This window comes from Shewanella sp. M-Br, from assembly GCF_036245925.1.
Taxonomy (GTDB): Bacteria; Pseudomonadota; Gammaproteobacteria; order Enterobacterales; family Shewanellaceae; genus Shewanella; species Shewanella oncorhynchi.
The window spans coordinates 57,672-156,506 of the sequence record NZ_BJBV01000012.1; the positions used below are offsets into that span (position 1 = coordinate 57,672).

General features: G+C 45.7%; 93 protein-coding genes and 3 tRNA genes (1 of these 96 cut by a window edge). 46 read left to right on the plus strand and 50 right to left on the minus strand.

What is annotated here, in order from left to right:
- From AAA952_RS11720 to dinB, 10 genes are all read left to right on the plus strand, one after another.
- Window positions 1-257, plus strand: the 3' end of a protein-coding gene (locus tag AAA952_RS11720; protein WP_105250021.1) for an NADH:ubiquinone reductase (Na(+)-transporting) subunit B. It extends 943 nt beyond the left edge of the window; 257 of the gene's 1,200 nt are visible here — the last part of the coding sequence; the start codon falls outside the window, past its left edge; its stop codon occupies window positions 255-257.
- Entirely contained in the window at window positions 250-1,038 is a 789-nt protein-coding gene (locus AAA952_RS11725; protein WP_028761566.1) for a Na(+)-translocating NADH-quinone reductase subunit C, read from the plus strand. The genes AAA952_RS11720 and AAA952_RS11725 overlap by 8 nt, the downstream gene beginning before the upstream one ends.
- Complete coding sequence (locus AAA952_RS11730; RefSeq protein WP_006080467.1) at window positions 1,038-1,670, plus strand: NADH:ubiquinone reductase (Na(+)-transporting) subunit D; 633 nt, start codon at window positions 1,038-1,040, stop codon at window positions 1,668-1,670. The genes AAA952_RS11725 and AAA952_RS11730 overlap by 1 nt, the downstream gene beginning before the upstream one ends.
- A gap of 5 nt (window positions 1,671-1,675) precedes the next feature.
- Window positions 1,676-2,284: an NADH:ubiquinone reductase (Na(+)-transporting) subunit E gene (nqrE, locus tag AAA952_RS11735; RefSeq protein WP_006080469.1), complete on the plus strand. Its 609-nt coding sequence runs from the start codon at window positions 1,676-1,678 to the stop codon at window positions 2,282-2,284.
- Window positions 2,285-2,330: 46 nt separating this feature from the next.
- Window positions 2,331-3,587, plus strand: a complete 1,257-nt coding sequence (nqrF, locus tag AAA952_RS11740) for an NADH:ubiquinone reductase (Na(+)-transporting) subunit F (protein WP_006080471.1) — start codon at window positions 2,331-2,333, stop codon at window positions 3,585-3,587.
- Between the two features lie 98 nt (window positions 3,588-3,685).
- Window positions 3,686-4,732 (plus strand): FAD:protein FMN transferase, encoded by a 1,047-nt coding sequence (locus AAA952_RS11745; protein WP_338257210.1) that lies wholly within the window; start codon window positions 3,686-3,688, stop codon window positions 4,730-4,732.
- A 15-nt stretch (window positions 4,733-4,747) separates the two neighbouring features.
- Window positions 4,748-4,972 carry a (Na+)-NQR maturation NqrM gene (gene nqrM / locus AAA952_RS11750; RefSeq protein ID WP_105250019.1) on the plus strand — a complete coding sequence of 75 codons (225 nt, stop codon included), beginning with the start codon at window positions 4,748-4,750 and terminating at the stop codon, window positions 4,970-4,972.
- A 253-nt stretch (window positions 4,973-5,225) separates the two neighbouring features.
- Window positions 5,226-5,699, plus strand: coding sequence for a bacterioferritin (gene bfr, locus AAA952_RS11755; protein ID WP_338257212.1), 474 nt, complete (start codon window positions 5,226-5,228; stop codon window positions 5,697-5,699).
- A gap of 9 nt (window positions 5,700-5,708) precedes the next feature.
- Window positions 5,709-6,176, plus strand: a complete 468-nt coding sequence (gene bfr, locus AAA952_RS11760) for a bacterioferritin (protein ID WP_011918791.1) — start codon at window positions 5,709-5,711, stop codon at window positions 6,174-6,176.
- A 202-nt stretch (window positions 6,177-6,378) separates the two neighbouring features.
- Entirely contained in the window at window positions 6,379-7,455 is a 1,077-nt protein-coding gene (dinB, locus tag AAA952_RS11765; RefSeq protein WP_219255278.1) for a DNA polymerase IV, read from the plus strand.
- Between the two features lie 44 nt (window positions 7,456-7,499).
- Here dinB and AAA952_RS11770 read toward each other — a convergent pair whose 3' ends face one another.
- Entirely contained in the window at window positions 7,500-8,399 is a 900-nt protein-coding gene (locus AAA952_RS11770; protein WP_263168079.1) for a LysR family transcriptional regulator, read from the minus strand.
- A gap of 92 nt (window positions 8,400-8,491) precedes the next feature.
- Between AAA952_RS11770 and AAA952_RS11775 the strand changes: the two genes are divergently transcribed.
- Window positions 8,492-9,424: a DMT family transporter gene (locus tag AAA952_RS11775; protein WP_263200422.1), complete on the plus strand. Its 933-nt coding sequence runs from the start codon at window positions 8,492-8,494 to the stop codon at window positions 9,422-9,424.
- Between the two features lie 153 nt (window positions 9,425-9,577).
- Here the strand turns inward: AAA952_RS11775 and AAA952_RS11780 are convergent, their stop codons facing one another.
- The 3 genes from AAA952_RS11780 to AAA952_RS11790 all read right to left on the minus strand — a co-directional run bounded on the left by AAA952_RS11780 (window position 9,578) and on the right by AAA952_RS11790 (window position 13,579).
- Window positions 9,578-11,224, minus strand: coding sequence for a methyl-accepting chemotaxis protein (locus tag AAA952_RS11780; protein WP_198572971.1), 1,647 nt, complete (start codon window positions 11,222-11,224; stop codon window positions 9,578-9,580).
- A gap of 95 nt (window positions 11,225-11,319) precedes the next feature.
- Window positions 11,320-11,874, minus strand: a complete 555-nt coding sequence (locus AAA952_RS11785) for a cache domain-containing protein (protein ID WP_028761558.1) — start codon at window positions 11,872-11,874, stop codon at window positions 11,320-11,322.
- Between the two features lie 244 nt (window positions 11,875-12,118).
- Window positions 12,119-13,579 (minus strand): aminoacyl-histidine dipeptidase, encoded by a 1,461-nt coding sequence (locus tag AAA952_RS11790; protein WP_338257225.1) that lies wholly within the window; start codon window positions 13,577-13,579, stop codon window positions 12,119-12,121.
- Window positions 13,580-13,798: 219 nt separating this feature from the next.
- On the opposite strand from AAA952_RS11790, the gene AAA952_RS11795 reads away from it, so the two are divergent.
- Together AAA952_RS11795 and AAA952_RS11800 are read left to right on the plus strand one after the other, a co-directional pair.
- The gene (locus AAA952_RS11795; protein WP_338257227.1) at window positions 13,799-15,337 is read left to right on the plus strand and encodes a leucyl aminopeptidase family protein; all 1,539 of its coding nucleotides are present in this window, start codon (window positions 13,799-13,801) and stop codon (window positions 15,335-15,337) included.
- Between the two features lie 812 nt (window positions 15,338-16,149).
- On the plus strand, window positions 16,150-16,470 hold the full coding sequence (locus AAA952_RS11800; protein WP_105252983.1) for a hypothetical protein: 321 nt from the start codon (window positions 16,150-16,152) through the stop codon (window positions 16,468-16,470).
- A 46-nt stretch (window positions 16,471-16,516) separates the two neighbouring features.
- On the opposite strand, the gene AAA952_RS11805 is transcribed toward AAA952_RS11800, so the two are convergent.
- From AAA952_RS11805 to AAA952_RS11835, 7 genes are all read right to left on the minus strand, one after another.
- Window positions 16,517-16,861 carry a DUF2956 domain-containing protein gene (locus tag AAA952_RS11805; protein WP_338257230.1) on the minus strand — a complete coding sequence of 115 codons (345 nt, stop codon included), beginning with the start codon at window positions 16,859-16,861 and terminating at the stop codon, window positions 16,517-16,519.
- Window positions 16,862-16,975: 114 nt separating this feature from the next.
- Window positions 16,976-17,815 (minus strand): heme ABC transporter ATP-binding protein, encoded by an 840-nt coding sequence (locus AAA952_RS11810; protein ID WP_286994846.1) that lies wholly within the window; start codon window positions 17,813-17,815, stop codon window positions 16,976-16,978.
- A 10-nt stretch (window positions 17,816-17,825) separates the two neighbouring features.
- Window positions 17,826-18,842: a FecCD family ABC transporter permease gene (locus AAA952_RS11815; protein WP_028761552.1), complete on the minus strand. Its 1,017-nt coding sequence runs from the start codon at window positions 18,840-18,842 to the stop codon at window positions 17,826-17,828.
- 65 nt (window positions 18,843-18,907) lie between these two features.
- On the minus strand, window positions 18,908-19,786 hold the full coding sequence (locus AAA952_RS11820; RefSeq protein ID WP_445190379.1) for an ABC transporter substrate-binding protein: 879 nt from the start codon (window positions 19,784-19,786) through the stop codon (window positions 18,908-18,910).
- 190 nt (window positions 19,787-19,976) lie between these two features.
- Window positions 19,977-20,414, minus strand: coding sequence for an ExbD/TolR family protein (locus AAA952_RS11825; RefSeq protein WP_263164221.1), 438 nt, complete (start codon window positions 20,412-20,414; stop codon window positions 19,977-19,979).
- On the minus strand, window positions 20,411-21,166 hold the full coding sequence (locus AAA952_RS11830; RefSeq protein WP_212600389.1) for a MotA/TolQ/ExbB proton channel family protein: 756 nt from the start codon (window positions 21,164-21,166) through the stop codon (window positions 20,411-20,413). The genes AAA952_RS11825 and AAA952_RS11830 overlap by 4 nt, the downstream gene beginning before the upstream one ends.
- A 121-nt stretch (window positions 21,167-21,287) precedes the next feature.
- A complete protein-coding gene (locus tag AAA952_RS11835) occupies window positions 21,288-22,175 on the minus strand; it encodes an energy transducer TonB (protein WP_338257240.1) in 888 nt (295 codons plus the stop codon).
- A gap of 350 nt (window positions 22,176-22,525) precedes the next feature.
- Here AAA952_RS11835 and AAA952_RS11840 point away from each other — a divergent pair, with 350 nt between their 5' ends.
- From AAA952_RS11840 to AAA952_RS11855, 4 genes are all read left to right on the plus strand, one after another.
- Window positions 22,526-24,616, plus strand: coding sequence for a TonB-dependent hemoglobin/transferrin/lactoferrin family receptor (locus AAA952_RS11840; protein ID WP_338257241.1), 2,091 nt, complete (start codon window positions 22,526-22,528; stop codon window positions 24,614-24,616).
- Window positions 24,617-24,747: 131 nt separating this feature from the next.
- Window positions 24,748-25,314 carry a heme utilization cystosolic carrier protein HutX gene (gene hutX, locus AAA952_RS11845; RefSeq protein ID WP_445190380.1) on the plus strand — a complete coding sequence of 189 codons (567 nt, stop codon included), beginning with the start codon at window positions 24,748-24,750 and terminating at the stop codon, window positions 25,312-25,314.
- Window positions 25,315-25,351: 37 nt separating this feature from the next.
- Window positions 25,352-25,909, plus strand: a complete 558-nt coding sequence (hutZ, locus tag AAA952_RS11850; protein WP_028761546.1) for a heme utilization protein HutZ — start codon at window positions 25,352-25,354, stop codon at window positions 25,907-25,909.
- Between the two features lie 218 nt (window positions 25,910-26,127).
- Entirely contained in the window at window positions 26,128-28,032 is a 1,905-nt protein-coding gene (locus AAA952_RS11855; protein WP_338257245.1) for an ABC transporter transmembrane domain-containing protein, read from the plus strand.
- 97 nt (window positions 28,033-28,129) lie between these two features.
- On the opposite strand, the gene AAA952_RS11860 is transcribed toward AAA952_RS11855, so the two are convergent.
- From AAA952_RS11860 to AAA952_RS11870, 3 genes are all read right to left on the minus strand, one after another.
- Entirely contained in the window at window positions 28,130-29,731 is a 1,602-nt protein-coding gene (locus tag AAA952_RS11860; RefSeq protein ID WP_263148345.1) for an AMP-binding protein, read from the minus strand.
- A gap of 540 nt (window positions 29,732-30,271) precedes the next feature.
- Entirely contained in the window at window positions 30,272-31,744 is a 1,473-nt protein-coding gene (ccoG, locus tag AAA952_RS11865) for a cytochrome c oxidase accessory protein CcoG (RefSeq protein WP_263141619.1), read from the minus strand.
- 172 nt (window positions 31,745-31,916) lie between these two features.
- On the minus strand, window positions 31,917-33,377 hold the full coding sequence (locus tag AAA952_RS11870; protein ID WP_105250005.1) for a sigma-54 interaction domain-containing protein: 1,461 nt from the start codon (window positions 33,375-33,377) through the stop codon (window positions 31,917-31,919).
- Window positions 33,378-33,746: 369 nt separating this feature from the next.
- On the opposite strand from AAA952_RS11870, the gene AAA952_RS11875 reads away from it, so the two are divergent.
- Complete coding sequence (locus AAA952_RS11875) at window positions 33,747-36,323, plus strand: TonB-dependent receptor plug domain-containing protein (RefSeq protein WP_338257345.1); 2,577 nt, start codon at window positions 33,747-33,749, stop codon at window positions 36,321-36,323.
- 141 nt (window positions 36,324-36,464) lie between these two features.
- Here the strand turns inward: AAA952_RS11875 and AAA952_RS11880 are convergent, their stop codons facing one another.
- Window positions 36,465-37,016 carry a thioredoxin family protein gene (locus AAA952_RS11880; protein ID WP_338257249.1) on the minus strand — a complete coding sequence of 184 codons (552 nt, stop codon included), beginning with the start codon at window positions 37,014-37,016 and terminating at the stop codon, window positions 36,465-36,467.
- 276 nt (window positions 37,017-37,292) lie between these two features.
- Between AAA952_RS11880 and AAA952_RS11885 the strand changes: the two genes are divergently transcribed.
- Window positions 37,293-37,907, plus strand: a complete 615-nt coding sequence (locus AAA952_RS11885) for a LysE family translocator (RefSeq protein WP_105250002.1) — start codon at window positions 37,293-37,295, stop codon at window positions 37,905-37,907.
- A 92-nt stretch (window positions 37,908-37,999) separates the two neighbouring features.
- Here AAA952_RS11885 and AAA952_RS11890 read toward each other — a convergent pair whose 3' ends face one another.
- Both AAA952_RS11890 and AAA952_RS11895 read right to left on the minus strand, forming a co-directional pair.
- Entirely contained in the window at window positions 38,000-38,320 is a 321-nt protein-coding gene (locus AAA952_RS11890; protein WP_105250001.1) for a DUF3144 domain-containing protein, read from the minus strand.
- 74 nt (window positions 38,321-38,394) lie between these two features.
- Entirely contained in the window at window positions 38,395-38,958 is a 564-nt protein-coding gene (locus AAA952_RS11895) for a pilus assembly FimT family protein (RefSeq protein ID WP_212600380.1), read from the minus strand.
- Window positions 38,959-39,145: 187 nt separating this feature from the next.
- Here AAA952_RS11895 and ung point away from each other — a divergent pair, with 187 nt between their 5' ends.
- On the plus strand, window positions 39,146-39,811 hold the full coding sequence (gene ung / locus AAA952_RS11900; protein ID WP_131523854.1) for a uracil-DNA glycosylase: 666 nt from the start codon (window positions 39,146-39,148) through the stop codon (window positions 39,809-39,811).
- Between the two features lie 82 nt (window positions 39,812-39,893).
- Here the strand turns inward: ung and ispB are convergent, their stop codons facing one another.
- Window positions 39,894-40,865, minus strand: coding sequence for an octaprenyl diphosphate synthase (gene ispB / locus AAA952_RS11905; protein WP_049821790.1), 972 nt, complete (start codon window positions 40,863-40,865; stop codon window positions 39,894-39,896).
- 272 nt (window positions 40,866-41,137) lie between these two features.
- Here ispB and rplU point away from each other — a divergent pair, with 272 nt between their 5' ends.
- The 7 genes from rplU to AAA952_RS11940 all read left to right on the plus strand — a co-directional run bounded on the left by rplU (window position 41,138) and on the right by AAA952_RS11940 (window position 45,504).
- Window positions 41,138-41,449, plus strand: a complete 312-nt coding sequence (gene rplU, locus AAA952_RS11910) for a 50S ribosomal protein L21 (protein WP_006080526.1) — start codon at window positions 41,138-41,140, stop codon at window positions 41,447-41,449.
- A gap of 14 nt (window positions 41,450-41,463) precedes the next feature.
- A complete protein-coding gene (gene rpmA / locus AAA952_RS11915) occupies window positions 41,464-41,718 on the plus strand; it encodes a 50S ribosomal protein L27 (protein ID WP_006080527.1) in 255 nt (84 codons plus the stop codon).
- Window positions 41,719-41,932: 214 nt separating this feature from the next.
- Window positions 41,933-43,102: an Obg family GTPase CgtA gene (cgtA, locus tag AAA952_RS11920; protein ID WP_105250000.1), complete on the plus strand. Its 1,170-nt coding sequence runs from the start codon at window positions 41,933-41,935 to the stop codon at window positions 43,100-43,102.
- 27 nt (window positions 43,103-43,129) lie between these two features.
- Window positions 43,130-43,891: a threonine/serine exporter family protein gene (locus tag AAA952_RS11925; protein WP_113939893.1), complete on the plus strand. Its 762-nt coding sequence runs from the start codon at window positions 43,130-43,132 to the stop codon at window positions 43,889-43,891.
- Window positions 43,888-44,361 carry a threonine/serine exporter family protein gene (locus AAA952_RS11930; RefSeq protein ID WP_338257263.1) on the plus strand — a complete coding sequence of 158 codons (474 nt, stop codon included), beginning with the start codon at window positions 43,888-43,890 and terminating at the stop codon, window positions 44,359-44,361. Before AAA952_RS11925 ends, AAA952_RS11930 begins: the two co-directional genes overlap by 4 nt.
- A gap of 27 nt (window positions 44,362-44,388) precedes the next feature.
- On the plus strand, window positions 44,389-44,871 hold the full coding sequence (gene folA / locus AAA952_RS11935; RefSeq protein WP_263195840.1) for a type 3 dihydrofolate reductase: 483 nt from the start codon (window positions 44,389-44,391) through the stop codon (window positions 44,869-44,871).
- 219 nt (window positions 44,872-45,090) lie between these two features.
- A complete protein-coding gene (locus AAA952_RS11940) occupies window positions 45,091-45,504 on the plus strand; it encodes a DUF3718 domain-containing protein (protein WP_105249997.1) in 414 nt (137 codons plus the stop codon).
- 235 nt (window positions 45,505-45,739) lie between these two features.
- On the opposite strand, the gene AAA952_RS11945 is transcribed toward AAA952_RS11940, so the two are convergent.
- From AAA952_RS11945 to lptD, 7 genes are all read right to left on the minus strand, one after another.
- Window positions 45,740-47,761: a methyl-accepting chemotaxis protein gene (locus AAA952_RS11945; protein WP_105249996.1), complete on the minus strand. Its 2,022-nt coding sequence runs from the start codon at window positions 47,759-47,761 to the stop codon at window positions 45,740-45,742.
- 97 nt (window positions 47,762-47,858) lie between these two features.
- Window positions 47,859-48,683: a symmetrical bis(5'-nucleosyl)-tetraphosphatase gene (locus AAA952_RS11950; RefSeq protein ID WP_263168054.1), complete on the minus strand. Its 825-nt coding sequence runs from the start codon at window positions 48,681-48,683 to the stop codon at window positions 47,859-47,861.
- Window positions 48,684-48,704: 21 nt separating this feature from the next.
- The gene (gene apaG / locus AAA952_RS11955; RefSeq protein WP_028761528.1) at window positions 48,705-49,085 is read right to left on the minus strand and encodes a Co2+/Mg2+ efflux protein ApaG; all 381 of its coding nucleotides are present in this window, start codon (window positions 49,083-49,085) and stop codon (window positions 48,705-48,707) included.
- A gap of 48 nt (window positions 49,086-49,133) precedes the next feature.
- Window positions 49,134-49,940 carry a 16S rRNA (adenine(1518)-N(6)/adenine(1519)-N(6))-dimethyltransferase RsmA gene (gene rsmA / locus AAA952_RS11960; RefSeq protein WP_028761527.1) on the minus strand — a complete coding sequence of 269 codons (807 nt, stop codon included), beginning with the start codon at window positions 49,938-49,940 and terminating at the stop codon, window positions 49,134-49,136.
- A gap of 15 nt (window positions 49,941-49,955) precedes the next feature.
- On the minus strand, window positions 49,956-50,942 hold the full coding sequence (pdxA, locus tag AAA952_RS11965) for a 4-hydroxythreonine-4-phosphate dehydrogenase PdxA (RefSeq protein ID WP_105249994.1): 987 nt from the start codon (window positions 50,940-50,942) through the stop codon (window positions 49,956-49,958).
- 6 nt (window positions 50,943-50,948) lie between these two features.
- Window positions 50,949-52,253 carry a peptidylprolyl isomerase SurA gene (gene surA / locus AAA952_RS11970; protein WP_105249993.1) on the minus strand — a complete coding sequence of 435 codons (1,305 nt, stop codon included), beginning with the start codon at window positions 52,251-52,253 and terminating at the stop codon, window positions 50,949-50,951.
- Window positions 52,254-52,495: 242 nt separating this feature from the next.
- Entirely contained in the window at window positions 52,496-54,793 is a 2,298-nt protein-coding gene (gene lptD, locus AAA952_RS11975; protein ID WP_263265680.1) for an LPS assembly protein LptD, read from the minus strand.
- Between the two features lie 117 nt (window positions 54,794-54,910).
- Between lptD and AAA952_RS11980 the strand changes: the two genes are divergently transcribed.
- From AAA952_RS11980 to AAA952_RS12000, 5 genes are all read left to right on the plus strand, one after another.
- Entirely contained in the window at window positions 54,911-55,993 is a 1,083-nt protein-coding gene (locus tag AAA952_RS11980) for an aminoglycoside phosphotransferase family protein (protein WP_338257275.1), read from the plus strand.
- On the plus strand, window positions 55,993-56,670 hold the full coding sequence (gene murU / locus AAA952_RS11985) for an N-acetylmuramate alpha-1-phosphate uridylyltransferase MurU (protein WP_286993782.1): 678 nt from the start codon (window positions 55,993-55,995) through the stop codon (window positions 56,668-56,670). Before AAA952_RS11980 ends, murU begins: the two co-directional genes overlap by 1 nt.
- Window positions 56,671-56,739: 69 nt before the next feature.
- Complete coding sequence (gene djlA, locus AAA952_RS11990) at window positions 56,740-57,528, plus strand: co-chaperone DjlA (protein ID WP_338257281.1); 789 nt, start codon at window positions 56,740-56,742, stop codon at window positions 57,526-57,528.
- Window positions 57,529-57,569: 41 nt separating this feature from the next.
- A complete protein-coding gene (locus AAA952_RS11995) occupies window positions 57,570-58,202 on the plus strand; it encodes a porin family protein (RefSeq protein WP_263237419.1) in 633 nt (210 codons plus the stop codon).
- Between the two features lie 35 nt (window positions 58,203-58,237).
- Complete coding sequence (locus AAA952_RS12000; RefSeq protein ID WP_338257284.1) at window positions 58,238-59,191, plus strand: D-2-hydroxyacid dehydrogenase; 954 nt, start codon at window positions 58,238-58,240, stop codon at window positions 59,189-59,191.
- Between the two features lie 67 nt (window positions 59,192-59,258).
- On the opposite strand, the gene AAA952_RS12005 is transcribed toward AAA952_RS12000, so the two are convergent.
- From AAA952_RS12005 to purT, 4 genes are all read right to left on the minus strand, one after another.
- Complete coding sequence (locus AAA952_RS12005; RefSeq protein WP_338257286.1) at window positions 59,259-61,541, minus strand: hypothetical protein; 2,283 nt, start codon at window positions 61,539-61,541, stop codon at window positions 59,259-59,261.
- Window positions 61,531-62,997: a DUF3142 domain-containing protein gene (locus tag AAA952_RS12010; RefSeq protein WP_338257288.1), complete on the minus strand. Its 1,467-nt coding sequence runs from the start codon at window positions 62,995-62,997 to the stop codon at window positions 61,531-61,533. The genes AAA952_RS12005 and AAA952_RS12010 overlap by 11 nt, the downstream gene beginning before the upstream one ends.
- 143 nt (window positions 62,998-63,140) lie before the next feature.
- The gene (locus tag AAA952_RS12015) at window positions 63,141-64,865 is read right to left on the minus strand and encodes an RluA family pseudouridine synthase (protein ID WP_338257290.1); all 1,725 of its coding nucleotides are present in this window, start codon (window positions 64,863-64,865) and stop codon (window positions 63,141-63,143) included.
- Window positions 64,866-65,105: 240 nt separating this feature from the next.
- Window positions 65,106-66,281, minus strand: coding sequence for a formate-dependent phosphoribosylglycinamide formyltransferase (gene purT, locus AAA952_RS12020; protein WP_263265688.1), 1,176 nt, complete (start codon window positions 66,279-66,281; stop codon window positions 65,106-65,108).
- A 281-nt stretch (window positions 66,282-66,562) separates the two neighbouring features.
- On the opposite strand from purT, the gene AAA952_RS12025 reads away from it, so the two are divergent.
- From AAA952_RS12025 to AAA952_RS12040, 4 genes are all read left to right on the plus strand, one after another.
- Window positions 66,563-66,955 (plus strand): DUF3302 domain-containing protein, encoded by a 393-nt coding sequence (locus AAA952_RS12025; RefSeq protein ID WP_338257293.1) that lies wholly within the window; start codon window positions 66,563-66,565, stop codon window positions 66,953-66,955.
- A gap of 1 nt (window position 66,956) precedes the next feature.
- The gene (locus AAA952_RS12030; RefSeq protein ID WP_219250285.1) at window positions 66,957-68,102 is read left to right on the plus strand and encodes an HlyD family secretion protein; all 1,146 of its coding nucleotides are present in this window, start codon (window positions 66,957-66,959) and stop codon (window positions 68,100-68,102) included.
- 95 nt (window positions 68,103-68,197) lie between these two features.
- A complete protein-coding gene (locus AAA952_RS12035) occupies window positions 68,198-69,709 on the plus strand; it encodes an AAA family ATPase (RefSeq protein WP_338257296.1) in 1,512 nt (503 codons plus the stop codon).
- A gap of 135 nt (window positions 69,710-69,844) precedes the next feature.
- Entirely contained in the window at window positions 69,845-70,480 is a 636-nt protein-coding gene (locus tag AAA952_RS12040) for a DUF2625 domain-containing protein (RefSeq protein WP_263175720.1), read from the plus strand.
- A 379-nt stretch (window positions 70,481-70,859) separates the two neighbouring features.
- On the opposite strand, the gene AAA952_RS12045 is transcribed toward AAA952_RS12040, so the two are convergent.
- The 4 genes from AAA952_RS12045 to cysP all read right to left on the minus strand — a co-directional run bounded on the left by AAA952_RS12045 (window position 70,860) and on the right by cysP (window position 74,911).
- Entirely contained in the window at window positions 70,860-71,990 is a 1,131-nt protein-coding gene (locus AAA952_RS12045; protein ID WP_173246348.1) for a sulfate/molybdate ABC transporter ATP-binding protein, read from the minus strand.
- Window positions 71,987-72,853: a sulfate ABC transporter permease subunit CysW gene (gene cysW / locus AAA952_RS12050; RefSeq protein ID WP_338257302.1), complete on the minus strand. Its 867-nt coding sequence runs from the start codon at window positions 72,851-72,853 to the stop codon at window positions 71,987-71,989. Before cysW ends, AAA952_RS12045 begins: the two co-directional genes overlap by 4 nt.
- Before the next feature lie 9 nt (window positions 72,854-72,862).
- Complete coding sequence (gene cysT / locus AAA952_RS12055) at window positions 72,863-73,708, minus strand: sulfate/thiosulfate ABC transporter permease CysT (RefSeq protein ID WP_105249982.1); 846 nt, start codon at window positions 73,706-73,708, stop codon at window positions 72,863-72,865.
- 195 nt (window positions 73,709-73,903) lie between these two features.
- Complete coding sequence (gene cysP, locus AAA952_RS12060) at window positions 73,904-74,911, minus strand: thiosulfate ABC transporter substrate-binding protein CysP (RefSeq protein ID WP_338257306.1); 1,008 nt, start codon at window positions 74,909-74,911, stop codon at window positions 73,904-73,906.
- A 212-nt stretch (window positions 74,912-75,123) separates the two neighbouring features.
- Here cysP and cysM point away from each other — a divergent pair, with 212 nt between their 5' ends.
- Window positions 75,124-76,002, plus strand: coding sequence for a cysteine synthase CysM (gene cysM / locus AAA952_RS12065; RefSeq protein ID WP_105249981.1), 879 nt, complete (start codon window positions 75,124-75,126; stop codon window positions 76,000-76,002).
- A gap of 94 nt (window positions 76,003-76,096) precedes the next feature.
- Here cysM and AAA952_RS12070 read toward each other — a convergent pair whose 3' ends face one another.
- A complete protein-coding gene (locus tag AAA952_RS12070) occupies window positions 76,097-76,633 on the minus strand; it encodes a DUF4136 domain-containing protein (RefSeq protein ID WP_263148995.1) in 537 nt (178 codons plus the stop codon).
- Between the two features lie 176 nt (window positions 76,634-76,809).
- On the opposite strand from AAA952_RS12070, the gene AAA952_RS12075 reads away from it, so the two are divergent.
- Complete coding sequence (locus AAA952_RS12075) at window positions 76,810-77,115, plus strand: DUF1289 domain-containing protein (protein ID WP_028759256.1); 306 nt, start codon at window positions 76,810-76,812, stop codon at window positions 77,113-77,115.
- Between the two features lie 86 nt (window positions 77,116-77,201).
- On the opposite strand, the gene AAA952_RS12080 is transcribed toward AAA952_RS12075, so the two are convergent.
- The 5 genes from AAA952_RS12080 to AAA952_RS12100 all read right to left on the minus strand — a co-directional run bounded on the left by AAA952_RS12080 (window position 77,202) and on the right by AAA952_RS12100 (window position 81,073).
- Entirely contained in the window at window positions 77,202-78,470 is a 1,269-nt protein-coding gene (locus AAA952_RS12080) for an ATP-binding protein (RefSeq protein ID WP_338257311.1), read from the minus strand.
- A gap of 11 nt (window positions 78,471-78,481) precedes the next feature.
- On the minus strand, window positions 78,482-79,195 hold the full coding sequence (locus AAA952_RS12085; RefSeq protein WP_006080570.1) for a response regulator: 714 nt from the start codon (window positions 79,193-79,195) through the stop codon (window positions 78,482-78,484).
- Window positions 79,195-79,605, minus strand: a complete 411-nt coding sequence (locus tag AAA952_RS12090) for a DUF3019 domain-containing protein (RefSeq protein WP_028759258.1) — start codon at window positions 79,603-79,605, stop codon at window positions 79,195-79,197. Before AAA952_RS12090 ends, AAA952_RS12085 begins: the two co-directional genes overlap by 1 nt.
- Before the next feature lie 5 nt (window positions 79,606-79,610).
- Window positions 79,611-80,474, minus strand: a complete 864-nt coding sequence (locus AAA952_RS12095) for a MipA/OmpV family protein (RefSeq protein WP_338257314.1) — start codon at window positions 80,472-80,474, stop codon at window positions 79,611-79,613.
- A gap of 362 nt (window positions 80,475-80,836) precedes the next feature.
- Complete coding sequence (locus tag AAA952_RS12100) at window positions 80,837-81,073, minus strand: hypothetical protein (protein ID WP_028759260.1); 237 nt, start codon at window positions 81,071-81,073, stop codon at window positions 80,837-80,839.
- 805 nt (window positions 81,074-81,878) lie between these two features.
- On the opposite strand from AAA952_RS12100, the gene AAA952_RS12105 reads away from it, so the two are divergent.
- Window positions 81,879-82,442 (plus strand): acetate uptake transporter, encoded by a 564-nt coding sequence (locus AAA952_RS12105; RefSeq protein ID WP_113939919.1) that lies wholly within the window; start codon window positions 81,879-81,881, stop codon window positions 82,440-82,442.
- Window positions 82,443-82,513: 71 nt separating this feature from the next.
- Here the strand turns inward: AAA952_RS12105 and AAA952_RS12110 are convergent, their stop codons facing one another.
- Window positions 82,514-82,984 carry a YcxB family protein gene (locus tag AAA952_RS12110; protein WP_338257348.1) on the minus strand — a complete coding sequence of 157 codons (471 nt, stop codon included), beginning with the start codon at window positions 82,982-82,984 and terminating at the stop codon, window positions 82,514-82,516.
- A gap of 240 nt (window positions 82,985-83,224) precedes the next feature.
- On the opposite strand from AAA952_RS12110, the gene AAA952_RS12115 reads away from it, so the two are divergent.
- Window positions 83,225-83,554, plus strand: a complete 330-nt coding sequence (locus AAA952_RS12115) for a DUF1971 domain-containing protein (protein ID WP_338257318.1) — start codon at window positions 83,225-83,227, stop codon at window positions 83,552-83,554.
- 85 nt (window positions 83,555-83,639) lie between these two features.
- Here the strand turns inward: AAA952_RS12115 and AAA952_RS12120 are convergent, their stop codons facing one another.
- Complete coding sequence (locus AAA952_RS12120; RefSeq protein WP_105249974.1) at window positions 83,640-84,056, minus strand: VOC family protein; 417 nt, start codon at window positions 84,054-84,056, stop codon at window positions 83,640-83,642.
- 56 nt (window positions 84,057-84,112) lie between these two features.
- A complete protein-coding gene (locus AAA952_RS12125) occupies window positions 84,113-84,727 on the minus strand; it encodes an NADPH-dependent FMN reductase (protein ID WP_028759265.1) in 615 nt (204 codons plus the stop codon).
- Between the two features lie 147 nt (window positions 84,728-84,874).
- Here AAA952_RS12125 and AAA952_RS12130 point away from each other — a divergent pair, with 147 nt between their 5' ends.
- Window positions 84,875-85,510 (plus strand): helix-turn-helix transcriptional regulator, encoded by a 636-nt coding sequence (locus tag AAA952_RS12130; RefSeq protein WP_198573006.1) that lies wholly within the window; start codon window positions 84,875-84,877, stop codon window positions 85,508-85,510.
- Window positions 85,511-85,616: 106 nt separating this feature from the next.
- Here AAA952_RS12130 and AAA952_RS12135 read toward each other — a convergent pair whose 3' ends face one another.
- On the minus strand, window positions 85,617-86,543 hold the full coding sequence (locus AAA952_RS12135) for a TPR end-of-group domain-containing protein (protein WP_338257322.1): 927 nt from the start codon (window positions 86,541-86,543) through the stop codon (window positions 85,617-85,619).
- A 160-nt stretch (window positions 86,544-86,703) separates the two neighbouring features.
- Between AAA952_RS12135 and AAA952_RS12140 the strand changes: the two genes are divergently transcribed.
- Window positions 86,704-87,426, plus strand: a complete 723-nt coding sequence (locus AAA952_RS12140; protein ID WP_338257324.1) for a pseudouridine synthase — start codon at window positions 86,704-86,706, stop codon at window positions 87,424-87,426.
- A gap of 95 nt (window positions 87,427-87,521) precedes the next feature.
- Here the strand turns inward: AAA952_RS12140 and hmpA are convergent, their stop codons facing one another.
- From hmpA to AAA952_RS12170, 6 genes are all read right to left on the minus strand, one after another.
- Window positions 87,522-88,715, minus strand: a complete 1,194-nt coding sequence (gene hmpA / locus AAA952_RS12145; protein WP_306682937.1) for an NO-inducible flavohemoprotein — start codon at window positions 88,713-88,715, stop codon at window positions 87,522-87,524.
- A gap of 249 nt (window positions 88,716-88,964) precedes the next feature.
- On the minus strand, window positions 88,965-90,590 hold the full coding sequence (locus AAA952_RS12150; protein WP_338257329.1) for a methyl-accepting chemotaxis protein: 1,626 nt from the start codon (window positions 90,588-90,590) through the stop codon (window positions 88,965-88,967).
- A 165-nt stretch (window positions 90,591-90,755) separates the two neighbouring features.
- Window positions 90,756-90,842: transfer RNA gene (locus AAA952_RS12155), tRNA-Leu, on the minus strand.
- A gap of 68 nt (window positions 90,843-90,910) precedes the next feature.
- Window positions 90,911-90,997: transfer RNA gene (locus AAA952_RS12160), tRNA-Leu, on the minus strand.
- A gap of 54 nt (window positions 90,998-91,051) precedes the next feature.
- A tRNA-Phe gene (locus tag AAA952_RS12165) sits at window positions 91,052-91,127 on the minus strand.
- A 229-nt stretch (window positions 91,128-91,356) separates the two neighbouring features.
- Window positions 91,357-92,118 carry an outer membrane protein assembly factor BamD gene (locus tag AAA952_RS12170; RefSeq protein WP_105249967.1) on the minus strand — a complete coding sequence of 254 codons (762 nt, stop codon included), beginning with the start codon at window positions 92,116-92,118 and terminating at the stop codon, window positions 91,357-91,359.
- A 122-nt stretch (window positions 92,119-92,240) separates the two neighbouring features.
- Here AAA952_RS12170 and rluD point away from each other — a divergent pair, with 122 nt between their 5' ends.
- From rluD to clpB, 3 genes are all read left to right on the plus strand, one after another.
- The gene (gene rluD / locus AAA952_RS12175) at window positions 92,241-93,215 is read left to right on the plus strand and encodes a 23S rRNA pseudouridine(1911/1915/1917) synthase RluD (RefSeq protein WP_105249966.1); all 975 of its coding nucleotides are present in this window, start codon (window positions 92,241-92,243) and stop codon (window positions 93,213-93,215) included.
- Window positions 93,216-93,950: a peptidoglycan editing factor PgeF gene (gene pgeF / locus AAA952_RS12180; protein ID WP_338257332.1), complete on the plus strand. Its 735-nt coding sequence runs from the start codon at window positions 93,216-93,218 to the stop codon at window positions 93,948-93,950. It begins immediately after the preceding gene.
- Between the two features lie 198 nt (window positions 93,951-94,148).
- Window positions 94,149-96,722, plus strand: coding sequence for an ATP-dependent chaperone ClpB (gene clpB / locus AAA952_RS12185; RefSeq protein WP_338257334.1), 2,574 nt, complete (start codon window positions 94,149-94,151; stop codon window positions 96,720-96,722).
- A gap of 271 nt (window positions 96,723-96,993) precedes the next feature.
- On the opposite strand, the gene AAA952_RS12190 is transcribed toward clpB, so the two are convergent.
- The gene (locus tag AAA952_RS12190; RefSeq protein ID WP_283629825.1) at window positions 96,994-97,461 is read right to left on the minus strand and encodes a DUF4124 domain-containing protein; all 468 of its coding nucleotides are present in this window, start codon (window positions 97,459-97,461) and stop codon (window positions 96,994-96,996) included.
- 94 nt (window positions 97,462-97,555) lie between these two features.
- Between AAA952_RS12190 and pssA the strand changes: the two genes are divergently transcribed.
- Complete coding sequence (gene pssA / locus AAA952_RS12195; RefSeq protein ID WP_338257338.1) at window positions 97,556-98,407, plus strand: CDP-diacylglycerol--serine O-phosphatidyltransferase; 852 nt, start codon at window positions 97,556-97,558, stop codon at window positions 98,405-98,407.
- Window positions 98,408-98,835 lie beyond the last annotated feature (428 nt).

Sequence of the window (98,835 nt, forward strand, 5' to 3'; positions counted from 1 at the left end):
ACTGGCACTTAGTGTTAGGTGGTTTTGCGTTTGGCATGATGTTCATGGCGACAGACCCAGTGTCAGCGTCATTTACTAACCAAGCTAAATGGGCATACGGTATCTTGATCGGTGCAATGGCTGTGTTTATCCGCGTGATTAACCCTGCATTCCCTGAAGGCATGATGTTGGCAATTTTGTTTGCTAACTTGTTCGCGCCATTGTTCGACCACTTCGTGGTTCAGGCAAATATCAAGCGGAGGATTGCCCGTGGCTAGTAATAAAGATTCGTTCGGCAGAACCTTATTTATCGTCGTTGGCCTGTGTCTAATTTGTGCGATATTTGTGTCTACTGCAGCAGTGTTACTGAGACCGACTCAAGCAGAAAATAAACTGCTTGATAAGCAAAAGTACATTCTGGAAGCCGCTGGTCTTATCGATACTAAAGCTGGCAAAGTGACCAAAGCGCAAATTCTGGATACATACGGCAAACACATCGAAGCTAAACTGGTCGATTTGAAAACGGGTGCTTGGGTTGAGGGTGTTGATGCTGACACTTATGATCAACGTAAAGCGTCTCGTGATGTGAAAACCTCATTTGTACCTGAGAATGACATCGCTTCAGTGAAACGTGTTGCTGATAAGGCTGTAGTTTATCTTGTTCGTGACGGCCAAGGTAAATTAACCAGTGTCATTCTGCCAATCCATGGTTATGGCCTATGGTCTACTATGTATGCCTTCCTTGCTATGGATGCTGACCTAAACACAGTGCAAAGCTTAGTCTACTACGAGCACGGCGAAACGCCGGGCTTAGGTGGCGAAGTGCAAAATGCTCAGTGGAAAGCGAAATGGCATGGCAAAAAGTTATTTGATGAGCAAGGTAAACTCGCTATCAGCGTAACGAAAAACCCAACTGTTGCTAGCACTGAGTACGGTGTAGATGCATTATCTGGCGCAACCTTAACGAGTAACGGTGTACAACATTCACTGACATTCTGGTTGGGTAAAGAAGGTTTTGCGAGTTTCATTGAAAAAGCACGCAATGGAGGTCTCAACTAATGTCTGACGCTAAAGAACTGAAACAGGTTCTGACCGGACCTATAGTCAACAACAACCCGATTGCTTTACAAGTACTTGGTGTATGTAGTGCATTAGCGGTAACGAGCAAGCTCGAAACTGCACTGGTAATGGCGTTGGCGTTAACTGCGGTAACAGCGTTTTCGAACCTGTTTATCTCAATGATCCGTAATCATATTCCAAGCAGTGTGCGTATTATCGTACAGATGACCATTATTGCCTCTTTGGTAATCGTGGTTGACCAATTGCTGCAGGCTTATGCTTATCAGATCTCTAAGCAGCTGTCGGTATTCGTCGGTCTGATTATTACGAACTGTATCGTAATGGGTCGTGCCGAAGCTTACGCGATGAAAACACCGCCAATGATGAGCTTTATGGATGGTATCGGTAACGGTTTAGGTTACGGTGCAATTCTATTAGCTGTTGGCTTCGTTCGTGAACTGTTTGGTAACGGTTCTCTGTTCGGTGTTGAAATCCTGCACAAGATCTCTGATGGCGGCTGGTACCAACCAAACGGTCTGCTACTACTGCCTCCGAGTGCGTTCTTCCTGATCGGTGTTTTGATTTGGATTATTCGTACCTATAAGCCAGAGCAAGTTGAAGCAAAAGGGTAAGTGCGATGGAACATTATATTAGCCTGTTAATTCGCTCTGTTTTCATTGAAAACATGGCACTGGCCTTCTTCCTAGGTATGTGTACTTTCTTGGCTGTGTCTAAGAAAGTCACCACAGCCATGGGCCTAGGGATTGCGGTAGTTGTAGTGTTAACTATCTCTGTCCCAGCAAACCAAGTTATCTATCAAGGGCTGCTAGCTCCTGGTGCACTTGCTTGGGCTGGCGCACCTGAAGCTGACTTAAGCTTCTTGAAATTCATTACCTTTATCGGTGTGATTGCGGCTTTGGTTCAAATTCTGGAAATGGCACTGGACAAGTACTTTCCACCTTTGTACAACGCATTAGGTATTTTCTTACCTTTGATCACAGTGAACTGCGCGATTTTCGGTGCGGTATCATTCATGGTTGAGCGTGACTACAAGTTAGGCGAAAGTGTGGTGTTTGGTTTCGGCTCAGGAGTGGGTTGGGCATTAGCTATCGTATTGATGGCCGGTATCCGTGAGAAGCTGAAGTATGCCGACGTGCCTAACGGCCTACGTGGTTTAGGTATTACCTTTATCACTGCTGGTTTGATGGCCTTAGGTTTCATGTCGTTTTCTGGTGTGTCTCTGTAAGAGACACATAACGGCTTCTTGAATTGGACCTTCTAAGGATAAGTTAATGGATATTCTTGGTATTTTTAAATCTACTCCGCTCGAGGTTTACCTCGGTGTGAGTATGTTTACTGCTATCGTCCTCATCTTGGTATTAGTGATTTTATTCGCTAAGTCTAAGTTAGTGGCTAGCGGTGACATCACGATCGGCATTAATGACGATCCTGAAAAAGCTATTACAACCGGTGCTGGCGGTAAGTTGTTAGGTGTTTTGGCTAACAGCGGTATCTTCGTATCGAGTGCGTGTGGTGGCGGTGGCTCATGTGGCCAATGTCGCGTGGTGATTAAGTCTGGCGGCGGCGATATTCTGCCAACAGAACTTGACCACATTAGCAAAGGTGATGCCCGTAAAGGCTGTCGTCTTTCTTGTCAGGTTAACGTTAAGAACGATATGGAAATCGAGCTTGACGAAGAAATCTTCGGTATCAAGAAATGGGAATGTGAAGTTATCTCTAACGATAACAAAGCCACTTTCATTAAAGAACTGAAGCTGCAAATTCCTGATGGCGAATCTGTACCATTCCGTGCTGGCGGTTATATTCAAATCGAAGCACCTGCTCACCATGTTAAATATGCAGATTTCGATGTACCTGCACAATACCGTGGCGACTGGGAACACTTCGGTTTCTTCAATCTTGAATCTAAGGTTGATGAAGAAACTATCCGTGCATACTCAATGGCTAACTACCCAGAAGAGTTCGGTATTATCATGCTGAACGTGCGTATTGCTACGCCTCCACCACGTAACTTGACACTGCCTTGCGGTAAGATGTCATCTTACATTTGGAGCTTAAAAGCTGGCGATAAAGTGACAATTTCTGGCCCATTCGGTGAATTCTTCGCGAAAGATACCGATGCAGAAATGGTGTTTATTGGCGGTGGTGCGGGTATGGCGCCAATGCGTTCACATATCTTCGACCAACTGAAGCGTCTTCAGTCTAAACGTAAGATGAGCTTCTGGTACGGTGCACGTTCTAAGCGTGAAATGTTCTACGTAGAAGACTTCGACGGCCTCGCGGCTGAGAATGATAACTTCGTATGGCATGTGGCACTTTCAGATCCTCAACCAGAGGATAACTGGGATGGTTACACAGGTTTTATTCATAACGTATTGTATGAAAACTATCTGAAAAACCATGATGCACCAGAAGATTGTGAGTTCTACATGTGTGGACCTCCAATGATGAACGCTGCCGTAATTGGTATGTTGAAAAATCTTGGTGTCGAAGACGAAAACATCTTGTTAGATGACTTCGGCGGCTAATGTTCATTAGTCCTAGATAGAAAAGTTGCAGATGTTGAGGATAATCTCTCATCTGCAACTTTTGCATTTAAGGGCCCAAATAAGAGTAGTAGGTCACTATGTTTCAGACCTTAAAGATCAATACCTCAGTATTAAAGCATTTATTTAACTGGCTAGTCCTCGTAGGGCTGGCCTTTTTTGTTTCAGCCTGCTCGAAGCAGAACGAGGTCATTTCATTAGCGGGCAGCACTATGGGGACGACTTATCATATTAAAGTCGTGCCGAATGAGCAGATGCCGACGGCGCAATTACTTCAAGCGGAAATTGATTTAGCCCTTGAGCTAGTCAATGATCAGATGTCGACGTATCGCCCAAATTCAGAATTATCCCGTTTCAACCAATTGCCATTGGAGCAAAGCGTTGAAGTTTCAGCGGATACCATCAAAGTGGTGCAAGAGGGAATACGCTTATATCAAGTGACGGATAAGGCACTTGATATTACCTTAGGTCCTTTAGTTAACCTGTGGGGATTTGGGCCAGATAAGCGTCCAACAAAGGTCCCTAGTCAGGCCGATATTGATGCGGCAAAAGCCAAAACCGGTATTAGTGAACTTTCCATTGAAGGTAACCGTCTAACTAAGCACAACGCCCATTTATATGTAGATTTATCATCAATCGCGAAGGGATTTGGGGTTGATAAGATCGCTTCCATTCTTGATAAATACCACGCGACAGGGTATTTAGTTGAAATCGGTGGCGAACTGAGTATCAAAGGTGCCAAAGGTGATGGAAGCTCTTGGCGTGTTGCTATAGAGCAACCGACCAATGATGGCTCTGAAGCCGTACAACAGGTTATCGCACCTGGTACTATGGCGATGGCGACCTCTGGTGACTATCGTAATTATTATGAAGAAGACGGCCAACGTTTTACGCATATAATCGATCCGCGTACTGGTTTGCCGATAAATCATAAGTTAGCATCCGTGACTGTATTGCATCAAAATTGTATGACGGCCGACGGTTTTGCGACGGCCATGATGGTTTTGGGCACAGAAGCATCATTGGAGCTTGCCAAGAAGGAACACTTGGCGATAATGCTAATCGAAAAGCAAGGCGACGGATTTAAGGTTTATTACAGCGACGCCTTCAAGCCTTTCCTTATTTAGTTTTTGGAGTAAACCATGACCTCTTTTATCGCGGCATTTGTGATCTTGTTAGTCTTCTTTTTGCTCATGTCGATTGGTTATCTCATCAAGCGCAAAGCCGTTGAAGGAAGTTGTGGCGGTTTAGGTGTTCTAGGGATTGAAAAAGCGTGTGATTGTGATGACCCTTGTGACAAACGTAAACGTCGTATGGCCGCTGAAGAAGCGCGTCGTGAGAAGTTAACGAAAGACCGCATTATCTAAATAGTCTTGATTCGATCATAGCCTCCGATTTAGGGGGCTATTTTTTTGCCTTGTATTTTCTTACACGGGTTAATCATTTGAGATTTATCCTTGGGATTAGAGTGGGATAGCAAGTTAATCTAAGCAGGAATGAGAATGCTTTTCATCATTAAGTAGGTGAAATATAAAGATAATTTGAGTTGGTCGATAAATTGTACTAGGCTAGAAGCTTGATTTAGATCAATCTTTTCACGCTTACCAAGGATAGTAACTTATGAAAGGTCATCCTAAAGTGGTTGGGCAACTGAATCGGGTGCTTACCTGTGAGTTGACCGCCATCAATCAATATTTCCTCCATGCCCGCATGTTTAAACATTGGGGCTTAGAGAAGTTAAACCACGTCGAATACAAAAAATCCATCCAAGATATGAAGCACGCTGATAAGCTCATCGAGCGAGTGCTGTTTTTGGAAGGTCTGCCTAATCTGCAACAACTCGAAAAACTTCGCATTGGTGAACATAGCCAAGAGATGCTCGACTGCGATCTGGCCATGGTGCAAGAGCAGCTTATATTGCTGCGTGATGCGATCAGCTTGTGTGAAGCCGAACAGGACTATGTGAGCCGCGATCTGCTGGAAGATATTCTCGAAGACGAAGAAGAGCACTTAGATTGGCTCGAGTCGCAGCAAGAGCTCATTACGCTAACCGGTATTCAAAATTATCTACAATCGCAAATTAGCGACCAATAGGAGCAAGATATGAAAGGCGATAAAGACGTCATCGATGCGTTAAATCGACTCCTAACGGGAGAACTCTCGGCAATGGATCAGTATTTTGTCCATGCCCATATGTACGAAGATTGGGGCCTGAATGAACTCTATGAGCGTATCGCCCATGAGTCAGATGATGAGAAAGCCCATGCAGCCAAATTAGTGCAGCGCATTTTATTCCTCGAAGGTACACCCAATGTTGCCGCCCGTGAGGCATTGAACATAGGTAAAGATGTAGAAGAGATGCTACGTAATGATCTTGCCTATGAATACAAGGTCGCGGACGATTTGCGCAAAGTGATTGCACTGTGTGAGCAGAAGCAAGATTACCAGACCCGCGAAATCCTCGAAGTATTACTCGACGATACAGAGTCTGACCATATGTATTGGCTCGAAAAACAACTTGGGCTTATTGACCGTGTTGGATTGCAAAACTACCTGCAAACTAAGATGTGAGCCTTAGATTGTTAGGTTGAGTAAATACCTAGGCCACTGAGTGTAATGGCCTAGGAAACTCAGTTATTAAGCATGTCTGTTGTTCCTCACACTTGTCTTGTTCTCTTTTCCAGCGCTAGGCCACATCTTATTGGCCCAAATCTATTAGGAATACTTGATTACTGTTTTTATATACAGTATTTTGGCGTTGGAGGAATTCAACGTGCGAAAAATTATTCATATCGATATGGACTGCTATTTTGCTGCAGTGGAAATGCGCGACTTTCCTGAGTACCGTGGCAAGCCTTTAGCCGTGGGGGGCAGTAGCGACCGTCGCGGTGTTATCAGTACTTGCAGTTACGAGGCACGTAAATTCGGTGTACGTTCAGCAATGGCGACGGCTTATGCCTTTAAGTTGTGCCCTGAGCTGATTTTAGTACCAGGCCGGATGCAGGTTTACAAAGAAGTGTCGCTACAAATTCGTGAAATATTTTCCCGCTATACCCAATTAATTGAGCCGCTTTCCTTAGATGAAGCTTATTTGGATGTGAGTGAGTGCCAACAATATAAGGGCTCTGCGACCTTGATTGCTCAAGCGATTCGTCGCGATATCTTAGCCGAAACGGGTTTAACCGCATCGGCTGGTATCGCGCCAGTAAAATTTTTAGCTAAGGTCGCCTCGGATCTGAACAAGCCAAACGGCCAATATGTCATTACACCAGAGACGCTTTCTGAGTTTGTTAAGACCTTATCGCTGCGTAAAATTCCCGGTGTTGGCAAAGTCACCGCCGAAAAGCTCTCTTCGCTCGGGCTCAATACCTGTGGCGATGTGCAAGCTTATTCTAAACCTGAGCTCTTAGCGCGATTCGGTAAGTTTGGTGGTGTGTTGATTGAGCGTTCCCAAGGCATAGATGAACGGGGTATTTCTGCCGACAGAGAGCGCAAATCAGTGGGTGTTGAAACCACATTAGCGAAGGATATTTATAGTTTAGAGCAGTGCCAGCAGGTGATGCCGAGTTTGATCCAAGAACTGTCCTTGCGTTTAAGTCGCAGTGCTAAGGAACGCAAAATACATAAACAGGTGGTCAAACTTAAGTTTAACGATTTCAAGCAGACTACAATTGAGCACCGCAGCGATGAAGTCTCGATTGTAATGTTCTATGAGCTACTCGCACAGGCTATGGAAAGGCAAGAAGGCCGCGGCATTCGTCTATTGGGTATTTCAGTTGGCCTTACTGATTCTACTCTTGTCGTCGCCACAAGCTTAAACGGCCAGACTCAGCTGGATTTAGCACTCTAGCCGTTTATTGAGTCGATAAGCCGCAGACTCATGCCTGCATTGGCTCAATAAGCCTCGGGTGGATTCGCCAACATAAAATCAATTAACAGTCTGACCCGTAAGGGCAGGTTGTCTCGATCGCGATACATTAAGTAGGCGGTGCGCGGAATACCTTGCCACTCGGGCAGTATTTGAATGAGTTTGCCACTTCGTATCTGTTCACTCGCCATGCTGATGGGTATGAGTCCAATCCCAAGCCCCGCCACCACGGCCTGACAGGCAATCGCCATATCATCGACGGCTAATTTGATATTCCCCCTTGGTTCAAACTCGACATTTTGCCCTGTGCGATTGTGCTGTAAACGCCACGTTTTTGTGGGCTTGGCGATGATAACCGGATGCTGTTCCAGCTCTTCAATGGATTGCAGCGCATGCCACTGGGTTGCCGATGTGCTGGTGCAAAGTACAAAGCTAATCGTGGTAAGTGGCCTTGCAATCCAATCGGGATCTTTAGGTTCGCCCACTCGAAAGGCGATATCGATGGCGTTTTCACTGACATCGATATTCATGTTCGACAGACTTAAATCGATATCAATATTGGGATAATGCCGTTGGAAGGCGTTGAGTGATTCACCCAGCCAGCGATAGGTTGTATTGATGGGCGCCGAGATCCGCAATTTGCCAACCGCTTGATGTTTATCCGCATGCAACTCACCAGATACCTGGTTTAACTCGATAAATAGCGGGCCGCAGCGTTCGAGATACCGCTGACCTGTGGCGGTAAGGTTGACTCTATGGGCGTCTCTGTGCAGTAAACGCAGACCTAAGGATTGTTCTAACAGATTGATTCGACGGCTTAAGGTTGAAGGTGGAATGCCTAAGTGCTGCGCCGCGAGCTTAAAACTCCCTTGCTGTGCCACTACCCAAAATAAGCGCATATCGTCTAAGGAATAATTAAGTTTCATATTTGGAATTTAAGCTCTCAATTTTGTGCGTTTTAATAATATATGAAACTTATAAACTAAGCCCAATCCCAATTACCTCCCTAGAGGCCGATATGAAATCCCATACACCTTACATGACATTCGTTTGTCTACTGATTTGCGTTTTTAGCTGGGGCAGTGTGTTTCCGATTGCTAAGCGAGTGCTGGAGGAGATGTCAGGGGAATCCCTCGTATTCTGGCGTTTTACCATTGCGGCTGTGACTCTAGCGTTATATATCGTTTTTACTCGTCAGGTTTGGCCCAAATTGAGTTTGACGCAATATATTGCCATAGCGTTAGTGGGTGTGATTGGTGTGGGCGGCTTAAATCTGGCGTTATTTAATGGCCTGCAGCACACCTCTGCCGCCAATGGCGCCTTGATTATGGCGCTCAGCCCGTTGGTGACTTCAATCGTCAATGGGCTATTACAGCGTGAATGGCTCAGTAGACAACAAGTGTTTAGCTTAGTGGGCGGATTGGCGGGCGTACTGCTAGTGATCACTAACGGTAGTGTGCAGCAGTTGCTCAACTTTAGTTTTAACCAAGGTGATGTGATGATTGCCGCCGGCATGTTGGCGTGGAGTGGTTATACCATTTGTTCGCAACGGGTCGGCCATTGGTTGCCTGTATTGCCATTTACCTTGCTGAGTATGATAGCTGCCAGTGTGTCTATATCCGTGGTTGGGCTTGGCCGAGGTGAGTTTCACCCTTGGCTGGAGTTGATGGAACTGTCGGCAACGGCTTTTTCTAGCGTGCTCTACATAGGTTTGTTCGCCACTGTGCTCGGTTATCTGTTTTGGATTAACGGTGTTAAGGCGCTTGGCCCCGCTAAGGCATCGATTTTTTTTAATCTCGTGCCCGTTTTTGCAGCATTAACGGCGTTAGCCATGGGGCAGGCTGTGACGGAAATTCAATTGGTAGGGATGCTGATAGTGATCCTTGCGTTGATGTTACCTATGTTAGTCAACTTACGCGCGGCAAGAGGCTTAGTGGTTAAGCGCTGCTAATCTGTGCTAGCTTTGCTGTTTAAATATAAGGGAGCACCTGAATTCAGATAATCACTGCGACAGGTTTATGCTCCCTTATTCGTTTGAGGGGACCTTTCAAACATCACTGATTTACAAAAGGTAACTTATATAAAAGCTTTCACTCTCAACAAATTACAGTTTAAAGCGGCTGACCAGCGCAGTGAGATTACTCGCCATTGACGAGAGTTGTACGCTTGCTGCGTAGATTTCATCAGTGGTTCGTAGACTCTCCTCCGACTGTTCGGCAATGTGTTGAATATTTTGATGGCTCTCATTGGCCATAGTGGTTTGCGCTTTGGCTGCGAGGGCGATTTGATTATTCATTTCGCTTATCTGACTCACCATTTCTGCAATATGCGCTAAGGCTTCACCGGCATTACTGGCGGCTTCTACGCTTGAGATAGCCTTTTCATTACCGATATTAATCGCCGCCACAGCACTTTGAGTGCCATTTTGCACATTGGCGATCATTAATTTAATTTCTTCGGTGGATTGGTGAGTCTTAGAGGCAAGGGAGCGCACTTCATCGGCAACCACTGCAAAGCCTCGTCCTTGTTCGCCCGCCCGCGCCGCTTCAATCGCGGCGTTAAGGGCTAATAGATTGGTTTGTTCGGCAATGGCTTGGATCACCTCAAGTACACGGCCGATATGTTGACCTTCTTGCTCGAGTTTATTGATTTGCATTTCTGCCGTGCCCACATCTCCTGCGAGTTCTCGAATTACATTGATGGTTTTTTTCACCCTTGCCTGACCGTCGGCGGTAAATACGTCGGCTTGTTTAGCGGCATCGGCGGCATGACTGGCACTGACTGATACTTCTTGTACTGAGGCGGCAATATGATCGCTGGCATCGGCGATTCTGTGGGTGGCAGCTTGTTGATCCATCAAGGTATGTTTTGCTGATGCGCTGGTTTTGGCTAGACCTTCGGCAGCGGTGTTGAGCTCTGATGTAGACTGTTTAAATTGCGAGATAATACCGTGTAAGTTATCGAGAAAATGATTGAATGCCTTGGCGAGATCACCAAGCTCGTCTTTAGAGGTTAAGTGGACTCGTTCGGTCAAATCGCCATCACCATCGGTAATGTCGTGGATTTTTGCGAGTAAAACCGCCAGCGGTTTGCTGATGAGTTTAGGCAGTGCAACGATAAAGAGTATACAGATCAAGAGACTGATGGCTAAGGCAATTAACTGCATCTGTTGTCCATGATTGGCATCATCATCTACTTGGGCTATCGCTGCGGTAGTATTACTATTTAAATCATTGATTAAATGATTAATGTTCTGGTGTAGTTGCTCGAATTGCGTTGCTGCTTGACCGAAACTAAGATCAATCGCCGTCGTTCTACCGTTACGGCCATTTTGGGTGCGTTGATTACTGATTTCTGTGGTTGTCGCTCGCCAAGTATCGAAACTGTGATTTAATTCATTGAGCTTATCTTTAGCGATGGGACTTGTGGTCACATCGGCAAATTTATCAATATGTTCTTTAACCAGAGAGATACTATTAGTGTGCTGCTTTAAAAGGTCGTTGTAAGAGTCTGTGCCCACGTTAACAAACATCAGGCTGCGCTCGGCCACTTGAGCTTGATAAAGCTCTTTATCGGCCTGTAGTAGCTCAGATTGGCTAGGTAAGTATTCAAGCGCGAGTGTATTCGCGCTGTGATTTAAGGCTTTGAGTCCTAAAATGCCAGTTGAAGAGGCGAAGATGACTACGCCAGCGAGTAGCAGACTCGGATAAGTCAGTTTCTGATTAACGGATAGATCTTTATACCATTCCATAGTCACGCCCTCCTTGATTGATGCACTGAAAAGGTGAGAGCCGCAATAAACTCTGTGGTAAGAGGATGCAGCCCATCACTGGCGTTCTCTGGTAATTAGAGTCCAAATTGATCTAGGTTGATCCCAATCGTGATAGCACCAATTGCAGCATCACCATCCATCACTGGAATAGAAATTTGTACTAGATAGGCTTGGGAGCTCTCGTCAAATTTGACCGGACCTATGTGTTTATCGCCTTTGCCATTGGCGAAGGATTTTTGCCATTTATCCTCATCACCCTGCCAATAATCTGAAGTTTTACTGATCATGGCGACGTTCGCGCCTTGATTGTCCATGAGGAAAATTTCTTGGTAGTAAGGTTTGCTGGCTTCGAAGGTCGTGAGAAACTTGGCCGCTTCGTTGTTCATCAGGGATGACATAAAGTCATCAATACCTGCGGTGGCAATCCATTTTTCATCTAATGTTTTGATTGAATCTAAGCTTTTGCCTTGGGCGTTTTGCGCTTTAACGGCATTCACCAGTACCACCTCTCTGCCTAATGGCATCAGTGAATCGGCTAGGTCGATAACGGCTTTGGGGACTTCTTCGGCGAAACTGAGGTTACTGCTGAGCAGTAGTGCGGCGGCTGACAAGATTTTACCAAATTTCATGATCTCTATTCCTTAAGGTCACAGTATTGAAGGGGAAAGCGGTTATCTCTAAAAGCGCGATAAGCAAAAATACGTTAGGGTCAGACAGAACAACTATAGTAGAAAATTCAAGTTATTCAGTTCTTTCATAAAAATTTTATCGATGGCATTTCTACACAAATAGAATCCGCGGTAAAAAATAAGGCCACATCTGACTTGAGCAGATATGGCCTTGAATTGAGTGAGCTAGGGTAAGGTTAGAACATTAAGCCTTGACTGGAATGCGCTCGAGTACGGCTAATAATAATGTCCAATATTGGCCGACTGTGGTGATGTTTACCATTTCGTCTGGACCGTGTGGATAGCGAATGGTGGGGCCAATCGAGACCATGTCCATGTCTGGATAGGGTTTCTTGAATAGGCCGCACTCGAGACCCGCATGGATCACCATGATCACTGGCTCTTTGTGGTAAATGTCTTGATAGGTTTCGCGCACTATTGCCATCACAGGTGAGCTGTTATCTGGCTTCCAGCCTGGGTAAGCACCGCTTAAATCGATATCGGCTCCGGCTAAGTTGGTCAGCGCAGTTAACATGCCTTCGACTTGAGTACGGCCAGAATCGATCAGCGAGCGGATAAGGCACAGGATAGTGACTTCTTCATCGTTAGTGTTGATAACGCCAACGTTGAGTGAGGTTTCAGTCACACCTTCGACTTCATCACTCATGCGGATCACGCCGTTCGGGCACACATGCAGCAAATCGATCAGGGTATTTTGGCTGTTTTCGCTCATCACACGTTTTGGCGTTGGGATAGTGTTTAACACTAAACGCATATCGGGATCGGCAATGGCTAATTCGGTGCGGATAAGCGCTTCAAACTCAGCGACTTTTTCGTTTAAGGCGCTGACGTTTTCTTCTGGCAACATAAAGCTGATGTTGGCTTCCCGTGGAATCGCATTACGTAGTGAACCGCCGCTAAATTGGGTCAACTCCAACGCTAAATCATCTGCGTTTTCAAAGAGGAAACGCGCCAATAGCTTGTTGGCATTGCCACGACCTAAGTGAATGTTCACCCCAGAGTGACCCCCTTTTAAGCCAGATAAGTGCAGGCTAAAGGCTGAGTAACTTTGCTCAGAGGCTTGCCACACCATAGGCAGGGTGATTTGAGCATCGACACCGCCGGCGCAGCCCATGTAGATTTCACCTTCTTGCTCTGAGTCGGTATTGATCAGAATATCAGCGTCTAACATGCCCGCCTGTAAACCAAAAGCACCTGTCATGCCCGCTTCTTCATCTATCGTCAGCAGCACTTCTAATGGGCCGTGCTTGATATCATCAGAGCCTAAAATGGCTAAAGCCGATGCCATGCCAATACCGTTATCTGAACCTAAGGTTGTGCCCTTGGCTTTAACCCAATCGCCATCGACATAAGCTTCGATAGGATCTTTAGTAAAATCATGCACTTTATCGGCATTTTTTTGTGGCACCATATCGATATGGGCTTGAATAACCACGATTTTACGATCTTCCATACCCGGCGTCGCAGGTTTACGGATGATCAAGTTGCCAACGGCATCCTCAACGACGGCAAGTTGTTTGCTTTTAGCCCACGCTTGAATGTGCTGGCTTAAGGCTTGCTCATGCTTAGATGGATGGGGAATCGCACAAATTTGTTCGAACCATTGCCATAATGGCTGCGGGTATAACTGACTTAAGGCTGTCACTTGAGTGTCCCTCATAAGGTCTTGTGGGTATAGGGCAAATTTGCGGCCATTCTAGCACATTCTGTGCAGCCAAATAATCTCAGTGTCACAGGCTTTTGGTGAGCTGGCAGCCAAAGTTTCCAATTCGATTTTTTCTGGAAGTGTCGGTAGCACTTTTAGATTGGTAATTAAGTGATAGAGCGGGAATAATGCAGGCACAATAATGAAAAAGGATGGGTCATGTTTCAAGTTAACTTCGTTGATGTAAAAGCAGAAAATGCCATTTTTGATGGTGAAGGCTGGGATGCGGTTGTGGTGGTGACGCCCGATCTGGATTCTATCGGTTTTGATGAGATAGGTTTATTGGCTCAGCACGGTGCCCACGTGGATAAGCGCGTGGGTAAGAGCCCAACATTACTGTTTGCCCCAGGGCTTGCGGGAGGGCGTTTGATCATTGCGCCTGTCACCCAAGTGAACGACGAGTATGTGGACGTGCGAGTCTATGCCAATGCAGCAAGGGCGGCGATTGCCATTGCAAAAGACGCAGGCGCAAAACGTCCGTTGTTATATGTAGTGCCATCGAAGGACTCACGTTTTAGTTTTGCCTCTGAAGTCGCAGCATTAGCCTGCGGTCAAGAACTGTGGCAAACCTTAGAGCTGCGTGAAGCGACTGGTTTAACGCCTGCATTTGAGTCTATAGGGTTATTATCTTCATCAACCCATAACAGCAATTTGCTCAATGCCTTAGAAGCGGGCCGCCTATTAGCGCGGGATTTGTGTGGTACTGAACCTGAGCGCATGTCGGCTAAAGCCTTTGCGGACTATTGTTTGCAATCCTTTGCGGGCAGCGTGATCAAAACCGCCGTGGTGGAAGACAGAGATATTTTAGAGCGTGATTATCCGCTGCTCAGTGCTGTGGCGCGTTCTTCTTTTGCCGTCGGTCGTCATCAGCCTCGCGTGGTGAAACTAGAGTATCTGCCAGAGGGTCAAGTGACTCGCACTTTCCTGTTTGCGGGTAAGGGCGTGATTTACGATACCGGCGGCGCCGATCTGAAAGTCGGCGGCGCTATGGCGGGTATGAGTCGTGATAAAGGTGGCGCTTCTGCCGTGGCGGGTTTATTTAAAACTCTGTCAATGCTCAAGCCTAAAGGTATTCGAGTGATTGCCGAGTTAGGTTTAGTGCGTAACAGCATAGGCAGCGAAGCCTTCGTGACCGATGAAATTATTACGAGCCATGCGGGTGTGCGGGTACGAATTGGTAATACGGATGCCGAAGGGCGCTTAGTGCTGGCGGATTTACTGAGCCATTTACGCATCAAAGCCGTGTCGGCGGTGAAGCCTGAGATGTTTTCGGTAGCAACACTCACAGGTCATGTCGTGCGTTGTTATGGCAGCTATCCCGCGGCGGTGGAAAACTCTGTGGCGAGTTCACAGCAATGCGCTGTCACTTTACAGCAGCAGGCGACTCAATGGGGTGAGCCCTTTGAAGTGTCTACATTACGCACTGAAGACTTCGCTAAGATCCGCGATGTGTCAGGCGCTGCTGAAATATTATCTTCCAATAATGCGCCATCATCGATTACCGCCCGTGGACATCAATATCCCGCGGCGTTTTTACTGAAAGCCTCTGGACTATTTGATCATGGGGTTAATGCCCCTATTCCCTTGGCTTACACACACTTAGATATTGCAGGTAGTGCAACAGAAGGTGATCCGCTCTACGGCAAACCTACAGCGAGTCCGCTGGTGGGCTTGTATCAATATCTGATCAATCGCTAACGATTTGTGGTAACAAATAGAAATAATTCTGTAATATCTTATTTATTAGATATTTACAGGGTTATTTCTGTTTTTCTGTGAAGCAGGTCGCCATTAACCTCACTATAATTGTGTAATTTAATTACATTAAAAAGCCTTAATCAAAAAAAATACAAATAAAGGTTGTAATAAAACTACAAATCCATATAATTGCTTTCGTGGATTAGGCACTACGCCTTTCCTCTCTAGTCTATCCAGGATGGATATTTTTCTCCAAGGACTTGAGTGACAAGTCGTCTCAACGGATATGAGAATCTCTAGTTCCAAGGAACCGAGCCAAGCTTCACTAGAGTACTTAATCACAACTAATTTAGGAGTATTGACTATGTCTTATACAGGCAACAACCATATTTATTGGCAAAACACTTGGTTTAACACTGATGTTTTGCGTGGCGGTTTATTCGCCATGAGCTTTAAGGCCTAACCCTCCTTAAAGTTTGAGTTTCCATCATCCATCAACCTTTGTATCGCCTTTTTTGGCGTGTTTAGACTCAAGTAGCATATTGATGTTTTTGCATGAATATGCCAGGTTTTTCCCGCTAGCGCGGTAATCTACTTCCCCGAAAGGGACGCTTGAAATATGTCTTTGCCTGCTCATTGAGCAGGCTTTTTTTTGTCTTTTTTTCGCTTAAGCATTTAACGGTTTTGCCTGATGGCAATGAGCGTAAACGGTTCGTTTTAGAAGTGATGCGGTATGGACAACAAATGGATAAGGGGTTCAATATACAAGCTATCGGCCTATCGCTTGTGCACTTGTTACTCAGGGACTGTTTATGGACACTAAGCTGTTTTTTCAAAATGGTAAGTTAACACTGGATATCAACCCCAGTGAGATGCGAATGTCGCATTGGGTTTATGCGCCAGTGTTAATCAATACTGAAACGGCGGAAGTGCTTTTTGATTTATCAGGGAAGGGCTGGGATTTTCGGTCTGCAGAAGAAAATGGTGATGACATCATTTTAAAACTTGCCCGTTATCCTGATGCGAACAACGTATTCAGGCTCGTTCTGAATATATCAAAAGACCGAGCAAGCCTTAACGGTAATATTTTTTCAATTAATGATGTGTGTAAGGTATTAGAGGATATTGCCTAACAAGTGATATATGGATGTCTTAATTTTTATATATAAATCATAGCTTTTAATCTGCAAAGATATATGTGGCAAACCCTACCCAACTTAATAGTAAAAGCGTTATGGCAATCCAAGTCGCGGTGGTGAACTGACGTTGAGATTCGAATAATTCGTCTGAATCCTCTAGTTCATCAGTGTCATTAACTGTGCGAGATTTTGCTCTCAATTGTTGTTTACGTGCTTTATCCCGTTCGCGAGCTTTGGCTTTTTGCTGCTTTTTATATTCAGCTATGCCTTTTTCTATCCCTTGGGCAATGAGTTTAGTTTGCTCTTTGGTTTGGCCCGGCTTTTGGGTGGCTTTGGCTGCGACCAGTGCTTCTTGTTGAGTTTCTGTCGAGATAGTGGGTTTCATCTTGGCTCTGCCTAAATTAATGCGGCTGTGGCTAAAAGGTGATAGCTAAAGTGTAAACGCAGCGATTATACCCACATTAGACCTCAAAAACGTAAAATGAATATCTTCTTTCCATTAAAAAATCAGTGGATGTCCACCCTGTGGGGCGGGGATATATACAGGCTCGTAGTCCCATACTTCCCTAATGGTATCAACCGACAGAGCATCGGATGGCGTGCCTTCACTGACGATTCGCCCTTGTTTTAACACAATTAATTGATCGCTATAGCGCGCGGCTTGGTTTAAGTCATGCAGTACCACTATTACAGTGTAGCCTTGTTGGTGAGCTAAGTTTTGGGCTAATTCAAGTACTCTGTGCTGCTGGGCAAGATCCAACGCCGATGTTGGTTCATCCAGTAATAGTACGGGCGGAAACGGCGATTGCCTGAGTTGAGTTAAGACTCTGGCGAGTTGGACTCGCTGTTTCTCGCCGCCAGAGAGGGTTGGATAGCTGCGCTTAGCCAGATGGGTTAAGCCCACTTGCGCCAGTTGCTCGGCAACTAACGCATCACCTTCTATCTTACTGATGGTTAAGGGATATAAACCCATTGCTACGACTTCTGACACAGTGAAGGGAAAGGTGAGGCTGGCGTGTTGCGGCAGTACGGCTAAGGATTTTGCCAGCTCGCTCCTAGGCCAATCCGCCAGTTGGCTATGGCCTAGTCGTATACTTTGCCTTGGTGTGCTGATTTCTTGGCAAAGGGCTTTAAGCAGGGTGGATTTACCTGCACCATTTGGGCCGAGTAGGGCGGTTACTGCACCCGATTGAAACTGTACATTAATATCACTGAGCACGGTTTTTGGGCCGATGCTGACATCGAGCTGACAAATACTGAGCTCGGTGCGATCAAATTGCGCCTTAGCTGAATAAGTTGTCGATTGTGATGGTTGATTTGCAAAGGATGTTGCAGCCATAAAAACTCGCTTAGATTAGCTTACTGCGCTGTTGCAGTAGTAAAAAGATGAAGAAAGGCGCACCGATGAGCGCGGTGACGAGTCCAACGGGTAACTCGGCAGGCGGTAAAAAAGCGCGCGCGCCGATATCGGCCAATGCCAATAGGGCTGCACCTAAAAGTGCGCTGATGGGCAGCAGTTGGCGATGATCTGGCCCTAACATCATGCGTACTAAATGCGGTACGACGAGGCCGATAAAGCCGATAATTCCTGTTGCAGCTACACTTACGCCAACCCCTAAGGCGCAAAGCAAAATAAGCCTAAGTTTGAGCCTATCGACATCTATCCCTAAGTGGCGTGCTTCGGATTCGCCAAGCAGCAAGGCATTGAGTGCCGCCGCATCTTGGTGAAATCGCCAACTCAGTAGCGCTAAGGTCACAAGACAAAGGCTGACATATAGCCACTGCGCACCTGCAATCGATCCCATTTGCCATAGGGTTAAGTCACGTAGCGCCATGTCGTTGGCAAGATACGTGAGAACACCTATTCCTGCGCCTGCCAGCGCAGCTATGGCAACACCCGACAAAAGTAATAATACGACCGATGTACCTGTTGGGCTGCTGGCGAGTCGGTAGACGATAAGGGTGGTCACTAATCCCGATGCAAACGCACTGATGGGGATCATCAACGGATTTGCGTTGGGTAGCAGCACGATACAGATGGCTGCGCCAAGTGCTGCGCCGGATGACACTCCGATAATACCGGGATCCGCTAAGGGATTGCGAAAAAGCCCCTGCATTACCGCGCCGCACTGTGCGAGCGTAGCGCCTACTGCTAATGCCAGTAATGTGCGTGGTAAGCGCACATTGTTGATTACCAGTTGCTCGTGGGGCGCAATATTGCCGATATTTTGCTGGGTAGCCCAATTGAACACTGCATTTAGGGCGTCGACAAAGCTGATGCTAACAGGGCCAGTGCTGACCGAGAGTAAGCCGCTTAGGGCTAACAGTGTGACTAGACTCGGCCAGAGCCAGCGGTTGAGGAACATCTCAAATATCCTTTCTATTTTTATCTGGGGCTAATTAGTGCTAACTGTGCTCATCGCTGCGTCTGTTAATGGTTTTGCTTGAGCAATGTGCTGGCGAGCGTATCCGCGGCGCTTATGGCACTGATGCCTAAACCACCGAGAAGGGCTTGCGGTGCTAGTGTTTGAATATGGCCGTTTTCCCCTGCTGGGGTATGGGCGAGTAGTGGCATCTCTTTCAACAGTTCTTGAGCAATTTGTGCATTAGTTTGATCTGTGTGTTTATCGCTACGCTTTGACAGCAAAATAATGTCGGGCCGCAAGGACAGAATCCCTTCTTGAGACATGCTTTTGTAGCCATCAAACTCGGCGATATTTTGTGCCCCAGACAGCTCTATAATAGTATCTGCGGCTGTGCCTTTACCGCCAACCCGTGCACCGCGGCCTTCTTGTAACAGCATGAAGAGAATTTTGGGCTGAGAGCCAGCATCGCGCACTTGTTGTTTTTTACCCGCTAAGCTTTGCAGTTGTTGATGTAAATCTTGTTTTAATTTAACCGCATGTTCTTGGCGATTGAGTAAGTGACCTAAGGTATCCACATTGTTCATCAGTTGTGGTTCATCATTTGTTGCGGGTAATTGCACAACTTGGATATTCGCCTGTTTTAATACCTTTAGTGTGGTTTCTGGTCCCATCACATCTGAACCGACAACCAGCGTTGGGGAGAGGGCAATAATGCCTTCGGCGGAGAGCATTCTGTGATAACTAAGCTTAGCCACATGGCTCAAACTTTCAGGCACATAGCTGGTGGAGTCGATGGCGACTAGCTCATTGCCTGCGTCGAGGGCGAGCACGAGCTCTGTGACTCCTGTACCCGCACTCACGAGTCTTATCTCTGGCTCGGCACTCAGTTCAGCGCTAAAAACGCTTGAGGATAGTAAGGCCGTAAGTGCTGATGTGAAAAACATCAAATTTTTTAATGTCTTATATGTGCGCTTATGTTGATAACGCTGAACTCTGGAACCTTTTTTTACTGGTATTTTAGTTGCTTGAAACAACATGGTTAAACTCCTAATACAACTTGTTCGCGACAGGCTTAGATGCCGTTTTTTGATATCAGACTTTTGCTTTCTCATTTAAATGGCTGGTTCGGATACGCTAGTGCTCCATCAAAATTTGTGTCTGACTGATGGACTGCGTCTGCAACAGTGCAAGCAGTTGCATCAAAGGTTCCACTGGCGCGGCTTTGTCGGCGGCAATGACAACCGTCGCCTTCGGCATAGTCTGAAAATGTGCAGTAAATGCAGTGGTAAAAGTGGCTAAGTCATCAAACTCTTTGCCATCAATAGCCCAATAAGGCGCTGTTGCCATGATATTGATGGCAATTGTTTGTTTGTTGTCGATTGCCGTGATGGCCGAGCTTGGGCTTTGTGGCACATCTACCGGCAAACTCAATAATTGGCTATTTGCCGTCAGCAGTAAAAACACCAGCACGATAAAAATAATGTCGATTAACGCGGTTAAATCTAGGCTCGGAAGTTGCTCAGGCGAAGCAATGCCAGCCTGCGATAAGAATGGTTTCTCTGCACTTATCATGTCTGTGGCTCAATTTGAGAATGGGGCTTGGATGCCAATTTTTGCTCGACGCTGGTTTTACTGACTCGGGTGAATGCTTGGTAATGATTGGCATCAATTGAAATATCTTCGATACCCGCTAACCAGAGATTGAGTTGATTGAGCACATGCCCAGCGCGCAGGCATTGGCCTTGAGCCCAGATCCCAAAAAGATGGGCGGCGGTAATGGCGGGCACGGCGATCATGAGTCCGGCAGCTGTGGTGTTCATCGCAAGGCCCAGTCCAGCACTGAGTTGTGCTGGAGTGACGGGGCCTTGTGATTGCCCGAGTTGGGCAAACATTTCGATGAGTCCCAATACTGTGCCGAGCAAACCGAGTAGTGGACTAATGATGCCAATCACTTGTAAAACCTTGAGTCCGGCTTGCAAGTCGCGTTGTTGCTTATTGAGCCACAGACTGAGTAATTCTTCCCTTAGCACTTTTGGCTGGTGGACTTGTTTGAGTAACAAGGTCGCGCCACGGGCGAGTAAATCTTGCTGTGCGCTGGTTTGCGCTAGCAGCGCGCTGACGTTTTCAGTGGTTGCCGCTGAGCTTGATTGACGCAATGCTTTTACCCAGGCCTGTTTTTTGGGCCAGATTGATAGCAAAGTTTGATGCAAAAACAAGGCGCTACGTTCAAGGCAGATCATCAAAGCTAAAAAAGCACATAACAACAAGGGCCAAGTCAGCACGCCGAGTTGAGTCTGTAGGGTTGAAAAATCAGTTACGGGCATTAAGCCTCTCCAATCGATTGAAAAATAAGTTTTATATGTAAGTTAGTAAAACAAAAATCAGGCTAGTTGTGCGGTGGCTAACACTCCACGAGCTAACCTTTCAGTGGCAACATTGGGCCTGTTAGTTGAGCGCGAAGCGAATAGGCACTCTGACCTTATAATGACTCGCTAGCCTTTGCGCTGGCGCCGCAAATTGCCAGTTTTCAACTGCATCTAACGCGGCTTGATCTAACAGACTGAACCCTGAGCTTTTTACTAACGTCAGTGCCAGTTGCTCACCAAGTTCGTTAAACATCACTTCTATGGTTGCGGTGCCTTCTAGCCCTTTTTTACGCGCTATCTTTGGATAAGTCGGTTGCGGTGGTGCTGCAGCGAACAGCGGTTTGGCTAATTCCACTATGTTAGTTTGGGCACTGTCAGTTGTTACACTGGCTACATTTGGGGTCGCTTTTGCATCAACTTCGGCTGCGTTAGTGATTAAATCCATTTGTGCAGTTTTGGGTTCTGTTTGTTGTTCAACTTGTTCGAGTCGCTTATGTGCTAAAGCACTTGGGTTTAAAGCACTTGAATTTAAAGCACTTGGTTCTAAAGCGTTCGTCGCTAAAGGGTCCGTATTCGGATGATTGTTAGCCGTGGGTTTTGTTGCTGAAGATTTTTTGGCGATTTGGCTGTCAATTCGTTGATCAGCTTTAGTTTTCGGGATAACCACCTTATCGACAGATCCTACAGTTGATACTTTTTGCGCTGTACTGTTTTTTTGCACTGTACTGTTCACAGTGGCTACTTTGGCGTCTATTTGCTTGATGGGCTCTGCATTCGTGTTGCTTGCAGCGCTAGTCGTGGTAGAAAAATTAAGGGTGACAGTATTCGCGCTGGGAGTGAGCGATGCTTGATTTACGCTCGATGTTTGGGCGCTTGGCTGCATAGTCATAGCGGGTTGTGAGGCGATAACACCCGTCTGGATGGCAACTGTTAACGCGCCAAAGGCAAGATATCGTTTTGGTGTCACAGCAACCTCTTTTTTCTAATGAAAGCCATTTTCCTAATTAAGATATCTCAATATAAACAAGATCGCAAATGATAATGATTTGCATTTGATCTATTTTGTTATCTCAGGTAGAGTGCCTGCAATAGCTCGAATGAGCGCTTAAAAAAGCAGCTAAACCGACAATTTATCCTACTTTATGGGTACTGATTGCCTTGGGCTCGGTCTGGAAGGGGTTCAATCTCGAAAGAGCCAAATCTGGAATGGATCATCTGTAACAGACTCAATCTCGAAAGGATTGGCGTCTGGAAAGAGAGTCTAGGCTCAGTATTAAATTGCACGGAAACAGCTGAATATCACTTGAGGATGAAGAGATGAAAAAAAAGCCGTTAGTGATCGCCATGGCGATAGCACTGAGTGGTACGGCCCTAAGTTTTACGTTAGCGGCAGAGGAAAGTGTTAAGCCCGTTGTTCAACAGGATGCGAATAAAAAACTGGTCACGACTGAATTTGATGAAGTATTGGTGAGTGCAACACGCATCAGTGAAAAAGCCTCCGAAACCAGCCGCAGCGTGGTAGTGGTGGATGAAGAGCAACTTACGGTCGCCCAAGCATCATCAGTTGCCAATGCCCTTAAAAATGAGGCGAATATTACGTTGACCAATGGCCCAAGAGCTTCATCTCAAGGGGTTGAAATCCGTGGTTTAAGTGGCGATCGTGTGTTGCAAACAATTGACGGTGCAAGACAAAATACCAGCTCTGGTCACAGAGGTACCTACTTTATGGACCCTGAGTTGCTCAAATCCATCGAAGTGCTGCGCGGCCCTGCCAGTAGCTTGTGGGGCAGTGGTGCCCTCGGTGGTGTCGTAGCGCAGAATACTAAGTCGGCACAAGATTTTTTAGCGCCAGATGAGACCTTTGGTGGCTATTTCAAACAAGGTTATGAGACCAATGGCTCCCGCACTAAAACTAGTGGCGCTATTTATGGTCAACAAGACAGCATCGATTGGTTACTCAATGGTTCCTATTACGATTCAAACAATATAAAAACCGGTAATGACGAAACTCTAAACAACAGTGCATCCCAAGGCAGCAGTGGTTTAGCTAAATTCGGTTGGCAAGCCGACGAGGCATCACGGTTAGAGTTATCAGCAAGAGCCAGCAAAAACAATGAATTAGTACCGAGTAATCCTTCTGCTGCTGTGAGTAGTTCAGTGCCTTTGGTGCGCCGCAAGACTGACGATAAAAACCTCACCCTAAACTACAGTCTCAATCCTGCTAATAACCCGTATCTGGATACTAAGATGCAAGTGTATTGGAACAGTACCGACTACGATGAAGACCGTATTACGAAAGGTCAGCAAGACAGTACTGAGTTCCGCACTGTGGGGATTAACCTTAATAACAGTTCGCGTTTAGGCAATACTCTGTTGACCTACGGGGTCGATGGTTTTCGCGATACCATAGAAACGACGCGTGATGATTCGGGCCAAGTGGGCCAGCGTCCAGAGAATATCGATGGCGAAACCACAGTATGGGGCGCTTTTACACGTGCGGATATCGAGCTGACTCAGACGTTAAATCTTGATGCGGGTCTGCGTTATGACAGCTTTAAAAATGACAGCCATAATCTCAACTTATCCTCAGATGACAATGAGTTATCACCATCGCTTGGCTTGGTGTGGCAGACTCAGCCTTGGCTGACCTTAAGCGCCCGTTACGATCAAGCCTTCCGCGCACCTACGGTAGAGGAAATGTTTTCCAGCGGCACCCATTATTGTATCCCGCCAATCCCCGGATTTTTACCCCAAGGTTTATGTAACACCTTCGCGGTGAATTCGGATCTAAAAGCAGAGACTGCGCGCAATAAAGAAATCAAAGCGGACTTACGTTTCAGTGAGTTAGCGGGTGATGATGAACTGGCGCTAACGTTTAACATTTTCCGTAACGATGTGGACGATTTTATCGTGCAGCAAGTGTCTAATCCTTGGCGTGGCATTCCTGGATTCGAGCAAACGACCTCATGGAATAACGTTGAAGATGCACGTTTAACAGGTTTTGAAATTAGCGGTCGTTACCGTATTGGCCAAACTCGCTTAGCGATGAATTACGGCCAAACCCATGGCGAAGATCGTCAAACGGGCGATGATATAGAAGATATACCCGCCAATAAGTTCAATGTCGATTTATCCCAAGGCATTATGAAAGGCGACATGAAACTCGGCACTCGCGTCACTTATGTGGCGACTCAGTCGAATACGCCTGACGGCTTTAAAGTGGCGAAATACGACGATTACACCCTATGGGATGTGTATGTTGCGTGGGAGCCGACTATGGGTGCCATGGCGGGTGTGAGAGTGGATTTCGCAATCGAAAATATCGGTGATGAGAAGTATCAACAAGCGTGGCAAACCTTGTATCAACCGGGTCGTAATATGAAGTTATCGGCGCGCTATATGTTCTAAAGCGAGCATAACAAGCTGAATACTCGCTCCCAGTCGTAGTGCTTTTGATAACGAAAGCCCAATACCTATGGGAGCAAGTTTTGATTTAGTTACAGTAACAATCTCAATATTGAGGTGATAACAAGATGAAGATGACACTCGATACGGATAGGAATACCCAGCTAAGTCCAGATATCGCCTTCGCGGAGCAACAAGTTAAGTTGCGGCAGCGATTCGAGCAACAGGCAGAGTTAATGCCCGCTCAGCTCGCCAGTGAATTAGGCATTGCCGAGCTTGAAGTGGTTGCAGCGCTGCCGCCCGAACAAGTGGTGTTTGTTCCGTTAACTCAGCTCGATACCTTACTGCAAGCCTTACCCAAATGGGGAAAGTTAACCACTATTGTGATGTTATCTGGCAGCGTATTTGAATTTAAAGGGGATTTCCCCGAGGGAAAATACGCCCACGGTTATTACAACCTCTACAGCAAGGGCGACGGTTTGCATGGTCATCTCAAATTAGATGTCATGCGCGGCATCGCCTTGATCAGTAGACCTTTTAGAGGCAGCGAGAGCCATTCGATTAACTTTTTCGGCAGTGAAGGTGAGGTAGTGTTCAAAGTGTATTTAGGCCGTGATAAACAAAGAGCACTGTTTCCTGAGCAAGTTCGCCAATTTAAAGCGCTCGCGACTGCCTTTGCCTCGGTGCAATCACACCTCTGAATTGCAGCATTAACAAAAGTATTAAGGAAAACAGCAAATGAAGCCTGAAATTACCGAACAAGAACAGCGTCTAAGAGACAAACTCTTACCCGAAATCGAAGCCTTTAAACAGCAGCGCGAGACCTTACAACTGGCCACCATTGGTACAGATGGCCAGCCGAATGCGAGCTATGCGCCCTTCGCACTGGCCGATGATGGTTTTTATATTTTGGTGAGTGACTTAGCCCGTCACGGTCATAATTTAAAGCACTCATCTAAGGTCTCTGTGATGTTAGTTGAAGACGAAACTGCGGCCAAATCGGTTTTTGCCCGCAAGCGTTTAACCTTCGATGCGATTGCCGAGGCAGTGCCCCGCGATACGCCCGCCTTCAGCAAAGGTGTTGGTGTGTTATCGGCACGTTTTGGCGAAATGTCCGATAACCTTGCGGCGTTAACCGATTTTAACTTATATAAGCTCGCGCCCCATCAGGGTCTTTACGTCAAAGGTTTTGGCCAAGCATTTAGCCTGAGCGGCGCAGAGTTGTTAGATGTGGATTGGAAGCGCGATGGCCACCACGGCACGCCAAAAACGCCGGAAAACAAGCAAGTCGCTTAAGTCGCGCTAAGCGATGGCAATAAAACAAACCCGCACTCGCTGCGGGTTTCTTTTATGCTTTTCTTTTGAGTAAAACCACACAGCCCTTGAATTCCACTGCAAGAGGTAGCATCTCACTTATATGCTTTAAGTCATGCTGCGCGGTTAACGGCTGCAGATGATCCCATTCATGCTGATGTTATATTTGAATTGCCTTACCTACCTCAAGGATGCCACCCGTGACCGAGCCGACAGCCGAACTAGCCAAATCATCTGAACCCATTAAAGCGGGGGCTGAACCATTGCCCGAAAAGTTAATTCCAGTCACGCCCACATCAAGCGCTGATACATCAAAGGTTAAACGGACCTCGGCGCAGCAAAGATCGGTATTGCCTTGGATTATGGGGTTTCTTAAACCCTATAAACTGAAAGTTGTCGCGGCGATTATCTGCTTGATGATAGGGTCACTCGCTTGGCTATCATTAGGCCAAGGTGTGCGCTTAATGGTTGATGAAGGCTTTGTAAGGGATAATGCGCAGCGGCTGAATGAAATCATACTGTTAGTGCTCGGAATTACCGCCGTCAGTGGCACAGCTGTGTTTTGCCGCTTCTACTTGATGACTTGGCTTGGCGAGCGGGTCAGCGCCGATATTCGTCTAACGGTTTACAATCAACTGCTTAAACTTTCTCCCGCCTTTTACGCTAAGGTGCGCACCGGTGAAGTGATCTCCCGTTTTACCGCCGATTCTACTTTGCTACAAACTGTGGTGGGTTCGAGTCTTTCCATGGCGCTGCGTTCTGGGGTGACTGTGCTCGGTGGGATCTTGATGATGGGCATCACTAGCGTGAAGATGACCTTATTGGTGCTATTGGCCGTGCCTTTAGTCTTAGGGCCGGTGTTTTTCTTCGGGCGTAAAGTGCGGCTACTGGCGCGCGAAAGCCAAGATAGAGTCGCCGATCTTGGTGCCTATGTGGATGAAACGCTACATGAAATTCACACGGTACAAGCCTATGGGCATGAAGATAAAGACCGTAGCTTGTTCAATCGCCGCGTCGAAGATGTCATGTCTGCGGCCAGTGGCCGGATCCGTTACCGTGCCTTATTGATCTCAACCGTGATGTTTTTAAGTATCGCCGCAATTGCTATGGTGACTTGGGTCGGTGCCCACGATGTGATGGCGGGTAAGATGACGGGCGGTGAGTTATCTGCCTTTATGTTTTACGCTGTGATGGTTGCGGGCGCAGTGGCGACCATTAGCGAAGTGATAGGCGAAATTCAGCGGGCTTCTGGCGCCGCCGAACGTTTAATCGAACTGGCTGAAATACAAGTGGATATTCCCGTTGCAACTCATCCTGTGACTTTGCCCGCCAAGGTCAGTGGCGAGTTAATGATTGAAGGGCTCAATTTTGCCTATCCAGAGCATGATGCCTTAGTGCTAAAACAGCTCAATATGGCTATTGCCGTGGGTGAGCGGGTTGCCTTAGTCGGGCCAAGTGGCGCGGGTAAAAGTACCTTGTTCCAGTTATTGCAACGCTTTTATGTGCCTAGCGCTGGCAGTATTCGACTGGAAGGTATTGATATTGCCAATCTTCTTCCGCAGGAGTTGCGGTCGCAGTTTGCTCTAGTGCCGCAGGACTCGGTGATTTTTGCGACTAGCGTACTTGAAAACGTGCGTTATGGTCGAGTCGATGCCACCGAGCAAGAAGTGATAGATGCCTGTATTGCGGCCCGTGCCCACGAGTTTATTAGCGAGTTTACTGAAGGTTATCAAACCTATTTAGGTGAGCGTGGTGTGCGGCTTTCTGGTGGACAAAAGCAACGTATTGCCATTGCGCGGGCGATTTTAGCCAACAGACCGATATTGTTACTCGATGAAGCGACCAGCGCTTTAGATGCGGTAAGCGAGCAGAAAGTGAAGCAAGCGCTGGATGTATTGATGGCGGGTAAAACGACTTTGATTATTGCTCACCGTTTATCGACGGTAATCAATGCCGATAGGATTTTTGTGTTTGATAAGGGCGAGATTGTCGCCAGCGGTCGCCACCAAGAGCTGATGCAATCGAATGCGTTATATCGTGAATTTGCCAGTCTGCAATTGTTAACCGAAGAGGCCAATGCCAGCGCCTTGAATGAGACCGTGTAGGTAAAATAAAACCCAGTTGCTAGCTGAAACGCTCAGGCTAGCTTATTGGGTCTTTTATTGTGTTTTTGTTTCTTAGCTTTGCCTTTAAATGCGTTTTTTAAGCCTTATCTTTTAGCTCGCGGCGCAGAATTTTGCCGACGGTACTTTTAGGTAATTGCGCCATAAATTCAATGACTTTTGGCAATTTATAGGCGGTTAACTGCTCGCGGCAATAGGTTAGAATGGCCTCTTTAGCCTGTTGATGATCTTGGCTATCATCCTTAAGCACGATAAAGGCTTTAACCGCTTCGCCCGAGTGTTCATCTTTTACTCCCACCACGGCGCATTCGATCACATTAGGGTGGCTCGCTAGGACGTTTTCCACTTCGTTGGGATAGACATTAAAACCTGAGACTATGATCATATCTTTTTTACGATCAACTATTTGGTGGAAACCTTCCGCTGTTGCTATGGCAATATCCCCAGTTTTGAAGAAGCCATCTTGAGTCATAGCATTGGCGGTTTCCTGCGGATTATTCCAATATCCCCGCATGACTTGTGGGCCGCGTGCAGCTAATTCTCCGGCCGTACCTAAGGGCACTTCAATGTCGTTTTCATCTAAGAGTTTAACCTCAGTGCCAATCACAGGTTTACCAATAGTGCCTAGTTTTTGATAACCGGGTGCATTGAGTGAAATCACCGGCGAAGTTTCAGATAGCCCATAACCTTCACTGATCATGTTGCCTGTCGTCTGTTGCCAAATGTTGGCCGCCGCGGCTGTCAGTGCTGTGCCGCCCGAGATGGTGATTTTTAAATGGCTAAAATCGAGTGCTTTAAACTCGGGTTGATGGCATAGGGCGACAAACAGAGTATTGAGTCCTGCAAATCCAGTGAAGGGATATTTGGCGAGTGTCTTAATTAAGCCGCTAATATCCCGTGGATTTGGAATTAATACCGAGCAGCCGCCACACTCGAAATACAGCACTAAGTTCACCATAAACGCATAAATATGGTAAATCGGTAGCGGTGCAACGAAGATATCTTCCCCTTCGGTGATCACGCTCGCGATGCGGGATTTTACCTGCGCCGCATTAGCGAGCATATTGCCGTGGGTCAACATGGCACCTTTAGATAATCCTGTGGTGCCGCCCGTATATTGCAATGCCGAGAGGTCGTCGAGATTTGAGATAAATCGGCTAAAGGGGAGTTCTGCGCCTTGTTTTAAAATTTGGCAAAACTCCACATTCTTCAGGCCTGTCTTAGGCTGTACGTGCGGATCGATCAAATCTAAAGGGTGGGTTGAAATGACGTATTCTATTTTGGTGCTGTCGATGACTTTGGCTAAGGTCGGTAATAGATCGGATAACACCACGATCGCTTTGGCACCAGAATCATTGAACTGATGGATGAGCTCACGCTCGGTATATAGGGGATTAGTGTTAACTAAGATAAGCCCAGCCCTGATTGCGCCGTAGGCCGCGATGACAAATTGGGTGATATTAGGCAATTGAATGGCGATGCGATCGCCCGGTTTGAGTGTGGTCTTATTTTGTAAATAGGCGGCAAAGTAACGAGAGTCGCGTTCTATCTCGTTAAAACTGCTGGTTTTACCGAGACAGGCATAGGCGGGTTTATCACCGTAACGCAGGCTGGTTTTCTCGATCAGATCGACCAGTGATGAGTAGTTTAGTTTGAGTTGAGAGTCTTGATCGTATGCCATGCTGAACTACCTCAAAGATGATGTTTATTAGTTGTTATTATTTTGGAGTTAAACAGGTGTTTAGATTAGAGGGTGTTAGCACTAGAGGTCAATGCTTATCGCGAAAAACATCTTTATGCCAATAACGGTATCTTTATGTAACAAATAGTATTTTTACTCTAAAGCTGAGTGCTTAACGATAGCTTAGTTATCTTAGAAGCTAGTTATCTTAGAAGCTTAGTTATCTAATGAACCACAAAACCTAAATAAGAGTTGAAGGAAAGACAATTTAAAATTTGTAACCGTTATGTTTCTAAGGATTGAGATTGAATCTGCTCAATTTGCTTTGTCTATATGCGCCGTTTAACGGGGGAATTTTCAGCTTTGTAGGTGTTTAAGGTTTTATTCCGATGTATGAGACGTTAAAGATCAGGTTGTCATTTGGGGATGAATTTCTGCCTTTAACTGGCGCTTGAGTTGATTCCTCAAGCGCCGATTGGGTAGTTAATTTGATGATGACCAATGTTACGGTGACTCATATTAAGTGCTAAAAGCTCTGTGCTAAGGACTGAAGAATCCGGTTTCTTGGCTTACTTGTTGCGTTGGCTGTTTAACATCCGTCACCGAGAATTGGATCATTTTGCGCCCCGAGGGGATGGCATCCTTATCGGCTAATACTGTGACGGGATAGTCCACTTGTTCACCCGCTGCCAAGGTAATAATAGGATCGGCAATCAAGCTAAAGGGCATTTCACTGTCGACGGCGAGTTGATACTGCTTAGTATCTTGCGTCTTGTTGCGGATCTTTAGCTGATAGGTATTTTCAACTTTATTATCTGAGGTTTCACGGTACAAGCTTTGGCGATCACGGATCACGTTAAGCTGGATCTCGCTGCGGCTATTTAAGTCTAACCCTATGACGATAAACATGATAATGACCGCTGCACCGTAGCCTAAGAAACGCGGCGAGCGCCAATAGGAGTAATTCACTCCCTTAAGATCATTTTCACTCATATAGCCGATAAGATTCTGCTTGTAATCGAACTTCAACATAGTCTCATTACAGGCATCGACACAGGCGCCGCAGTTAATGCACTCATATTGCAAACCGTTACGAATATCTATCCCTGTTGGGCACACTTCGACACATAAATTACAGTCAACACAGTCACCTAAAGTATGGTCATCTTGATTGTTCTCTTGTTTACGTTTGCGAGGGCCACGGGCTTCACCGCGCTGTGCATCATAGGTCACGGTTTTAGTGTTGGCATCGAACATCACAGCTTGGAAACGTGAATAGGGGCAGCAATGTAAGCACATTTGCTCGCGCATCCAGCCCGCATTGAGATAAGTACAAATGGCGAAAAACCACACCCAGCTTGTCACCCAGAAGCTGGCATTACCCGTCAAGATGTCCACATAAAGTTCGCGGGCGGGAATAAAATAACCGATAAAACCACAGCCAGTGAGCAGAGCCGTTAGACCCCAAAGTAAGTGCTTTGCACTTCTTTTACCGATTTTACTGCTAGTCCAAGGGGCTTTATCGAGCTGCTTACGTTTATTACTGCTGCCTTCGATGCGTGTTTCTATCCATACATAGATAAAGGTCCAAGCTGTTTGTGGGCAAAGGTAACCGCACCAAACACGGCCCCAAAATACGGTAATGAAAAACAGACCGAAGGCGGCGGCGATAAAAATCCATGCCAGCAAGGTAAAGTCCTGTGGCCAGAGCGTGATACCAAAGAAGAAAAACTGTTGTTGGCTGATATCTAACAGTATTGCTTGGCGGCCATCAATAGAGATAAACGGCAAGGCGAAAAACATCACGATCAATAGGCTATTCATCATGGTTCGCAGGCGCTGAAAATCACCTTTTTGCTCACGGAAATGGATATTACCAGAGGGGAGACGACTCTTTGCTGCGGTTTCAGTAGAGAGGTTTTTAACCGGAATGTGTAGCTCTACTGAGGCAGGTTTCGCGCCCACACTCTTATTTACACTTGGAGAATTTGGGGTAACTTCGCTCTTGGGCATAAAGGGTCCTAACGGCTTAAATAAGATTCGCCTCCCTATAGCAAGCTCTAGGCCAAGTTTTAATTGGCTCAACATAATGATATTTATGATTATTTTGTGATTGGAACTAGATGCGGATCACGATATATCACACATTGGCGATATATCGCGTTTTTAGTGTGCTCGTTTTGAATTAGATTTCACTCGATTGACGCTGGATCCCCAGTTTTTTCATTCGTGATCTCAGTGTACTTGCGGGCACACCGAGGACATTCGCTGCGCCGAGTGGGCCGGATATGCGCCAGTTTAAGCGCTTAAGGGTTTGTTCTATATGCAGCGCTTCCGCTTCTGCTAAGGTTTGCCCTTGGGTTTGAGCTAAGGGATTATTGCTCGGCATAGCGTGGATCTGCAGAATATCTCCTTGAGATAGAATGGCTTCGCGTTCGAGGATATTTTGCAGTTCGCGCACATTGCCCGGCCAAGTATAAGCCATGAGTTTTTGTAGCCCTTTTTGGCTCACTCCACGAATTTTTTTACCTAGCTTACGATTCAAGTTGTGCAGAATATGGCTGACGAGTTCGGGAATATCTTCGATTCTTGCGCGCAGTGGTGGTACTTGAATAGGGAATACATTCAAACGGTAATAGAGATCCATCCTAAATAATCCCTGTTCGACTCGCTTGAGTAAATCGTGGTGACTGGCGGCGACTAAGCGAATATCCACTTGAATGGTTTCGCTGCCTCCGAGGCGTTCGAAGGATTGCTCTTGGATGACCCGCAGTAGTTTTGATTGGGCTTCTAAACTGAGTTCAGCGACTTCGTCGAGGAACAGTGTGCCTTGATGAGCAAGTTCGAAGCGACCTTTACGGCGGCTCGTGGCGCCAGTAAATGCCCCCTTCTCGTGACCAAAGAGTTCACTTTCTAGTAAAGATGCCGAAAACGCGGCACAGTTGACACTGATCATGGGTTTATCTTTGCGGCGACTGAGCTGATGTAAGTTACGGGCAACGAGTTCTTTTCCTGTGCCATTTTCACCACAAATGAGCACAGTACTGTCGGTATTGGCCACCATGTGCAATTGCTGGATCATATGGCGGATCACTGTACTGGCACCCGAAATATCCACATCACCCGTTTTGTCTGCCAACTCTGCCTGTAGATAATGATTTTCAGAGGCGAGTCGCTCCGAGAGTGCTTGTACTTGAGCTAGGGCTTGGCGTAATGACTGCTCTGTTTGTTTTTGAATACTAATGTCACGAAATATCGCGACTACGCCAATCAGTTGATTGTCACGGTAAACAGGGGTGGAACTGTAATGAACGGGGAAGCTACTGCCATCTTTACGCCAAAATACATCGTGAGTGATTTCTCGGGTGATCCCATCCTTTAAGGTGTTGTAAATTGGACAATCCTCTTGGGGATAATGACTGCCATCTGCATGGCTGTGATGATGACAGTTATGGATGTTTTTACCGAGTAGCTCTTCATTCTTCCAACCCGTCATGCGTTCGGCTGCCGGATTGATAAACACCGCATTACCGCTTAAATCAAATCCATAAATACCTTCGCCGACAGCGTTGAGCAATAACTGGTTTTCCGGTAAGAAATGCTTATCTATCGATTTTTCATTATTGACTGAAATCTTATTGGTCATCTGTCTTACTCTGGTTTTGGCGGTATTTTCTGAGTATACCTTAAGTACTGTGACGCGATATATCGTGTTTTTGATTATGCCCTTTAAGCATTTTTTCTTTGGTGATTTTTCTGCTCACACTTTTTGCCGTTCGAATACATTTTACTTGATGCCATCCTCTAAAAAATATTTTCACCTAAGGAATTGATATAAAAGATAAATTACTAATATTCATTCAAAAGTCTGATTTAACATTGGATGTTGTTTAATTTATGTTATAAAAATGTTTGTGCAATGTGATTTTGTGTTGGCCGTGGTAGCAAGGTTTAGGGACGAGAATCGCACAAAGCAGGTCAGGTATTCTAAAAATAATAAGCAGTTGGGATGAATATGATGACCTCAAAGAAGCAGAAGTTTGGATTAAGTGCAGTGAGTTTGGCGATTACTCTAGCCTTGTCTGGTAGTTTAATCAGTCCGCAGGCAATAGCAGAAGAAGATGAGACGGCTGTTAAAAATGAGAACGTTGAAAAAATTGCAGTTGTAGGGTCCCGTGCTGCGCCACGCTCAATCGGCGATTCTCCCGTTCCTATTGATATTATTAGTAGTGACGACCTTAAAAAAAATGGCTCAACTGACATGATTGATATGTTAGTGACTTCGGTGCCATCGTTTAACTCACGCGCTCAACCTATTAGTGATGCAGCAACCTTAGTTCGTCCCGTTAATTTACGGGGTTTGCCATCAGACAGTACGCTAGTGCTAGTCAACGGTAAGCGTCGTCACCGTGCATCTGTGATTGCGTTCCAAGGTGGTGGTATTAACGATGGCGCTCAAGGTCCTGATATCTCAGTTATTCCTAGTTCTGCATTAAAGCAAGTTGAAGTGTTGCGCGACGGCGCTGCGGCGCAGTATGGGTCGGATGCGATTGCCGGAGTCATGAACTTTGTTTTAAAAGATAATTCCGAGGGTGGTTCCATCACTGTGACCCAAGGAGAATATTACGAGGGTGATGGTGCTACAACTACGGTCGAAGGTGATGTCGGTTTACCTGTGACTGAAAATGGCTTCGTCAATTTAAGCTTCCAGTATAAAAATGCTGATTCCACTAGCCGTAGTGTGCAGCGTCCAGATGCGGCTAACTTAGCCGAGCAGGGTAATACCGCGATTAATGACCCCGCACAAGTGTGGGGTAATCCTGAGATTAATGATGACTATTCAGTGTTCATCAACTCAGGCTTAGACATTAATGCCAATATGCATGCCTATGCCTTTGGTAATCTGTCTTCCCGCGATGCCGTGGGAGGCTTCTATTATCGTTACCCGCAAAATCGTAGCAACGTGTATTCCAATGATGGTGGCCAGAATTTACTTGTGGGCGCTGTAAATGGTGATCCATCAACATGTGGACTCGTACCTATCCCTAAAAATGCTGATGGAAGTGACGGCAACGTACTCGACACTGATGCATACAAGGCGATGGTTGCCGACCCAAATTGCTTTGCTATGAACCAGATATTTCCAGGTGGCTATACGCCACAGTTCACCGGCACCATTGAAGATATGTCCTTCTTCGCAGGTGTAAAAGGCGATATCGGTGAATGGAATTATGATTTCAGTGCTGGTACTGGGGCGAACAAAGCCAGTTTTGGTCTTAAAAATTCGTTGAATCCATCATTAGGATTAGACACACCGACCGATTTCGATACGGGGACTTATGAGCAAGTTGAAACTACCGTTAACCTCGATTTTTCGCGCTTCATAACCTTAGGAGGTATTGAAGACATTAGTTTTGCTTCTGGTTTTGAATGGCGAAATGAGTCGTTTGAGATTTCTCAAGGTGATGAAGCCTCGTGGATTGCAGGCCCTTATGCTAGCCAAGGTTTCAACATTGGTGCGCACGGTTTTAAAGGCTTTGGCCCAGAGTCTGCGGGTAAAAACTCACGTCATAACATAGGTATTTATACTGATTTAGAAGCTTATTTAAGTGATGACTGGTTACTCGGTTTAGCACTGCGCTACGAAGACTTTTCAACCTTTGGTGATACGTTAAATTACAAATTGACGTTGCAGTATTCTGCAACGGATGAATTGTCGTTCCGCGCCTCACACAGCACCGGCTTTCGTGCTCCAACGGTTGGCCAAGAAAACGTGGTGAATACCCAGACATCGATCATCGATGGTGAATTGATCCAGACCTTTATTGCCCCCCCAACCGATCCGCTTGCGGCATTTTACGGTGGTGAAGTGTTAAAGCCTGAAGAGTCGATTAGTTATGCGATTGGAGCTGTATATGAGTATGAAAGCTTCTTCTTAACGGTCGATTATTACAACATTGCCGTTGAGGGCCGTATTGCGCAGTCGAGTAAGATTGATGTTGAAGCTAAAGATTATGATGCGCTGCGGGCTGCGGGCGTTGAGTTCCCTGAGTTAATCCAAGGCGTGAGTTATTACACCAACGACTTTGATACAACCACTCAAGGTATCGACATCGTCGCCTCCTATGATGCGGAAATCCTGTCGGGTAATGCTAAGTTCAGTCTTGCCTATGGTTGGACTGATACCAGCGTTGATAAGTTTGATCTTAAAACAACCGATGCGGGTAAAGTTCGTCGATTAGAAGATGGTATCCCAGCGCACCGTGCCACCTTAACTTGGGCACAGTCATGGGACAAGGTAACCCTGTCACTGCGTGGTAACTATTTTGGTGAGTACTATGCGACTCACGCTGATGATACCTCTGACTGGGGCTCTGAAATGGCTGATGCTGCGGTGACCGTCGATCTTGAAATGAGCTATCAATTACTTGATGGCTTAACGCTGGCTGTGGGGGCTAATAATCTATTTGATCAAGAAGCGCAAAAGCTGAAAGAAGGGACCTTGGGTGAACTCGGTGGCGTTTATTATGAAAGTGGGCCATTCGATTACAACGGCGGTTTCTACTATGGTCGAGTGAATTACCGTTTTTAATGAGTAAGCCAATTTATAGAAGCGATTTCTAACCCACCTTTCAAGAAATTTGGCTTTTATAAATAGAAGTGAAGTAAGCAAAAAGGCTGCAATGCAGCCTTTTTTATTCGTATTTGACTCGTCCTAAATATAGTTTAGTGCTTAGTTACGATTCGTTTGCGCGGCAACTAAACCATTTAACACATCACTCATACTGAGTTTTGACGGCAAGAGAATTCCATTGGGGGCGCTTGGACCATAAATTTTATTGTAGGGCGTGCCGGGCACTCCTTCGTGGCGCATATAGGTTTCAATCGTTTTATTCGCCTCACTCCAGTTACCTTGCATCAGGATGATATTGTCGGCCATCAAGGCATTTACAATTTGCTCCCTGTGGGTGACTTCCGCTTTATTCGTTTGGCAGATGGTGCACCAATCAGAGGTAATATCGACAAAGACGGTATAGCCTTGGGCAACCAGAGGCGCGATTTTCTCTGGGGCTAAGGTGTGCCATTGTAGTTTTTGATAGGCTTGGTAATCCTCGCTTTTGTGCACAAATCCAATAATAGCACTGAGTCCTAAGGCGAAAAATCCCAGCACAAAAATCACCATCAGCGGTATGGTTTTACCTTTTTGTCTTTGCCAAAGCAGTAATAAGATCGCACCTATTAATAGGCAAAGAATAAAAATACTGATCAGCGTTATAGTGTTCATAAAATTTCCTGATTGAGAATCGCCTTTGTGATAATAGCGATGAAGACTTAGGTATTAAGGTTTGGCTATAAAGACTAGGTTAGCGCTAATCTTAGCGGTTAACGGCTTAAATCAGTGTGAATTTATGGGATTATCGCGTTTGGGGTTCTCTTAAATGACTGTTCATTTATTGAAAATGGATTTATTAGCGTTAACGCCTTGATGGCGCGATGCTAGAATGGCAAGCAAGTTTAAGGCCCTGCAGTGGGCTTTTTTATTCGGCGAAAGGTGTCATCAATGAGTTGGAGTACTTGGTTAGGTTTATTGGCTATTTGTTGTTTGGGGGCTATGTCGCCGGGCCCAAGTTTGACTATGGTAGTACGTCATACTTTAGGTGGTGGGCGGGGAAAGGGTATCGTTTGTGCTTGGGCACACTCGATAGGGATTGGGATCTATGCGCTGGTGACGTTACTGGGCTTAGCCGTAGTCCTTAAAAAGGCGCCCTTAGTCTTTAATGGCATTGCGATTCTCGGTGCCTTATACCTTGCTTGGATGGGAGTTCAAGCGCTGCGTTCCAATGGCGGTATGCAAGCTAAATTGGCTGCAGGGGAGGCGACAGATACCTTAACTGCAGCCCGTGATGGTATTGCTATTTCTTTATTCAACCCTAAGATAATGCTATTTTTTCTTGCGTTATTCAGCCAATTTGTGATGGTCGCCGACAGCATGACGGCTAAAGCATTAATTGTTTTTACACCGTTAGTGGTCGATGGTCTTTGGTACACCTTGATAGCCTTATTGCTATCCCACTCGAGTGTGTTGCCTAAATTGAGAGAGAAAGCGGGGTTAATTGATAAGTTGTCCGGCGTAGTATTGATATTGCTGGCGATTCGTGTGGTGTACACGCTTTAGTGATCTATCTAAAATCATTGGTTTTAAATAACAAACACGCCATCAATCGATGGCGTGTTTGTTGATGGCTATGCATTTAAATCAAGGCGTGATTAGCCTTTAAACATTTGCACAGAATTATCAGCTTCTTCTGCCACACTTTCTTGGATAATGGGTGGATTGGCAATGTGGTCGTCTAAGTTGTCACTCAGCATTTCTTTGAATTCACTGCTAAACCATTCTAATGCGCTCTCTTTTTCTGCACCGAGATCCGCTGATTTAATCGCGGCTTCGAAGGCATTAAAACGTGCTGCGGCAAAACGGAGTGCTGTGCCAACTTTACCTACATCTGCTTCTTGTTGGCTTAGCTGATTGGCTAAGGCAATAAACTGATCGGCAAGTTCGTAAATGGTGGTGCTGCTCGTGTCGGTCATGGCGTTCACTCTAAAAAAGTAACAGATTAAAGTTCGATTCTAACTTAATTGGTGTAAGAAGGAATCGTCAGGCATTAACTATTGGGATCTGTGTCGGTAATGACGACTCCTGAGTGGGAGTCATAATTAATCGACAGTTTATCGTTTGTTCGATACAAATAAGTGCACTGGCCAGGATCGGTATAACTGGCTTTATAGTCGGTTTCAGTCGCATCAATATCCAAGCGCGAGACACTCGGCTGGGCATTTTGAAATAATACTTCCCATACCGATATACAGTCTTCGACATTATCGAGTGCCGGAGAGGCCTCATTGCCATGGATATAGTGTTGTGCTGGCCAACCGAAGGCGTTGAAATCTATTTGTTCGGATTGTGCCGTACCAAATACGGGTAAATCCTCTTTTGGACCTGAGCCTACTTTTACAGCCCATACGGAACGTGCCAGATTGATGGCTGATTTAAAGCCTCCGCCTGCCGCTTTAACTGTTGCAATTTGCGCATCTTGTTGCACATTGATAAATTTTGGCAGGGCCACTACGGCTAAAATACCGAGCACTATGATGACCACCACAAGTTCAATTAAGGTGAAACCCGTTTGATGTCTTTGAATTGATTTATCAGAATGTTGGATCATCATTACGTATCAGAGTGTGCGAGAATGGGCGCACTATATCACTTAATTTCGAATGTTTTAAATTGAAAGTCTTAACGTGAGACCTAGCAGGTTTAGTGGTATTACCTAGCGGCAGGTAAGGTCTGCAAACTTGCCATACCACTACAGGACTTTTAAGCTAACCCGATTATAGAATTGAGGAAGTAAAATAGTGACTCAGGCGACATGGCAAACATTTATCGATGAGCAAAGAGCTTTGCCTTATTTTCAGCAACTAAGCGCATTTGTTGACAATGAACGCAGGGCTGGGAAAGTGGTTTATCCACCCGAAGTTGATGTTTTCAATGCTTTTAGTATGACGCCCCTTGAACAAGTCAGAGTGGTTTTGATTGGCCAGGATCCCTATCACGGCCCAGATCAAGCCCATGGTTTATGTTTTTCGGTTAAACGCGGGATAAAACCACCGCCATCTTTAGCCAATATGTACAAAGAATTAGCGACGGATATTGAAGGTTTTGTTGTGCCATCCCATGGCGATTTATCCGCATGGGCGGAGCAGGGGATATTGATGCTCAATACGGTGCTGACCGTTGAGCAAGGCAAGGCGCATTCCCATGCCAAAGCCGGGTGGGAAGTCTTTACGACTGCGGTGCTGGAATTATTAAATCGGCAGACTCAGCCGATTATTTTCGTGCTTTGGGGCAGTCATGCCATTAAAAAGGGTCAAGTCATTAACGCACCGCAACATCAAGTGCTCACAGGACCGCATCCTTCACCTTTATCGGCTTATCGCGGTTTTTTTGGTTGTGGGCATTTCTCTCAAGTGAATCAATTATTGCTTGAGCGAGGCGAAACGCCGATCCTTTGGCAGGTTTGATTTTAGGATTGCGGTTAAAGCAATAAAAAAGGTCTTACTGAGTAAGACCTTATTTTTGGGGCGAAACTACATTAGTTAGCAATCAGTGGTTTCTGTCGACCGAAATCTTAGCTAGTGTTACTAAGGCTTGCTTATAGTCGCTATCGGGTAAAGCAGATAATGCCGCGATGGCTTTCTCTGATTCTTCAATTGCTTTTTGTTGGGTGTAGTTTAACGCGCCGCAATGGTGCAGTGCTGCTACGATTTTATCTATGGCCTGAGTACCATCACCTTGCTCAATTGCTTGACGTATGAGCTGTTTCTCTTCGTCTGTTCCATGGGCAATGGCATAGATGAGTGGCAGAGTTGGTTTACCTTCGGCAAGGTCATCACCGATATTCTTACCTAGCTCGTCACTGTCGGCGGTATAGTCGAGTAAGTCGTCGGTAAGCTGAAAGGCGGTGCCGAGATACTTACCATAGTTGCCTAAGGCGGTTTCTTGCTCAGGCGTTGCACCTGCTAGCACGCCCGCGAGTAGCGTAGCGGCTTCAAATAACTTGGCTGTTTTGCAATAAATGACCCGCATATAGCTTTCTTCAGTGGTGTCTGGGTCATTACAATTCATCAGCTGTAAGACTTCACCCTCGGCCAACACGTTAGTCGTATCAGCTAACACTCTGAGCACTTTCATGTTGTCAAGTTCAGTCATCATCTGGAATGAGCGGGTATAAAGGAAATCCCCGACTAGCACACTGGCACTATTGCCAAACAGTGCATTGGCGGTTTCTCGTCCGCGGCGTAACGTCGATTCATCAACGACATCATCGTGGAGCAATGAGGCTGTATGGATAAACTCAATAATCGCCGCTAGCTTAAGATGTGCTTCGCCTTCGTAGCTCACCGCACGTGCGGCTAAAACCGACAGCAGAGGACGAAGACGTTTACCACCACCATTAATAATGTAAAAACCTAATTGATTAATTAGGGCGACATCTGATTCAAGCTGTTTATATATCAGCTGATTGACTGCTTGCATATCAGTGTCAGCCAGTTGACGAATAGCGTTTAAATCCATAATAGACTCTGGTTGTGGGGTCATTACGTACCCGGCCCCTGTTTAGGCTCACGTGTTATAATGAAATGAATTTTACCTAAAATTCTGACATATGACAGCACTAGCTCAACTAATGTGAGAGTTAATCCGGTCTTTTTTTATTCTTTCCTAATTAGGGCTTGCCAGAGTTAGATTCTTCGCGTAAACTCCGCGCCCATTGTCAATAAAGTTTTTGTAGCACCCTGCCTCATCCAAGAATGAGCCCGCGTGTTAGGAATTGGAGTAAAATAGCTATGTACGCTGTTTTTCAAAGTGGTGGTAAACAACACCGTGTAGCTGAAGGCCACACAGTACGTTTAGAAAAGTTAGAAGTTGCAACTGGCGAAACTATCGAGTTCGATCAAGTTCTTTTGATCGCTGATGGCGAAACAGTGCATGTTGGTGCTCCTTTAGTAGCTGGCGGTAAAGTCGTTGCTGAAGTTGTAAGTCACGGTCGTGGCGATAAAGTTACTATCGTTAAGTTCCGTCGTCGTAAGCACCACGACAAGAAAATGGGCCACCGTCAGTGGTTCACTGAAGTTAAAATTACTGCTATCAACGCATAATAGGAGTCTAACTCATGGCACATAAAAAAGCTGGCGGTTCTACTCGTAACGGCCGCGATTCAGAAAGTAAACGTCTAGGTGTTAAGCGCTTTGGCGGTGAATCAGTTCTAGCTGGTAACATTATTGTTCGTCAACGTGGTACTAAATTCCACGCTGGTGTAAACGTAGGTATTGGTCGTGACCATACTCTGTTTGCTCTGACTGACGGTAAAGTTAAATTCGAAGTTAAAGGCGCTAATAACCGTAAGTTTATTAGCATCGAAGCTTAACTTTCGAACCTAGCTTATACTGTTAAAGCCCCGCCATTGGTGGGGCTTTCTGTTTTTTGTGCTTCTATTTACGCCGTGTAGATGCTTGAGTTGGTAAATGATTACCAAGAATGAGCATTGACAGGTAAGATTGGGAGCAAAGTATCTCGAGTTTTTTGGCGACCAATGAAGTTAGACGGTATAATTGCTTCATTCAGTGGTGCCAGGAGTAAGTATGAAGTTTGTCGATGAGGCAGTAATTAGGGTCGAAGCAGGCGACGGCGGTAGCGGTTGTGTTAGCTTTAGGCGCGAAAAGTATGTACCTGATGGTGGTCCTGATGGTGGTGATGGTGGCGACGGTGGCAGTGTTTTTCTGCAGGCTGACGAAAACTTCAACACTTTGATCGAGTTCCGTTTTGAACGTTTTCACATGGCTGAACGTGGCGAAAATGGTCGTGGCCGTGATTGTACTGGTCATAGCGGTAAAGATTTGATCTTAAAAGTTCCTGTTGGTACTCGCGCGGTCGATCATGATACTGAAGAAGTCCTTGGGGATTTAACAACCCACGGTCAAAAGCTATTGGTTGCCAAAGGTGGTTTCCATGGTTTAGGTAACACCCGTTTTAAGAGCAGTACTAACCGTGCCCCACGTCAAAAGACGTTAGGCACACCCGGTGAAGTTCGTAGCCTTAAATTAGAGTTGTTACTGCTGGCTGACGTTGGTTTGCTTGGCATGCCTAACGCGGGTAAGTCGACATTCATTCGTGCGGTTTCCCGTGCAACGCCGAAAGTGGCTGATTATCCGTTTACAACACTGGTGCCTAACTTAGGTGTGGTTAATCCACGTCCTGGACAAAGCTTTGTGATTGCGGATATTCCTGGTCTCATCGAAGGCGCTGCCGATGGTGCGGGTTTAGGTATTCGCTTCTTAAAGCATCTTGAGCGTTGTCGTATTCTGCTGCACATCATAGATATTGAGCCGATTGACGGAACCGATCCGGTTGAGTCTGCGCGCGCTATCGTAGGTGAGCTTGAGAAATATTCTCCAAAGTTGGCGAGTAAGCCGCGTTGGTTAGTCTTTAACAAAACCGATCTGCTGCTTGAAGAAGAGCTGCAAGAGAAGGTTGATCGTATCGTTAAAGAAATGGGTTGGGAAGGCGATGTTTACACTATCTCCGCCTATAACCGCGACGGTACCAGTGAGTTGGCATTAAAACTCCTCGATTATATTGCGAGTCTTCCACCTGAAGACAATGAAGTCGACCCAGATAGTGAAGTTGAGTTCAAGTGGGATAATTATCATCAAGCAAACCTTGATTCATTGAATGAAGATTATGTTGATGAAGATGATGACGACGACTTTGATGATGACGACTACGACGTAGAAGTTATTTACCAAAGATAATAGTAATCTTTGAGTTTTGAGAGTTCTGTGTACGCTGATACTCAAAATGATATTACTCGGCAAGTTGTGCGTGCTGCACAATTGCTACTGGCCTACGGCGCGGAATCTGATTTAGTTGAAGAAATCAGCCAGCGTCTAGGTCAGGCTTTAGGTCTTGCCAGCGTAGAACTCTCTATTTCCTCTAATTCCCTCGTGTTAACCAGTTTGGTTCATGGTCGCTGTATCACAACTACTCGTCGTATTCGTGAGCATGGCATTAACATGACAGTCGTCTGTGAATTGCAACGTATCTGTTTACTCGCGGAAAAGGGGTTGTATGGCCCAAATGAAGTGCGTAAACGCTTGGCGCGGATTGAACCTAAAACCTATCCTCCTAGCTTAGTGGTATTCATGATTGGCCTGTCGTGCGCTAGCTTCTGTCATTTATTTAATGGCGATCTCACTGCATGCGTGATTACTTTTTTTGCCGCGGCAGTGGGTATGTCGGTACGTTTAGCAATTGCTAAGCGGCATTTTAATTTATTAGTCAATTTTGCCATCACAGCTTTCGTCACTAGTATGCTGGCTCAAACGGGTTATTTGTTTGAGTTAAGCGAAACTCCTAAGGCCGCTATGGCAGCGAGTGTGCTGATGTTAGTGCCGGGTTTTCCGATGATTAATGCGATTTCTGACATGGTAAAAGGGCACATGAATGTCGGTATATCCCGCTGGGGTCATGCTACTTTGCTGACCGTTTCTTCTGTGATTGGGATTACAATTGCGATGCAGATCGGCGGAATTTTCCTATGATGGAATTATTGACAGCTCTTTTGCACGATGCTTTTTTCTCAGCCATCCCCGCCGTAGGATTTGCTATGGTATTTAATGTTCCTAAACGATTTCTTCCTTACTGCGCTTTAGCGGGAGCCATTGGCCATAGTTCCCGTACTTTAATGTTACAGTTTGGTCTGCCAATCGAGTGGGCAACCTTCGCCGCCGCGGCATTAGTAGGGATTATTACCATAGGGTTTGGTAAGCGCCACTTAGCGCCACCTTTAATGTATGCTGTCGCTGCGATTATTCCTATGATCCCAGGCACTTATGCATTTAATACTGTGATTGCCTTAGTGCAATTGACCGCTCAATCTCAAGTCAGTCCTGAACTGACGGGGCAAGTGATTAGCAATGGCCTCAAAACTGTCTTTATTCTAGGGGCGTTAGCTGTGGGTTTGGCCATGCCGAGTTTGCTGTATTTCAGGACCCGCCCCGTCATTCAATAATTCTATTTCTATAAAACAGGAGTGAGCATGCGCATTGCTATGATAGCCGCGATGGCAAACAATCGAGTCATCGGAAAAGATAATAAAATGCCATGGCATCTTCCAGAAGATCTACGTCACTTTAAAGCGATGACCCTAGGCAAGCCTGTTGTGATGGGACGTAAGACCTTTGAGTCAATCGGTAGGCCCCTTCCTGGTCGACATAACATAGTGATTTCACGCCAAACGGATCTTGTGATTGAGGGCGTGACCTGTGTGACCTCGTTTGATGCAGCCAAACAAGCTGCTGGTGAGTGTGAAGAGTTAGTGGTTATAGGTGGTGGCCAGCTTTATGCCGAGTTATTGCCCTGCGCCGATATCTTATATTTGACGCAAATCAATCTTGAGGTGGAAGGCGATACATTTTTCCCCCACTGGGACGATGGGACTTGGAAGGAAACTGAATCTTTGACGAGTATAAATGCGGCTGGTTTGGAATATCGCTTTATCAATTTGGTAAAAAAATGTTAAATTGCAGCTTCTGTTGTGTACCCTGTGTGTATGGGGCGTCAGTTTATCTAACGTATTGCATCATATCGGACATTTAGTTTTCACGGAAAGAGATAGCCTATTTCGTTATCCTAGATTTCGAACGAGAGCTAAAGCCAAGAGGTCAATATCATTTAGACAATAGATGCAGCCCATACAGAATTGATAATAAAACTATAAGAAAGTATTAAGGAGTATCGGATGCGTCTTATGCCTGTGGCCTTGGCTGCGTTGATTGGATTTAGTTCTATTGCAGTACCAACCTCTGCTGTTGCGGGGGAAGATCCACTCGTAGCGAGTCTTTGTGATTATGTAAAAGCTAACGACAAAAACCGCTTACGTAAAAAGTTAAAAGAAAGCCGCGTTAAGTTACGTCAGATTTACAGTGGTATCAGTTGCGATGGTGCAAGTCTATTGCGCACCGCTTACGGTGCGAGTGCGAACGATACCGGTGAGTTTGTGGCTAAGCGTTTGTCGGCGACTGAATTGAGTGTTGCTGAAGCTGATGGGATGACTATCCAAGCTTGGGCTGAAGCAAACGGTCATGGTGCTAGCCCAATTACTGCTGCAGTGAAAGAGCGTCTTGGCGCTGCTGCGGGCGGTGAAGAAGAGTAATGCGGATTTGAACTTAGCGGCACTTTAGCCCTATTTGCTGCTACGTTATATTAAACGTCTAATATCAAGTATCTAGCATTAAGCTAGATAAAAATGCCAAACTTAAGTTTGGCATTTTTTATGGCCTTAATTTGTGCAAAGGTCGGAAAGTTCGAGTCGTCAGTAAGATAGGCAAGTGAATTCGTCTCAAAAGAAAGGGCCGCTAAGCGACCCTAGGTTTTAGTGGTGATAAACATTAGACTCTAAATTCACCGACCGAAGCTTGGAGTTCTTCGGCTAATTTGGCGACTTGATGGCTAGACTGAGCCGTTTGATCTGCACCGATAGCGGTTTCTTCTGAAATTGCGGCAATATGCTCTAGTTTTTCAGAAACTTGCTGGCTTACTAAATTCTGTTCCTGCGCAGCATGGGCGATATGGGTGCCAGAATCATAGGCCTTATGCACAGATTGGCTGATGGTCTCGAGGGCAATGTTGGCTTGCTCCGTTTTTTCAACACAGGCGTTGGCTTGAGCGCGCCCCATATCCATGGCGGCAACGGCTTGCTCTGCACCTTGCTGCAACACTTCGATCATCTGTTGGATCTCTCGGGTCGACACTTGAGTGCGTGAGGCTAAACTACGCACTTCATCGGCAACTACCGCAAAACCACGACCTTGTTCACCCGCACGGGCAGCTTCAATAGCGGCGTTAAGGGCGAGTAGGTTAGTCTGCTCAGCAATACCACGGATCACATCCAAAATTGAGCCAATAGAGGCGCTGTCCGACTGCACTTTATTGATCACAACACCCGCTTTGGCCACTTCATCGGCTAAAGCCAAAATAGTCAGTTTGTTCTCTTGTGCAATGGCACGCATATGCTGAGTTTCTTGATCAGCCTGTTTGATTTGCTCAAGGGCTTGATTGGCACTTAAAGACACCTGCTGAGCACTAGAGCTAAGTTCAGTTGTTGCAGTAGCCACTTGGTCAACTTGGCTTTTTTGTTCTTGTATGCCTGAGGTGGTTTGCGCTGTGATTGCCGATGTTTGTTCGGCTGCCGCGGCAAGTTGATTTGACCTATCTAGAATACCTATGATTAAACTGCGTAAGCTATCGACGAGACGATTACAGTTTTTTGCTAGTTCGGCAAATTCATCGTGTCCAGAGTCATCTAGTTTATGGGTAAGGTTGCCTGAGGCTAAGACGTTCAGGGCATTGTTCACTTGGCTGAGTGAGCGTTTTAACGGATTCACCACAGCAAAACTCACAATCACAGCGACAACGATTGCTATTAACACGACAATCATGGTTTGTATGCTGGCAGAGTCAATCTTGGCTATAGTGTCATTGCTCATGTTCGCGGCAACAAGTTCGATGTTATCGCTGACATCATTCATGTTGGAATTGATGACTTTCACATCATTTTCGATAATGCCTAGTTTTATCACAGCTTCTTTGGAGTGGGAGAGCTGACTCGATTTTAGCTGCAACATAGATTGCGGACCAGTGACGAGCGCTAATACTTTTTCGATATCTTTAGTGACCGAGCTTAAGGTATCCGCTTCGACGATACCTTGACCGTGACGATTCACATATTCAAGTTTGTTCTTGGTTTCGCTGATAATGTAGTCAAGTTCCTTTGAGATCAGTTCGTGCTTACTGTCTTCGTCATTTGTTACTAAATCTGCAATAGTGGTGATGATATTTCCGAGACTAGTATCAATAGCGCTGGCTGATGCAGCAAGACTCTGCTCATCGGGATTTTGACTGCTTTCTAAATCAACAATATCGAGCAGTTCTGATGAGGCATCATCGGCGGCATTTTCGAGCTTTTTCTTTAGTTCAACGAGCTGTTCTTGCTTGCTCAATGAGGCCTCACGTTCGGCGATCATGGCAATACTATCTCGCTCAAAGGTGGCAAAGCTGCCGCTTAATTGGGCAATTAAAGAAGATAGATTCTGCTGGCTCTTGACTAACTGAGTGAGGGTGGCAATTTCGTTTTTGAACTGAGTCCCATGGTCTTCGAACACTTTACGAATATTCGGGATATTTGCCGATCTAGGGGTGTTATAGGCAATGAGGATTTGTCTTTGTTGCTCACTCAATGCTTCACTAAGGTGGTTTGTCGATTTCAGCGCGGGCAAGCTTAATTCTTGCATCATAGCAGAGCTGGCTTTTAGGCTATTGTTGGTTAAATAAGATGTAAATCCTAGCAACACGAGTAAAAGTGTGACAATACCAAATCCGCCAATCACTCTGGTGGCTACATTAAATTTCATAGGATACTCCGATTTTTATTATATTTTTCCAAATGAAAACAGGGTGATATTCAGGGTTAGGCGGTTCAGTCTGTTATCGACTTTAAGCTGTTTTAGTTTAACTCTTTTTTAACTTTTTTTGCGTAATTTTTTGGTCTTTTTCAAGATGCCATAAGGTTAAGTGTTCACCCCAGCAACAGCCTGTATCTAAAGCCTTTAATTTAGTATCGTTGACTTTGCCCATCAACGCAGCCCAATGGCCAAATACTAAGGTATGACTCTGACGCAGTGGCGAAGCAAACTCAAACCAAGGTTTGAGTTGTGGATTAGTACAGTTTTCAGGAGGTTGTTTGCAATCAAAATCAAGTCGGCCATCGACATAAAGATAGCGCATGCGTGTTAATGCATTGATGCAATAACGTAAGCGCTCTATGCCTATTGCACTTGGATCCCATTGCTCGGCGGTATCTGAATACATTTGGCTTATTAATGTCTCAAGATAATCATCGTGCTTGAGCGCGCGACTGACGAGTGCGGATTCTTCTCTTAATACCTCCAGCGACCACTGGGGTGGTACACCCGCATGACTCATAATGAGTTGGTGTTCAGGTAATTCACGCATAAGAGGTTGTTGTCTCAGCCAGTCAATTGAGGCTGAGATATCGGGGGATTCTAGAATTTCAGTGAGATTATCGCTGGGCTTAGCGCGCTTGAGCTTACCGTGTAATGCCATTAGATGGAGATCGTGGTTACCTAAAACCGTTTTAGCGGAATCACCTAAGGAGCGAAAAAACCTTAGCGTAGCTAAGGAGTCAGGTCCACGTGCAACAAGATCACCTACAGCCCAGAGTTCATCGCGGGAAGGATTAAAATCGACCTTAGCTAGTAATTTTTGTAACTCAGCGAAACAGCCTTGAATATCACCAACAAAATAATGCGCCACAGTACCCCTTTTCTAACGATATTAATGTAGTAAGCCTGGGGTCGCTAAACGGAAGGGACGGATTGTCGCCTGGAAACGCTCACCCGATTCGCTGACCATACCATAAGTGCCGTGCATTATGCCAAGTGGCGTATCGAGCACAGTACCACTGGTGTATTGATAGGCAGTATTCGGCGCTATGGTTGGCGTTTCACCGACAACACCGGCACCTTGGACTTCACTGGTGTTGCCATTGGCATCAGTGATTATCCAGTGACGAGTTTCAAGTTTAGCCGCTTGCTCACCTAAATTGATGATAGTGATGGTGTAACTGAAGAGGTACTTTTCATCCTCGGGCGAGGACTGCTGCTCTATATACTCAGTTTTGACTTCGACCCGAATGGAGGTGTCCAATGCGCTCATTCTTGTTCCTAGGCTCTGGTCTAAGGGCACCTAAGTGCCCTGACATATTTATGCTTTCTTATCGCAAACCATGTTAGCCATAGCAACATACTGCTGCACGCTAATCTGTTCTGGGCGTTGACTTGAGTCAATCCCTAACTGCTCGAACTCATCGTCAGATAACATGTGCTTTAAGTTATTACGCAGAGTCTTACGACGCATGTTGAATGCGGTAGTACAAAGGTGGCGCAGTACGGTCACATCTTTACAAGGGAACGGCTTTACGGCGTATGGCAATAAGCGTACGACTGCTGAGTCCACTTTAGGCGCAGGGGTAAAGCTGTGGGGCGGCACTTCGAGAACCGGAACCACTTGGCAGAAGTATTGTGCCATGACCGTTAAACGGCCATAGGCTTTACAGCCTGGGCTTGCCGATAAACGCAGTACCACTTCTTTTTGTAGCATAAAGTGCATGGTTTCAATCTGTTCGGCAAATTCGAACAGGTGGAACATCAGCGGCGTTGAAATGTTGTAAGGTAAGTTACCAAACACTTTCATCTTTTTGCCTGGCACACTCAGTTGACCAAAATCAAACTGCAGTGCATCACCTTGGTGGATGGTCAGTTTATTTTTAAGGACTGGGTGTTGATGTAAGCGTTCAACCAGATCGCGGTCGAGTTCGACGACAGTCAGATTATCCACAGCATCGGCTACAGGTTCAGTTAAGGCACCAAGGCCAGGGCCGATCTCGACCATCACATGGTGATTATCGGGTGCAATTGCACCCACAATGCGGTCAATCACATTGCCGTCGGTAAGGAAGTTTTGTCCGAAACGCTTTCTGGCCGTGTGGCCTAAATGTACTTTGTTGCTCATTAATAATGTAATCGTTTAGTTCTTTGAGGATAACTCAATGGCTTTATTCAGAGCACAGACAAAACTGCCAATATCGGCCTTGCCTGTACCCGCGAGATCGAGCGCCGTACCGTGGTCAACCGAGGTACGAATATAAGGTAAACCTAAGGTGATGTTTACCGATTTGCCAAATCCTTGTGACTTGAGAACGGGAAGTCCTTGGTCATGGTACATGGCCAAGACGACATCGGCGTCCTGTAAATATTTAGGTTGGAACAGGGTATCGGCCGGTAATGGGCCGACAATATTCATCTGGAACTCTTCTCTCAACTCGTTGAGTGCAGGAATAATCACGTCGATTTCTTCACGCCCTAAATGGCCGTCTTCACCTGCGTGTGGATTGAGACCACAGACATAAATTTTCGGTGAAACTATGCCAAATTTGCTGATGAGATCGGCATGTAGAATCTTGATAATATGCTGTAAGCGTTGGCGCGTTATGGCTTTTGCAACATAGGCCAGAGGAATATGGGTGGTCACGAGTGCCACTTGCAAACCTGGTGTTGCCAGCATCATCACTACATCGGGGCAATTTGCTTGATGGGCAAAAAACTCAGTATGGCCACTAAAGGAAATACCTGCTTGATTGATAATGCCTTTATGCACTGGGCCTGTCACGACAGCATCAAACTCGCCGCTCATGTTTTTCTCGCCCGCATAACGCAAGGTTTCAACTACATAAGTGCTGTTTTGCTCATCGAGCTGACCGCAAATCGATTCGCTCACCAACTTAAAGGGCGCTATGGTTAATGTGCCCGCTTCTTGTGGCTTAGGAGCTTGATTTGGCTGGTAAGGGCGGAAAGTCACTTGCAAACCGAGTCGTTTCGCGCGGCTCGCAAGTAATTCTGGATCCGCACAAACGACTAACTCAGCAGGCCAAGCCTGCTGAGCGAGTTGTACGACTAAATCGGGGCCAATACCTGCGGGTTCGCCTGGGGTAACGGCAATACGTTTAGTGCTCAATTAGAATTAACCTCGATTGGTCTCTGGCTGGAAGATTTCAATGTATGCGTCTGAACGCATTTCGTCTAGCCAGTTTTGCAGTTCTTCGTTAAATTTGCGACGGAAGATCAACTGGTGCGCACGGTTGCTATTGAACTGATCCGTGGCGTCGGTTTTTCTGCGTTCTTCTAACTGAGTGATATGCCAACCGTGAGTCGTACGGAATGGCTCACTAATTTGGTCGTTTTTCAAACTGTTGAGCGTTTGAGCAAACTCAGGTACATAAATGCTTGGTTCTGCCCAACCTAATTCACCACCTTTTGTGGCCGAACCGGGATCCTCTGAGTACTGACGCGCTAGGTCTTCAAACTTAGCTTCACCTGAGCGGATTTGCTTCAGGAATTGCTCAAGCATGGCTTTAGCGCGGTCTTCTGACAGGATCGGCGATGGCTTGAGCAAAATGTGGCGCGCTCTAACTTCTTCGATTTCTTTGGTTTGTAGGCCGCGAGCATCCATGATCTTAATAATATGGAAACCTGCACCACTCTTAATCGGGCCGATAATGTCACCCATTTTCGCACCGTTAATCACTTCGGCGAACAGAGTTGGCATTTCGTTGATGTTCATATAATCCCAAATACCGCCTTCGAGTGCCTTAGGACCTGAAGAAGAAGCGATAGCGGTACGACGGAAATCCTCACCACTCTTCAAACGTTCTAATACGATATTGGCGCGTTTGCTTGATGCTTCGAGTTGTTCACTGGTGGGGTTATTAGGCACGTCAATCAGGATATGGCCAATTTGGTATTCCACATCTTTCATCCCTTGTTCTTGGATGAGTTTGACTAGGCTAGTAATTTCCTGTGGTGATACTTGAATGCGGCGTTGTACTTGAATACGTTGAATTTCACCTAGAGTGATTTCTTCGCGCAATTGTTCTCGGTATTGGCTGAAACTTAAACCTTCGCTTTCAATTTTTTGTTGCATCTGCGCGACAGACATTTTTTGTTCGCGTGCGATGTTTTCAATCGCTTGGTCTAGTTGTAAGTCACCAATATTCAGCCCTATACGACTAGCCATTTGCAATTGTAGGCGAGTTAAGATTAAACGCTCAATCACCTGAGTGCGCAGGGCACTGTCAGAAGGTAACGATTGGTTTGCTGCTTTGGCATTCGCTTTAACAGTGTCAATCATGTTAGTGATTTCACTTTCGAGCACTATGCCGTCGTTAATTTGGACTGCAACGCGGTCGAGCGGCTGGGGTGCGGCCAATGTAGGTTGGCTGATCGCGAGTGCAAATAAAGCAAAAATCAGATGTTTACTGGGTTTCATCCACAAAATCCTTGGCACGTTCTAAGGTCAGGTTCGACGGCTTAATTGAAATAACTTTACCATTTATATCGAAATTACAGTGAGTTGCCCTAATGTAATTTTTTGGCGACGCATTTGAGTGCAAGGTTAGACCTTAAGATCCGCTTTTATTCGCTTTAGCAAAAGGTGAACGGTAAAGCACTCATTAATCTGTTTGGACTCTGAGTCCTTGTTGAGGTTCAGCAATCTATCACAATTCTTTGCTAATTCCTCAGATAAAGCGGTTTTCTGTAGTTAAACAGGCCGTCATTGAGCATATCGGATACGCCTAATGGGCCAGAACCACCGAGTCCCTTAATGATTAAGTTCAGGTAGATACCACTATCAAACTGCTCACGAGGATCAATTGTGGCAGAACCTATGTTGTCGTCATAGTTGGTTTTAATGCGGTAATGATAACTAAGTCTTACTGCGTAACAGCATGATTCGTACTGGATACCTGTGTAAGTTTCAATACTGCGGCTTTCGTTAAGGTCATAATACCAATTACCAACAAAGTAGAGGTCGTCACTGATTGGCCAAGCGCCACGAACGCCCGCTTGGGAGATGTTCACTGTATCATTGGTATTTGAGTTCAATAAATCTGGGACATAGCGATAGCTAAATTGCAGCAATTTATTCGCTTCAGGTCTGAAATCTAAGGTGACTTCAGATTTTTTATTGTCACTGGTGTTGGTATCGTACTGAATCGCAGCCCCCATATACCAATCATGGGACAAGCGGGTATCTAACTCTGCAGCAAGTACTGAAGTTGATTGATTAGACTCAAAAATACTGTCTTCGTAACCGACTTTGCTGTCTTGCAGGTAAAAAATTTGTCCTAGGCTGAATTTAGTGGCTTCTTGGTTGTGACTATCAAACAGGCGTGTAGTAACACCTAGAGTGACTTGATTTGCATCGGAAATCCGATCCAGACCCGAGAAGCGACGATCACGGAATAGACCAAAGTAGTCGTCCTGTAATTGAGCCGTATCATAAATGCCTATGTTGCGTTGATCTTCGTAGCCGACATAAAGATATTGAAATTGTGGCTCGAGCGTTTGGCGGTAGTTTTGATCGAAAAGCTCAGTAAAACGTTCGAAGTTGATTTGACCATTAATCCGTACCTGCGGGATGGTGCGATTCACTGTGTCGTCAACAACTATGTCTGGATCTTCGTTATGCTGCCAATAATTGGTCTGCATCAACTTAACTTGACTGGTGAGCGAGCCTGAAGGCCCATGTATTGGCAGAGTTACGCTTGGTGACATGTACAAACGAGTCGCCGTATTAACATTGTTGTCCTGATGGGCAAAATTCGTTAGCTCTGAATTGAAACCAAAATCTAAATTGTTCCAAAAATCAGCTGCGCGATAGTTAAAGTTAACCTGAGGCATGACTTGATATGGTTTTTCATCCTCACCCAGTACTTTAATATCTTGTACTCGGGTGCTTAGATCCCAGTTACTTTCGAAGTAGCTGATTTCACCTATGCGTGATAACTGGTTATCGGTTGCACGGTTAACATCTGACTTTAAGTCATTGAAATAATTGTTATCTGATACATCGGTAAAATTCGCTAATACACGCCAATTTTTGTCGATCGCCCCTTGATGCTGCCAGTTATATAAGTAGCGATTCGGGCTACCATCGATCAATTGGTCATTGCCTAGATATTCTAAATTGACTCGGCCATTTTGGGCCTCACCCGCCAGATAACCAAACTCTGTTTTAGTGAATAAACCACGGTTTGACATATAGCTAGGTGTAAATGTTAAATCGTACTCTGGGGCAATATTCCAATAATAGGGTGCGGAAATTTCGACACCATCAGTAGTGCTAGTGCTAAAACTAGGGTAGAGAAAGCCAGATTTACGTTTTTCTGAAACGGGAACTGTCATGTAGGGAATATAGAATACAGGTACACCGCCAATTCTTAGTTTGGCATTCCAAATTTCGCCCCATTCTTCTTCACTGTTGATCTTGATCTTTTCGGCCTCAAGTAACCAAGATACATTGTCAGGAGGGCAAGTAGTGAAGTTGGTATTCGTTAAAATTAAATTATTATTGATAGTAATTTGCAGTTTTTCGGCGTCACCGTGAACTTGTTGGCCATGGATCCAATATTGTGCACCTTTAAGGGTGGCACGGTTTGTCCGCATTTGAGCTTGTAAGGATTCGGCTGTAACGGTGAAGTTGCTGTCTTGAAAGACTAAATTACCATTAGCATCAAACTGTTCAGTAGCTTGATCTAAAATCGCCTCATCGGCAGCTATGTGCCTATCGCCTTGGCTAAAAACCACATCGCCACGGAAAATCGCCTGCTTACCCATTTCGGCATTGGTGTTATCAGACGCAATACGAATTTTGTTGAGTTCAGCCGCACTCATCCCTTGGGTTTGAGATACGATACGGGGTACTGGCGGTTCAATTAAGCATTGGGATGCCGAAGCGGTTAGAGAGTCGTCTGCCAGGACTAATTGCGGTAACAGGCTCAGGGCCAGAAGGTATCGGATCTGCATCTTTAGGTCAGTAATTATGATTTCTTATTCTGGACAAGTATGGATGGGGAAAGTTGCAATTGACAAACGCAACATCGCTTAATAAATCTCTCAATTTCTTAGCTGTTTCCAAATTCTATGCCAGCTATAATAAAGCAATTTTTCTTTAAGAGCCATGAAATGACTTTATCCGATCCGAGATTTCTTTCCCTTAATCAGTGGCTGAATGCTTATTTTTCCTGTGAGGTGATGCCTGTGTTGATTTCCGGAGACGCAAGTTTTAGGCGTTACTTTCGGATTTCGATGCCTGATGCTACCTTTATCGCCGCCGATTCACCACCTCAGTTAGTGCCTATCGCCCCCTTTATTGCCCTGTCGAATGCTTATTCAGCCGTGGGACTGACAGTTCCAAAAGAAATCCACGCCGATGCCGATTTGGGTTTTATGTTGATGAGTGATTTGGGGGATACCCAACTCTTATCTGTATTGACGGTACAAAATGTGGAAGGGTTTTACCGTCAGGCGCTCGATTTATTACCGCAAGTGGCTGCTGTAATTGAGTGCAAGAATCTTGATAGCGGTTTAGTACAGGCATTACCTAACTACGATGAAGCCTTTGTGCGCCGTGAATTACACATTTTTACTGAGTGGCTGTTAGGAACACATCTTAATTTGTCTTTGGACGCGGCAGAGTTGCAATTGCTGAATGATACTTTTGATCGCCTCGTCGGCAATGCGCTATCTCAACCTAGTGTGGGAATGCATAGGGATTTCCATAGCCGTAATCTTATGCTGCAAGCGGACAAGCTGTGCGTGATTGATTTTCAGGATGCTGTCGTTGGTCCTGTGACTTACGATGCGGTATCACTACTACGCGATTGTTATATTCGTTGGCCACAGCCGTTAGTCGCAGACTTGATGCGGTATCATTATCAGCAAGCATTAGCGCTTGGTTTTATTCCCGCACAGACTCCTTTTGATCAATATCAAACTTGGTTTGATCTCATGGGCTTACAGCGTCACATTAAGGCGGTAGGGATTTTTGCACGGTTAAACTATCGCGATAGTAAACCTGCGTATATGGCGGATATTCCACTGACATTAACGTATATTGTCGACATCTCGCTGCAGTATCCCGAACTCGTGCCATTTGCACACTGGTTAACTCGTCGTGTGTTACCTGCGTTTAGTGTGAGTCAGTCTTCATCTGAGGTTAAGTAATGAAAGCCATGATCTTGGCCGCTGGACGAGGGGAAAGGTTACGGCCGTTAACGGACAGTTTGCCTAAACCTATGGTGCCAGTGTTAGGTAAGCCGCTGATTGTTTATCATATTGAAAAACTTGCCGCGATAGGCATAGTCGATATCGTCATAAACCATGCTTGGCTAGGGCATAAGTTAGTTGAAGCACTGGGCGATGGTAGCGCTTTTGGGGTGCGCATTCGGTATAGCGCTGAAGAGAGTGCGTTAGAAACCGGCGGCGGTATTAAACGCGCTTTGTCTTTATTGTGTGAGGACGGAAGCGACGAACCTTTTTTAGTGATTAATGGTGATGTGTTTATTGATGCTTTACCGCCAATCACGCAACTGGCTGCGGATAGGCTCGCTCACTTATGGTTAGTGCCTAATCCTGAGCAGCATCCAAATGGCGATTTTGCTTTGAATGGTCATCAAGTGCAGGAGCGTGGCGATGTTAAGTACACGTTTTCGGGCATAGGCATTTATCACCCTGCGCTATTTCATGACACGCCGCAGGGCGCCTTTGCACTGGGTCCGTTGCTCCGATCGCAAATGGCTCAAGGCAGAGTTAGTGGTGCCTTGTTTAATGGATTTTGGTGTGATGTCGGTACCATTGCACGATTGCAAGCGCTTGAACTAAGGTTACAAAGTAACAAGTAAATTTCGGTGCTGGCATATCCATAGGATTAAGCTAGTGCATCAAATACATAATAGAAATCAGGAAATAAGATGCGGCTTTGGGGTAAGTTTTTTGGATTTGTCATTGGCTTTATGTTCGGCCGTATTTTTGGTGCACTGCTAGGTTTGTGGCTCGGTCATCTTTACGATAAGCGTGCAGCATCGGGCGTGGGTTTTCGACAGATTCTAGGGCAGGCTAAGAATCGCCAAGCCATTTTCTTTAATACCACATTTGCAGTAATGGGGCATGTGGCGAAAGCATCAGGACATGTTACCGAAACCGATATTCGCATTGCGACCTTATTAATGGATCAAATGCGTTTAACGGGGGAAGCCCGTAAAGAGGCGCAACAGGCATTTCGTGAGGGTAAATCGGCGGATTTTGATCTACGCAGCAGCTTACAAGCTTTCCGTGTTATTACGATGGGACGCAAAGAGTTAGTGCAGATGTTCATCGAAATCCAGATCCAAACGGCATTGTCCGACGGTGAATTGGATCCCGCTGAGCACGCTATCTTGATGACGATTGCTCAAGAGTTAGGCTATGGCCGAGCGCAGTTAGATGAATTACTTAAACGCTGGCAGGCGGAGTTTCGTTTCCATCAAATATCGAGTGGCAATAAAACATCGATTACTGATGCCTACAGTTTACTTGGCATTACGAACGAAGCTAGCGACCAAGAAGTTAAACGGGCTTACCGTAAATTGATGAATGAACATCATCCCGATAAGTTAGTGGCGAAAGGGTTGCCACCGGAAATGATGGAGCTCGCTAATCGTAAGGCTCAGGATATTCAAGCAGCCTATGACAGAGTCAAGTCTGAGCGCGGTATGCGTTAGCCTTGATAAAATTGGTTTTTGTAAAAGATAAGGAATTCATTATGAAAAACACTTACCGTTTGTTGCTGTTGGCGAGTTTGTTACCTGTGGCTATGTCCGCGCAGGCCGAGGTGTTTATCGCTCCTTTTGGCGGTTATAGTCTGGGGGGCGGTCAATTTGATGTGAATCAATATGAGGTCAACACAGATCAAACTGGTGATAAGGCCGATGTGAAGGTCGAGGAGTCGAGCCATTACGGTTTGATGGTGGGTATTGGCACCAATGATCCCGGTAATATTTATCTTTTATATAGTCATCAAGCCTCTGAACTGAAAAGTGGCGGCTTGTTTACGCCAGACTTTCTTACCTCGTTAGATTTAGATTATATCCACTTGGGTGGCACTTTATATTTCCCCCGTGGCGATATCCAGCCCTATGTCACCGCCAGCGCGGGGATCACCCGTATGCTGCCTAGCGGTTGGTCGAGTGAAACGCGTTTCTCCATGGGAATTGGTGGCGGGGTAGAGTATCAAGTGACGCCACACTTTGGCCTGTTTGCGGATATTCGGGGTTATGCGACTTTTATCAACAGTGACACTTCGCTGTTTTGCAATGAAGATGAATGCCTATGGCATATTACGTCGGATGTGATGTGGCAGGCTCAGGCTAACCTTGGGCTCAAAGTCAGTTTTTAGATCTAACGCATCGTCTTAAAAGGAGATTTAGTGGCATGAAAATAGTCGTACTTGATGGTGAAACCTTAAATCCTGGCGATCTCTGCTGGCAATCCTTAAATGAATTAGGCGAGTTTGCGTGTTTTTCCCGCACGAGTGGCGCTGATATTGTCGCGCGAGCCCAAGGTGCTGAAGTCATTCTCACCAATAAAACGCCGTTGAATGCAAAGACGCTAGCACAACTTCCTAGTCTCAAATACATAGGCGTATTGGCCACGGGCACGAACGTTGTCGATATCGCGGCAGCTAAAGCGCAAGGTATAGTGGTCACTAATGTGCCCGCTTATGCGCCTGATGCCGTTGCGCAAATGGTGTTTGCCCATATTCTGCATCACACCCAAGCCGTGGCCGCCCATCATCAAGCTGTGGTCGATGGCCAGTGGCTGAACTGCCAAGATTTTTGTTTTACTTTAATGCCGTTGCAATCTTTAAAAGGCAAGACTTTAGGCTTAATAGGTTATGGCGATATCGGTCAGCAGGTGGGAACGCTTGCCCTCGCATTCGGGATGAAAGTTCTTGTCAATACTCGTTCAATCATCAAGGATTTACCCCAAGGCGTGACGTGGGCGCAACGTGATACTGTGCTTAGCGAATCAGATATTATTTCGCTCCATTGCCCGCTAACACCAGAAACTGAGCAATTTATCAATCAACAAACCCTCGCCTTGATGAAGCTTAATGCGCTGCTGATTAATACAGCGCGCGGTGGATTAATTGATGAAGCCGCGCTTGCTGCTGCGCTGGCTCAAGGCAAGTTATTTGCCGGCGTGGATGTGTTATCGACCGAGCCGCCCACTGCAGATAATCCTTTACTGCATGCGCCTAATATCAGCATCAGCCCGCATAATGCGTGGGCGACGAAGGAAGCAAGGCAAAGTCTACTCAATATCGCAGTGGCGAATTTGAACAGTTATTTGAAGGGGGAAGTGATTAACTGTGTGAACAAGTAAAGCGGTATGCGTCTTTCTCTCTTTCATCATATCGACGTTGAGAGAGAAAGACGTAAATGGTTATTTATTATTGAGTCTTTCTTCTACGCATCCACCACACACCCAATAAGCCTGTGATGACTAATATGCCAAATACGACGGGCTTTTTCAGCTTGTGGTACAGAGCGTTCCATTCTGCCATTTCATTCGCCTGCGCTCGTTTTACTGCACCGTCAAAATCGGGCGCTTCACACTGCAAACCAAAGTTCTCGGCCCAAGGCACAAAGGGGCCGTTGGCGACGTATTTTTTATAGTAACGTAGGGCAAGTTCTTGATCTCGATACAATACCCAACCTGTGGCTTGGCAGAGTAGCGCTGCATAGGCTTGGCTGTTGTGGGGTACATGATCCGATGCCTTGTTGGCTAGTTCTGCTGCCGTGTAGCGATAATGGAAGCGTTTATCGGGGATTGCTTGGCTGGCACTGATCCGCAGCTGTTCTTTCTCTGCCAGTTTGCTCGGTTCATTCCAATCGCTTAGATCGAAGACACCTTGGTAAATAGTGTAATCCGGGGCTAATTCAAACCCTAAGAGTTCCATGCCTTGGTGGCGGGCAAGTTCGGCAACAGCCCAATAGGCTTTCGCGCTATCAATGCCTTTTGTTTTTTTCGCTGCATTCAACTCTGTGCCATAGGCAAGGGCGCTGGCATTCAGTTTAGGATTAGGGAAGTAAACCGGCGCTTCAGCTATCGCGCCTTCGCGTAATAGCCTGCGACCTAGCAAGTAGCGCAAGCGGTTGTTAATTGGCTCAATATTATCGTACCAGTCGCTGTCTTTAGGGTATTCGAAGGCGATAAATGGCACATGTTCGTCGATAAATAACTTAAGTTCAGCCGTGGTGAGCACGCGCTCCGCCACATAGGCGATGTCTTGCCAGTACTCATCACCGCTGGCGAGTAAGTGATTGAGCGCATCGACATATTCGCCACGCTCTAGTGACAACACTCCTTGCTCGGCACGAATACGACAGTAAGTGGCTGTATCTTCATCGGCATTAATGGCTTGTTGCTGAGTTTCTTTAGCGTCAACTGTGGCCGATATCTTATTGAGCTGCTCAGGGAAGTGACGCACGGCCTGAGCATAGGCCTTGGCCGCTTCTGCTTGATCGCCCTTTTGTAGCATTAATTTTGCGTTGAGCCACCAAGTGAGGCCGCTCGGTTTCGCTAGCGTTAATAGGCGCTCAGCACTGGCATAATCCCCTAACTGGTAATAAATCGCCGCTAATTTATCGCCATGGTTGAGCTGTAAGCCATCGGTTGGAAATACTTTAAGGAGCTCAGCAACCTTTAATCCCATTTCTGAAAGCTGGCCATTATAGGCAAATTCATTAGTGCTGCTTTGCCAATAGGCAATCAATAACTGCTGCACGCTCGCCTGTTGCAGTAGCGGCTTAAGTTCAGCAATCTCTTTACCCATCAAAGTGCGGCTTAACATCAATAAGGAATCATAACCGCCGCTATCGCCCTGTACCGATTGCGTGGCATAGATCTCAATAGCTTTATTCAGTGCATCAGGGGTGAGAGTCATTTGCAGCTCTGACTCAGTTTCTCCTGTACCTTGATTGGTCAATTGCGGGAGCGGCTGGCCTTGGTGTAGCAGGATATAGGCTTGCTCACCTAAGCTCGCTAAACTCAAACGCAGGGGATCGGCGGCGCCTTGTGCGACTTCGGTTTGTAATTGTGTCAGGTAAGCATTGGCACGATTAAAATGCTCAGGATCAGCCGAAGTCTTGCTTAAGATAAGCTCAATACGCGACAGCGAATAGAGTGCCCACAGGCTACGAGATGCGCGTTCACTTTGTGGTAATTTAATGATTTTGTTCAAATAGTTACTCGCCCTCTCATAATCTTTTGCTTCAAACGCTACGGCACCTAAGGTGTACCAAGTTAGCGCTTGTGGTAGATCTTTGTCTAACTTAGCGGCCATTTGCTCGGCTTCAATGGGGCCCGTTGCATCCCGCAAAGTGTTCACTAAAGCTAAATGGGCGTCACTTAACTCGCTGTTTTCAAAGGCGCGAGTTTGTGAAAGATAACGGCTATGCACTTCATCCCACAGATATTCCTGTGCAGCGGGTGCATCTTGATACTGCCAAGGCAAAGGTTTTGCGAGGGCTGTGAGCTGTTGGCTAAAGGAGGTTTGCGGTAAATAACTGAGATTGCTCTGCCTATCCTGAGTGAGTTGCAAAGGAAAATCGGGGCCGCAGGCCAATAGCATAGGGGAAAATAAGCTTAAACAAATGAGCGTGGTCTTTTTAAGCATAAAAGCCCGATTGGGTGTTGCCATGGTAAATGATAGTTTTGGCTTATGGCGCATAAATTCCCTGTAAATATAATGACTCACAACGTGCCCAGCCTATCACTTTTTGGCCGCCAGGGTTGAGCATGTGTGTTTGAATGTCTCTGTTTGATTGCGGCATAGGCATGATTGCAGTGCGTGAAACTGTTTTGGTTGGTGTCAACGCTGCTGTATTCTCAGCTCGCCATTGCCACGTTAACAGCCCATCTTTTTGTATTACGCTATAGCCATTTTGCGCATCATACCCGCTGCAAGCTTGTCCCGCTAGCGACAAAAGAGGAGGAATTTCACCTGCAATATTACCGTGATTCATTAAGCTCAGTTGGAATAGCTGTGGCCTGTGGATTTCCAGATTTTTTGGCTTATTTTCAGCGGCTAATGTCGTTTGGGTTGTGGCCTTGTTATCGCTTGAGATCACTAATTCAATCTTGGCGGCAAGTTCACCTTGCTGTGCAACGGCGATTAAGGTGTTGAGTGGCCAAACTCTTTTATCCCCTTCCAGCGGCAGCCGAAACCAGATAATGCCTCTCAGTTTGGCATCTTTTTGAGTGTGTAGTTTTTGCACAAAGGCTTGCAATACTAGAGGATCGGCCATCAGTTCCTGTACTACATTGGCTGATTGGAGTTGATCGCGCAGCGGTGTTTCACTTTCAACTTTATAACCTGAAGCAGTACTGATGACCGCCGAACCATAGGCGGGGAGCGCAATAAGGTAAGGCACAGTGCTGATATTTGAGAGTTGCTGCACCCACTGCCAACCTTGAGTCGCATCGAATAGTCCGAGGCGTGGATCGCTTACGCTGTGAATTTGTAGCACGAGTTCATCAATACTGGTGAGTAACACGGGAAAATCGGCGCTACTGAGCCAAGCGGGCAGTGCAGTAATGCTGAGTTTGAGTTCTGTGGGTAACTGCGCTTTAAGCTTTTTAAGAAAATCCCGATAGGCTGGCAGTTTACTGTTGGCACTGTCGTGGTCGATTTCCACCCCAGCGATTTTAGTGCCTTTAGCCTGCCAGCTGTTAAGTACTTGGCTGATTTTACTGATGATCTCAGCATCATTGAGTCGAGTAAGTTGGCCATCTAAGCGAACCACAGCGATTTTGGGTCTAGGATCGGTCTGTAGCCAAGTGTGGTTAACGGCGACCTCAAACCAAATATCGGCACCATTGGGTTTGGGGTGTGCCTGCAGGGCTAAAATACGTAATCCTTGGAATGCACTTTGGCTTTGCACTAATGCCGTTTGATTGGAGGGGCGCCATTGGCGCTGCCAGATATAGACTTCCTGCGAAAGTGGCGCTCGAAGTGTTGTTGCTTCTGTAGCGGTTTTTACTGCGACACTGGTATTTGGGCTAGCCGTGATTTCATTGGGGTTTGATGCCGGCTGGCAGGCGCTCATAAATACGGCGGCGCTCAACAAAGCAAATAAGAACCATTGATTTCGGCTTATGTTTTTAACCAGATTGCCTATGCCCATACTACTGCTATCGATTCCGTTTTGAGTGAGGCATTACTATGCCCGAAAAATGCCACTTATACATCGCGGTCAAACTTCTGATATCACGCCTTAAGTTTGGTTCTTTCTTTGGTGCCTTGCTAATCAATATCAGAACTCAGATCTCAAAAATCAGGATCGACTTGAAAGCGCATCTGTTCACGGGTGACGGGATGTTGAAGCATCAATAAATCTGCATGCAGATGCAGGCGATTGGCGCGAGTGCCGTACAGATCGTCACCTACAATGGGCGTATTTAGCCCTTCTGAGTGGGCGCAGTGAACTCTGAGTTGATGGGTTCGGCCCGTTTTTGGGGATAGATATACGCGGGCTGTACGTGCCATTTCATCGATATGGCTCAATTCCCAATAGGTTTGGGCCGCTTTGCCAAATTCATGGCAAACGAGTTGCCTCGGTCTATCGTCTAAATCGCCACGCAGGGGTAAAGAGATTTGTCCCGCTGCCTGTTTATCAGCCATTGCTGTAGGGATCCCTGCTAAAAGTGCCACATAACGTTTAGTCACTGTGCGCTGGATAAACTGTTTTTGCAGCTGTTTATGGGCGTCTTTTGTCAATGCGAACACCATTAATCCCGAGGTCGACATATCGAGCCTGTGGACGATAAGTGGCCCAGTGGAATTGGGAAACGTTTGCCGCATGCGCGAATACACTGAGTCTTCAATTTCTTTGCCGGGCACTGATAAAAATTCGGCGGGTTTGTTCACAATCGCCATCGCCTCGTCTTGGTAGAGGATGCTTAAGGTTTTGCCTTCGGCGGGGTTCGTCAGCAGCGGATTTTCATCGACAACAAGCCCTTCGAGCATATGCCCCAAGATAGGTTGGCATTTACGCAGACAGGCAGGATAAAACTGCTTATGTTGGCGAATTTCTGATTTTGGCGGCGCCCCCCACCAAAATTCGGCAATCGCTAATGGTTTAAGACCATGTTTGAAGGCGTAATGTAGCAACTTCGGGGCGGCACATTCTCCCGAGCCTGCGGGCGGCGTTAACTCAACCGTCCCGTTAAATATGCCGTTAAGGCTTTTTTCTGCGCCGCGAATATTCAAAAAACGATACTGCTCAAACAGCTTTTGCTGCAGCGCCGCCGAGAGCTGTTTACGCTGTAGTCTTAACGCGTCACGCTTATCAGTGAGCAGAGTTAACGCTTGGCTGATGGCATGGATACGTTCATCCCAATAGCGTTTAATATCTCTTAACTGATTCTTTTCGTTAATGCTTTCTTGGCTGAGTTTGGCTTCGATTACAGTATTTTCACGTAAAGTCTCATCAGTTGGATTGGCAGCCCATTGCACTGCGAGTTGATTGCGCTGCGTCTTGCGGGATTGACGGCCGTCAATCATCACTTGCCTGTGGGCGGCAAGCTTGGCTTGTGCTTGGGCTTGCTCAGCGTTGAGTTCGCTCGATAGCCGAGGAATCTCGGGGTGATTTTCTACTGCAAGTAGCTGCTCGTTAATTTGGTTGATTTGCAGATTTTCGGCGTGGAAAAAATTGTCCTTAGCCAGCATATCAAACACAGGTGGAACGAAGCGTGGCCAATGGTTCTGCTCAGCTAACTTGCCCGAAAATGCCGACAAATAGCCTACTTTTCCCTGCAGATCTTGCACTAAAAGCACACCAAACATCTTGCCAATGGCGCCGGTTAACTCCCCCGTGAGGCCAAAGTTATGTTGCCAATCGTTTTGAGTCTCAAGGTGGCGTTGTAATTCGTTGGCAGCGATCACGCACAATGGATGTGGCTCGTAATAGAAAGGAAAGGTAAAACGCTGCGGCAGGGCATAGGCATCAATGGCTTGTGTGAAAGAGGTAAAGCAAGAAGGCTGAAGATGCATATTGGGGTCTACTGTTGGTTTTACTTATCTGGGTTAATTATCAGAGTTAAGCCACAACTTAGGATTTACCTAAATGCAAGCTGAGGGCTGGCAAGAAAGGGCGCTAGTTTACTCCGCCTATTGGGGACGGTCACTTTTTATTGGTGCGGCTCTGTGTTGAAAAAGGGAAATGGTATTAAAGCGCATTTCCCTTTGATGTGTCGCTTGTGCTTAAAGCCAATTTTAAACGGCTAAACCCGCTTAAAAGATGACTTTCACTTTACTGGCGCTATCGAGTGCTTTGCAGATTGCGCTGTCGATATCGATATCACGGGCAAGCGCGACACCTAAACGGCGGCGACCATCAATATCGGGTTTGGCGAATAATCTAAGCTGAGTGTTGACCGCTTCTAATGCCGCACCAATCCCTTGGTAGCGGATATTGCTTGAGGTGCCTTCGGCCAAAATTACCGCTGAGGCACTTGGACCATGCTGATGGATATTGGGAATAGGTAGGCCGAGAATCGCTCTAACATGCAGGGCAAATTCCGATAAATCTTGGCTGATGAGTGTGACTAAGCCTGTGTCATGTGGTCTTGGCGAGACTTCAGAGAAATACACTTCATTGGCTTTAACAAACAGTTCTACGCCAAATAGTCCATAACCGCCAAGGGCTTCGACGACTTTGCTCGCAATCGCTTGGGATTTTGCTAACACTTCATCGGACATGGCTTGTGGCTGCCATGACTCGCGATAATCGCCATCTTCTTGCCTGTGGCCAATGGGCGCACAAAAATGAATGCCGTTGACTGCGCTGATGGTTAACAGGGTGATTTCATAATCGAAGGGAATAAAGCCTTCGACTATCACGCGACCGCCGCCGGCGCGTCCGCCTTCTTGGGCGTATTGCCACGCTTTATGGCTGAGGGCGATATCGCGAATAACGCTTTGGCCTTTGCCCGAGGAACTCATGACTGGCTTCACCACACAAGGTACGCCAATTTCACTAATGGCTTGATTAAATTCGGTTTCGGTATCACAGAAAAAATACGGAGAAGTCGGTAAACCTAAGGTTTCAGCGGCGAGACGACGAATACCTTCCCTGTCCATAGTGAGCTTCGTTGCCCTAGCCGTGGGGATAATATTCACCCCTTCTGCTTCCATGTCCACTAAGGTTTGGGTGGCGATGGCTTCAATCTCTGGGATGACTAAGTGCGGTTTTTCTAACTCGATAACCGCACGCAGGGCGTTGGCATCGAGCATATTGATCACATGGGAGCGATGCGCGACTTGCATGGCGGGGGCGTTGGCGTAACGGTCAACGCCAATCACTTCAACGCCTAAGCGTTGTAGTTCAATGGCAACTTCTTTGCCAAGTTCACCGCAGCCGAGCAACATGGCGCGTCGTGCGCCCTCAGTGTAGGGAGTGCCTATCATGTGTGGGTACCTTTGAGATTGTAGGGATGATGAGTTTTATGCTTGCGTTCTATGTCGCAATGATGCGGTTAGTTTAGCCTGAACAGGCTTTAGGGTCATGGAGTAAATTGACAAGTGTGTCCCGGATCACTGGGGGCAAAAACGAAACAGCATATCTTTGGTTAATATTGGGGCTGAGGTTGAGAGTAAACTCAAATGTTAATGTCATGTTGGTAGCATGTTTGGGGACCATCCACTAATCTTTGGGATGGAATACATATTATTAATACAAGGAGATGCAGATGTTCTTAGATTACTTTGCGTTAGGTATTTTGTTTTTTGTCATCATTATCATGTTTTATGGTGTCATTGCCATTCATGATATCCCCTATGAAATAGCCAAAAAGCGTAATCATCCCCAGCAAGATGCATTGCATATCGCCGGGTGGGTGAGTCTATTCACCCTACATGCAATTTGGCCATTTTTATGGATCTGGGCGACTTTATACCGTGAAGATCGCGGTTGGGGGTTCAATACTGTAATGAAGCGAGAATTAGTTTTAGAGGAGGATGTGAATTCATTGCGCGAGACGGTCAGAGGGCTTCAGACTCGGCTTGAACAGTTAGAGCAAATAACTCACATGAATATAGCGCCTGCTGTGGATGCGATAAAAAAAGAAAAAGTTGAGGTATAACATGGATTTATTACTCATACTCACCTATGCGGCCGTGTGTATTGCTATCTTTAAAGTCTTTAAAATTCCGATGAATAAATGGACTGTTCCCACCGCAGTGCTGGGTGGGGTATTCATTATTGGTACCTTATTGCTGGTGATGAATTACAACCATCCTTATTCTCGTTTTGCCCGTGAATATTTTGTCACTATCCCTATCACACCCGCAGTAAAAGGCTTAGTGACTTCGGTGGAAGTGCAGCCTAATATGCCTGTTAAACAAGGGGATGTGTTATTTCGTCTCGATCCTATTCCCTTCGAAGCCGTTGTTAAACGTAAACGCGCTGCTTTGATGGAAGCAGAGCTCCAAGTGCCACAACTCGCCGCGGCGTGGGAGTCGGCTAAGGCTAATGTAGAGCGCGCTAGGGCCGATAAAGACCGTAATAAATCTGCCTTCGAGCGTTATGAGTTAGGCCGCAAGAAAGGGGGCGCGAATTCGCCTTTTACTGAACTGGAACTCGATAATAGGCGTCAATTGTACTTAGCCTCAGAGGCACAACTGACCGTCGCGAATGCTGAAGAACTGCGTGTCAGGCTGGCCTATGAATCTAATATTGATGGTGTTAATACCAAAGTGGCTGGCTTGCAAGCTGATTTAGCCAGTGCACTCTACGATTTAGAACAGACAGTCGTGCGGGCACCTGCAGATGGTGTGGTGACGCAAATGGCACTTCGTGCGGGAGCGATGGCAGTGCCTTTACCATTACGTCCCGTAATGAGCTTTATTCCCGACGAGCAACGCTACTTTGCGGGGGCATTCTGGCAAAACTCGTTAATGCGTTTGCAGGAAGGTGATGAAGCTGAAGTGATATTGGATGCCGCTCCAGGACAAATCTTTAAGGGAAAAGTGGCGAAAATATTACCCGCTATGGCTGAAGGTGAAGTTCAAATGGGCGGCGCGCTGCAGTCATCGGCTCGTTTATTTCAAAATGGTCGCGTTATTGTGCTGATTGATATCGAAGATGATGCTATCCGTACGCAATTTCCTGCGGGTGTTTCTGGGCAGGTTGCAATTTATACTGAACATTTCCATCATGTCGCTGTGATGCGTAAAGTATTGCTGAGGATGCAAGGTTGGCTGAATTACTTGTTTTTTGATGGACATTAACCCTTAATCGGTTAACTTTTGTCTGTTGTATCAAGTCCAGTTCGCTGGACTTTTTTGTGACACATTTTTGGGTGAATAAAAAGGAATTTGAAAGCATGCAAGATATTCACGATTTAACCTCAGTGCTGCGCTCCAATACGCCAATTGTAGTGATTGAAACCTATGAAGAATATCGCGTGGTTGAGCTGCTTAAGCGGGTCGCAAGTGTGCTCTATCAACCTGTGTTTACATGGAGCATCACCCAAGGCCTAGCAAGGGTCGATAAGCCCTTGGCGGCGCAAAAGTTTAATAGCGAACCTACAGATCTGCTCGGGCAAATTAAATCAACCTCGCAGCAGGGAATTTATGTGCTGTGCGACTTCCATCCCTTTGTGATTGATGCACCTAAGAATGTCCGTTTGCTTAAAGAAATCGCCCTTGAGTACGAGACGCTGCAACACACATTAGTGCTGGTGAGCCATGCCTTTGAAATTCCGCCTGAAATCAAACGTTATTGCGCTTATTTTCACTTAACTTTGCCAAGTACAGTGCAATTGCAAAATCTGATTTATCTTGAAGTTGATAAAATTCGTCACCAAGGTACGCCGCTACAGGTCGATGATGCTGCAGTGGTCAAATTAGCCGATAATCTGCGGGGCGTGACTTTAGACGATGCCCGTCGTCTCGTACGCAAAGCCATAGTCAATGACGGTGCTATTACCTTGTCAGATATCGACGCTATCAATAAAGCCAAGTTTCAGCTACTCGATCTTAATGGTGTGCTGCAATTTGAATACGACACCAGTGATTTTTCACAGGTCGCAGGACTACATAATCTTAAAAAATGGCTCAAGCAGCGCTCGCCCATAGTGGCTGTCAGCGCCATTGACCAAGGCGGCCAGCCGACTCCAGTTCAGCACGTCAAAGCGCTCGATGCGCCCAAGGGGATTTTACTGCTGGGCGTTCAGGGCAGTGGTAAGAGCCTCGCGGCTAAGGCCGTTGCGGGCGTCTGGCAACGACCTTTGCTCAGGCTCGATATGGCAGCCTTATATAACAAATACATAGGCGAAACCGAGAAGAACCTGCGTAATGCACTGGATCTGGCTGACATGATGTCGCCCTGTGTGCTTTGGATAGATGAAATTGAAAAAGGCTTAAGCGGGAGTTGCAGCGATGAGGGCACCTCGACGCGGATCCTCGGCACCTTACTTACCTGGATGGCGGAGCGTAAATCTGAAGTGTTTGTGGTGGCTACCGCTAATGATATTCAAGTTCTGCCGCCAGAGTTGATGCGAAAGGGCAGGATGGATGAAATCTTTTTTGTCGATTTACCCGACGAAGCTATACGCAAAGCCATCTTCTTAATCCACTGTAAGCGCCGTGGAATCGATGTGGCGAGCTTAGATCTCGCCCAGTTATCGGCGCGTAGCCAAGGATTTTCCGGCGCCGAAATCGAGCAAGCCGTTATTGCTGCCATGTATACCGCAAGAAGTGTCGAGTGCAGTGTCGACCAAGTGCTATTACTTGAAGAACTTAGTAAGACACGGCCTTTATCTGTGGTCATGAGCGATAAAATCAATGCGCTACGACAATGGGCAGCAGGCCGAACCGTGAATGCCCATGAGTAAGATTTTTGCTTGGTACCATGAGTGCTAACTAGCATTTTTAAACGTTACATTAGCTTAGTTATTTTCGACATTCCCAAGGTACCGTTATGAATGATGAGTCGTTTTACTGGATATTAGTGATACAAGGATAAGAGATTGAAAAGTATATATGAACTGATTGATATCGAAGACTCTGGCATAAAAGTAGTCAATGAAATGGTTGCTGGTGCTGAGCATTGTGTAGAGATACTACCGCCGTCAAAGGATCGGGTTGAAGTACTTGAATCCCTTCAGGTATCGACTCGTTCGGTATTAGGGGCTATTGCCTACGAAACCGGTGGGATTTTGATCGACAATGGATGGATTCGATTTTTCGGCTCTGGACATGAAAGATTGTCTAGAAACCTTACTGATTGGAATAGAAGTGCACATTATCTTTTAGTGGCGAATGACGTAGTTGGTGGATTTTTTGCTATCAACGGCGGCGGTTTAGGTGCAGATGTTGGGAATATATACTATTGGTCGCCAGACTCAATTCATTGGGAAGGATTAGAAATCGGATTCACAGATTTTTTTCAATGGTCAGCTACAAAGAGAATCAATGAGTTTTATGCGAGTTTAGGTAAAGATCGCTTTCAAAAAAACTATTCACAGATAGCTACAGATAAATGCCTGAGCTTTTATCCATTTTTATGGGCGAAAGAAGGTTCTATTGAAATAAGCAGCGTGAAAGTGGTGTCAGTTGATGAAATGTATAGGCTGAAATTGGAATTATTAACCTCGGTTAGTTAATTCGTTTACCCGCTGATTTTATGAGTACTTCTGCAATAATTATTTGTTATAAATATCGAATATATTGATTGTTAGATGTAAATCTGCTTATCAGCTCTATTGATTCAACATGGATGGGCTGTATATGCCATCTATAATTAATCACTTCTTCGGAGGGGACAGCACCAAGATCTAGCTGACGTTTTTGGCAGTATCTTGGGCTTTCTCGTTACCGCTTGCATCAAAAATCAAAGCTGTCGCTATCACCAAAAGTTGTCGCGGCAATGCCTAATGAGTGCTTCAGTGTTTGGCGTGACAATATCTCTCTAAATGGTTTGAATCTTAGCGGTATCCACTCCCTGTGGTACCGCTAATGCTGCTTATTCCTATTATGATGACATTAGATATCAAAGGCGAGACTGCCCGGAGTCAGGAATGGCCAGTTAAGACGCGTCGGTGAACTCTCACCCTGCGCACCAAAGAAGTAAGCTGTTCTTGGGGTAGCGTAAACTACACTGCCTTTTTGCAACCCGAGTTCCTGCAGATTATGGTGGGTGAATTTGGCTTCCCACAGTTCTTCGCTATGCCAGCCGTGTGGGGCTAATTCCAGTCTTACTTCGGCGCCAATGGGGGTCATGGCGACAATATTGAACGGCAAATTGGCCTGACTATTGGGCTTATTTGACAGCGCTAATTCGTGACTGCGTACATAGAGAACACCATCTTGCTGCAGTGTTTGCTGTTCTGGAGGTGTTAAAAATGCTTGACCATTTTCCCAACGTTTTTGTTGCCAACTGGCTTCAAAGACATTGACGTTACCAAGAAAATCAAACACAAAGCGACTATTGGGGTGCGAGTATAGCTCAGCAGGTGTATTTATCTGCTCTATATGACCATTGCTCATCACTACCACTCTATCTGAAAGCTCAAGCGCCTCATCCTGATCGTGGGTCACAAACACGCTGGTGAATTTCAATTCATCATGCAGGCTACGTAGCCAGCGGCGTAGTTCTTTACGCACTTTAGCATCTAAGGCGCCAAAGGGTTCATCCAGTAGCAAGACTTCTGGTTGGGTCGCCAGTGCGCGGGCCAATGCAATGCGCTGTTTTTGTCCACCCGAGAGTTGTTCAGGATAGCGCTGTGCGAGGTGGCCTAGTTGTACTGTTTCTAGCAGTTGTGTCACTCGCTTATGAATTTCTGCCGCCGAAGGCCTTTGTTTTTTCGGCATGACTTCGAGTCCAAAGGCGACGTTATCGGCGACCGTCATATGGCGAAACAGCGCGTAGTTTTGAAACACAAAACCCACGCGTCTTTCACGCACATGCACTTGAGTGACATCTCGGTTGCCGAATTGAATTTGGCCGCTATCGGCTCCTTCAAGACCGGCAATAATCCGCAGCAGTGTGGTTTTGCCTGAACCTGATGGTCCCAGCAGACCAATCATTTCCCCTTCTTGAATATCGAGATTAAGTGGGGAAAGCGCCTGAAATTGGCCAAATTTCTTGGAAATATTAGTAAGACGAATACTCATAGTTGGCTCTGCTCTTTATTGTCATTGGCGGTTAAACTGCGTTGTTGCCGCCATTCCACTACGGCTTTTAACATTAGGGTAAATAGGGCGATCAGGGCCAGTAATGACGCGCTCGCGAAGGCGGCTTCGGCCTGATAATCTTCATACAATAATTGCACATGTAAAGGTAAGGTATTGGTTTCGCCGCGAATGTTGCCAGACACGACAGCAACGGCACCAAATTCGCCCACGGCTCTGGCATTGGTGAGGATCACACCGTAAATCAGTGCCCATTTGATGTTGGGTAGGGTCACGCGGCGAAAGAGTTGCCACCATGAAGCCCCGAGGATCACTGCGGCTTCTTCTTCAGATGCGCCCTGTTGTTGCATCAATGGGATCAGTTCTCTGGCCACAAAGGGGCAAGTGACAAAAATGGTCACTAATAGTATTCCCGGCCAAGCAAACATGATCTGCAGATCGTGCTCATATAGCCATTCGCCCAGCCAGCCACTGTTGCCATAGAGCAGCAAATAGAGCAAACCTGCGACGACAGGGGAGACCGCAAATGGAATATCAATTAGCGTGATCAGTAACTTGCGGCCGGGGAATTCAAAGCGAGTCACGCTCCAGGCCAGCATGATTCCGAACACTAAATTGATCGGTACTGTGAGTGCTGCCACCATCAGTGTTAAGCCAATCGCATGCAGCGAATCCGGTTGAGTTAAGTGTCCAATATAACGCTCCCAACCTCCGACAAACGCCTGCTGAAAAATACTCACCAGCGGCAATAGCAACAATAGCAAGCCTAAGAGCACGGCTAGGGTAATAAGGCTCCATTTTATTAGGGGAGCATCACCGACTCTTAAGGGTTTAAATGAGTTCATATTCGCTCCTTATCGTCCATGAATGCGGCGCAGATAACGCGCCTGCCACAGGTTTATCAGCAGTAATAGCAGTAACGAGGTCATCAGAACCACTGAGGCAATGGCGCTGGCACCTGCAAAATCAAACTCTTGCAGGCGGACAAAGATCATTAACGAAGTGATTTCACTGATATAAGGCATATTGCCAGCGATAAAGATCACTGCACCAAACTCACCCAGACTGCGGGTAAAAGATAGTGCCGTTCCAATCATTAATGCTGGCCAAAGGGAGGGCAAAATAACCCGCCAGAATACCGAACGATCCGAGGCGCCAAGCGTCATTCCCGCTTCTTCTTCCTCGTGGGATAACTCTTCGAGAACGGGTTGTACTGTACGAACCACAAAGGGAATACTGGTGAAAATCATCGCGACCACTATGCCTAGCGGGGTATAGGCAACTTTTATGCCCCATTCAGCTAATAGACTACCGATTTGGCCGTTTTCCGCATAAAGGGTGGCTAAGGTGATACCGGCAACGGCGGTCGGCAAGGCAAAGGGTAAATCTACCAAGGCATCTAAAATGCGTTTGCCGGGAAATTCATAACGCACGAGTACCCATGCGAGTAATAATCCGAAAAGGCAGTTAAATAATGATGCCGCGAGCGCCGATAGTATGGTTACTCGGTAACTGGCAACCACTCTGGGATCGGCAATCACGCCCCAGTATTCGGACCAGCTCATTGAACTGGTCTGCATAATTAAGCCTGTGGTCGGCAATAATAGGATTAGGCTGACAAACAGTAGGGACACACCTAAGCTGATGGTAAAACCGGGAAGAACCCGCTTATGGCGTAAACGCCCGTTATTAAAAATCACAGAATAATCACCCGATCAGGTTAATTGCGTTAAACCAATACGATGCATTTGCCATTACTAAACTGTTGTTTGAGTTAAAGGCGATTGCAGTCGTCTTCACCGCTTGGGAACCAACACCAATAAACACCCTAAAGTTGCTTAACCCGGGACTTAGCCCGGGTTGCAACGTTAATCTTCTACAATACCAAGCTGGGATTATCGCTTGAGTAACTCATCGAGCTTTGCACCGTTAGCAAACTGCGTTTTCATGGCATTATCCCAACCACCGATGATTTGCTCGACTGTCAGCAGATCAACCGTAGGGAACTGCTTAGCAAACTCAGCTTTAACCTTTTCGTTGTGTACCCGATAGTTGAATCCTGCCAATAGGCGCTGCGCTTCTTCGCTGTAGAGATAATTCAAATACTCAGTGGCGAGTTCCTGTGTCCCATTACGCTTAGCATTTTTTTCAACCACAGCAACGGGGAACTCTGCCAGAATCGAGGTTTTTGGTACAACCACTTGGTAATCGTCCGTACCATACTGCTGGCGAATATTGTTCACTTCCGATTCAAAGGTAATTAATACATCACCGATCCCACGCTCAACAAAAGAGGTGGTCGCCCCGCGGCCGCCGGTATCAAATACTGCAACATTACCGAGGAATTTTTTCAGGAATTGATCCAGTTCAGCCTGATTATCCTTACCATAGTTTTTCTGAGCATAACCTAATGCGGCTAAATAAGTGTAGCGGGCATTACCAGAGGTTTTTGGGTTAGGAAAGACCAGCTTAACGTCATCTTTAGCTAAATCGCCCCAGTCGCTGATTTGCTTTGGGTTACCCTTACGCACCAAAAATGCGATGGTGGAATAGTAAGGTGAGCTGGCGTTAGGCAGTAATTGTTGCCAATTTTCTGGGATCAATTTACCGCGGTCATGGAGGACCTGAACGTCTGTTACTTGGTTAAAGGTCACCACATCTGCGGGTAATCCCTGCAGAATAGAGCGTGCCTGTGCAGATGATCCTGCATGGGATTGTTTAATTTCGACGGTTTTACCTGTTTTCTCTTCCCAATGTTTGGCAAAAACGGGGTTGTAGGCATTGAATAATTCCCGTGCGATATCATAAGAGGAATTAAGCAGGGTTTGATCTGCGGCAGTCACATTGAGTGAGGTTCCCAGAATGAGGGTTCCTAGCAGGGTCTTTATCACTTTTATTTGCATTTGCTACTCCTTGAACTGGCAATTTTGTCAGCGTTATGGCACCTAGAGTAATAGAATTAATTGTTTATAAAAAGCCAGTTGAATAGAACTTTTTTGAATAACTATGAGCGATTTATTTTATGTTATAAGCAGTATTCACCGTGTTTGTCAGTGGTAACCGACTTAGAATAGGCTATCGCTTAGTTGTTTTTATCAAGTAAAGGATAATCCTAGTGTCTGACTTTCCGACAATTGAAGCCTGCATCGGGCAAACTCCGCTGGTTCGCTTGCAGCGGCTTAACTGTGGTACTTCCACTGTACTATTAAAATTGGAAGGCAATAACCCCGCGGGTTCAGTAAAAGATCGTCCTGCACTAAATATGATTATTCAGGCCGAACTTCGCCAAGAAATAAGCCCTGGTGATACGCTTATTGAGGCAACGAGTGGCAATACTGGGATTGCGCTGGCGATGGCGGCGGCAATCAAAGGATACAAGATGATCCTGATTATGCCGAATAATTCGACTCAGGAGCGTAAGGATGCGATGCAAGCCTATGGCGCAGAGCTCATGCTAGTGGATAACATGGAGACTGCGCGGGATTTGGCGCTGCAGTTACAAAGCGAAGGCAAAGGTAAGGTGCTGGATCAATTTAATAACCAAGATAACGCTAATGCCCATTTCCTCACGACAGGCCCTGAGATCTGGCAACAGAGTCTAGGTAAAATTACCCACTTTGTGTCAAGTATGGGGACGACAGGTACCATAATGGGTGTGTCTAAATACCTTAAAAGTTGTAATCCCGACATCACTATCGTCGGCCTTCAGCCTGCCGATGGCAGTGCTATTCCAGGGATTCGGCGTTGGCCGCAGGCATATTTGCCTGGGATTTTTGATGCTTCTTGGGTTGATTTAGTTATGGATATTGAAGAGCAAGATGCAAAAGCCATGGCGAGAACCTTAGCGCGAGAGGAAGGGATTTGTGCAGGAGTAAGTTCGGGCGGTGCCGTGTTTGCTGCGCTGGAGATTGCTAAACAATATCCGGGTTCTGTGGTCGTGGCGATTGTCTGTGATAGGGGCGATCGTTACCTTTCGTCAGGGCTTTTTTCCTGAGTCCTAGATTTTTACTCTAAGCATATTGAGCGATATGAATGTTTGATTGATAAAAATGGGCGAGACACGCCCATTTTTACCCTTTTAAACGTGATCATTTTTTCGGTGGGAATTGCGCCAAAATTCGGTTGACGGCTTTGGCGGTATCTTGGGCTTTCTCGTTACCGCCTGCATCGAAATCATAGCTGTCGCTGCCACGCCAAATAAGAGCTTTGGTCTTAGGATCGACAATATCTATCTGAATGGTTTGAATTTTAGCGGTATCACTCCCCAGCGGCACGCCAACACTGGTGCCTATGCCAATCCCGCCCGAACTTCCGAATGTGCCTGTGCCTAATCCAATCGATAGCCCTGAATCTTTGGGCTTATCTTGGGTGAGTAAGGCGTAGGCGACGTTAAAGTCGGGCGACGCTGTATTTTCTACAAACCCTTTTTGAGTCAATTGGTTGTTAATTTCTACTTGAATACGCTGGGCGCTTAACGGGTCATCCGTCGGCTGTGGTGTTAACTGGGTAAAGCTGCGTAGCGCGGTGAAGTCGTAATTGAGATCATAATCGTTTTTCGGTTTACTGCTGCAAGCGCTTAATAAGGCAACAGTGACGAGCAGACTGGCAAAGTGACGGTATCCCATGATAGTGCTCCAAGTTGTGCAAACTCTGTTCAATGTGCCTTGATTAAGGTTGTTTCTGCAAGTACTTTAGATAAGTGTGTTGTATTTGAATCGCTTTGAATGCAATCCAACGGTATCTTTTTTAGCGCGGGTCGTTTTGAGTATGGTTCATTTTTAGATAGGAATAGCGGCGGGTTATGGAACAGTTAGCCTTTTTTGATATCCCGAGTCCTTGTATCGGTGTGTGTGTTACCGATGCGCGCGGTTACTGTAATGGTTGCCTGCGAAGCCGTGACGAAAGATTCAATTGGTTAACGTTTTCAGATGCGCAAAAGTATGATGTCATTCGCCTGTGTACTCAACGTAAACGTCGTCGCCAGTTAGCGATGATGAAAGCACGGCAAGCACAAATAGAGCAAGAAAGGGCAGCGTTAAACCCACAGTTGAATTTTGAGCCTGAGCCCGAAGCCGATCTGGATTTTGGTGGCTTCGAGCTAGACTAATAGGTTGAATTGGCTTGTGGAACTCGCTTTTTGTATTCGCGAGTGGGATTCATGACTGACTTACAATAGTCTCATCTCGATTCCTATTACAGTTTGCGCTTCTTCGGCCAGATTAAATTAAATCGGGTATGTTGCTCATCGCTGGTGACGCTCACATTCCCCTGGTGTCGCTGCATAATCCGTTTGATGATCGCAAGGCCTAAACCATGCCCTTTATTGCCATTTTGCACTGATTGGCTGCGATAAAAAGGCTCGAACACTTTCGGTAAATCCACCGCAGGGATAGGTTCGCCGTCGTTAGTCACACTTAAATTGACCCTATGCTGGGTCTGCTTAACTTCAATAATGATTTCAGTGCGGGCAAAGCGTTGTGCATTGGTCAGTAAATTCTGTAGCGCCCGTTCGATTAATGCGGGTTCTCCGAATAAGGGCAGTTTTTCGACTTCGGCTTTGAGCGTTATAGGCGTTGGACTTAAGGTTTCTAGGCGCTTAATACTTTGATTGATGAGATTAATTAAATCGTACTCATCCAACTGGATACCTTCTCGCTGTGACTCTAAGCTGGCATAGGTTAGCAGTTCCTGAAGTAAGTCTTCCATTTCTTTGATGTCGAGCTGCATTTCGTCGAGAAAATCTTGTCGCTTCTGTTCGTCAGAATCTGGCTGACAATACATAGGCATAAGTGCAAGAGCGAATTTGAGCCTCGCCAGTGGCGTGCGGATCTCATGGGATACCGCATTAGATAGGTGTTTCTGGTTCTCAATCAAGGCGCTGATATGTCGCGCCATTTCGTTAAACGTATTGGCTAAGGGCTTAACTTGGGAGCGATTTGACAGGGTAATCCGCGTGTCCCATTTGGCTTCGCCAAATTCTTTGGTGGCCTTACGCAGTATGCTCAAATCCCGTGAAAGCGGGCCGACCCAAATTAGCGCAACGAGGGCGAGTGATAAATAAAAGAACAGGGTGAACAGGCTGCGAAGGTTGGCTCTGGGATCTATGTCCAGCGGCCCCGCCATTAAGACTTGATCGTCTACTCGAATAAATTGCAGCAAGCTATCATCATTGGCCGTGGTGGTGAACACCTTGCTTGTGCTTAACGCTTGATTATCTGCCAGCGCGACTTGATCTGCATTGAGTAATTGCAGTGGCATCACAGGGTTCGCTGGGATCGCCTCCAGATACCGTTGGCGGGCATCGGGAGGTAATTCCGCTAATAATTGCGCCAATGCCACTAACGGCGCATCGAGGGCATTATTGTCATCAACATTCTTCTGCCACAGGCTGTCGAGTGTCCAGCCAATCCCAAGCACGCTGAGACTGAGTAGCAGATATAAACTGATAAAGAGACGTTTCACTGTATCTGTGCTTAGTTATTCCAGGCTTCAGGGGCAAAGAGGTAACCTTGTCCCCAAACGGTTTTAATTCTGAAAGGTGTCTCGATATTATCGTTGAGTTTTTTACGTAATCTAGAAATACGCACGTCAATTTTTCGATCTTTACCATCGAAATCAATATTGAGTAGCAGCTGATAAATATACTGACGGCTGAGCACTTGGCCAGCTTGTGAGGCCAGTAACCACAGCAACTCGAATTCATGGCTGGTGAGATCGATTTCAGTTTCATTGAGGCGAATCGCGTGGGTATGCGGGTCGATACTCAGTTTACCAAAGGTCAAACAGTGGGATTCCGCCTGAGGTGGCTGATTCTGACGGCGAAGTAAGTTGTTGATCCGCGCGACTAACAGTGCTGGATCGACGGGCTTAACCACATAGTCATCGGCACCGAGCTCTAAGCCTTTGATTTGATCTTCGCTTGAGCCAAGTGCGCTCATTAGCAGGATTGGGCCTGCAAAATAGTCGGGCAGTTTCTCACACAGGGTGAGGCCATCCATGCCCGGCAGCATAATGTCTAACAGTATGATATCTGGCTTGTAATTGATTAATCGCGTTAATACTGTGTCGCCACGGCGTTCAACTTCAACATGCATACCATGGGATTTTAGGTAATCTACAATCAAGTTTGCTAGGCGAACGTCGTCTTCAACCAATAATACTCTGTGGTTCGATTGTGGGCTTGTCATTAAAATAAACTCCAAGGGTTGCGGTAACGTCTGCGAACCTGAGGTTGTGATGCAGAAGTGATTTTAAGTTTGGCACCAGCCAAAGTTTGGTTACTGTCTTTACTCACCATGACAAATTGAATATCCGTCATAGTGTGGATTTTCATGCTTAACGTATGGGTTGAAACTGAATCACTGCACCATTTGGGATAGGCGGCGTTGTCGGACAAGATACAGATAAGCTCATCTTTAGCGAGTTCCCACTGTAGTTCTATATAGACGTCACAGGCCTCAGTTTCTGAACTTGTGATGCAAATTTCGGGTGTGAGTTTGAGTGCCGAGTCTCGAGTTTTGGCTTGTGCTGAACTTTGGCCCATCAAGCCGAGGCTTAGACCTATAAAGCAAAGCAAGCTTAACTGAGGCAGTGTCACTAACGTTAGAACCTATAGGCAGCGCCGATAAAGTAGGTGCTGCTATAGTCTTGGTCTAACAAGGGACTGGCGGCAATCTCATCGGCAATTAGAGTGTAACGAACTGCCAACAGTAGATCCCAATTGTCAGTTAATATGTAACGGGCCGTCATTTCCGCACCTTTATCCCAACCTGATTTTGCTTGATATTGTTCACTCCAATAGGCGTTTTCACTGGGTCTAACGCTGTAATAATAATCCACTACATCTTGGCTTTTCCAATCAAATACCAGCGCAAACTCAAAAATGAAACGATCGTAATCCCAGCCATAGGTCCATTTTATTTGTGCTTCTGAACCTTGATGAACATTAAACATATCATGAGTGTACGCCAATCTAATAATACCGAGCCGCGTATAGATGAATGCTTCGGCACCGCCAAGTAAGGTGAAGTTCCGAGTCTCTAAGGAATTAAACTCAGGCTCTGGCTCAGTCGACAAAGCCATACTATTTATGGCTTTGGCTTCAACTTGAGTGCCACGATTCAAAAAGATATTCGATGGGTCCCATTGATAGAAGTAGGCTCTATCTAAGCTATAACTTGTTACTAAGTTAATTGTAAAGCTTTCTTGCTCGGCTAAGGTATAACCTAAATTACCATTGTCGAAGAACCAGTGTTCGCCGTAATAGGCCACTGTTGGAATAAAGAACAATGGAATATCGTCAAAATCCCTGAGTGGATTGCTTTTTTGTCCCCAGCCTATGGCGATGCCTAGATCCCAGTTGTTCATCTCAATACATTGATTTTCTGGTGCACAGGCTTCTTTCGCCATTCCGATTGCAGGCAAAATACTTAAACTTGTAATGAGGACAAAAAGAATACGATACATGATTTAACGATTAAGGGCTGAGGTTAACAATACAGGAAAACAGATTAGCATTTTATGCTCAATTCAACAGTGGTTTCATTCACGGAGATGCAAAATGATACAGCTATCAATTAAATAATAAATTTATGGATTGCACAATATGTTGATAGTCATGCTAAAAGCTTATCTTGGCAGCTTTCGTACGGTTAATTGTGGATGTTAAATTTTGTGTTTTATAAGTTTCGAGTGTAACTGAAATGATGTTAATTATGATGTAAAAGCTGTGTTTCTTGGAAATAATAATGCCATTCGCAAGTGTGAATGGCACAGACTGAAGCCGAATAACCTACTTTGCGGTAATAACACAGAGATTAGAATGAAGATTAATTGACCTCAGTAACTGACTTGTAGCCCATTTCTGTCAATTGATCGTTTACACAATCAAGCACATATTGTTTTAGCTCAGCATTTTCGACTTGATCTTCAGAGGCCATCTGCTGGCACACTTCTTTCAGCTGAGCGAGATCGGCTGCTGGTGCAGGCGGTAAAGAGGAGTCGTCAGCAAAGGAAGTGAAACTTACTAATGCCAATAGAGTAAAAACAGCTGATAACTTATTCATTTTATTTCCTTTAGTTATGTATTGCTAACCACAGATTAAGAAGCATTCTCTTAATACCACTGTGCCAACATCAGCAATTTATCACTGCTATTCTGTTTTAGATATAAATAATTTTCACCTTTCTTGATTAAGGTTTTTTACCTTGTTTTCCCTTGATTCGCTTCGAGTAAATGGGCTGGCTGAGTGTACTTTATTTGCTCTAGTTTGATTCATTCTCAGCATCTTTTGCTGCTTGAGTTAGGTTCACAACCCTCCCTCTGAACTCATGTGTGCTAAGTTGTCTCTTCTAAACTTGTGTTTGAAATTAATTGCTGAAACCTGCACATAAACTTATGTGCTTAACTTATGTGCTTAATTGTGTGTACTGTAGAACTTAGATTTCTTTCAAAAGTGTTGCTAACATCACTTTAAGGACTTATTTGCGATAAAGTGCATTATTATCACTGTTTATGGTCGATTTTTAATGAAGGTTTAATCGCCGCTGTTAACTGAATTATGCGGTAGTTATAAGAAGTCATATAAAATGAGATATGACGCATGTTGTAGACCATTTTTTTCTAGAATATTGAATTAAAAAGAATTAATTTTTATGTGTTTTTTAGTTTAAATTTTATTTTACAGTTTATTATTTTAACTTTATGTTTTTATTATTTATTTTTATGTGTTCGTTTGTTTTTGATGATTACATTGCTAAGATTATAGCTATCCTCTAGAATGCGCCGCTCTCGCAGGTGCGCGTGCATAAGATTAATGGCAAATGCTATTGATTTTTATTGAATTGTTGATTTTTCTCTAGGGGAACTCTGTGTCTACAAAACTGGCTAATCCAGCGCCATTAGGTTTAATGGGCTTTGGTATGACAACAATTTTGTTAAACATTCATAATGCGGGATATTTCCCTATTGATTCTATGATCTTAGCCATGGGGATTTTTTACGGTGGCATTGGTCAAGTGATTGTGGGGATTATGTGTTTCATGCGCGGCGATACTTTCGGTACGACGGCATTTACCTCATACGGTTTGTTTTGGTTAACGCTAGTGGGCCTCATTTTAATGCCTAATGCTGGCATTGCGGCGAGTCCAACGTATTTTATGGGCTGGTATTTAACGCTTTGGGGCATATTCACGGCATTTATGTTTGTGGGTTCTTTGCGTTATCCAAGAGCCAAACAGTTTGTGTTTGCTTCTTTAACTATCTTATTTTTCCTGCTGGCGGCGCGTGATTTTACGGGTAGCGCCTTGATTGGCACTATTGCGGGCTTTGAAGGGATACTTTGCGGCGCGAGTGCGATTTATTTTGCGATGGCGCAGGTGCTCAATAATGAGTATGGCCGTACGATTTTACCGGTTGGTGAATTGAAAAAGTAACGATTCAGCAATGCAGAGTTGTAAAAAAGGCTGATGAAGATCAGCCTTTTTTATGGGTGTTTTTAGCTGTACTAGATTTTAGTTTTAATATACGCCACAGATGCTTCATCTAAGCTACGAAGGGAAACATAACTCGTGCCTGCCTTGTGGGTGATCAAAAAGCCTTTTTCAGTTTCTTTAATCCGGTAAATGTCGGTCCATAAAATTTGGCTGGTCACAGACATGGATTGAGTATGAATCCCTTGCTCATCAATGGTGAGTGTGACCTCATTACTGGCCGCTTTACTCATCATCTGACGCATCAACCACCATGCTTTGTGATACTTCACATTGAGCGCTTCGATAACACCTAACCCAACAAAAAAGTAAGCTAAATAAAGGCTAATATCGGTGAAAATAAGCGCGATACCTATCAGGGTTAATCCAATGGCTTTGTAGTAAGGTTTGAGCGTGGGATCTGGTACCACTGATTGCGTATAGCATTCATCGAAATGGGCTTTATCTAAAATATACGTTGTGGAATATGAATAGGGCGTTGGCATCATGTCATCTAATTGAGGTGGCACTTAATGCGGGCTAGTGTAGCGATTACAGTGATGAAAGTAACTAACCTTGCTATTGCAAGCATGAATGAGCACTTTGGTGTTTTCAAATTCGACGTTCAAACCCGCTCGTTAATACAGGTCAAGATATGAGTTGGACAGAAATACGGCAACGGCTATATTAGTCTTGCCGTAAGCATTGTTCGATTTGCGTGATTTGACACAAGGAGTGCAAACATCATGGCCTTAGTCCCCAAAGATTTTGTAAATTACAAATCAACGCCGGTTTTCAACCATGACAACGTCCCTAAAATGTTGCTTCATATGCACAATACTAAGGCTGGCGTATATGGGCAAATCCAAGTGTTAACGGGTAGCTTAAAGTTTTACGGCTTTACGGGTAGCAGGGGCGAGTTAGATAAAGAAATTATTATTCGCGCAGGTGAAACCGCCATTTCACATCCTGAATATTGGCATAAAGTGGAGCTACTGACCGAAGATACTCAGTTTCGACTCCACTTTTATGCCCATAAGGATTCGGCCATAGTGGCGCAGCAACAATCCGAGTGAAGCGAATAGTACCTAGCTCCTACACCCTATTCACTACATGCGGTTCTTGGCTGCATTGGTCACTTCTTTTTAATAACGATTTACGCTAATAGCGATTTCGTTCCTTTGGAATATCAGTTAAATACTCCACAAATTCCACTTCAAAGCCATGGGCATCGAAGAAGTAAATATTGCGTCGATAGGGATCTTCCATGCCATCTTTGGCAATAGGAAAACCTGCTTGGGTCAGTCTTGCTATCACAGCATCTAAGTTGTCGGTCACAAAGGCAAAATGCGCCAGTCCAATTTGATGACCAGCCAAATCGCGGTTTTCACCTTCACCATTGTCACTAAAAGCAATGTATTGATAATCATCGCCAAAATGAATCCAATTACGGGGTTTGCCGTACCAAGTGCCTTTATCGCCACCGCGAACACGCCAATGGGGAAAAGCCGCTTGATAAAAGCGCAGTGCTGCGGGGATGTCGTCTACCACTAAATTGATATGCTCTAAATGAATCATAATGCGTTCCTTGTAATGATTTTAGTCTGTTGCTGGTGGTTAAAATCTCAAGCCGCTTACATACCGTAACAGTATTCCTGCTGTTTTGGGTACGCTTGATTGGCATGTTGTTCACGAATGGGGGCTAATGCTTGGGCGTATTGATGCAGCATATATAAGCTGTATTGCACTCTTTCCCTAAGCGCGATATCGCGGGCACTCTCAGGGATTGCATTGAGTACATGGCTGACATTGCGGATGATTAAGTGATCGGGTATGGGCACTAATTTATTGTTTTTAAGGGCATTCATCTTCACTTCAACGATAGGGTAGGTACCGCTAATACCGTCCGATATTGAGACTAATAAGGCGGGTTTATGGGCGGTTTCTTCGCGAGTACACATCAACAAAAAGTTCTTCAGTAATGGTGATGCCATGCCGCCCCATTCCGGGGTGATCAGCACTAGCGCATCGGCTTCATCGACTCTGTGTTCTATTTCGGGCCAGTGTTCACCTTTGTTGTCTTCTTCTCCATCCCAAAAGGGCAGATTAAACAGGCATAGTTCTAAGTGATGTATCGTGTCGTAACCCATGTTGTGGGGAGATGAGAAACTGCTTTCCGCGATATAACGACCGACTTTAGCACTTTGTGAATCGGGTCTTTGGCTGGTACTGATGATGAGTAATTTCATTAAGTAAACCTATTTGTTTATAAATTATTTGTAAGGTAATTGCTTTATTTAATCTTGTAAAGGATAAAGTAAATAAAAAAGTTTATTTAATCTGTTAAAGCCGCGGAGATTGGGAGATAATGCTTCGGCTGAAATCGGGGAGACTCAATGAAAACTACTGATAAGATTATTCAATTACTCAAGTTGCATGGCCCGCTTACTGCTAAAACCTTAGCGGAGGAATTGGCGTTAACGACTATGGGGGTGCGTCAACATCTGCAAGCTTTGGAAGATATGGGCGATGTGGATATTGAGGATCGAGTTGAAGGCCGCGGTCGCCCAACACGTTACTGGGGATTGACTGAACAAAGCCGTACTCACTTTGCCGATCGCCATGAGGAATTGACGGTACAGCTGATTGACTCGGTAAAAATGATCTTTGGCGACCAAGGCTTGGATAAGCTTATCGGTCACAGGGAGCAAAGTGCGTTAGTCCAATATCGTGCGGCAATGGAAGGTGCTACTGATATTCCGACACGTCTGGCCATACTTGCGAAATTACGCTCGAACGAAGGTTATATGGCGACCATGGAACACATCGATGGCGTGTATTTTTTACTCGAAAATCATTGTCCAATCTGCGCCGCAGCGACTAAATGTTTGAACTTTTGCCGCTCTGAGTTGCAACTTTTCCAGCAGTTATTCGCTGATATTGCCGTGGTGAGCCGCGAAGAACATATCATCGAAGGTGCTCGCCGCTGTGCATATAAGATTGAGGCAATTAAAGTTGCGACGATAGCCTAGTAGTGTACTTAAGTTGCTCGTTTGAGGCGTTTTATCTGTGGGATAAAACGTTACTGAACGCTAACACTATATATTAAGCATTCGTTCTGGGCTTAAACCTCGGAGCTTAGGGCTTATCAGGTTCGTGATAGGCCAATAAGGTTTCGAAACGAGGATGCCCTTTAAGTTGTGAGAAATCAGCTTCATCCAACGCTAGCTCTTTGAAGGATGCGCTGTTATGGATAGCGCGTTCCAAATCAGAAATTGCTCTATCTTCAACACCTAAACACGCAAAGGCGCAGGCTCTTTGATAAAAAGCATGGGCGTTAGTTGGGTCAACTTCCAAAACACGATTACATAGGCTTTGTGCCCAATTAAATTCGCGCATTTCCATTGCGGCATCGGCCTTGTAGGTCAGCGCTTCCAAGTCTCCAGGTCGAATCGTGAGGATTTCATCGTAGACTTCAATTTTTTGTTCGGGAGTCTGGGCACTTTGGGCACGTAGCCACAGATTATGAATTTCATTAATCACTTCTATTTCACGATTATTATCCGTGATAGTACGACTCTTATGCTTGAGTTCTTGCTCGAGTAATTTGAACTTTTCTTCGTATTGTTCGGCAATACTCTGCAACTGATTCGCGGCCAGTTTGGCGGTATGTGTCTTGATTTCCCGTAGGGATTGCCAGCCGATAAAGGCAACTAAAGAGGCGACGCCGGCGATCATATAAAAGAAGTAAGTGACAGTGACATTGGCGTAATTCATCGACTTGTCGGCAACGGCCAGTTCGCGATCTGTGATATCTATGGTGAGGCGCCGCTCAAGATCCTGTTGATCGTATCTGAGGGATTTGAGTTCATCGAAGACGTAGCGCTCTATCAGCGGTTTATCATGGATGGCGAAAGGTTGAGGCGCTTCAGGGGGATTAACTGCATCGCTCGCTTGAGTGAAGAATGAGCTCGCGAGTATCACTAAAAACAAGGCTAAAAATAGCAGGTTCGAACGTATTATAGCGGGACTTGCAGATAAGTTTTTGATGCGGTAACCACTCACAATAAGATGAATTGAACGCCTAGCTTAACAAATTTTGCCTAGTTTGATCTAATTTTGCTCTAAATAACCTCTGTGATGCTTACGGTATTAGCTCGCTATGACCTGAACTCGCATCCTGCTAGAATGGCTATATCATTCATATTTCGTCATTTGTGGTGTTATGCAATCTAAGCGCGGCCGACTCGATCGTTATCTTTGTACCCAGTTACACACTCACCGTAAAGCGGTACGTGAACTGTTACTCTTGGGCCGAGTACGCGTTGATGGATTGATAGTGAAGGACATGGATAGGCAAGTGGATGAGTTTTCTCACATCCAACTCGATGGGCAAATATTACAGGCCAACACGCCAGTTTATTTGATGTTGCATAAGCCGATTGGCGTGGTGAGCGCGACTAAAGATACTCAGCATAAAACTGTGATTGATTTGCTCGATTACGAAGCCCGTGATGAGTTACATATCGCGGGTAGACTAGATTTAAATTCTTCGGGTTTGTTATTACTGACCAATGACAGCCGCTGGTCTGATGCACTAATGTCACCGACGCATAAGGTCGATAAGGTGTATCGTGTCACCTTAGCTAATCCCTTAACCGAAGAATATATCGCCGCATTTGCCGAAGGTATGTATTTCAGCTTTGAAGATATAATGACTCAGCCCGCTAAATTGGTGATCCTTGCTGATCATGTTGCTGAAGTGACTTTAAAGGAAGGTAAGTACCATCAAATTAAGCGGATGTTTGGCCGCTTTCGAAACCCAGTTGTTGGTCTACATAGATTATCAATAGGTGATATTGTGTTGGATGAAGCTCTGGCGTCGGGCGAAAGTCGTATGCTGACTGCCGCAGAAGTGGCTTCTATCCGCTGTAAACCGGTAGCTTAGAGACATAGGGCACTTCAATTTATCAGCCATTATTCTGCGTATTCTAAATATAAAAATGGACTTGAGAGTCAGGTTCCCAAGCCCGTGACATGGGATTAGAGATCGGCGTGGGGGCCGAATACTTCATAGTGCATGTTTTCAGCTGAGACACCCAGAGCGAGTAATTGTTGCTTGATGGCTGACATGAATCCAATAGGTCCGCAGAAATAGTAATGTGCATGGGGAAGCAGTTGATCTGCGACTTTGCTTAATTCCATTTGTCCTTCGAAATCATAATCTGTACCTACCACATCGGTTGAACTCGGCTTGCGATACCAAACATGGCTCTTCAGATTATGATGTTGCTGGCGCTTGGTGTGAATAGCCTGTTTGAAACCATGTACATCACCTTGCTCACAGGCATGTAGCCAAGTAATAGCACTTGGATGTTGCAACTTGATCAATTGATTCAACATGCTTTTCATCGGTGTTTGACCCACTCCTGCCGAAATGAGCACGACGGGGATGTCCGCCCCAACTTCTAAGATAAAATCTCCCGCCGGCGGCATAACTGCAATTTTGTCACCGATATGCATGGTATCGTGTAGCAGATTAGACACTTGGCCACCTAATTCACGTTTCACACTGATGCGGTAGCTGTTGCCATTCGGTGCATCGGATAGGGAATATTGGCGGATTTCTTCATATGCTAAATTGGGATGTTTTAGCTTCAAACTTAAGTACTGACCGGGAATGAAATCTTTAACTGGTTTACCATCTTCGGGCGTCAATATGAAGGAGGTAATGACTGTGGACTCTGTCTTTTTCGCGCTAATGATAAACTGACGCTCACCCAACCAACCGCCATCTTGTTCTGCATTTGACTGATAAATTTGAGCTTCTCGTTGAATAAACATATCTGCTAAAAATCCATAGGCCTGCGCCCAAGCTTCTAATACTTCTTCTGTTACTGCATCACCGCCTAACTCTTTAAGGGTGGCCAATAAGTGGCTGCCGACGATCGCATATTGCTCAGGCTTGATCAGAAAGCCTGTATGTTTTTGGGCAATGCGCTCGACAGTCGAACTTAGCACCGCTAAGTTTTCAATATTTTTAGCATAAGCCGCGACGGCGTTGAATAGGGCAACAGGCTGGCCACCAGAATGCTGGTGTGCCAAGTTAAATACATCTTTTAGTTCAGGATTATGTTTGAACATACGTTCATAAAAATGGATCGTCAGCGCAGGGCCTGCGGATTCGAGTAAGGGGATAGTGCTCTTGATAACTTGGATTGTACGGCTGTCCAACATATAAAATCCTTAACGTGCAAATATTATGAATGTTAAATAAGTTTAAAGATCTATTTGATTTGGATCAATAGTGATGATCGCAATTCGTGCTACCGATAAGCGTGATTAAGGTCATTTGAAGTGCTTTATCAAAGCGGATATGAGATAGGGGAATGATGAATAAATATTTTATTTCAATGCATTACTGAGAGGGGAGGGAGGTTAACTGCAACAGCAAAGCTTATTGCAGTCATAGTGTGGTTTTTTGACTTAGAGTTTAAATGCACTCACTTGATTGCGCATGCTGTTGGCGAGTTTAGTTAAATTAACCACAGATTCACTTAATTCAGCCGCCGATGCGGTGGAATGTTCGGCAATATCGCTGATGGCAATAATACTACGATTAATGCTTTCGGCAACGCTACTTTGTTCTTCGGCAGCGGTCGCAATATGAGTATTAAGTTCTGTGATGCTATCTACTGAGGAGACGATTTCTTTCAGTGCTTGGCCTGCTTGATTAGCTTTATCATTAGCATCATCTACTTGATTTATACCTATTTCCATAGCGTTAACTGCTTCTTTAACGCCTTGTTGCAGTGTGGCAATCATGGCCTCAATTTCTTGGGTAGACTTTTGGGTGCGCTGCGCAAGGGTCCGCACTTCATCCGCAACGACTGCAAAGCCGCGGCCTTGTTCCCCCGCGCGGGCTGCTTCAATGGCGGCATTTAATGCCAATAGATTGGTTTGCTCGGCAATGCTTTTTATCACATCGAGTACGCGGCCGATATTTTGGCTCTCATTAGACAGAAATCCAATGACTTGTGCCGTTTTTTGAATTTGATCAGATAATTGCGACATACTGCTAATCGATTGCATTACAATATTATTGCCATTGGCGGCATAGGTATCGGCATCTTTGGCTGAATCTGCCGCCGCAGATGCGCTTTGGGCGACTTCTGCGACCGTTGCCGTCATCTCATTCATGGCCGTTGCAGTTTGCTCCGTTTCGGCTTGCTGCTGTTGCATACGTTTATTGGTTGCCTGCGTGAAGCTACTTAACTCATTTGCTGAACTATTAACGGTATTTGCCGCTTCGGCAATCGAATGAAGAATGCCCCGCAAGTGTTCAATAACTTGGGTGAGGCTAGTGGATATTTGTCCTAGCTCATCGTGATTAAAAGTAGTGAATTTGACGGTAAGATCTGAGTCTTGATGGATCAGCTTAAGTTTATTGAGAATGTCATTAATAGGATTCATCACGCTGCGATTGACCCAGAGCCCAATCACAATACTGATAATCATGGCGGCACAGGCTAATGCTACAAAAATAGTGATTGAAGATTGGTAAATGGCATTCACACGATCTTTTTCTTCGCCTGCCACGCGAATTTGCAGTGCAATCAGTTCAGATATTTGGTTACTGATGGGGTCTATTACTTGGTAAAGCGGCAAGATATTGGCCGATAATTGGCTTGATACATCACCATTTAATCCTCTTAAGCGTGAGATCAGAGTGTCAATCTGTTGATTCGCGGGTGAGAACAGCACTTCGGCTTGTTTTACGAGTCGGGATTCTTCTGAGGTAAGTTCAGTGGCTAGGTATTTTTGCCAATGCTGGGTAATGGTAGATTTGGCACTGTCTAGCGCTTCAGCTGCTTGGGAGGCGGTGAAACCACCCGCGTTCGCCTTATTGACCGCATCGATAACATCGACCGCGTATTTATCAGCAATCACTTTTAAATCGTCTAGTGGCACAACTCTATCGCCATAGATACGTTCAACACCCGATTCAATTTTACCCATCATATTAATGGCGAGAAAGCCAATCGTCATTAGCATTACAAGGGGAACCAGAATGCCGATAAACATTTTTTGTTTTATTTGTAGACCGTTCATATGGATAGCCTCAGTGAACTAAAGAGTCCTTTAGGCAGAACTCTATCTATCCCTATGATGAGTCTGTAACAATAGGTATAGCAAATCTGAGGAAAGAGGGGAGAGTTACAGAAAATTTATTTTGCTTTAGATACAAAAAAACCTCGCTTGGCGAGGTTTAAATGTTGGTACAGATGAGAGGACTTGAACCTCCACGCCCTTGCGAGCACCAGCACCTGAAGCTGGCGTGTCTACCAATTCCACCACATCTGCATGGCTATTCGATATTTAATCGAATTGACAATCTTAACACTGTGAATCTTAACTTTTGAACTGCAATTTGGTACAGGTGAGAGGACTTGAACCTCCACGCCCTTGCGAGCACCAGCACCTGAAGCTGGCGTGTCTACCAATTCCACCACACCTGCACTGTACCTATCGCAGTTCTCTAACATAAGTCGCTATCGCAACCCATTTAAAGATGGTGCCCGAACCCGGAATCGAACCAGGGACACGAGGATTTTCAATCCTCTGCTCTACCGACTGAGCTATTCGGGCGACGGGCGCAATTTAAAGGCTTTTCGGGTTTTGAGTCAATAGATTTTTACTAAATAACGGAAAAAGTGACTCAGTTGGATAAGATTTACACGAAAGTGTCATTTGTGTTGGTATTGAGGATATAAAAATAGCCAAACCACTATCCACATTGAGAACTTAGCGTTATCTATTTATGGCTTATCTAAGGTCACCAAGCAAAAGAATGCCCCTATTAAAGGGGCATTCTCGGTTAGTTTGATAAGATTTCATTGTTTGGGAAGTTAGCTTGCATTACCATGAGCACGTTTTGCTTCAGCTTGCTCTGACCTAATTCGCCATAAGCTTCTATCATTATCTCTAATGCCCGTTCATTTGAAGGGGTGCCAGGGTATGTTTCCATTACAGATTGTGCTCGGATTGCTGCGGCGCTCCATGCATTCATCTTGAGATAATACTCGGCAACTTGAATTGAATATTTTGCTAAGCGATTCTTCAACGCTAACATGCGTTTTTGCGCATCGGCGGCATATTTGCTGTTAGGGTAGGTTTTGATAAGACGATCAAAATCTTTGAAAGCATCTTGAGCATTTTTAGGGTCACGATCGGTTCGGTCGATATTAAGCATGTCGTGGAACATGTAATTGTCGGCTTGCATGTTCACTAAACCGCGCATATAGAACACATAGTCTACATCTGGATGAGTTGGATTAAGACGGATAAATCTGTCTATGTTCGCAATACCAGAAGCGACATCGTCCATTTTATAGTAAGCATATATCAGGTCTAACTGGACTTGAGTTTTGTGAGGTCCGAAGGGGAAGCGTGAGTCTAACGCTTCCAAAGAACGGACAGCTTTAGAGTAATTGCCAAGCTCCATAGAGGTTCTTGCCTGAGTATAAAGTACATCAGGTGACGTTTTGGCGGCAATATCGTTATCATCAGGGCTGCTGCTACAGGCTGATAACGCTAGTGAAAATAGGACTAAGGTAACGCCTTTGGAAAATTTATACATACTTGAATTCAATTCTTTTTAAGTTGTAGTTAAGAATTTTTCCATTTCACTATAAAATAGAAAACATCCGATTGTAACAGATAGCACACATTTTTTGACCCCTAAATGGGGATACGGTTCCTATGACACAAGAGATTAATCTAAAAAGCGAGATTTCGGCAACACAAACTGGACTGAGATTAGATCAGGCCCTAGCAGAGTTGTTCCCAGATTACTCGCGCACGCGCATCAAGGAATGGATCCTATCTGATGCAGTTTATGTTGACGGCGTTGTCGTTAATAAGCCCCGAGAGAAAGTTTATGAGCTGCAACAGATACTCATAGATGCCACTCTTGAAGAAGAAGTTCACGCAGCGGCACAGGCCATTGATCTGGATATCGTCTATGAAGATGACGACATTATTGTGATCAACAAGCAAGCGGGACTCGTGGTTCACCCTGGTGCTGGCAATGCCGATGGCACTTTGATGAATGCACTATTGCACCATTGTCCCGATATTGAGCATGTACCACGTGCTGGTATTGTGCACCGTCTGGACAAGGATACTACAGGTTTAATGGTTGTAGCCAAAACCGTTGAAGCGCAAACCCATTTAGTTGCCGCCTTGCAGGCCCGTGAAATCACTCGTGAATACGAAGCGATTGTGATGGGGACTATGACAGGTGGCGGTACTGTTGATGAGCCGATTGGTCGTCATCCAACGAAACGTACTCATATGGCGGTGCATCACTCAGGTAAACCTGCAGTGACGCATTATCGTGTGGCGGAAAAATTCCGTAACCACACTCGTCTAAGATTGCGCCTTGAATCTGGTCGTACTCACCAAATTCGTGTGCACATGGAATACATAGGCCACGTATTAGTGGGCGATCCTGTGTATGGTGGTCGTCCAAAACCGCCGAAATGGGCCAGCCCAGAGTTTTTTGATATTCTGAAAAACTTCAAGCGCCAAGCGCTGCACGCTGTGCGTCTTGAATTAGCGCACCCTGTGAGTTGTGAAATCATGAGCTGGCACGCGCCAATTCCTGAAGACATGGTGATTTTGACGAAAGCACTGCGTCAAGACACAGTCGAGCATCCGATCGAGTATTTGTAAGTGTTTCATCACGATTGGCCTGTTCCCGCTAATGTCAGCATCGCTATGACAAATCGTCATGGCGGTGTGAGCGTGCATCCTTATGACAGTCTGAATCTTGGACTGCATGTCGGTGATGCGCCAGAGTTGGTGATGGCTAATCGTGAATTACTCTGCAAACAATTAGCGTTAACCGCTGAGCCTGTCTGGCTCGAGCAAGTGCATGGTACTCATGTGCTTAATTTAGATGCGCTGAGCTTAGCTCAGGCTGCGGATACGCCGATTGCCGATGCCAGTTTTAGCCGAACAGCGAGCCAAGTTTGCGCTGTAATGACCGCCGATTGTTTACCTGTATTGCTGTGTAATCAAGCGGGAACCGAAGTGGCTGCGGCCCATGCCGGTTGGCGCGGTTTATGTGATGGCGTGATTGAGGCCACCGCGGCGCAGTTTAGTTCTCCTATGGATGAGTTGATTGCTTACCTAGGCCCGGCTATTGGTCCGCAAAAATTTGAAGTCGGCGTCGAAGTCAAGCATGCATTCTGTGGGTTACATCCACAGGCGGCAGCGTGTTTTATTCCCAGTGGTGACAAGTATCTGGCCGATATTATTGGCTTGGCTAAATTACGCTTGAGTTTACTCGGCATCAAGCATATTTATAGCGCCGATATCTGCACTGTCAGTGACACTGATTACTTCTCTTATCGTCGCGATAAGGTGACGGGGCGCATGGCATCGTTGATCTGGCTTAAGTCTTAAGTTAATTCCCCTACAATTTATATTTATTTCCGCGTTATCCGCTTGAATTTGGCTAAATAGCCCCCATCTTTTAACTAACGAAATGTAATACCAATCCTATTAAGATCTCTTCATTAGCGGTACTGATTTAACGCCACTAAATTGGCAAGATATCTTGTGGATTGGCATATCTCTACTTTGTGAGTTTTAGGAGGCTGTATGCGACTCGATCGTATGACCAATAAATTTCAGCTTGCCATCTCAGATGCCCAGTCTCTCGCACTCGGGCGTGATCATCAGTTTATTGAACCGCTGCATTTGATGATGGCATTGTTGAACCAAGATTCAGGTTCAATCCATCCCTTATTGACCCAAGCTGGCATTCGCGTGAGTGCGCTGCGCTCGCTTTTGAGCCAAGAGCTGGAACGCTTACCTCAAGTCGAAGGTACCGGCGGCGATGTGCAATTATCCCAAGGTTTAATACGTTTATTAAACCTGTGCGATAAATTGGCGCAAAAGCGTAAAGACAAATATATCTCTAGCGAGTTATTTGTATTAGCTGCGTTAGAAGGAGGCGATGCCCTCGCGCAAGCGTTGAAAAAAGCCGGCGCGACCAAAGAGTTGATGGAGCAAACCATTGAACAAATGCGCGGCGGCCAAAAAGTGGATGATCCGAACGCTGAAGATCAACGCCAAGCGTTGAAGAAGTTTACTATCGATCTAACCGAGCGAGCCGAGCAAGGCAAGTTGGATCCTGTGATCGGCCGTGACGATGAAATTCGCCGCACGATCCAAGTATTACAACGTCGCAGTAAAAACAACCCCGTCCTTATCGGTGAACCGGGTGTGGGTAAAACGGCGATTGTTGAAGGACTTGCCCTGCGTATCGTTAATGGTGAAGTCCCTGAGGGGATTAAAAATAAGCGCGTCTTATCCCTCGATATGGGCTCATTGATTGCGGGCGCTAAATATCGCGGTGAGTTCGAAGAACGTTTAAAAGCGGTACTGAATGAGTTAGCGCAGGAAGAAGGTCAAGTGATCCTCTTCATCGACGAGCTGCATACTATGGTCGGCGCCGGTAAAGGTGAAGGCGCAATGGATGCAGGTAACATGCTCAAACCTGCGTTAGCACGTGGTGACTTACACTGCGTGGGTGCGACCACACTTGATGAGTATCGTCAGTACATTGAAAAAGATGCGGCGCTTGAACGTCGTTTCCAAAAAGTGCTGGTGGATGAGCCAAGTGTTGAAGACACCATCGCCATTTTGCGTGGCCTGAAAGAACGTTACGAGCTGCATCACCATGTGGAAATTACCGATCCGGCGATTGTGGCGGCGGCGACTATGTCGCACCGTTATGTGTCGGACCGTAAGTTGCCCGATAAAGCGATCGATTTGATCGACGAAGCGGCATCGAGCATTCGCATGCAGATGGACTCAAAACCTGAGTCACTCGACCGGCTCGAACGTCGTGCTATCCAGCTCAAACTGGAGGAGCAAGCCTTAGCCAAAGAAAATGATGAGGCGAGCCGTCGCAGGCTTGACCATCTGCAAGAGGAATTACGAGACGTTGAAGCTAAAGCTTCAGAGTTGAACGAAATCTGGCGTACTGAAAAAGCCGCACTAGCGGGAACTCAGCACATTAAAGCCGATCTCGAACAGGCTCGAATGGACTTAGAAGTGGCGCGTCGTGCGGGTGATTTAACTCGGATGTCTGAGCTGCAATACGGTCGTATTCCTGAGCTTGAAAAACAGCTCGATTTGGCATCGCAAGCCGAAATGCAGGACATGACGTTATTGCGTAACAAGGTCACTGAGTTCGAAATCGCCGAAGTCTTGTCGAAAGCGACGGGAATTCCCGTATCGAAAATGCTTGAAGGCGAGCGCGAAAAATTACTGCAAATGGAAGTGGCGCTGCACGAGCGGGTGATAGGCCAAAACGAAGCCGTTGATGCGGTCGCGAATGCGATTCGTCGTAGCCGCGCGGGTCTGGCGGATCCAAATCGCCCGATAGGCTCGTTCCTGTTCTTAGGCCCAACGGGTGTGGGTAAAACTGAGCTGTGTAAATCACTGGCGAGGTTCTTATTCGATACCGAATCGGCCTTAGTGCGCATTGATATGTCTGAGTTTATGGAGAAACACTCAGTATCGCGTTTAGTGGGGGCGCCTCCTGGATACGTAGGTTATGAAGAGGGCGGTTACTTAACGGAAGCCGTTCGTCGTAAACCGTATTCGGTGATATTGCTCGACGAAGTCGAGAAAGCGCATCCCGATGTGTTTAACATCTTACTGCAAGTGCTTGATGATGGACGCTTAACCGATGGTCAAGGTCGTACTGTAGATTTTAGAAATACAGTGATCATCATGACCTCGAACTTAGGCTCCGACATTATCCAAGAAGGATTTGGTCAAGTGACCTATGCAGAGATGAAAGCGGCGGTAATGAATGTGGTTACTCACAGTTTCAGACCTGAGTTTTTAAACCGTATTGATGAATCTGTGGTGTTCCATCCATTGGATGCTGCCAATATCAAGCGTATTGCTTCGATACAGATTGCTTCCTTACGCCAACGTTTGGCGGAAAAGGACTATACATTGGAGATCACCGACGACGCATTATCACTGATTGCGGAAATTGGTTTCGATCCTGTGTATGGCGCAAGACCGTTGAAACGGGCATTGCAGCAAGAAGTCGAAAACCCGCTGGCGCAGAAATTACTGCGTGGCGACTTGTTACCGGGTAAACCGATCAAGGTCAGCTGTGCGGGTGGCGAGTTAGTGTTCGAGCAATAACCAGTCGCTAGTCACTTAGTGTGTTGTTTGAATGCGATACGTTAATAGCAAGCTTGAAGTTGGATAGGTTGAAATGGGCGAACTGAAATAAGCGTTCTTGAATGAACGAGCTTGAAATAAACTATCTTGCAATAAGAGATAGCGCTTCCTTAGTCAGTATCGCTCCCGCTTCAAGTACTAAAACGAAAGGAGCCGAGTTTTTAACTCGGCTCCTTTTTTATTGCATTAGCGTTAATCGTTGTTCATTAATGTAATGGCATAGTAAATTTGGCTACTTCTTATCACAGAAGAGTTTGATTCTTTCCTGTTGCTGAGCAATCGAGGCTTGGCGGTCTTCCTCTGTCATAGCGACAGATTCACCCGAATCGGAAGTTTGGCGGATAAGCTTAGTGTGCGTTGTGAGAATATCTAAATTGTGTTTAGCACTCTCACAAATGGATTGAGCCTGTTTAGCATCTTTCTCTTTAATCAGCGTCGCTGACTTTTCTAATTCATTGGCTTCAGAAGTGGCTTCCGCTTTCTTTACCGGTGCGATAAAACCCACTTTCGCCTGCTCTAAATCTTCACTATAGAGCTTTTCTGCTTTGATGTTTTCTTGTTGCGGGGCTTGTTGGCTGTAATGTGTCACCCCATTTTCGTCGACCCAAGTATAGATAACGCCCGCAGAAACGGGGCCAATGAAAAGGCCGAGCCAAAACCAGCGGCATAGCATAGTGCTGAACGTGTTCACTTTTAACATTGAAATCATCCCTAACTGGTCTCTCATCGACATGATAATAAAATATGTTATCTTGAAAGCTAACTTCTCTTCACTGAACTAGCGTAATAAGTGTATGCAAAATTCTTCAAATCAAACAGTAAAGAATAAAGGTATCTATTTATTACCGAACCTTTTTACCACAGCGGGTTTGTTTTCTGGCTTTTATGCCGTAATTGCTTCCATGAATGCTAACTTTGAAGCCGCAGCGATAGCCATTTTTATTGCCATGATTTGTGATGGGCTCGATGGACGAGTGGCAAGACTGACTAATACCCAAAGTGATTTTGGTGCTGAGTACGACAGTATGGCCGATATGGTGTCCTTCGGAATGGCGCCAGCACTACTCGCCTACAATTGGGCATTAGCGGACTTAGGTAAAATTGGTTGGCTGGCCGCATTTATCTATTGCGCAGGTGCAGCACTCAGGCTTGCTCGATTTAATACGCAAGTTGGCGTTGCCGATAAGCGTTATTTTCAAGGTCTCGCCAGCCCGGCTGCCGCCGCTGTTATTGCTGGCAGTATTTGGCTTGGTAACCAATACAGCCTCGATGGAAGAAATATCAGTTGGATTGCGGCCCTTGTTACGGCAGCAACCGGTTTACTGATGGTCAGCAATTTCCGCTATCACTCCTTTAAAGAAATTGATTGGCGCGGCAAGGTCAACTTTATCGTGATCTTACTGGTCGTCGGTGTGTTTGTGGTGGTGTCGGTTCAACCTGCATTGATTTTATGTGTCGGCTTCTACTTATATGCGATTTCAGGCCCGATCATTACTATCAGAACGGTGAGAAAACTCAAAGTCGCTCATATTGTCGGTGATGATACGGTAGCGAATGTCGATACGAACTCCTCAGTCCAAGCTGCTGCACAAACTCAAGTCGTTACAGATCTCGAGAAAGAGAAACAAGAAGAGCATAAACCTTAGGGCTCGTGCTTTTGATCATTGCTTATCATTAGCTAGGTGCAAACAAGAGTAAGGCATCACACTAGGCATAACGTTTTTAGAGGTTTGCTGATAGATATAGCGAAAAATAGCTATCAACTTCTGTTTATGCCCATTCAATCTATTAAAACCTCTGCAATAGGTGATTTCTTCTGCCAGACTTATCAACCCAAACAGCGATATTGCTCAATATTGCAGTATATTTCTGCAGTTTGGTGGTTATTCATTCGCTTGGCGCAGATTGTTAAAAAAGCCCTTGCACAAAATCTCCTGCTCCCTATAATGCGCATCCACTGACACGGCAGACAGCGTTAAGCAGCCTGATGTGACAGTTCATCAATGAGTTTACTAATTGATGAGTGTCGAGAAAGTTTGCAAAAACTCCTTGACGCGAAACGGGAAATGCGTAT

Coding starts and splice junctions, on each gene's coding strand:
- AAA952_RS11730 (WP_006080467.1), top strand. CDS start 1,038: ATGTCTGACGCTAAAGAACTGAAACAGGTTCTGACCGGACCTATAGTC.
- nqrE (WP_006080469.1), top strand. CDS start 1,676: ATGGAACATTATATTAGCCTGTTAATTCGCTCTGTTTTCATTGAAAAC.
- nqrF (WP_006080471.1), top strand. CDS start 2,331: ATGGATATTCTTGGTATTTTTAAATCTACTCCGCTCGAGGTTTACCTC.
- AAA952_RS11745 (WP_338257210.1), top strand. CDS start 3,686: ATGTTTCAGACCTTAAAGATCAATACCTCAGTATTAAAGCATTTATTT.
- nqrM (WP_105250019.1), top strand. CDS start 4,748: ATGACCTCTTTTATCGCGGCATTTGTGATCTTGTTAGTCTTCTTTTTG.
- bfr (WP_338257212.1), top strand. CDS start 5,226: ATGAAAGGTCATCCTAAAGTGGTTGGGCAACTGAATCGGGTGCTTACC.
- bfr (WP_011918791.1), top strand. CDS start 5,709: ATGAAAGGCGATAAAGACGTCATCGATGCGTTAAATCGACTCCTAACG.
- AAA952_RS11770 (WP_263168079.1), bottom strand. CDS start 8,399: ATGAAACTTAATTATTCCTTAGACGATATGCGCTTATTTTGGGTAGTG.
- AAA952_RS11775 (WP_263200422.1), top strand. CDS start 8,492: ATGAAATCCCATACACCTTACATGACATTCGTTTGTCTACTGATTTGC.
- AAA952_RS11780 (WP_198572971.1), bottom strand. CDS start 11,224: ATGGAATGGTATAAAGATCTATCCGTTAATCAGAAACTGACTTATCCG.
- AAA952_RS11785 (WP_028761558.1), bottom strand. CDS start 11,874: ATGAAATTTGGTAAAATCTTGTCAGCCGCCGCACTACTGCTCAGCAGT.
- AAA952_RS11795 (WP_338257227.1), top strand. CDS start 13,799: ATGTTTCAAGTTAACTTCGTTGATGTAAAAGCAGAAAATGCCATTTTT.
- AAA952_RS11800 (WP_105252983.1), top strand. CDS start 16,150: ATGGACACTAAGCTGTTTTTTCAAAATGGTAAGTTAACACTGGATATC.
- AAA952_RS11805 (WP_338257230.1), bottom strand. CDS start 16,861: ATGAAACCCACTATCTCGACAGAAACTCAACAAGAAGCACTGGTCGCA.
- AAA952_RS11810 (WP_286994846.1), bottom strand. CDS start 17,815: ATGGCTGCAACATCCTTTGCAAATCAACCATCACAATCGACAACTTAT.
- AAA952_RS11815 (WP_028761552.1), bottom strand. CDS start 18,842: ATGTTCCTCAACCGCTGGCTCTGGCCGAGTCTAGTCACACTGTTAGCC.
- AAA952_RS11820 (WP_445190379.1), bottom strand. CDS start 19,786: ATGTTTTTCACATCAGCACTTACGGCCTTACTATCCTCAAGCGTTTTT.
- AAA952_RS11825 (WP_263164221.1), bottom strand. CDS start 20,414: ATGATAAGTGCAGAGAAACCATTCTTATCGCAGGCTGGCATTGCTTCG.
- AAA952_RS11830 (WP_212600389.1), bottom strand. CDS start 21,166: ATGCCCGTAACTGATTTTTCAACCCTACAGACTCAACTCGGCGTGCTG.
- AAA952_RS11840 (WP_338257241.1), top strand. CDS start 22,526: ATGAAAAAAAAGCCGTTAGTGATCGCCATGGCGATAGCACTGAGTGGT.
- hutX (WP_445190380.1), top strand. CDS start 24,748: ATGACACTCGATACGGATAGGAATACCCAGCTAAGTCCAGATATCGCC.
- hutZ (WP_028761546.1), top strand. CDS start 25,352: ATGAAGCCTGAAATTACCGAACAAGAACAGCGTCTAAGAGACAAACTC.
- AAA952_RS11860 (WP_263148345.1), bottom strand. CDS start 29,731: ATGGCATACGATCAAGACTCTCAACTCAAACTAAACTACTCATCACTG.
- ccoG (WP_263141619.1), bottom strand. CDS start 31,744: ATGCCCAAGAGCGAAGTTACCCCAAATTCTCCAAGTGTAAATAAGAGT.
- AAA952_RS11870 (WP_105250005.1), bottom strand. CDS start 33,377: ATGACCAATAAGATTTCAGTCAATAATGAAAAATCGATAGATAAGCAT.
- AAA952_RS11875 (WP_338257345.1), top strand. CDS start 33,747: ATGATGACCTCAAAGAAGCAGAAGTTTGGATTAAGTGCAGTGAGTTTG.
- AAA952_RS11880 (WP_338257249.1), bottom strand. CDS start 37,016: ATGAACACTATAACGCTGATCAGTATTTTTATTCTTTGCCTATTAATA.
- AAA952_RS11885 (WP_105250002.1), top strand. CDS start 37,293: ATGAGTTGGAGTACTTGGTTAGGTTTATTGGCTATTTGTTGTTTGGGG.
- AAA952_RS11890 (WP_105250001.1), bottom strand. CDS start 38,320: ATGACCGACACGAGCAGCACCACCATTTACGAACTTGCCGATCAGTTT.
- AAA952_RS11895 (WP_212600380.1), bottom strand. CDS start 38,958: ATGATGATCCAACATTCTGATAAATCAATTCAAAGACATCAAACGGGT.
- ispB (WP_049821790.1), bottom strand. CDS start 40,865: ATGGATTTAAACGCTATTCGTCAACTGGCTGACACTGATATGCAAGCA.
- rplU (WP_006080526.1), top strand. CDS start 41,138: ATGTACGCTGTTTTTCAAAGTGGTGGTAAACAACACCGTGTAGCTGAA.
- rpmA (WP_006080527.1), top strand. CDS start 41,464: ATGGCACATAAAAAAGCTGGCGGTTCTACTCGTAACGGCCGCGATTCA.
- cgtA (WP_105250000.1), top strand. CDS start 41,933: ATGAAGTTTGTCGATGAGGCAGTAATTAGGGTCGAAGCAGGCGACGGC.
- AAA952_RS11930 (WP_338257263.1), top strand. CDS start 43,888: ATGATGGAATTATTGACAGCTCTTTTGCACGATGCTTTTTTCTCAGCC.
- folA (WP_263195840.1), top strand. CDS start 44,389: ATGCGCATTGCTATGATAGCCGCGATGGCAAACAATCGAGTCATCGGA.
- AAA952_RS11940 (WP_105249997.1), top strand. CDS start 45,091: ATGCGTCTTATGCCTGTGGCCTTGGCTGCGTTGATTGGATTTAGTTCT.
- AAA952_RS11945 (WP_105249996.1), bottom strand. CDS start 47,761: ATGAAATTTAATGTAGCCACCAGAGTGATTGGCGGATTTGGTATTGTC.
- apaG (WP_028761528.1), bottom strand. CDS start 49,085: ATGAGCGCATTGGACACCTCCATTCGGGTCGAAGTCAAAACTGAGTAT.
- rsmA (WP_028761527.1), bottom strand. CDS start 49,940: ATGAGCAACAAAGTACATTTAGGCCACACGGCCAGAAAGCGTTTCGGA.
- surA (WP_105249993.1), bottom strand. CDS start 52,253: ATGAAACCCAGTAAACATCTGATTTTTGCTTTATTTGCACTCGCGATC.
- lptD (WP_263265680.1), bottom strand. CDS start 54,793: ATGCAGATCCGATACCTTCTGGCCCTGAGCCTGTTACCGCAATTAGTC.
- AAA952_RS11980 (WP_338257275.1), top strand. CDS start 54,911: ATGCCAGCTATAATAAAGCAATTTTTCTTTAAGAGCCATGAAATGACT.
- murU (WP_286993782.1), top strand. CDS start 55,993: ATGAAAGCCATGATCTTGGCCGCTGGACGAGGGGAAAGGTTACGGCCG.
- djlA (WP_338257281.1), top strand. CDS start 56,740: ATGCGGCTTTGGGGTAAGTTTTTTGGATTTGTCATTGGCTTTATGTTC.
- AAA952_RS11995 (WP_263237419.1), top strand. CDS start 57,570: ATGAAAAACACTTACCGTTTGTTGCTGTTGGCGAGTTTGTTACCTGTG.
- AAA952_RS12000 (WP_338257284.1), top strand. CDS start 58,238: ATGAAAATAGTCGTACTTGATGGTGAAACCTTAAATCCTGGCGATCTC.
- AAA952_RS12005 (WP_338257286.1), bottom strand. CDS start 61,541: ATGCGCCATAAGCCAAAACTATCATTTACCATGGCAACACCCAATCGG.
- AAA952_RS12010 (WP_338257288.1), bottom strand. CDS start 62,997: ATGGGCATAGGCAATCTGGTTAAAAACATAAGCCGAAATCAATGGTTC.
- AAA952_RS12015 (WP_338257290.1), bottom strand. CDS start 64,865: ATGCATCTTCAGCCTTCTTGCTTTACCTCTTTCACACAAGCCATTGAT.
- purT (WP_263265688.1), bottom strand. CDS start 66,281: ATGATAGGCACTCCCTACACTGAGGGCGCACGACGCGCCATGTTGCTC.
- AAA952_RS12025 (WP_338257293.1), top strand. CDS start 66,563: ATGTTCTTAGATTACTTTGCGTTAGGTATTTTGTTTTTTGTCATCATT.
- AAA952_RS12030 (WP_219250285.1), top strand. CDS start 66,957: ATGGATTTATTACTCATACTCACCTATGCGGCCGTGTGTATTGCTATC.
- AAA952_RS12035 (WP_338257296.1), top strand. CDS start 68,198: ATGCAAGATATTCACGATTTAACCTCAGTGCTGCGCTCCAATACGCCA.
- AAA952_RS12045 (WP_173246348.1), bottom strand. CDS start 71,990: ATGAGTATTCGTCTTACTAATATTTCCAAGAAATTTGGCCAATTTCAG.
- cysW (WP_338257302.1), bottom strand. CDS start 72,853: ATGAACTCATTTAAACCCTTAAGAGTCGGTGATGCTCCCCTAATAAAA.
- cysP (WP_338257306.1), bottom strand. CDS start 74,911: ATGCAAATAAAAGTGATAAAGACCCTGCTAGGAACCCTCATTCTGGGA.
- AAA952_RS12070 (WP_263148995.1), bottom strand. CDS start 76,633: ATGGGATACCGTCACTTTGCCAGTCTGCTCGTCACTGTTGCCTTATTA.
- AAA952_RS12075 (WP_028759256.1), top strand. CDS start 76,810: ATGGAACAGTTAGCCTTTTTTGATATCCCGAGTCCTTGTATCGGTGTG.
- AAA952_RS12085 (WP_006080570.1), bottom strand. CDS start 79,195: ATGACAAGCCCACAATCGAACCACAGAGTATTATTGGTTGAAGACGAC.
- AAA952_RS12095 (WP_338257314.1), bottom strand. CDS start 80,474: ATGTATCGTATTCTTTTTGTCCTCATTACAAGTTTAAGTATTTTGCCT.
- AAA952_RS12100 (WP_028759260.1), bottom strand. CDS start 81,073: ATGAATAAGTTATCAGCTGTTTTTACTCTATTGGCATTAGTAAGTTTC.
- AAA952_RS12110 (WP_338257348.1), bottom strand. CDS start 82,984: ATGCCAACGCCCTATTCATATTCCACAACGTATATTTTAGATAAAGCC.
- AAA952_RS12115 (WP_338257318.1), top strand. CDS start 83,225: ATGGCCTTAGTCCCCAAAGATTTTGTAAATTACAAATCAACGCCGGTT.
- AAA952_RS12120 (WP_105249974.1), bottom strand. CDS start 84,056: ATGATTCATTTAGAGCATATCAATTTAGTGGTAGACGACATCCCCGCA.
- AAA952_RS12125 (WP_028759265.1), bottom strand. CDS start 84,727: ATGAAATTACTCATCATCAGTACCAGCCAAAGACCCGATTCACAAAGT.
- AAA952_RS12130 (WP_198573006.1), top strand. CDS start 84,875: ATGAAAACTACTGATAAGATTATTCAATTACTCAAGTTGCATGGCCCG.
- AAA952_RS12140 (WP_338257324.1), top strand. CDS start 86,704: ATGCAATCTAAGCGCGGCCGACTCGATCGTTATCTTTGTACCCAGTTA.
- hmpA (WP_306682937.1), bottom strand. CDS start 88,715: ATGTTGGACAGCCGTACAATCCAAGTTATCAAGAGCACTATCCCCTTA.
- AAA952_RS12150 (WP_338257329.1), bottom strand. CDS start 90,590: ATGAACGGTCTACAAATAAAACAAAAAATGTTTATCGGCATTCTGGTT.
- AAA952_RS12170 (WP_105249967.1), bottom strand. CDS start 92,118: ATGTATAAATTTTCCAAAGGCGTTACCTTAGTCCTATTTTCACTAGCG.
- rluD (WP_105249966.1), top strand. CDS start 92,241: ATGACACAAGAGATTAATCTAAAAAGCGAGATTTCGGCAACACAAACT.
- clpB (WP_338257334.1), top strand. CDS start 94,149: ATGCGACTCGATCGTATGACCAATAAATTTCAGCTTGCCATCTCAGAT.
- AAA952_RS12190 (WP_283629825.1), bottom strand. CDS start 97,461: ATGTTAAAAGTGAACACGTTCAGCACTATGCTATGCCGCTGGTTTTGG.
- pssA (WP_338257338.1), top strand. CDS start 97,556: ATGCAAAATTCTTCAAATCAAACAGTAAAGAATAAAGGTATCTATTTA.